This window comes from Pseudomonas sp. GW822-FHT03F04 (assembly GCF_058801405.1).
Genome location: NZ_JBXANF010000006.1, coordinates 171598 through 286154, shown reverse-complemented (window position 1 = coordinate 286154; position 114557 = coordinate 171598). Strand labels below are relative to the sequence as shown.

Genomic DNA, 114557 nt, shown 5'->3' with positions numbered 1-114557 from the left:
CAGGATCGACTGCACTGATCATCGGGCTTTGTTACCCTTGCCCGACTTTTACGCTTCACTAAAAAAACAGCCGTGCACAGACACTGCCGAGGAAACACCGTGACGGACACCCACCGCCCTCCTTCGCCCGATAAGGCGCAGGACGCCGCCAACTCAATGGACCAGGCTCTGGACTGGCTCATCGTGCTCGGCAGTCCGGACGAGGAGCAGACCCGGCAATTTCATGCCTGGCTGGCGGCCGATCCGTTGAACGCCCAGGCGTTCGCCAAGGCCCAGGCGATCTGGGACGGCCCGCAGATCGCCCAGTGCGCGCAGAACCTCGCGGCCCAACCGAAGAAAGTCACCGTCCTCACACGTCTGCGTCCGCACTGGAAACCGCTGGCCACCGCCGCCGTGCTGGTGCTCGGTCTGTTCAGTTTCAGCAACCTGCCGATGCGTTTGCAGGCCGATCACCTGACCGTGGTCGGCGAGCGGCAACGGCTGCAGCTTGAGGACGGCTCGAAAGTCCTGCTCAACACCAATTCCGCCTTCTCCAGCACGATCAACGATCGGCAGCGGGTGGCGCGCCTGTATCAAGGCGAAGCGTTTTTCGAGGTCCCGGCCAACCGTGGTCAGCCGCTGGAAATCGACGCGGGGCCGGTGAAGGCCAGCGTGCGCGACACCGCGTTCGCCGTGCGTTATCTGGACGGCGTGGCACAGGTGCGGGTGCAGCGCGGCGATGTCGATCTGCGTGCCACCCGTGACGATGCCCGGGTGCGGCTGTCCGCCGGGGAAAGCATCCGCATCGGCCCGAATGGTTTCGACCGCCCGGCCAAGGTCGATGCCGCCACCGATCTGGCGTGGGTGCAGGGTCGGCTGATCTTCGAGAACTGCCCGCTGAACCAGGTGCTGGCCGAACTGCGCCGTTACTACCCGGGCTTCATTATCAACACCAACGAACAGTTGGCCGACGTCGCCGTCACCGGCAATTACCGTCTCGACCAACCGCTGGACGTAGTGCGTTCGCTCGCTCACATCACCTCGGCCAAGCTTCAGGAGTTCCCGGCTCTGGTGATTTTGAACTAAATGAGAATTATTTTTACTCGATAGCCGAAGCTCGTTCGTCTCGTTATAGCCAATGCAATTGATTCGCATCTCGCGATACCAATCAGCACCTATAAAGATTCGTGCGACACGGAGCGCTATCGATGTCCTCACGCCTTACCCGCCAGACTTCTTCCCCTTCCCGCGTGCTGTCGCTGCTGACCGCCGCCATCCTGATGGCCGGCACCGCGCCGCTGATGGCTGCCACCGAGCAGCCGGCACGCAACATGGGCGATTACTCGTTCGCCATCGGCCAGCAACCGCTGGTGTCGGCGCTCAATGCCTTCACCGCCGTCACGGGCTGGCAGGTCGGCTTGCCGGCGGAACTGGGTCAAGGCGTGTCGTCGCCGGGCGTGCGCGGTTCGCTGCCACCGGAAAAAGCCCTGGAGCGCCTGTTGGTGGGGACCAACCTGAGCTTCCGCAAAATCAGCAACAACAACGTCGTGCTGGAAAAGCGCAACAACAGCGGCGCGCTCAACCTCGATCAGGTGACCATCAGCGCCACCCGTCAGGAACAGTCGGTGAGCAGCGTGCCCGCCACCGTCACCGTGCAGACCCGTCAGGACCTGGACCGCAACAACGTCAACACCATCAAGGATCTGGTGCGCTACGAGCCGGGCGTCTCCGTCGGCGGCGCCGGCCAGCGCGGCGGGATCAGCGGCTACAACATTCGCGGCATCGACGGTGACCGCATCCTGACTCAGGTCGACGGTGTCGAAGTACCCGACGGTTTCTTCAACGGTCCGTACGCCAAGACCCAGCGCAACTACGTCGACCCGGAAATCGTCAAACGCGTCGAAATCCTCCGTGGTCCGGCCTCGGTGCTCTACGGCAGCAACGCCATCGGCGGCGCCGTCAGCTACTACACCCTCGACCCGGACGACATCATCAAGCCCGGCAAAGACGTCGGCGCCCGCCTGAAAACCGGCTACAGCTCCGCCGACGACAGCTGGCTGAAATCCGCCACCGTCGCCGGTCGCGCCGACCAGTTCGACGGTTTGCTGCACTACAGTCAGCGCGACGGTCATGAAACCGATTCCTACGGCAGCAACAACGGCACCGGTCTCGAGCGCACTGCCGCCAACCCGGAGGACGTGAAAGCCACCAACGTACTGGCCAAGATCGGCTGGAACTACAGCGAAGGTTCACGCCTGGGCCTGACCTACGAAAAGTACAAGGATGATCGCGACACCGATCAGAAAAGTGCCTACGGCGGCCCGTTCTTCAATGGTGCTCCGACGATCCCCAACAGCATGCTGCCCGGCGGCATGTATCAGTGGCGTACCGGCAACGACACCGTCACCCGCGAGCGTTTCGGCCTGGAGCACAGCTTCGCCCTCGACAGCCTGCTGGCCGATAACGTGAAGTGGAGCCTCAACCACCAGGTCGCCAAGACCGACCAGAGCACCGAAGAGTTCTACTACCCGATGACCCGTAAAGTGCTGCGTACCCGCGACACGATCTACGAGGAAAAACAATGGGTGTTCGATGCGCAACTGGACAAGGCATTCGCCATCGGTGACACCGATCACGTGCTGACCTACGGCACCACGATCAAACAGCAGAAAGTCACCGGTTCGCGCAGCGGCGACGGCAAGTGCCTGGCAGTCGGTCGCGGCTGCACCGCCATCGGCGCCACCAGTGCGGCCGACGTGCTGAAAAAGTCCAGCGACTTCCCGGACCCGACCATCAACACCTACAGCCTGTTCGCCCAGGATCAGATCAGCTGGAACAACTGGACCTTCCTGCCAGGCCTGCGCTACGACTACACCCAGCTCAAGCCGCACATCACCCAGGAATTCCTCAACACCGTGGCTGCCGACGGCAAAGGCACGGTCAGCGACGAGAACAAGACCTGGCATAAAGTCTCGCCGAAATTCGGCCTGACCTACGCCCTGACCGAAAACTACACCTGGTACGGTCAGTACGCCGAAGGCTTCCGCACCCCGACCGCGAAAGCGCTGTACGGCCGCTTCGAGAACAGCACCACCGGCTACAACGTGGCACCGAACCCGAACCTGGAACCGGAAAAAAGCAAAAGCTATGAAACCGGTCTGCGCGGCAACTTCGAGCAAGGCTCGTTCGACGTGGCGGTGTTTTATAACAAGTACCGCGACTTCATCAACGAAGACGCCGTCACCCCGGGCTACAGCGAGCTGACCTTCCAGTCCAGCAACATCAAGCACGCCACCATCAAGGGTGCCGAAGTCAAAGGTCGCCTGAACCTGGATTCCTTCGGCGCGCCGCAAGGCCTGTATACCCAGGGTTCGATCTCCTACGCCTACGGACGCAACAACGACAACGGCGAGCCGTTGAACAGCGTCAATCCGCTGACCGGCGTATTCGGTCTGGGTTATGACCAGGACAACTACGGCGGCCTGCTGAGCTGGACCGTGGTGAAGAAAAAGGATCGCGTCGACGACAGCAACTTCAAGTCGCCGGACGGTGTCAGCAGCCAGTTCAAGTCGCCAGGCTTCGGCATTCTCGATCTGGCCGGTTATTACAAGGTCACCGACGACGTCACCGTCAGCGGCGGCATCTACAACCTGACCGACAAGAAGTACTGGTTGTGGGATGACGTGCGCGGTTACGACAGCGTCGGCGAAGCTTCGGTGACACAACCGGCCAACCTTGATCGCCTGACCCAGCCGGGTCGCAACTTCGCGATCAACCTGGTCTGGGATATCTGATCCGGCCGATCTCACGGCGCGTGTGCATTGCCGCGCTGTGAGGTTTTTTTACTGTCCGGCGCTTGCCCGTACGTCTCGTTATCAAGCGCCTCTTCTTTTCAAGGACATCTCATGAGCACCCCGGAAAAAGCCCTGCGTTCGCAACGCCTGAACCAGATCACCCACGAGCCGCACAGCAAGCTCGATGCACTGGTCAAGGCGCACGCGCCGTTCGAGACCCGTGCCAATTTCGCCCGCTTCGTGGTTGCGCAGTACCTGTTCCAGTCGGAACTGGTCTCGCTGTACAACGATGCCGAACTGACCGCCATCGTCCCTGACCTGCCGGCCCGCTGCCGCGCCGAAGCGGCCAAGGCCGACCTCGCCGATCTCGACACCGAAGTGCCTGCCCCGGTCGCCGGCGCGGTGAAGAACCCGAGCAAGGCCCGCGCCCTGGGCTGGATCTTCGTCTCCGAGGGCTCCAAGCTCGGCGCCGCGTTCCTGATCAAACGCGCCGTCGCATTGGAGCTGAGCGAAACCTTCGGCGCCCGTCACCTGGGCGAGCCTGAAGGCGGTCGCGCCGAAGGCTGGAAGAGCTTCGTGCGCACCCTCGACGCGCTGCAATTCAGTGCCGAAGAAGAAGCCGAAGTCGAGCAAGGCGCGATCGACGCGTTCAACCGCTTCACCGTGCTGCTGGAACAGGCTTACGCCACAGAAGCCGAGCTGGCCTGATCCCACGCCCGACACAAAACCCTGGGGGAGCTGGCCAACCAGCTTCCACATGGGAATGGCGCCAGCCTGTAGAATCCCCGTTTCGCCTCACACACCTCGAGCCCATGCCCCAACCCGCCTCCTCCCGACTCGCTCGCCTGCTGTTCGGCCTGCTCGCCTATGTCAGCCTCGGCATCGGCCTGATCGCCATCGTCGTGCCCGGCCTGCCGACCACCGAGTTCATTCTGCTTGCCGCCTGGGCTGCTACCCGCAGTTCGCCGCGCCTGAGCGCCTGGCTGGAAAACCATCGGCTGTTCGGGCCGATCCTGAGCAACTGGCGCAACGGCAAGATCATCGCCCGCAAGGCCAAGGTCAGCGCCACCGTCAGCATGCTGTTGTGCGCGACCCTGATGTTGGTGATGCTCGATCACGGCTGGCCGGTGTATCTGGCGATTGCCGGCATGACCATGGGCAATCTGTGGATCTGGTCTCGACCGGAAGCGTTGCCGAAGATTTCCTGATTTTTCCCTTCTTTTCAGGGCATTTGCCCGCGCAAACGTTTAGCCGTGACCGTTCGTCGGCTTGCACCTCATGCACCCTCGCCCCGCGCCGATGAGCATTGAATGGCGCTGAATGGATTTGGCGAACCGGGCAACTCCGTGCCCCGTAGCCAACCGTTCATTCATTCGCGAGAACATCCCATGTTCGACTCTCTGTCCATTCGCCTGAAAATCGTCCTGCTGTCCGGCCTGTGCCTGCTCGGCGTGGTTGCGCTGATCGTCGGCATCAACCTCTACCAGACCAACCAGAACGACGAACTGGTCAGCGAGTCGAGCAGCAAGATGCTCACCGCCAGCGTGCAGAACCTGTTGCAGGCCAAGGCTGCCGAACAGGCCGTGCAAGTGCAGAAGACCTTCGGCGAAAGCCTGCTGGTGATCACCGCACTGGCCGACCAGATCAAGGACATGCGCGTCATGGCTGCCAAGCGTTCGCTGGACGCCGGGGCGTTGCGCGAAGAGTTGAACCTGAGCCTGAAAACCGCGTTCGAGCGCAACAGCAAGGTGCTCGGCATCTGGCTGGCCTTCGAACCCAACGGCCTGGACGGCAAGGACAACGAGTTCGTCAACGACGCGGCGCGCCAGTCCAACGAAGCCGGGCGCTTCGCCACCTACTGGAGCCGTGCCGCCGGTTCTGCGCTGAACACGATCATGGTCGAAGAAGACATGACCAAGACCACCCTCAGCGTCAGCGGTACGCCCTACAACAGTTGGTACACCTGCCCTCGCGACAATAAGCGCACCTGCCTGCTCGACCCGTATGCCGACACCGTGGGCGGCAAGGAAATGCTCATGACCACCATTTCCGTGCCGTTGCTGGTGGACGGCAAGGCCATTGGCGTGGTCGGCATCGACATCGCCCTCGACGCCCTGCAAGCAGCGGCCGTGGGTTCCCAGCGCGAACTGTTCAACGGTGCCGGGCACATGCTGATCGTCTCCGGCAGCGGCGTGCTCGGCGCCTACAGCACCGACGCGACCAAGGTCGGCAAAGGCATCGCCGAAACCCTTGGCGCCGAAGGCAAGGACATCCTGCAACTGCTGAGCGCCGGCACACCGAAGATTCTCGAACAGGGCGACCTGATCCGCGCCGTGTACCCGGTCGATCCGATCGGCAATTCCCGGGCCTGGGGCGTGGTCATCGACCTGCCGAAACAAGTGCTCCTGGCCGACTCGGTCAAGCTGCAAGCGGTGCTCGACGACGCTCAGCAAACCGGCATGATTACCGCGCTGTCGGTGGCCGTGATCGCAGGTCTGATCGGCCTGCTGCTGATCTGGCTCACCGCCTCCGGTGTGACCCGTCCGATCAACAGCGTCGCCGAAATGCTGAAGAACATCGCCAGCGGCGAAGGCGACCTGACCCAGCGTCTGAACTACACCAAGAAAGATGAACTGGGCGAACTGGTGAACTGGTTCAACCGCTTCCTCGACAAGCTGCAACCAACCATCGCCCAGATCAAACAGAGCATCACCGAAGCCCGTGGCACCGCCGATCAATCGTCGGAAATCGCCCGCCAGACCAGCGAAGGCATGCAGGTGCAGTTCCGCGAAATCGATCAGGTGGCCACCGCCTCCAACGAAATGAGCGCCACCGCCCACGACGTGGCCAACAGCGCCTCGAACGCTGCCAACGCGGCCAAAGGCGCCGATCAGTCGGCCAAGGACGGGATGTCGATCATCGAGCGCAGCACCCGCGACATCAATCAACTGGCCGATGAAGTCAGCAAAGCGGTGACCGAAGTCGAGGAACTGGCGGTCAACAGCGAGCAGATCGGTTCGGTGCTGGAAGTGATCCGCAGCATCGCCGAACAGACCAACCTGCTGGCGCTGAACGCCGCAATCGAAGCGGCCCGTGCCGGTGAAAGCGGCCGTGGTTTCGCAGTGGTCGCCGACGAAGTGCGTAACCTGGCCAAGCGCACTCAGGATTCGGTGGAAGAAATCCGCGTGGTGATCGAACGCATCCAGACCGGCACCCGTGGCGTGGTCGCGACCATGCATTCGAGCCAGACCCAGGCTCACAACAATGCCGGGCAGATCCGTCAGGCCGTGGACGCCCTCGGCAAGATCAGTGACGCGGTGACCGTGATCAGCGACATGAACCTGCAAATCGCCAGCGCCGCCGAACAGCAAAGCGCCGTGGCCGAAGAGGTCAATCGCAACGTGTCGGCGATCCGCACTGTCACCGAGACGCTGACCGAACAGGCCACCGAATCGGCGGCGATCAGCAGCCAGTTGAATGCCCTGGCCAGTCAGCAGATGAAATTGATGGATCAGTTCCGCGTCTGACCTCCCACCGATCGTCAACTGATCTATGATCAGGCCCTCTCCCGGAGGGCCTTCGATGACTGATCTGCTCACGTCCATTCAAGCCGCGCTCGGCTTGTCCCGCATGCCGATTCCGTTCACCGCCGAGGGCGCCCTGCCCTCCGCGTTTGCCGTCACTGACCTTGCCTGCGCGAGCATTGCCGCTGCCGGGCAGGCAGTCGCCGAACTGCTCCAGCAGCAAACCGGCGACTTGCCCGGTATTGAAGTCGATCGACGCCTCGCCTCGTTCTGGTTTGCCACTTCGCTACGGCCGATCGGCTGGGAAGTGCCGCCGCTGTGGGATCCGGTCGCCGGCGACTACGCAACGAAGGACGGCTGGATCCGCCTGCACACCAACGCCCCGCATCACCGCGCCGCCGCCGAAAGCGTGCTGGGTGCCTGCGCCGACCGCACGGCGATGGCGGCGAAAGTCGCGCAATGGGCCAGTGCCGATCTGGAGCAAGCGGTGGTCGATGCCAAGGGCTGCGCCGCCGAAATGCGCAGTTGGGCGCAGTGGCAGAAGCATCCGCAAGGGCTGGCGGTGAATGCCGAACCCTTGGTGCATTTCAGTGATGGGAAAGACGAAAGTCATCACCCCTGGCAAGGCTCGGTGGCGCAGCCATTGGCCGGGTTCAAGGTGCTCGATCTGACTCGCGTCCTCGCCGGCCCGACGGCCAGCCGCTTTCTCGCGGGGCTCGGCGCCAATGTCCTGCGCATCGACCCGCCGACCTGGAACGAGCCCGGCGTAGTGCCGGAAGTGACCCTCGGTAAACGCTGTGCGCGGCTGGATCTGCATGAGCCGGCAGATCGCGCGGTGTTTGAAAGTCTGCTCAAGGATGCTGACATTCTGCTGCACGGCTATCGCGCCGATGCGCTTGAGCATCTCGGTTTTGGCGCCGAACGTCGCCGACAACTGGCGCCGGGGCTGATCGACGTCTGCCTCAATGCCTACGGCTGGAGCGGTCCGTGGCAGAACCGCCGGGGCTTCGACAGTCTGGTGCAGATGAGCAGCGGGATTGCCGAGGCCGGACAGCGCTGGAAGCAGGCTGACAAACCGACCCCGCTGCCGGTGCAGGCACTGGATCATGCGACGGGGTATCTGATGGCGGCGAGTGCGATCCGGTTACTGGCTGAAAGGCTGCGCAGTGGTCGAGGTGGATCGGCGCGATTGTCGCTGGCGCGGACGGCGAAGTTGTTGATTGAACATGGGCCGGGGACGGACGAAGCGCTGCGTCCGGAAGATGAGCAGGATCAGAGCTTGCGGGTGGAACAGACGCCGTGGGGCCCCGCACATCGGCTTGAAGCCCCGCTGAAGATCAGCGGGACGCCGTTGCACTGGGCATTGCCGGCCACCGAGTTGGGTTCACATCAACCGCGATGGTTTTGAATGTGTGCGGGTATCAATCCGCACGACTCGACGATGTCCACAACACCTGCGCCGCATACCCCCGAAACGGTCGCCAGGCCTCGGCGCGGGCAGTCAATTCCCGCGCCGTCATCCGCGCCCCCTCCAGCACCTCCAGCGCCCGCAGCAACCCCACATCGCCGGTCGGAAACCCGTCCATATCCCGCAACTGTCGCAGGGCAATGTACTGCGCCGTCCAGTCGCCAATCCCGTGCAGCGCCAGCAACCGCGCGGTCCCGGAGGCAAACAGCAACGGATCATCCAGCAACGCCTGCGCGACCCCGGACAAAGTGCGTCCGCGACTTTTCGGCATGCCCAGCGCCGCCAGATCAGCGACCGCCAAAACCGCCGCCTGAGGAAAGACGTGAGTCAGCCCCAACACCGAAGAACGCAACGGCTCGCCATACTGCGCCACCATTTTCCCCGCCAGCCGGATCGCCCCGACCACCGTAATCTGCTGCCCCAGCACTGCCCGAAACGCCAGCTCCAAACCATCCCACGCGCCCGGCACCCGCAACCCCGGGCGTTCGGCAATCAATGGCGCCAGCAGCGGATCCGCCGCCAGATGGCGCTGCATCGTCGGCAGATCCGCGTCCAGATCGAACAGCCGACGCAAGCGCGTGATGATCTCGAGCACCGCCGTCGCATCCGGAAAATCCAGCTCGACCTCCAGTGCATCGCCATCACCGGGCCAGACCGAAACCGTGCCATGCACACCGTTCAAACCGATGCTGCGCGAATACACACCATCGACCACGGTCTCCATCCCGACCACCGCCCGCGCCGCGAGAAACCCGAGCATCGCCGGCCAGTCGTAGGGCGCCTGGTATTCGAGCCGCAGCCTCACAACGACAGTACACCGCTGTACAACCCGTAGGCCGCAAGCCCGGCACCGACGATGACACAGGTGAAAATCCCCTTCTCGATCGTGGTGAACAGCGGCTCGCCCTGCTCATGCTTGGCCTTGGCGAACAGAATCACCCCCGGCGCATACAACAGCGCTGACAGCAGTAAATATTTCACCCCGCCGGCGTACAGCAACCACACCGCGTAGCACAGGGCGATGCCGCCGATCAGCAGGTCCTTGGTGCGTTCGGCCGAGGCATGTTCATAGGTTTCTCCCCGCCCGCTCAACAGCACCGCATAGGCCGCCGACCACAGGTACGGCACCAGAATCATCGACGACGCGAGGTAGATCAGACTGGTGTAGGTGCCGGCGGAAAACAGCGTGATCAGCAGAAAAATCTGGATCATCACGTTGGTCAGCCACAGTGCGTTGACCGGCACATGGTTGGCGTTTTCCTTTTTCAGGAACGCCGGCATGGTCTTGTCCTTGGCGGTGGCGAAGAGGATTTCGGCGCACAACAGCGCCCAGGACAACAGCGCACCGAGCAACGAAATCGCCAGGCCGATGCTGATCGCCAGCGCGCCCCACGGCCCGACGATGTGTTCCAGCACCGCCGCCAGCGAAGGGTTCTGCAGGGTCGCCAGTTCCGGCTGGCTCATGATCCCCAGCGACAGCACGTTGACCAGCACCAGCAGCGCCAGCACGCCAATGAAACCGATCACCGTGGCCCGCCCGACGTCCGCCCGTTTCTCGGCCCGCGCCGAATACACGCTGGCGCCTTCGATGCCGATGAACACGAACACCGTCACCAGCATCATGTTGCGCACCTGATCCATCACCCCGCCGAAGTTCGGGTTGCTGTGGCCCCAGATGTCGCGGGTAAAGATATCGGCCTTGAACGCCACGGCAGCGATGACGATGAACATGATCAGCGGCACGATCTTGGCCACGGTCGTCAGCTGGTTGATGAACGCCGCCTCCTTGATCCCGCGCATCACCAGAAAATGCACGGCCCACAGCAACACCGAAGCGCACCCGATGGCGATCGGCGTGTTGCCCTGACCGAACACCGGAAAGAAGTAGCCGAGGGTGCTGAACAGCAACACGAAATACCCGACGTTGCCCAGCCAGGCGCTGATCCAGTAGCCCCATGCCGACGAGAACCCCATGTAGTCGCCAAACCCGGCCTTGGCGTAGGCGTAGACGCCGGAGTCCAGTTCCGGTTTGCGGTTGGCCAGGGTCTGGAACACGAACGCCAGGGTGAGCATGCCGATGGCCGTGATCCCCCAGCCGATCAGGATTGCCCCGGCATCGGCGCGAGCCGCCATGTTCTGCGGCAAAGAGAAAATCCCCCCGCCAATCATCGACCCCACCACCAGGGCGATCAGCGCGCCAAGGCGCAGCTTTTGCGTCGGTTGCGACATTCAAATCTCCTTGAAAGATGGGTGAGGTTTTTATTTGTAACAACTATTAACTAAACGGATAAAGCTGACTGACGTTTATCAGGTAATACCAACAAACGTCCGGTTATATATAGCCGATGACGCTAACGCCTAGCACGTTAAGACAGTTTTGTGCGCTGATCCTAATAAATCAATTCTGTACTGAAAACAGATGTGAAAAATTTGCCAAAAGTGGAAAAGCAACTAGCGTGATAACTCGAAAGTAATAGGACCCATTCCCAACCACATCGACCAAAGGCCTCTGGGACGGGCCTTCCAGACAATAGCTTTATGCCTGCAGTGGTTTCATAAGTCATTCATTAACAATGGAATGTGAGCATGCACTGATCTAAGTCAGCTGTTTGAAAAGCCAACAGAACTACGCTGTGAACTCTTCTCTCCTGCAATGGAGTCATGCAATGTCTGAAGCTCCCGGAAAACTACGGCTAGGTGCACTGGTTGCCCTGGTAGTCGGATCAATGATCGGTGGCGGGATATTCTCTTTGCCACAAAACATGGCAGCCAGCGCCGACGTCGGTGCCGTGCTGATCGGTTGGGCCATCACCGCTGTCGGCATGCTCACCCTCGCTTTTGTCTTCCAGACCCTCGCCAATCGCAAACCTGACCTGGACGGCGGCGTCTACGCCTACGCCAAGGCCGGTTTCGGCGACTACATGGGTTTCTCGTCCGCCTGGGGTTACTGGATCAGTGCCTGGCTGGGCAACGTCGGTTACTTCGTTCTGCTGTTCAGCACCCTCGGTTACTTCTTTCCGATTTTCGGTGAAGGCAACACCGTTGCTGCGGTGATCGGTGCGTCGGTTTTGCTGTGGGCGGTGCACTTCCTGGTGCTGCGCGGGATCAAGGAAGCGGCGTTCATCAACCTGGTGACCACCGTCGCCAAGGTCGTACCGCTGCTGCTGTTCGTCCTGATCGCGATCTTCGCCTTCAAACTGGACATCTTCACCGCCGACATCTGGGGCGTGAAAAACCCGGATCTGGGCAGCGTGATGAACCAGGTGCGCAACATGATGCTGGTCACCGTGTGGGTGTTCATCGGCATCGAGGGCGCGAGCATCTTTTCGGCCCGGGCGGAAAAACGTTCGGACGTCGGCAAGGCCACCGTGATCGGTTTCATCACCGTGCTGCTGTTCCTGGTGCTGGTGAACGTGCTGTCGCTGGGCATCATGACCCAGCCGGAACTGGCCAAACTGCAAAACCCGTCGATGGCTGCCGTGCTGGAGCACGTGGTCGGTCACTGGGGTGCGGTGCTGATCAGCGTCGGCCTGATCATCTCGCTGCTGGGGGCGCTGCTGTCGTGGGTGCTGCTGTGCGCGGAGATCATGTTCGCCGCCGCCAAGGACCACACCATGCCGGAGTTCCTGCGCAAGGAGAACGCCAACCACGTGCCGGTCAACGCCCTGTGGCTGACCAACGCGATGGTGCAGCTGTTCCTGATCATCACCCTGTTCTCGGCCAGCACTTACCTGTCGCTGATCTACCTCGCCACTTCGATGATTCTGGTGCCGTACCTGTGGTCGGCGGCCTACGCCCTGCTGCTGGCGGTGCGTGGCGAAAGCTACGAAGGCTTCGCGGCCGAACGCCGCAAGGACCTGATCATCGGCGGCATCGCCCTGATCTATGCGGTCTGGCTGCTCTACGCCGGTGGCGTGAAGTACCTGCTGCTGTCAGCCCTGCTCTATGCGCCCGGCGCGATCCTGTTCGCCAAGGCCAAGCTGGAACTCAAACAACCGGTTTTCACCAACGTCGAGAAGCTGATTTTCGCCGCGGTGGTCGTGGGTGCCCTGGTGGCTGCCTACGGCCTCTACGACGGCTTCCTGACTCTGTAACCCCTGACTGATTTGTTATCTGGAGGATCACTGAAATGACCACGGAAAAAGTTAAGTACGGCGTCCATTCCGAAGCCGGCAAACTGCGCAAAGTCATGGTTTGCTCCCCAGGTCTGGCCCATCAGCGGCTGACCCCGAACAACTGCGATGAACTGCTGTTCGACGACGTCATCTGGGTCAACCAAGCCAAGCGCGACCACTTCGACTTCGTGACCAAGATGCGCGAACGCGGGATCGAAGTGCTGGAAATGCACAACCTGCTGACCGACATCGTTTCCAACCCCGAAGCGCTGAAATGGATTCTGGACCGCAAGATCACCCCCGACACCGTCGGCGTCGGCCTGACCAACGAAGTGCGCAGCTGGCTCGAAGGCCTGGAGCCACGCAAGCTCGCCGAGTTCCTGATCGGCGGCGTGGCCGGTGAAGACCTGCCGGAAAGCGAAGGCTCCAGCGTAATCAAGATGTACCGCGATTACCTGGGCCACTCCAGCTTCCTGCTGCCACCGCTGCCCAACACTCAGTTCACCCGCGACACCACCTGCTGGATCTACGGCGGTGTGACGCTCAACCCGATGTACTGGCCGGCCCGTCGTCAGGAAACCCTGCTGACCACCGCCATCTACAAATTCCACCCCGAGTTCACCAACGCCGACTTCGAAGTCTGGTACGGCGACCCGGACAAGGATCACGGCCAGGCCACCCTCGAGGGCGGTGACGTCATGCCGATCGGCAATGGCGTGGTGTTGATCGGCATGGGCGAGCGCACTTCGCGTCAGGCCATCGGCCAACTGGCGCAATCGCTGTTCGCCAAAGGCGCCGTGGAAAAAGTCGTGGTCGCCGGCCTGCCGAAATCCCGTGCGGCGATGCACCTGGACACCGTGTTCAGCTTCTGCGACCGCGACCTGGTCACGGTCTTCCCGGAAGTGGTCAAGGAAATCGTGCCGTTCATCATCCGCCCCGACAGCAGCAAGCCTTATGGGCTGGACGTGCGCCGGGAGAACAAGTCGTTCATCCAGGTGGTGGCCGACGTATTGGGCCTCAAGGAACTGCGCGTCGTCGAAACCGGCGGCAACAGCTTCGCCGCAGAACGCGAGCAATGGGATGACGGCAACAACGTGGTGGCCGTGGAACCGGGCGTGGTCATCGGCTACGACCGCAACACCTACACCAACACCCTGCTGCGCAAGGCCGGGGTCGAGGTCATCACTATCAGCGCCGGCGAACTGGGCCGTGGCCGTGGCGGCGGCCACTGCATGACCTGCCCGATCGTCCGCGACCCAATCGACTACTAACTTTTTGACTTAAAACGACCCGGCGCTGTGAAAGCGTAGCGAGCGAAGGAAAGACAAGGCAAAAACAGGCGAGGAAGCGGAGTTTACTGGCTGTAAATGAGCATTCCGAGCCTGTTTTTAACGCAGTATTTCCGAGCGCAGTAGCTTTCACAGTGTCGGGCAAGGAGATCCATCATGGCTTTCAACATCCACAACCGTAACCTGCTCAGCCTGGAACACCACACCCCACGTGAGCTGCGCTACCTGCTCGACCTGTCCCGTGACCTCAAACGCGCCAAGTACACCGGCACCGAGCAACAACACCTGAAGGGCAACAACATCGCCCTGATCTTCGAAAAAACCTCGACCCGCACCCGTTGCGCGTTCGAAGTCGCCGCTTATGACCAGGGCGCCAACGTCACCTACATCGACCCGAATTCCTCGCAGATCGGCCACAAGGAAAGCATGAAGGACACAGCCCGCGTGCTGGGTCGCATGTACGACGCCATCGAGTACCGTGGCTTCAAGCAGGAAATCGTCGAAGAGCTGGCCAAGTTCGCCGGCGTACCGGTGTTCAACGGCCTGACCGATGAATATCACCCAACGCAAATGATCGCCGACGTGCTGACCATGCGTGAGCACGCCGACAAGCCGATCCATGAAATCAGCTACGCCTACCTGGGCGACGCCCGCAACAACATGGGCAACTCGCTGCTGCTGGTCGGCGCCAAACTGGGCATGGACGTGCGCATCTGCGCGCCGAAAGCCCTGTGGCCCCACGACGATCTGGTCGATCGCTGCAAGAAATACGCAGAGGAAAGCGGTGCCCGCATCACCCTGACTGACGACCCGAAAGCCGCCGTCAAAGGCGTGGACTTCATCCACACCGACGTCTGGGTATCGATGGGCGAACCGGTTGAAGCCTGGGCCGAGCGTATCCAGCAACTGCTGCCATATCAGGTCAACAAAGAGCTGATGAAAGCCACCGGCAACCCGCGCACCAAGTTCATGCACTGCCTGCCGGCGTTCCACAACAGCGATACCAAGGTCGGCAAACAGATCGCCGAGCAGTATCCGCACCTGGCCAACGGCATCGAAGTGACCGACGACGTGTTCGAGTCGCCTGCCTGCATCGCCTTCGAGCAAGCGGAAAACCGCATGCACACCATCAAGGCGATTCTGGTGTCGACCCTGGCTGATCTGTAAGCGTTGACCTTTGACCTGCGGGCGCCGCCGAAGGCTGCACCCGCAGGCTCACCGAATTCTGAAAGGACTGCATTATGCGTATCGTCGTAGCTCTGGGCGGTAACGCCCTGCTCCGTCGTGGTGAGCCGATGACCGCTGACAACCAGCGCGCCAACATCCGCATCGCCACCGAGCAAATCGCCAAGATCCATCCCGGCAACCAACTGGTCATCGCCCACGGCAATGGCCCGCAAGTCGGCCTGCTGTCGTTGCAGGCAGCCGCCTACACCTCCGTCACCCCTTATCCGCTGGATGTGCTCGGTGCTGAAACCGAAGGCATGATCGGCTACATCATCGAACAGGAACTGGGCAACCTGCTGGACTTCGAAGTCCCGTTCGCCACCCTGCTCACCCAGGTCGAAGTCGACGCCAACGACCCGGCCTTCAAGAACCCGACCAAACCGATCGGCCCGGTCTACGAGAAAGCCGAAGCGGAAAAACTCGCCGCCGAAAAAGGCTGGGCGATTGCCCCGGACGGCGACAAGTTCCGCCGCGTGGTGGCCAGCCCACGGCCGAAACGCATTTTCGAAATCCGCCCGATCAAGTGGCTGCTGGACAAGGGCAGCATCGTGATCTGCGCCGGCGGTGGCGGCATCCCGACCATGTATGACGAGAAGCGCAACCTCAAAGGCATTGAGGCGGTGATCGACAAGGACCTGTGCTCGTCGCTGCTCGCCGAACAACTGGAAGCGGACTTGCTGGTAATCGCCACCGACGTCAACGCGGCGTACATCGACTTCAAAAAGCCAACCGAGAAAGCCATCGCCCAGGCTCACCCGGACGAACTCGAACGCCTGGGCTTCGCTGCCGGCTCCATGGGGCCGAAGGTGCAGGCAGCCTGTGAATTTGCGCGCCATACTGGCAAGGTTGCGGTGATCGGTTCGCTGGCGGACATCGAAGCCATCGTCCAGGGCACCGCCGGTACGCGGGTCAGCACTGCTGCGCCGGGCATCACCTACCGATAACCAGAAATACCGGGGGCAGACCCAGGGTCTGCCCTTCTCCCATGCCTTGAAAGGAGAGAACACCATGGCCCAGTTCGAACCCGGTCACTTGCACATCGAACGGCACGCGTTGACCCAGGATGACGTCAACTACAACATCCGCCTCGAATACGAGGTGTCGCAGGATCCGCAAAAAGGCAAAGGGATACAGTTCCGGCTGCTTGGAACCATCCAGGGCAAAGAGGTCAACGAACCGTTCTTCCTGCCCAAGGAAGAGGCCTACAACTTCGCCCGCAACGTGACGCAGATTGCCGAAAAATACGGCATCCCCAAGAGCCACAGCCAGATCGGCTCGGTCCACAAGCATTACGATTTGATGTTTGAAGACATCCGTGTGCAGTTGAATATGAAATCCGGGGATCCGGTCAATCCCGAGCATTTCGAGTAATCCCGCACACCACAGATCCATTGTGGGAGCGAACTCGCTCCCACAGGAGATGCATACCCGCCGCAAGTTCACGTCGGATTTCACCTGAAGCCCCGCCCCAAGGCATACTTGCCCCCCTCCGCACTCCAGAACCCAGAACCACCCCATGCGTATCCACGTCAGCTTCATCGACCGCGTCGGCATCACCCAGGAAGTCCTGGCGATACTCGGTGGGCGCAACCTCAATCTGGATGCGGTGGAAATGGTCCCGCCGAACGTCTACATCGACGCCCCGACCCTCAGCCCGCAAGTGCTCGAAGAACTGAAAGATGCGCTGTTTCGAGTGCGCGGCGTCGAGGCCGTGGTGGTGGTCGACATCCTGCCCGGTCAGCGCCGGCACTTGCAGCTCGACGCGTTGCTCGCAGCAATGACCGACCCGGTGCTGGCGCTGGACAGCGCCGGCAAAGTGCTGCTGGCCAACCCGGCGCTGATCGCCTTGTACGGTCGCGAGCCGGCCGGTGAAAGCGTCTCGGAACTGTTCAACGATCCCGGCCTGCTCGAAACCTTGCTGGAACAAGGCTTCCGCCTGCCGCTGCGGGAAATCACCGTCAACGGCCAGACCCTGTTGCTGGACGCCACGCCGATCACCGACGCCGGCGCCCTGCTGACCCTGTATCAACCGAACCGCATCGGCGAACAACTCTCGGCGCTGCACCACGACCATGCCGAAGGTTTCGATGCCCTGCTCGGCGAGTCCCCGGCGATCCGCACGCTCAAGGCCCGCGCACAGCGGGTGGCAGCCCTCGATGCACCGCTGCTGATTCAGGGCGAAACCGGCACCGGCAAGGAATTGGTGGCCCGCGCCTGCCACGCCATCAGCACCCGCCACAGCGCGCCATTTCTGGCGCTGAACTGCGCGGCCCTGCCGGAGAACCTCGCCGAGAGCGAACTGTTCGGCTACGCCCCCGGCGCCTTCACCGGCGCACAACGGGGCGGCAAACCGGGGCTGATGGAACTGGCCAACCAGGGCACGGTGTTTCTCGACGAGATCGGCGAAATGTCACCGTACTTGCAGGCCAAGCTGCTGCGCTTTCTCAACGATGGCAGCTTCCGTCGGGTGGGCGGTGATCGCGAAGTGAAGGTCAACGTGCGCATCCTCAGCGCGACCCACCGCGACCTGGAAAAAATGGTCAGTGAAGGCCTGTTCCGCGAAGACCTGTTCTACCGCCTCAACGTGCTCAACGTCGAAGTGCCGCCGTTGCGCGAACGCGGCCAGGACATTCTGTTGTTGGCGCGTTACTTCATGCAGCAGGCCTGCGCGCAGATCCAGCGCCCGGTCTGCCGCCTCGCCCCGGGCACTTACCCGGCACTGCTCGGCAACCGCTGGCCGGGCAACGTGCGGCAATTGCAGAACGTGATCTTCCGCGCCGCCGCCATCTGCGAAAGCAGTCTGGTGGACATCGGCGACCTCGACATCGCCGGCACCTCGGTGGCGCGCCAGACCGACACCGATGTCGACAGCCTGGAAGAAGCCGTGGAGGCGTTCGAGAAATCGCTGCTGGAAAAACTCTACGTCAGCTACCCCTCGACCCGCCAACTGGCCAGTCGCCTGCAGACCTCGCACACCGCGATTGCCCATCGGCTGCGCAAGTACGGGATTCCGGGAAAAGCCTGAATCCCGCCAAAAGCGACCTCCATCTGTACTGAAAGCGCTACAGCGGAACGATATCGCTACACCCTCCTTCGACCACCGCCGTGCAAGGCTTTGATCCGCTTCAGCTTTTTTCTTCGCTCCAAGCTGTAGCGATTTCGCTACAGCTTGTTCGATCACGACCGCCAACAAATCAATCAACTAATTGATTTATAACGATATTTTTACGTTGGCCGCGTTCTTGCTAAGTAACCGCTCATAAAATCAGGGCATTGCCGCCCGAGTATTCCACCGCGTCCACCAGACGAGTCTGGCCCCTAGGAGATTCCATGAGCGAGTTGCGTTTTACTGAAGATCACGAATGGCTGCGCGCCGAAGCCGATGGCTCTGTCACCGTTGGCATCACCGCTTTCGCGCAGAACGCTTTGGGCGACGTGGTGTTCGTGCAACTGCCTGAACTGCAGGCTTACGACAAAGGCGCCGAAGCCGCCACCGTGGAATCGGTAAAAGCTGCGAGCGGCGTTTACATGCCACTGGACGGTGAAGTCCTGGCCACCAACCCGGCCCTGGAAGACAGCCCTGAGCTGGTCAACGAAGATCCGCTGGGCGAAGGCTGGTTTTTCCGCTTCAAGCCAGCCGACGCTTCCGCCGTTGCCAAGCTGCTGGATCAGGACGCCTACGACCGTCTGATCAAAGCCCAAGCCGAAGCCTGAGGAACCTGACATGACCCAAGTAAATCTCGGCACCGCCAATGAATTCATCGCCCGTCACATCGGCCCGCGCGCCGGTGACGAGCAGGCCATGCTCAACAGCCTCGGCTTCGACTCGCTGGAAGCCCTGAGCGCCAGCGTCATCCCGGAAAGCATCAAGGGCACCAGCGTGCTCGGCCTCGATGACGGCCTGAGCGAAGCCGATGCCCTGGCGATGATCAAAGGCATCGCCAGCAAGAACCAACTGTTCAAGACTTACATCGGCCAGGGCTACTACAACTGCCACACGCCGTCGCCGATCCTGCGCAACCTGCTGGAAAACCCGGCCTGGTACACCGCTTACACCCCGTACCAGCCAGAAATTTCCCAGGGCCGTCTCGAAGCGCTGCTGAACTTCCAGACCCTGATCAGCGACCTCACCGGCCTGCCGATCGCCAACGCTTCCCTGCTCGACGAAGCCACCGCCGCTGCCGAAGCCATGACCTTCTGCAAACGCCTGAGCAAGAACAAGGGCAGCCACCAGTTCTTCGCCTCGATCCACAGCCACCCGCAAACCCTCGACGTACTGCGCACCCGTGCCGAGCCTCTGGGCATTGAAGTGGTGGTCGGCGACGAGCGTGAACTGACGGACGTGACGCCGTTCTTCGGCGCATTGCTGCAATACCCGGCGAGCAACGGTGATGTGTTCGACTACCGCGAACTGACCGAACGCTTCCACGCCGCCAACGCACTGGTCGCCGTGGCCGCTGACCTGCTGGCCCTGACCCTGCTGACCCCGCCGGGCGAGTTCGGCGCCGACGTGGCCATCGGCAGCGCCCAACGTTTCGGCGTACCGCTGGGCTTCGGTGGCCCGCACGCGGCTTACTTCTCGACTAAAGATGCGTTCAAGCGCGACATGCCGGGCCGTCTGGTCGGTGTCTCGGTTGACCGCTTCGGCAAGCCGGCCCTGCGTCTGGCGATGCAGACCCGCGAGCAACACATCCGCCGCGAGAAGGCCACGTCGAACATCTGCACCGCGCAAGTGCTGCTGGCCAACATCGCCAGCATGTACGCCGTGTACCACGGCCCGAAAGGCCTGACCCAGATTGCCAACCGCGTGCATCACCTGACCGCGATTCTGGCCAAGGGCCTGAGCGCACTGGGCGTGACCGTCGAGCAAAGCAGCTTCTTCGACACCCTGACCCTGGCCACCGGCACGCAAACTGCCGCGCTGCACGACAAGGCCCGTGCGCAACAAATCAACCTGCGTGTGATCGATGCCCAGCGTCTGGGCCTGTCGGTCGACGAAACCACCACCCAGGCCGATATCGAAACCCTGTGGGGCCTGTTCGCCGACGGCAAGACCCTGCCTGATTTCGCCACCCTCGCCGCTGCCGCGCAAAGCACCATTCCAGCCGCGCTGGTACGTCAGTCGCCGATCCTCAGCCACCCGGTGTTCAACCGCTATCACTCGGAAACCGAGCTGATGCGCTACCTGCGCAAACTGGCGGACAAGGACCTGGCACTGGATCGCACCATGATCCCGCTGGGCTCGTGCACCATGAAGCTCAACGCCGCCAGCGAAATGATCCCGGTGACCTGGGCCGAATTCGGCGCCCTGCACCCGTTCGCCCCGGCCGAGCAAAGCGCCGGTTACCAACAACTGACTGACGAACTGGAAGCGATGCTCTGCGCCGCCACCGGTTACGACTCGATCTCGCTGCAACCGAACGCCGGTTCCCAGGGTGAATACGCAGGTCTGCTGGCGATTCGCGCCTATCACCAGAGCCGTGGCGAAGACCGTCGCGACATCTGCCTGATCCCGTCGTCCGCCCACGGCACCAACCCGGCGACCGCCAACATGGCCGGCATGCGCGTGGTCGTGACCGCCTGCGACGCCCGTGGCAACGTGGACATCGAAGACCTGCGCGCCAAGGCCATCGAGCACCGCGAACACCTCGCCGCGCTGATGATCACCTACCCGTCGACCCACGGCGTGTTCGAAGAAGGCATCCGCGAAATCTGCGGCATCATTCATGACAACGGCGGCCAGGTGTACATCGACGGCGCCAACATGAACGCGATGGTCGGCCTCTGCGCACCGGGCAAATTCGGCGGCGACGTCTCGCACCTGAACCTGCACAAGACCTTCTGCATCCCCCACGGCGGTGGCGGCCCGGGCGTCGGCCCGATCGGCGTGAAATCGCACCTGACCCCGTTCCTGCCGGGCCATGGCCACATGGAACGCAAGGAAGGCGCGGTCTGCGCAGCACCGTTCGGCAGCGCGAGCATTCTGCCGATCACCTGGATGTACATTCGTATGATGGGTGGCGCAGGTCTGAAGCGCGCTTCGCAACTGGCGATCCTCAATGCCAACTACATTTCCCGTCGCCTGGAAGAGCACTATCCAGTGCTGTACACCGGCAGCAACGGTCTGGTGGCGCACGAGTGCATCCTCGACCTGCGTCCGCTGAAAGACAGCAGCGGCATCAGCGTCGATGACGTGGCCAAGCGTCTGATCGACTTCGGCTTCCACGCCCCGACCATGTCGTTCCCGGTGGCCGGCACGCTGATGATCGAGCCGACCGAAAGTGAATCCAAGGAAGAGCTGGACCGCTTCTGCGACGCCATGATCCGCATCCGCGAAGAAATCCGCGCAGTGGAAAACGGCACCCTGGACAAGGACGACAACCCGCTGAAGAACGCACCGCACACCGCTGCAGAGCTGGTTGGCGAGTGGACTCACCCGTACAGCCGCGAGCAAGCGGTGTACCCGGTGGCGTCGTTGATCGAAGGCAAGTACTGGCCGCCGGTCGGTCGCGTCGACAACGTGTTCGGCGACCGCAACCTGGTCTGCGCCTGCCCGTCGATCGAAAGCTACGCTTGACCTGTGAGGGGGCGGGTTCGCCCGCCCCTTTCATGCGTGCCTGATGTGCCTATAACAAGAAACCGGAGAACAACCATGTCGTTAAGCGTGTTCGACCTGTTCAAGATTGGCATCGGCCCCTCCAGCTCCCACACCGTCGGCCCGATGCGCGCAGCTGCGCGTTTCGTCGAAGGGCTGCGTCGGGAAAACCTGTTGTCGGCCACCACCAGCGTCAGGGTCGAGCTGTACGGATCCCTCGGCGCCACCGGCAAGGGTCACGGCAGCGACAAGGCTGTGCTGCTGGGCCTGGAAGGTGAACACCCGGATACCGTGGATACCGAAACCGTCGCCGCACGTCTCTCACAGATTCGCGGCAGCGGGCGTTTGAACCTGCTCGGTGAACACAGCATCGCGTTCAACGAGAAAGAACATCTGGCAATGATCCGCAAGCCGTTGGCCTATCACCCCAACGGCATGATCTTCCGTGCCTTCGATGCGGCGGGATTGCAGATCCGCAGCCGCGAGTACTACTCGGTCGGCGGCGGTTTTGTGGTCGACGAAGATGCGGCCGGAGCCGACCGTATCGTCGAAGACGCCACACCGCTGACCTTCCCATTCAAAAGTGCCAAGGACTTGCTCGGTCACTGCGCCACCTACGGTCTGTCGATCAGTCAGGTGATGCTGACCAACGAAAGTGCTTGGCGCCCGGAAGCGGAAACCCGCGCCGGCCTGCTGAAAATCTGGCAAGTGATGCAGGACTGCGTGGCTGCCGGCTGTCGCAACGAAGGCATTCTGCCGGGTGGCCTGAAGGTCAAGCGGCGGGCGGCGGCGTTGCACCGGCAACTGTGCAAGAACCCGGAATCGTCGCTGCGCGACCCGTTGTCGGTACTGGACTGGGTCAACCTCTACGCCCTCGCCGTCAACGAAGAAAACGCCAATGGCGGGCGCGTGGTTACAGCGCCGACCAACGGCGCGGCGGGGATTATTCCCGCCGTATTGCATTACTACATGCGCTTCATTCCCGGCGCCAACGATGACGGCGTGGTGCGTTTCCTGCTGACCGCGGCGGCCATCGGCATTCTGTACAAGGAAAACGCCTCGATTTCCGGCGCCGAAGTCGGCTGTCAGGGCGAGGTCGGCGTGGCCTGCTCGATGGCGGCCGGCGCGTTGTGCGAAGTCCTCGGCGGCAGCGTGCAGCAAGTGGAGAACGCCGCTGAAATCGGCATGGAACACAACCTCGGCCTGACTTGCGATCCGATTGGCGGGCTGGTGCAGGTGCCGTGCATCGAGCGCAACGCCATGGGCTCGGTCAAGGCGATCAACGCCGTGCGCATGGCCATGCGCGGAGACGGGCAGCACTTCGTCTCCCTCGACAAGGTCATCCGCACCATGCGCCAGACCGGCGCCGACATGAAAAGCAAATACAAGGAGACCGCCCGCGGCGGTCTGGCGGTCAACATTATCGAGTGTTAATTAGCCCCCTCTCCCTCCGGGAGAGGGTTGGTGTGAATCAAGGAGTCCCGCATGTCCACCGAACAACTGTCGAAAACCCCGCTGCACGCTCTGCACATCGAACTCGGCGCCCGCATGGTGCCGTTCGCCGGCTACGACATGCCGGTGCAATACCCGCTGGGCGTGATGAAAGAACACCAGCACACCCGTGAGCAGGCCGGGCTGTTCGATGTCTCGCACATGGGTCAGATCCGCCTGACCGGCGCCAATGCCGCCAAAGCCCTGGAAACCCTGGTGCCGGTGGACATCATCGACCTGCCGGTGGGCATGCAGCGCTATGCGATGTTCACCAACGAAACCGGTGGCATCCTTGATGACCTGATGGTCGCCAATCTGGGCAACGACGAACTGTTCCTGGTGGTCAACGCCGCGTGCAAGGACCAGGACCTGGCTCATCTGCAGAAGCACATCGGCGATCAATGCAAGATCGAGCCATTGTTCGAAGAACGCGCCCTGCTCGCCCTGCAAGGCCCGGCCGCCGTGACCGTGCTGGCGCGCCTGGCACCGGAAGTGGCGAAGATGACCTTCATGCAGTTCGCCCGCGTGAAACTGCTGGGCGTCGATTGCTTCGTCAGCCGTTCGGGCTACACCGGTGAAGACGGTTTCGAAATCTCCGTACCGGCAGCCGATGCGGAAAAACTCGCCCGCGCCCTGCTCGCCGAACCGGAAGTGGCCGCCATCGGCCTCGGTGCCCGTGACTCGCTGCGTCTGGAAGCCGGCCTGTGCCTGTACGGCCACGACATGAACACCGACACCACGCCGATCGAAGCGAGCCTGCTGTGGGCCATCTCCAAGCCACGCCGCGCTGATGGCGCACGTGCCGGTGGTTTCCCGGGTGCAGAACAGGTTTTCAGCCAGCAACAGAACGGTGTCGCGCGTAAACGCGTCGGCCTGTTGCCGCAGGAGCGCACGCCGGTCCGTGAAGGGGCAGAAATCGTCAACGAAGCCGGCGAGATCATCGGCAGCGTGTGCAGCGGCGGTTTCGGTCCGACCCTGGGTGGGCCATTGGCGATGGGTTACCTCGACAGCGCCTATGTCGCACTCGACACGCCAGTCTGGGCCATCGTTCGTGGGAAAAAGGTGCAAATGCTTGTAAGCAAAATGCCATTCGTTCCACAACGCTACTATCGTGGTTGATTGACTGTTTCTATAAGTAACGCGATTGCGTTATGCGTGCACTAATGTGTAACGCAATCGCCATAAAACAGTGCACTTTCTTTACATTCGATTCGAATATGAACTTGGCTTATAACGTTCGAAAACAATTGAACAAGCTAATCGTATAAGCCCGACTAATGGACTGACTAACTGCCAGCAAGCACAGGAAAACCGGGGCCCTCACGGGGCTTGTTTTTCCTCCTGTAGTTGGCGTAGAGTTTGTCCACTGTGTTTGCATGGGTCAGCTTGGAATCGTGACCTGGGCAGTAGCCTACAAGTTAGCTACATCCCGTTCGACGTCTTCTTACTCTCCTGCAACCAGCCCCAGTACTCTTTCATGAGGAAGAGACTGTCATCAATTTTTGCGTCAAAGGAAATAAGAAATGTCCCAACGTCAGAGCGGTACCGTCAAGTGGTTTAACGACGAGAAAGGTTTTGGTTTTATCACTCCAGAAAGCGGTCCGGATCTGTTCGTGCATTTCCGCGCTATTCAGGGCAACGGCTTCAAGAGCCTGAAAGAAGGCCAGAAAGTGACTTTCGTGGCTGTGCAGGGCCAGAAAGGCATGCAGGCTGACGAAGTACAAGCCGAAGGCTGATCTTCTGTTACGAAAAAGCCCCTGATATTGATATCAGGGGCTTTTTTGTGCGCGCGAATCCGTAAAATGGCGCTTCACTTTCCGTCCAGAGGCTGCCATGTCGAAACACTTGCTCATCCCCCAGGGCGATTTTCCCGCCGTTGGCCTGGGTCGTCGTCTGGCAGCGATGTTCTATGACTTTCTGCTGTGTACCGCCCTGCTGATCGTCACCGGCGGGATCTACAAGATGATCCAGGCCGCGATCATCGGCGAAGAGCGCCTGCGAGTGCTGACCGACGCCGGCAAGCTGGACGGCGACCCGCTCTACTCCACCGTGTTGCTGCTGGTGCTGTTTGGCTTCTTCGCCAAGTTCTGGACTCACGCTGGCCAGACACTGGGCATGCAGGTGTGGGGCATCCGCGTACAGAATGCCGATGGCACCGCGATCAGCCTGTGGCAGGCGCTGCTGCGGTTCATGGTGTCGATCGCATCGTGGCTGTGCCTGGGCGTGGGATTCTTCTGGTCGCTGTTCGACAAACGCAAGCGTGCCTGGCATGACATCTATTCGGACACGCAACTGGTGCGGATCCCGAAGAAAGCCAAATAATCCTGCAGATGCAAAAACGCCCCGATCAAATCGGGGCGTTTTGGTTTGTGGCTCAAGGTCAGGCGTTGCCGGCCAGCTTCAACCGCGCAGCCTGGGTGAAATCGAGCATGCGCTTGAGTGGGCGAATCGCCTGGGGAATCAGCGCCGGGTCGACGAAGATCTCGTTCGAACCCTCCTTCAGGCACTTCAGCGTGCGCTCAAGGGTGTTCATGGCCATCCACGGGCAATGTGCGCAACTGCGGCATGCCGCGCCGTTACCGGCCGTTGGCGCCTCGATGAAGACCTTGTCCGGGCACAACTGCTGCATCTTGTAGAAGATGCCGCGGTCGGTCGCGACGATCAGGGTCTTGTTCGGCAGCGTTTGTGCGGCAGCGATCAACTGGCTGGTGGAACCGACGGCGTCCGCCAGCTCGATCACCGACGTCGGCGACTCCGGGTGCACCAGAATGGCCGCGTCCGGGTACAACGCCTTCATGTCTTCCAACTGCTTGGACTTGAACTCTTCATGGACGATGCACGCACCATCCCAGAGCAGCATGTCGGCGCCAGTCTGACGCTGAATGTAGGTGCCCAGGTGCTTGTCCGGGCCCCAGATGATGGTCTCGCCGTTGTCCATCAGGCTTTCGACGATCTCCAGCGCGCAGCTCGATGTCACCACCCAGTCGGCCCGGGCTTTGACCGCCGCCGACGTGTTGGCATACACCACGACCGTGCGCTCTGGATGCTGATCGCAGAACGCCGAGAACTCATCCACCGGGCAACCCAGGTCCAGCGAGCAGGTCGCCTCCAGGGTGGGCATCAGTACACGTTTTTCCGGGTTGAGAATCTTCGCGGTTTCGCCCATGAACTTCACGCCGGCGACCACCACGGTCTTGGCCGGGTGGGCGTTGCCGAAGCGGGCCATTTCCAGCGAGTCGGAAACGCAACCGCCGGTTTCTTCGGCGAGGGCCTGGATGATCGGATCGCAATAAAAGTGGGCAACCAGCACCGCGTCCTGAGCCTTGAGCTCGGCGGCGATGGCGGAACGGTAATAAGCCTCTTCCTCGGCCGTCAGCGGCTTCGGCTGCTTGGCGTCGAGGTGGGCTTGTACCAGAAGGCGTTCGGAAATCTGCGTCATGTTCGCAAGACCTGCAGGCGCATTCGCGCGAAAGTCGAGTATACACCCGGCTCCGGACCGCTTGAGGGTACCGCCGGGAGAGTGAGTTTTATCAGGCAAGGACAGCGTTGAAGCTGCGCAAGGCTACAGAATATCCCGGTGATGCAAAAGATGATTCTGACCTGTGTCAGCGCAACCAGCGCTAAAAGAAGAGAGACCGAATCGCAGGCAAAAAAAAACCCGGAAATCCTCACTTTCGTGGGCCTTCCGGATTTTCTAAACCGCCAAATATGGTGGGTCGTGTGGGATTCGAACCTACGACCAATTGGTTAAAAGCCAACTGCTCTACCAACTGAGCTAACGACCCGCTGTGTGGTGGCGCGTATAATACTGATTTTTAAGGAGTATTCAACACCTAATTTGAAAATAATCAAAAATAAGGTGTCGGGTCGCTGATTCCGGCCGCTGCGAAGCCTTCTGCACGCAGTCGGCAGCTGTCGCATTTGCCGCACGCACGGCCATTATCGTCCGCCTGATAGCAGGAAACAGTCAGCCCGTAGTCAACACCAAGCTTCACGCCGGCCTGGACGATCTGCGCCTTGCTCAGGTTCTGCAACGGGGCCTGGATGCGGAAACCATTGCCTTCTACACCGGCCTTGGTCGCCAGGTTGGCCATGCGCTCGAACGACTCGATGAACTCGGGACGGCAATCCGGGTAGCCGGAGTAGTCCACTGCGTTGACACCAATAAAGATGTCACGAGCGCCCAATACTTCAGCCCAACCCAACGCTAGAGAAAGGAACACCGTGTTGCGCGCCGGCACATAAGTCACCGGAATGCCTTCACCCAGTTCCTCCGGGATATCGATGCTGCTGTCGGTCAGGGCCGAACCGCCCATGCCGTTCAGGTTCAGACCGATCACCTTGTGCTCGACCACGCCCAGATCGCGAGCGACGCGTGCGGCGGCGTGCAGTTCGGCGTGTGAACGCTGGCCGTAATCGAAGCTCATGGTGTAGCAGCGATAGCCTTCGGCGCGGGCCATCGCCACGACCGTGGCCGAGTCCAGGCCGCCGGACAGCAAAATGACCGCACGCTTTTCAGTAGTGTTCAGTTGTTCAGTCATCTCAGCGCCCCGGCTCGTCATTCCACAGATACTTGTGCAGTTGCAATTGCAGGCGTACCGGCAAATTGTCCGCCACCACCCAATCCGCCAGATCCCGAGCATTCAGGTCATGATGGCTCGGGGAAAACAGCACTTCGCCGGCACGCCGCTCAAGACCGTACTGGATCAGCTTGGATACCGCCCAGTCATAGTCTTCCCGCGAGCAGATGACAAACTTCACCTGATCGTTGGGCGTCAGCAACTCGATGTTCTCGTAACGATTGCGATGGGCTTCTTTGGAATCGGGGGTCTTCAGGTCGACAACCCGACTGACCCGCGGATCGACCGCGGAAATATCGAGGGCACCGCTGGTTTCCAGCGAGACTTCGTAGCCGGCATCACACAACTGCTTGAGCAAAGGAATGGCATTGGGCTGTGCCAGCGGCTCACCGCCGGTGACACAGACGTAGCGCGGGCGAAACCCGGCTACCTGCTCGAGGATGTCGTCAAGTGTACGAATCGTGCCGCCGCTGAACGCGTAGGCACTGTCGCAGTATTGGCAACGCAATGGGCAACCGGTCAGGCGCACAAAAACCGTGGGCAGCCCGGCAGTCCGCGTTTCCCCCTGCAACGAGTAGAAAACTTCGGTGATTCTCAATGTGTCTTGCATAGTCGCCACGGGCGTAACAGCTAAACAGGCTGTCCGCCTCCGTCAGGCACTTCAGGCAACCCCGCCAACGCGTAGATCACCAGAAGCGTGTTTCATAAAAGGGCGTGAATTCTAACGAAAAAACCCGCGACAAGCGCGGGTTTCTTCTAAACGGGTCAAACAGTATTACATGCGCTGCAGATCGCGCTGGGCCAACTGAGCAGCGGAGGTACCCGGATACTGGGACACCACCTGTTGCAGAATGCCTTTGACCTTGTCGGTGTGACCGAGGCGGCGCTCTACGTCAGCCAGCTTGTACAGCGAATCCGGCACTTTGGCATGCTTGGGATAGAGCTGCGAAACCTTGGCAAAAGCCTGACCTGCACCTTGCAGATCGCCTTTGGCCAGGTTCACTTCACCCAACCAGTACTGGGCATTGCCCGCGTATTGGCTGTTCGGGTATTTACGCAGGAAGGCGGCGAAAGCCTGGCTGGCCTTGTCGAAATCCTTGGCCTTGATCAGGTCGAAGGCTGCATCGTAATACAGCTTTTCCTTGGCCGGATCAGCCGGTTCGCCACCCGCGGCAGGTGCCTGGGCGGCCGCAGCGGCCCCGGCTCCAGCGGCGGCACCGGCAGCAGCACTTGCATCGCCACCGGCAGAAGAATTCTCAGGAGTCGCGGCAGGTGCAGCACCGGATCCTATGCGCCGATCAAGATCCTGGTATCGCTCCAGGGATTCTTGCTTCATGCGCGCAACCTGATTCTGCAGTTCTTCGATCACGCCTTGCTGGCGCGATATCTGATCCTGCATTTGTTGCAGTTGGTTGAACAGCATGCCTTGTGCCGAGGCAGGGGCCGAAGCCGCTCCCCCGGCATAGGCGCCGTTCGTACCGTAACCTGCAGGCGGATAACTGCTCCCGCTATTGTTATAACCGGAGTTGTCATCGACCACAGGAACCGCAGCCCACGCCGCAAGCGGCGCGAGGCTGAGAGCCAGAACAGTTACAGCACGACGGCACGTTCGCATATCGAATTACTTACGCAGTTCGACGCGACGGTTTTGAGCCCAGGACTGCTCGTCGTTGCCGGTAGCAACTGGACGCTCTTCGCCGTAGGAAACCAGTTCCAGCTGAGCTGGGGAAACACCTTGCAGTACCAGGTAGCGCTGAACGGCTTTCGCACGACGCTCGCCCAGTGCCATGTTGTACTCACGAGTACCACGTTCGTCGGTGTTGCCTTCCAGAACAACGCGAGCGCCGTTTGCTTTCAGGTCTTTGGCGTGAACGTCCAGAGCGCGCATGGCTTCTGGCTTCAGGTCCGAGCTGTCGTATTCGAAGTAGAAGGTGGTGATTGCGCGCAGAGCAGCTTCTTCGCTCAGGGAACCGTCAACGGCACCAGTGTTTGCGCCGTAACCAGCGTTTGGATCAACAGCGCCTTCACCGGCGTTGTCGCCGCCTTTGGACGAGCAACCTACAGCTACAGCCATGGCCAGAGCCAGCGCAGCAAATTTACCAAACTTCAGCATTTCCATCGTGAAACTCCTAATGAACCCCAGTGTGTTAAGTAAAACGTGTAGCGCCCGCTCACTTCAGGTAAGGGGACCAGGACGGTTCTCTGACTTCGCCTTGAGCGGTAGGAAGCGGGAGCCTAACGCGTCCATTAATGGACACGAGCATCAAGACTCCCCGGCCCTGTTGGCGGGTGGCGTAGATTACCATGGTGCCGTTGGGCGCAACAGTAGGCGACTCGTCCAGAGTGCTATCAGTGAGGATTTTTACACTTCCCCGCTGCAAATCCTGGGCTGCCACCTTGAAATTGGTGAAACCGTCCTGGCGATGGATCATTACCAGGGTCTTTTCATCAGCCGAAAGCTTCGGGTTGGCGTTGTAGTTACCGATAAAGGTCACTCGCTCCGCACCGCCGCCACTTGCACTGGTTTTGTAGATCTGTGGTTTGCCGCCACGGTCCGAGGTGAAGTAGATGGTCGAACCATCCTTGCCCCAGTACGGTTCGGTGTTGATGCCAGGACCTGCGGTCACGCGGGTGATCTGACGCGAAGCCAGGTTCATCACGTAGATGTCCGGGTTGCCGTCTTTCGACAATACGAACGCCAGGCGATCACCATTCGGCGACCAGGCAGGAGCACCGTTCAGGCCTTCGAAGTTGGTGATCTGCTCACGGCGACCGGTGTCGATGTTCTGCATGAAGATGCGTGGACGCTTCTGCTCGAACGACACGTAGGCAATACGCTTGCCGTCCGGTGCGAAACGCGGCGACAGGATTGGCTCGCGCGATTGCAGCAGGGTTACGGCGCGGGCACCGTCATAGTCCGAACGTTGCAGCGTGTAACGGGTGTTCTTCTCGGAGAAGCGTTCAGCCGTCACGTACAGCAGGCGAGTCGAAAACGCACCGTCGATACCGGTGAGTTTCTGGAACGACTGGTCAGAGATGAAGTGCGCCATGTCGCGCAGTTGCTCGGTCGTGCCGGAAACACTGCCGTCCGCCACTTTCTGCTCGGTAGCGACGTTGAACAGAGCCCACTGCACTTGCAAGCGGCCACCGGCCGGCACGATGTTGCCGACCATGATGAACTGAGCACCTACCGCCTTCCAGTCACGGAAGATGATTTCGCTCGGCTGGCTTGGCTGGCTGATCATGTTCTGCTTTGGAATCGGAGCGTAGTAGCCCGAGTTGCGCAGATCGTTACCAACGATTTCAGCAATGTCGTCCGGCAGGACGGCGCCGCCCTGGAAGCCGAACGGCACGACGGCAATTGGCGTTGCCTGGGAGCTGCCACTGCTGACCAGGATATTTTTTTCATCTGCCGAAGCCAGTCCTGCAAAGCAGAACATGACTACAAGCAGTCCTCGAAGAAGGTTTCTCACAAGGCTAGATCCTCAGGTGTGAATGTCATCTTGAATGAACGATAGGGTGCGAAATCCGCTGGCTTCAGACCCTGCATTTCGGTCAATCGACCAATATTTTTTACAGCCGCGACGGCAGAGCTGTCGAACGGCGCGTCACCGCTGGAATGAGCAACCGAAACACCGGAGATCGTTCCGTCAGGGAGCATGTTGATTTGCAGTACCACCTTCATGCCTTTACGGGCCGACGGAGGCTGCGCCCAACCTTCAGATGCTCGCGAACGAATCAGATCATCGAAGTTGCCGGCGGTTTCATCACCCACTTCATCTGCCAAAGCCTGCTGACGCTCGGTCTTGTCGGACAGCAGATCGGCCAGAGCCTGAGCCTTCTTGTCCTCGACCGATTTGCGTGCCGCGTCCTGCGCTTTCTTCTTCGCAGCATCGGCAGCAGCTTTCTTCTTGGCGTCTTCGGCGACTTTCTTCTTCGCCTCTTCAGCTTCGGATTTCTTCTTGGCGTCTTCGGCGGCTTTCTTCTTCGCGTCTTCGACTATTTTCTTCTTGGCTTCTTCAGCGGCCTCTTTCTTGGCCTCTTCTTCAGCAGCCTTCTTGGCCTCTTCTTCGGCTTTCTTCTTGGCTATATCAGCCAATTGTTTCTCTTCTGCCTTCTTGGCGTCGGCGGCTTTCTTCGCGTCTTCGGTTTTCTTGGCTTCGTCAGCCTTCTTCGCCTGTTCCGCTTTCTTCGCCTCGTCGGCCTTCTTGGCTTCCTCGGCCTTTTGAGCCGCTTCTTCTTTCTTTTGTTCCGCAGCCTTCACCGCTTCCTGCTCGACCTTTTTCTGCTCCATCTGCTCGACTTCGGTCTGACGCGCGGCGGATTTCTTCGCCTCACCCGCAATCTTCTGATTGGTCTGGGTGGTCGCCTGACTTTTCGATTTCAGCTGGTACAGGGTCGCCTGGACAATCGGCTTGGCCACCGGCAGCTCAGGCGTCAGGGCAAAACTGACGAACAGCATGCCGAACACCAGCACGTGCAAGCCAATCGCCCAGACACTAGGCCAGAAGTAGCTTTCCGAGGCGGACGGCTCTCGCTGTTGCTGCATCAGGGGGCCTCGGTAATCAAGCCAACATTACCGACCCCGGCTTTCTGCAACCCGCCCATGGCGCCCATGACGGAGCCATAATCGACGGACTTGTCGCCACGGATGAAGACCTGGGTACGCTTGCCGCCTTCAGTGCCGGCGCGAATGATCTTGGTCACCGCATCGGTCATCTGCGGCAGGGTCATGGCCCTGTCCTGTTGCTTTTCAGTATCGACTTCGCTGCCAAGGTTCCAGTAGTAGGTCTTGTCAGCCTTGATCGAAATGGTCAGCACCTGGGTGTTGTTGTCCTGCGGCAAGGCTTCGCTGGAAACCTTGGGCAGATCCACTTTCACGCCCTGATTGAGCATCGGCGCAGTCACCATGAAGATGACCAGCAGCACCAGCATCACGTCGATGTAAGGCACTACGTTCATCTCGGCGACCGGCTTGCGCTTGTGTCGGGCTCGAGTGATTAAAGCCATCGGGAAATACCTGCTTATTCTTCGCTGGTGTGCACTTTGCGGTGCAGGATCGCCTGGAATTCATCGGCGAAGGTGTAGTAGCGGCTCAGCAAGGTTTCGCTGCGGGCAGAGAAACGGTTGTAAGCGATAACGGCCGGGATCGCGGCGAACAGGCCGATCGCGGTGGCGATCAGGGCTTCGGCGATACCTGGAGCCACAGTGGCCAGAGTGGCCTGCTGTGCGCTGGCCAGGCCGCGGAAGGAGTTCATGATCCCCCAGACGGTACCGAACAGACCGATGTACGGGCTGACCGAACCTACGGTGGCGAGGAATGGCAGGCTCTGCTCGAGTTTTTCTTCCTCGCGGGAGATGGCAACACGCATGGCACGGGCCACGCCTTCCATCACCGCTTCAGGATCGACACCCGGCTGCTGGCGCAGGCGCGAGAACTCTTTGAAGCCGGCACGGAAGATCTGCTCGACGCCCGAATCCGGATCCGGGTTGCTGCCGGCCTGACGATAGAGCTTGGACAGGTCGATACCCGACCAGAAGCGCTCCTCGAAGCTCTCCAGGGCACGTCGACCGGCGCGTATCAGATTGCTGCGCTGAAAGATCATGATCCATGAGGTCACCGATGCGGCCACCAGAGTCAACATTACCAACTGCACCACGATGCTGGCATTGCTGACCAGGCTCCACATGGAGGAATGGTCGACGACGTTAGCTTCCACGCTTTATCTCCTGCTTTAAGTGTGTACCCGTGCCGACCGCGTCGGCGAAAGCCGCACGCAAGTCTTCGGGAAGGGCCCGGGGTTTCAAACTGTTAGTGCGCACACAGGCCACCAGAAACTGCCCCTCACAGAGCAGCACATTATCCGTTGCCCGCCTGACCTGCTGTCTGAAGCGCAGGCTGGCACGGTTCAATTCGATTACATCAGCGCTTACCAGCAGCTCGTCGTCCAGTCGCGCCGGCGCGTGGTAACGCGCTTCGCTGGAGTGCACGACGAACAACAGGTCCTCCCCTGCCAGCGCCGACTGGGCAAAGCCCAGCTCCCGGAGCCGCTCGGTTCGAGCCCGTTCCATAAACTTGAGGTAATTAACGTAATACACGATGCCGCCCGCATCGGTGTCCTCGTAATAAACGCGACAACGATGTGCGAACGACTCAAGCCCGTTTTGCGCGCGCATACTCTAGTGCTTACTCCTCGGGTTGCCAATCCAGCCAGGCAACTGTTTTTCATTGTTCGAAGGCTTTACCGCAAAAGTACCGTCCTGAGACAGTACAAACGCTGAATAAATCGACAATAAATGTGTATTAATCGTCCACGGCATCGAGAAACTCGTCTACCACAGGCATCTCGCCCATTCGTGACGGAATGTTTAAACCAAAATGCAGGTATGCGTGCCGGGTCACCACCCTGCCCCGCGGCGTACGCATGATGTAACCCTGCTGAATCAAATATGGCTCCAGCACATCTTCGATGGTGTGGCGTTCTTCGCTGATCGCCGCCGCCAGGCTGTCGATACCGACCGGGCCGCCATCGAACTTCTCGATCATGGTCAACAGCAAACGCCGGTCCTGATGATCGAAGCCGTGCTCGTCGACATCCAGCAGGTTCAGCGCCAGGTCGGCGACGGACTTGGTGATGTGGCCCTTGGCCCGGACTTCGGCGAAATCCCGCACCCGGCGCAACAACCGGTTAGCGATCCGCGGCGTACCCCGAGCACGACGGGCAATCTCGAAGGCACCTTCCGGGTCCAGCGGCAGGCCGAGGATGTTCGCCGAACGGCTGACGATCGTCGCCAGGTCGGCGGTGCTGTAGAACTCAAGACGCTGGACGATACCGAAACGGTCACGCAACGGGTTGGTCAGCATCCCCGCCCGCGTCGTCGCGCCAACGAGGGTGAACGGCGGCAGATCAAGCTTGATCGAACGCGCCGCCGGTCCCTCACCGATCATGATGTCGAGCTGAAAATCTTCCATCGCCGGGTACAACACTTCTTCGACGATTGGCGACAGACGATGGATTTCATCGATGAACAGCACGTCGTGCGGCTCAAGATTGGTCAGCAGCGCCGCCAGATCTCCCGGCCGTTCGAGCACCGGGCCCGAAGTACTTTTGATCGACACGCCCATTTCCTGGGCAATGATGTTAGCCAGCGTGGTCTTGCCCAAACCCGGCGGGCCGAAGATCAAGGTGTGGTCGAGGGATTCACTACGGCCACGGGCGGCCTGGATAAACAGCTCCATCTGCTCGCGAACGGTCGGCTGGCCGATGTATTCGGCCAGGCTGACGGGACGTATCGCCCGATCCTGGACTTCTTCGCGCTCACGCGGACTGTGCGTGGCGGCGATCAGACGATCAGCTTCAATCACTTAAATCATTCCCTTCAGGGCGCGTCGGATCATGTCTTCGCTGCTCAAGCCTTTCTCTTTGATCGCGGAAATCGCCTTGCTTGCTTCCTGCGGCTTGTAGCCCAGGGAAATCAGCGCGCTGACCGCGTCGTTCTCGGCGGTGTTGACCGGCGCCGGGCCGTCCGGCTGGTTCGGCACCAGCGCAAACATGGCCGGCGAGGTTTCCCACGCCTTGAAGCGATCCTTGAGCTCCACCAGCAGACGCTCGGCGGTTTTCTTGCCCACACCCGGCACCTTGGTCAGCGCCGAGGTGTCCTGGGACTGCACGCAACGGATCAGCTCATCGACTTCCAGGCTCGACATCAAGGCCAGGGCCAGTTTCGGCCCCACACCATTGAGACGGATCAACTCGCGAAAAAAGTCTCGCTCACGTTTGCCGGCAAAACCATAGAGTAACTGTGCGTCTTCGCGCACGACCAGATGGGTGTGCAGGGTCAGCGGTTCACCGACCGACGGCAGGCGATACAAGGTGGTCATGGGCACTTCCAGCTCATACCCGAGGCCGTTTACATCCAGAATCAGGTGCGGCGGCTGTTTTTCAGCGAGGGTGCCGCGCAAGCGTCCAATCACGTTTCAGATCCTTGAGCGTTGGCCAGCCGTGGGCTGGCGACAATCAGAACGAAGAAACTCCGGCCGACAACACAGGCGCGCAAGTCCACATTCCGTAAATTTGATGCTGATGCTATCAGAGACGCAGGCGCCCGCCACGACTGCGTGCGGTTCCCAGACCGTGCGGCAGCAGACTGGAGCGAGTGTGCGCATGGCAAATGGCAATGGCCAGGGCGTCCGAGGCATCGATTTGCGGCTTGCTGGTCAGTTTGAGCATGTGCATGACCATCATCTGCACCTGCTCTTTATTGGCGGCGCCGGTGCCGACCACGGCCTGTTTGACCTGGGTGGCCGTGTACTCGGCGATCTCCAGGCTCTCTTCGGCGCCTGCAACGATAGCGGCCCCACGGGCCTGCCCAAGCTTCAGCGCCGAATCGGCGTTTTTCGCCATGAACACTTTTTCGATGCCCATGGTCACCGGGCCATAGGTCTGGATAATCTCGCGTACGCCACGATAGACGATTTGCAGGCGCTCATGCAGCTCACCGGCGCCAGTTCGGATGCAGCCCGAGGCGACATAGATGCAACCGCCGCGTCCGGTATCACGAACAATGCCGTAACCGGTAATGCGCGAACCGGGGTCGATACCAAGAATTAAAGTCATAAGCCTGCAGATTCGAAAAAACACAAAAACAAATGTGGGAGCTGGCTTGCCCGCGATCACACAGGCAAGTCCGCTCCCACATTGAATCCTAGTCGCTCTTAACCGAGCTGAGCAGCCACGTCTTCCGGAATGTCCGCGTTGGAATAGACGTTTTGCACGTCGTCCAGGTCTTCCAGCATGTCGATCAACTTGAGCACCTTCTCCGCCCCTTCCAGATCCAGTTCGGCGCTGGTGGTCGGTTGCATGACGATTTCCGCGTCGTCACCCTTGAAACCGGCCGCTTCCAGCGCGTTTCGCACGGCGTAGAAGCTGGTGAACGAGGTGAACACGTCAATCGAGCCGTCTTCATGAGTGACCACGTCATCGGCGTCGGCTTCCAGCGCCGCTTCCGTCAGCGCGTCTTCGTCGACACCCGGCGCAAAGCTGATCTGGCCCTTGCGCTCGAACAGATACGCCACCGAGCCGTCAGTACCGAGGTTGCCGCCACACTTGCTGAACGCATGACGCACGGCCGCTGCGGTACGGTTGCGGTTGTCGGTCATGCACTCGACCATCACCGCCACGCCACCCGGGCCGTAACCTTCGTAGGTCAGTTCTTCAACGTTGTCCGCCTCGGTCGCACCGGCGCCACGGGCCACCGCACGATCGATGATGTCGCGGCTCATGTTGGCGCCCAGCGCCTTGTCCAGGGCCAGACGCAGACGCGGGTTGGAACCCGGATCGCCACCGCCCTGACGGGCCGCAACGGTCAGTTCACGGATCCACTTGGTGAAGATCTTGCCTCGTTTGGCATCCTGACGTTCTTTGCGGTGCTTGATGTTCGCCCACTTGGAATGACCTGCCATATCTCGCTCCGAATTCTCTTTGAAACGTTGCCCGCCATGCTCGCGCATCGGCCGGCAAACACAAAATTGCGACCTGCTTTCATGGGGTACAGAAAGAAAAAAGGCGCATCCGAAGATGCGCCTTCAGGCCCGTCTTACTCAGCCTTTGGCGTTTCGCGCAAACGAATGTGCAATTCGCGCAATGCCTTGGCATCCACAACACCCGGCGCCTGCGTCATCACGTCGGCAGCACTCTGGGTTTTCGGGAAGGCGATCACTTCACGGATCGACTGGGCGCCGGTCATCAGCATCACCAGACGGTCCAGACCGAAAGCCAGACCACCGTGCGGCGGCGCACCGTATTTCAGGGCGTCGAGCAGGAAGCCGAACTTCTCTTCCTGTTCCGCTTCGTTGATGCCCAACAGGCGGAATACCGCTTGCTGCATCTCTTTACGGTGGATACGGATCGAACCGCCACCCAGCTCGGTGCCGTTCAGCACCATGTCGTAGGCACGGGACAGAGCGCCCGCCGGGTTGGCTTCGAGCTCTTCCGGGGTGCACTTCGGCGCAGTGAACGGGTGATGCAGAGCAGAGAAGCTGCCGTCATCGTTCTCTTCGAACATCGGGAAGTCGACGACCCACATCGGCGCCCACTTGCAGGTCAGCAGGTTCAGGTCGTGACCGAGCTTGATACGCAGCGCGCCCAGGGCTTCGCTGACGATCTTGGCCTTGTCGGCGCCGAAGAACACGATATCGCCATCAACTGCACCGACGCGATCGAGGATCACGTTCAGGTTGGCTTCCGGGATGTTTTTCACGATCGGCGATTGCAGACCTTCAACACCGGCAGCACGCTCGTTGACCTTGATGTACGCCAGGCCCTTGGCACCGTAGATGCCGACGAACTTGGTGTAGTCGTCGATCTGCTTGCGCGGCATGCTCGCGCCGCCTGGAACGCGCAGTGCGGCGATACGGCATTTCGGATCGTTGGCCGGGCCGCTGAACACCTTGAAATCGACTTCTTTCAGTTGATCGGCAACGTCGACCAGTTCCAGCGGGATACGCAGGTCTGGCTTGTCGGAACCGTAACGGCGCATGGCTTCTTCGAAAGTCATGTGCGGGAACTCGCCGAATTCCAGATCCAGCACTTCCTTGAACAGGTTGCGGATCATTTGCTCGGTCAGGCCCATGATCTCTTTTTCATCGAGGAAGCTGGTCTCGATGTCGATCTGGGTGAATTCCGGCTGACGGTCAGCGCGCAGGTCTTCGTCACGGAAGCACTTGGCGATCTGGTAGTAACGGTCGAAGCCGGCGACCATCAGCAGTTGCTTGAACAGCTGTGGCGATTGCGGCAGCGCGAAGAACGAACCGGCGTGGGTACGGCTCGGCACGAGGTAATCGCGCGCGCCTTCCGGCGTTGCACGGGTCAGGATCGGCGTTTCAACGTCGAGGAAGCCGTTTTCGTCCAGGAAGCGACGGATGCTGGTGGTCATGCGCGAACGCAGACGTAGCTTCTCGGCCATTTCCGGACGACGCAGATCGAGGAAGCGATAGCGCAGGCGGGTTTCTTCGCCAACGTCGGAGAACTCGTTCAGCGGGAACGGCGGGGTTTCCGACTCGTTCAGCACTTCCAGTTCGTAGCCCAGGACTTCGATCATGCCCGACGCCATGTTGGCGTTGGTGGCACCGGCCGGACGCAGACGCACCTTGCCGGTGATCTTCACAACGTATTCGCTGCGCACACGGTCGGCGGCGGCGAAGCTCTCGGCGCGATCCGGGTCGAACACCACCTGGGCCAGACCATCACGATCACGGATATCGAGGAAAATCACCCCGCCGTGGTCGCGGCGACGGTGAACCCATCCGCAAAGGGTAATTTCCTGGCCTTCCAGGCTTTCGTTCAGTTGGCCGCAATAATGGCTGCGCATCATGGTAGTGGTTTCGCTTCTCGTAATTCGAAATTCGGTGGAGATCCATCGCACTCAAGCTATGTGCGACCGGTGGATACTCGCGCGTGTCGTTCGACCTGGGTCTGAACCCTAGTCAGATTTGTCGCCACCGGCCAGATTCTTCTTCGCGCCGGTCTTGAAATCGGTTTCGTACCAACCGCTGCCGCTGAGGCGAAAGCCTGGCATGGACAGCTGTTTCTTGAGCTCTGGTGCCTGACAGGCAGGGCAATCGATCAGCGGTGCATCACTGATCTTTTGAATGGCTTCCAACTGATGACCACAGGAAGCACATTGGTAATCGTACATCGGCATGGCGTTGTCTCGGCGATCAGATTGCCAACTCCCGCAGGGCGGTGTGGCGAAAGAGCGGGATTATATCCATTAAATGCGGCCTGTGCAGCCGGAAGACTGCACAGGCCGCCCAGTCATTGACAACCCCCGGTGGTCACCGGGGCATCGCGCAAGCCATGTACGACACACACCACCCGTACCAGACCGCTGAAGTTCTTCACGCCACCATGACGCAAGTGCACTTCGCGATCGACACGGGATAACAACGTGCCGACCGAACAGCAATTCTCCTCGGCCATGCGACCCAGAATATTCCAGTAGACCTGTTCCAGCCGCATGCAGGTCGCAAACCCGTTCAAACGCACCGACCGGGCCAATGGCCGGATCAATGCCATGTCGAATTCGTCAAGAAACGGCGCCGCGGCTCGGTCCTGCTGTGAGCCGATGGCGATTTCACTTCGCCTGTCTCCACCTTCCATATCGTTGACACTCCTTTGCCATCGCTGCTTGTTTTCAAGGCAACATCCTGTGACCTCATTAAAAGCGCAGGGGCAAAGGTATATCCAGACGACTTTTTGACCGTCGACGTAGGATAAGCCAACACAACAGGGAGGATCATGGACCAGCGAAGTGCTTACTTCGCTTCCTACAATAGCGAACGCTTTTTCCCGGCCAAAACGGGCGCACGACCCACAAACGGTGTCCGTGCGCCTCGGGCGATCAGGCTTCGAGCAGTGCCCTGAGCATCCACGCGGTTTTCTCATGGACTTGCATGCGCTGAGTCAGAAGATCAGCCGTCGGCTCATCACTGACTTTATCCAGCAGCGGGAAAATCCCCCGTGCCGTGCGGGTGACCGCTTCCTGGCCTTCGACCAGTTGTTTGATCATGTCTTCCGCACTCGGCACGCCCACTTCTTCTTTAATAGAGGAAAGACGCGCGTAAGTCGCATAGGCGCCCGGCGCAGGGAAACCCAGGGCGCGGATGCGCTCGGCGATCGAGTCCACGGCCAGGGCCAGTTCGTTGTATTGCTCTTCGAACATCAGGTGCAGGGTCCGGAACATCGGCCCGGTGACGTTCCAGTGGAAGTTGTGGGTTTTCAGATACAGCACATAGGTGTCCGACAGCAGACGCGAAAGCCCTTCGACGATGGATTTGCGGTCTTCTTCACTGATACCGATATCGATTGCCATGCTTACCCCCTAACGGCGATTGAATTCATCCAGCAGGTGTCGGTTCACTGTAGCAAGGCCTCCCTCCCATGGCAGCCCCCGTATCGACCCGATAGAGGCGACAAATCGCCCCACGCCCTGCCGCTGGCCGGCGTTATTTGAGTAGCTGCAGGCTTTACTGTTAAATAGGCAGTGTGTCGCTACGCCCTGTTTTCCGGGTGTTGCGCATAGGCTGATGCCGGGCACGTGTCCAACGCCTCTTATTGTTCCGAAGCGAACCGTGCGCCTTCAGCTCTTCCTTGTGAGCCGTCATAACGTGAGTCATTAAAAATGTTGAAAATCGTCCACCTGCTAATGGGCGCAGCAGCCTTGCTGCTGTCCTTCATACCTAGCTTGAGATCCGAAGCCGTACCTTACCTGCAACAGCCCGATGCACTTTACCTGGCCTTTTTCGGCCTGCTGAACCTGGTTCTCGCTCCAGTGATCCCGTACTGGAACAAAGGCCCGCGCCAGCATCTGCAAAATCTGGTCAGCGCATTGCTGGTACTGACCGTCGTCCTGCAAACCCTGACCCTGATCGCGCCGATGCCTGTCATCGCCGGCCAGCCAGCTGTGCTGTTCAGCCTGGTCATTGCTCTGGTTGCCGTGGCCGTGCACCTGGCCGTCAGCTTCTATAAATCCTCACCGGCCGCCGCCGCGCAAAGCTACGACATGAGCAACCGCGATACCGGCACCGTCAAGTGGTTCAACACCTCCAAAGGCTTCGGCTTTATCTCCCGGGATTCCGGCGATGATATTTTCGTGCACTTTCGCGCCATCCGTGGCGAAGGCCACCGCGTTCTGGTCGAAGGCCAGCGCGTGGAGTTCTCGGTGATGAACCGTGACAAAGGCCTGCAAGCCGAAGACGTGATCGCCGCCCTGCCGCGTCGCTGATCTGAAACGAAAAAACCGCGAACAGCCTGGCTGTTCGCGGTTTTTTATTGCCCAAATAAAATGCAGAAACTCAGTAGTGCGGCGGCGGTGCGTCTTCTTCGAAGGACCCGAACTGGCCGACCATTTCTTCCTGACGCTTGAGCAGCGCGGCCATCTGCAATTGCAGACGCTCCACGACTCTCTGTTGCGCCACCAGCACGTCGTTCAACGCCTGAATGGTGTCGTCCTGAAACGCCAGACGGCTTTCCAGATCGTTGACGCGTTCTTCCAGGCTCATGATCAAACCTCCAGAAACTTGAAATCGTCGTCCAGCACCAGGCGCAGGCGCTCGCGGATCGCGGCTACCTGCTCGGCGCTGTAAGGTTTGGCGGGGTGCTTGCCCCAGACCGGCGCCGGCCATGCGGCATCATCACGTTTGCGCACGATCACATGCATGTGCAGCTGGCTGACAACGTTACCCAAGGTGGCAACGTTCATCTTGTCGGCATCGAACGAGTCCTTGAGTACTTCAGCCAGGGCCGTGGTCTCCTGCCACAGACGCTGCTGGTCGGCGACATCCAATTGAAACAACTCGCTGATATCGTCGCGACGAGGTACCAGGATGAACCAGGGGTAGTTGGCGTCGTTGGACAGCAGCAGCCGGCAGAGCGGGAAGTCGCCGATGATCAGCGTGTCCTGTTGAAGTCGTGAATCTAAAGCAAACACTGGGTGTACTCCCGGCTGATCGACAATATTCAGCTTAGTGGGCCAGCCCGGTGGAGGGCGCACTAAACGACAGGACGGCAGCATACCTTCGAATGCCCTGCCCTTCACGATGAAGCGGCGCCCCGACATGGAACATTTCTGGCGATCGCGCACCAGCACGAGACCCACCGAGCCAGGCAACACGCCGGAATGACCGCGACTCACTACCGCGTTCAGGGTCATGACAGGGTGCAAGTGTTTGAATTCAGTACAGCCAGAAAAAATATTTGCACCAAAACCGTACAGTGCGTCTACGCTCAATGGCTCGGGCATCCGCCAAATACTCACTGACAGGGTGAACCGGTAACGTTTTTGGTTGTCATGCGCAAAAACGCGCGAGGCAACACCAAGCGAGCAAGCGCGTCAACCCTCATCAAAAAGGGGCGCGCGAGCCCGTATTTACAAGGTTTTTACAGCAGCGAGCGGGGCCATGGAAAAATAACCGCATCAATTTTGCGGTTTGTGCACGCTTGTTGCATTCGTACTCATATGAGCTATGAGCACGCCACGGGAAGTGGTTGCTCAAAGCCCGAAAAAAACAGTGGCAGGGTTGCCCGATGGAGATTCAAGTGTTTTGCCAGGGACTCTTTTTTACCGATGCAAAAAGGCCCAGAAACAGCGATAAAGTTGTCAGTCCGGCTGCATTGGTACTGTGAATTTGCGACATCAACCAAGCCATTTGCGACAGCGTCGTAAAGAACATGAAAGGTTGTATGCGCAAGTATCGCCAACATTGTCGGCGTGATATAAGTTTGCGCCGACACAAAAAGAAAGAGCCGCCCAGATAATAAAACAGGTGGGACGGCAGTACTCTTCTAAAACCAAAGGAGCAAATCACGATGCGCGTGATGAAGTGGAGCATGATCGCACTGGCCGTTACAGCAGCCAGTACTCAGTTGGCTACGGCCGCACCGTTTGTTAGTGACCAGTCTGAAGCCAAAGGCTTTGTTGAAGACGCCAAACTGACCGAAACGTTGAAGAACTACTACTTCAACCGTGACAACAAGAACGGCGGCCACGACCAGAAAGACTGGACCCAGGGTTTCCTCGGCAACTTCACTTCCGGTTACACCCAAGGCACCGTAGGCGTCGGTATCGATGCATTCGGTTACCTGGCGGTCAAACTGGACGGCGGTGACGGTACTTCCGGTACCGGTAACATGAGCCGCAGCAATACTGTCAAAGCCAACGGTTATGCCCATGACGTTGATGAGAGCCAAGGCAAAGCCGGCGCAGCCATCAAATTCCGCATCTCCAAAACCGAGCTGAAAATCGGCGACCAGCAGCCAAGCACTGCTCCAGTGTTCGCTGTCGGTGGTTCCCGCGTTCTGCCGCAAACTGCCAGTGGCTTCCAGCTGCAGAGCAGTGAAATCAAAGACCTCGATCTCGAAGCCGGTCACTTCTACTCGGCTACCAGCCAGGACAAAAACGCTCGTGAAGGCGGCCTTTACGCCACCTACGCAGGCGTAGAAGCCAAAAACATCGACTACTTCGGTGGTAAATACGGCATCACTGACAACCTGACTGCATCCCTGTACGGCGCCAAGCTGGAAGACATCTGGAACCAGTACTACGCGAACGTGAACCTCACCACTCCATTCGGTGGTGACACTTCGTTGAACACTGACTTCAACATCTACCGCACCACCGACACCGGTAGCGCCAAAGCGGGCGAAATCAGCAACACCGCCTTCTCGCTGGCAACCGCGCTGTCGTTCCTGAAAGCGCACACCTTCACCCTGGCCTTCCAGAAGGTCAACGGCGACACCCCGTTCGACTACATCGGCGTGGGCAAGAACAACCGTGGTGGCGACTCGATCTTCCTCGCCAACTCCATCCAGTACTCCGACTTTAACGGTGCAGGCGAGAAATCCCTGCAAGCCCGTTACGACCTGAAAATGGCCGAGTATGGCGTTCCTGGTCTGAGCTTCATGGTTCGTTACGTTAAAGGCTGGGATATCGACGGTACCCACACTCCAGCGGGTAGCTCTTACGCCGGTCTCTACGGTGAAGATGGCAAGCACCACGAAACCAACTTTGAAGCCAAATATGTGGTTCAAAGCGGTCCGGCAAAAGACCTGTCCTTCCGTATTCGCCAGGCTTGGCACGTTGCCAACTCTGACGAGAAAGAAGGCGACGTGAAAGAGTTCCGTCTGATCACCGAGTACCCACTGAACATCTTGTAATCGTCAGTGGTTAGTTTGGTAGCATAAAAAAAGGCCCATCTTCGGATGGGCCTTTTTTGTTATCTGTCACTTGTAATAAATGCCTGACCAACAAGTCAGGCAATTAATTAGCAACCTATCATTACACCGCCGATTCCTGAACCACACGAATCACACGCTGTGGAAACGGAATATCGATGCCGGCAGTCTTTAAACGATCACGGGATTGTTCGTTAAACATGAACATCACATCCCAATAATCTGCAGTTTTAACCCAGACCCGCAGGGAAACAGTGATCGAACTATCGCCCAAGGTAGAAATGACAGCCTGCGGCGCCGGATCCTGCAGAACGCGATCATCCTTGGCCAGATCCAGCAGCACCTGACGGGCCTTTTGCAGATCGGCTTCGTAATCGACACCCACATCAAACACAACCTTGCGGGTTGGCTGACGGTTGGTGTTGGTAATGATGCCATTCGACAGATTGCCGTTCGGCACGATGATGGTCTTGTTGTCGCCGGTACGCAGCACGGTGTGGAAAATCTGGATGCTGTCGACAGTACCCGCCACGCCTTGCGCTTCGATCCAGTCACCGATACGGAACGGACGGAACAGCAGAATCAGCACGCCACCGGCGAAGTTCGCCAGGCTGCCCTGCAATGCCAGGCCGATGGCCAGGCCGGCCGCACCGATCGCCGCCACAAACGAAGTGGTCTCGACGCCGATCATCGATGCCACGCTGACGATCAACAGCACCTTGAGAATGATGTTGGCCAGGCTGCTGATGAAACCTTGCAAAGCCAGGTCGGCATTGCGCAGAGCCAGCAGGCCACCGAGTTTTTGCGTGACCTTGTTGATCAGCCACCAGCCGATCGCCAGGGTAATCACCGCCAACAGCACACGACTGCCGTATTCCATGATCATCGGAATCCACGCCTGGGACGCCTTGACCAGGTTGTCTACCTCAGCATTCAAATCCATCTTTTATCTCCTGATTGCCGGCTTCCCGGGCTGAAAAAATCAGCGGCAGAACGACCGGCCCTGTGGGGGCTCAATCGTTTCTGCCGCTGCTTGGGCCTCGGACGCTGAAAACGCCGAGAGGTTCCCGACTCGGATGGCTCAGTCGCGGAAGTTGTTGAATTGCAGTGGCATGCCGAATTCCTTGGCGCGCAGGGCAGCGATGGCTTCCTGCAGGTCGTCACGCTTCTTGCCGGTCACACGCACCTGCTCGCCCTGAATGGCGGCCTGCACCTTGAGTTTGGCGTCCTTGATGTGGCCGACGATCTTCTTCGCCAGTTCCTTGTCGATGCCTTCCTTCAGCACGGCGTCCTGCTTCATCAGTTTGCCCGATGCGAAGGAGTCTTTGACTTCGAGGCACTGTACGTCGATCTTGCGCTTGACCAGGGCCAGCTTGAGGATCTCGATCATCGCTTCCAGCTGGAAATCGGCTTCAGCGGTCAGGTGGACGGTCAGGTCCTTTTCCTTGAATTCGAAGCTGCCCTTGCCTTTCAGGTCATAACGACGATCGAGTTCCTTCACGGCGTTCTCGACCGCGTTGGTGAGTTCGTGTTTGTCCAGTTCGGATACCACGTCGAACGACGGCATGTAATCTCTCCAATAAAAAGGCGCGCTCGTTCAGGACGCGGCGCGCTTGGCTTGCGGTTAAAATCGGGCTCATTATAACGGGTCTTTTCCCACCGACACGGCGAGCCTTGCATGCCTGTACCTTACCGAGTGAAAAACTGATGTCCACCCCCTGGCATATCCTCGGCGCCGGAAGTCTCGGCACACTCTGGGCCACGCGCCTGGCCCGGGCCGGATTGCCGGTCCGGTTGATCCTGCGCGATATCGATCGTTTGCATGACTATGCGACGGCGGGCGGCCTGACCCTCGTGGAACAAGGCGTGGCCAGCAGCTACGCCATCCCTGGCGAAACACCGGACAGTCCCGAACCGATCCGTCGCCTGCTGGTGGCGTGCAAGGCCTATGACGCCGAAAGCGCCGTGGCCGGTGTCGCTCATCGCCTGGCGCCGGATGCAGAACTGATTCTTTTGCAGAATGGCCTCGGCAGTCAGGAAGCGGTCGCCGCGCAAGTCCCGCAGGCCCGTTGCATCAGCGCCTCCAGCACCGAAGGCGCGTTTCGCGATGGCGACTGGCGCGTGGTCTTTGCCGGCCACGGTTACACCTGGCTCGGCGATGCCGGTCATCCCGTGGCACCGTTCTGGCTGGATGATCTTGAAGCGGCAAAGATTCCTCATGAATGGAGCGCCGACATCCTCACCCGGCTGTGGCGAAAACTGGCGCTCAACTGTGCGATCAATCCGCTGACGGTGTTACACGACTGCCGTAACGGGGGATTGCAGGAACATCACTGCGAAGTCGCCACGCTGTGCGCCGAACTGACCGAATTGCTGGAGCGTTGCGGCCAGCCAGCAGCGGCGGACAACCTGCAACAGGAAGTCGAACGGGTGATTTCGGCCACCGCAGCCAATTTCTCGTCCATGTATCAGGACGTGGCCAGCAAACGCCGCACCGAGATCAGCTACCTGCTGGGTCATGCCTGCAAGGTTGCGCAGCGGCACCAGCTCAACCTGCCGCATCTGAAGCAATTGCAGCAGCGCCTGACCGCGCATCTGCACAGTCTCGGATTGCCCGTCGACTGAGCAGCGGCTACGCTGCCCACTTGTTCCTTTGCTGCGATAAACCTGATGCCATTGCGCCAGCGCCTCGAAAACCTGCCGGTAGGCCAGAAACTGCTGGCCGCCCTGCTGGTGCTGTTGACCACCGTGTTACTGGTCGCCAACCTGACCTTCATCAGCGCGGCCTATTACATTTCCCAGGAAAGCATGGCGCCCCAGGCGTTGCAGACCATTGGCCGACTGGTATCGAACCCGAGCCTGGTCGCCGAAGCCTTGCAGTCACCGCAAAGCGCCGAGCGCCTGCTCAAGGAGCTCGACAGTTACTCGCCGCTGCGCGCTGCCGCCCTGTATGACGGCAAGGGCGATCGCATTGCGCAGGTGCAACGTGGCGACAAGCTCAACCTGCCGGAGCGCTACCGGCATATCGAAGCCTGGCAACTCACCGAGTTTCGCAGCAACCAGCTGATCACCCTGCCCCGTCCCGACACTGCGCCGGGTCATCTGTTGCTGGTGGCCAGCAGCGAACTGCCGATGGCGTTCTACACCGGTACCCTGACGGCGAGCCTGGGGATCCTGATCTTCAGCGTACTGCTGTGGCTGGTGATTGCCCGGCAAATCAAACGCCTGATCACCCGGCCGATCCATCAACTCGAAGAACTGTCCCGCCAGGTCACCCGCGAGGAGAACTACGCCCTGCGCGCCTCACGCGGCAACCACGACGAAATCGGCAGTCTGGCCGAGGCCTTCAACACCATGCTCTCGCGCATCGAGGCCCGGGAGCAGCAACTCAAGCGCGCCCGCGATGACTCGCAAGCCGCCTACGATCAGGCGCAGGGGCTGGCCGAAGAAACCCGCCACACCAACCGCAAACTGGAGCTGGAAGTCCAGGTGCGGAGCAAGATCGAGAAGAAGCTCACGGGTTTTCAGAACTACCTCAACAGCATCATCGACTCCATGCCCTCGGCGCTGATCGCCCTCGACGAGCAGCTCTATGTCACGCAATGGAACCAGGAGGCCAGCGCCCTCTCCGGCACCCGGCTGGACGAAGCGCTGAATCAGCCGATCTTCCTCGCGTTCGAACCGCTCAAGCCTTTCCTGCCGCAGCTCAAGCAGACCGTCGAACAGCACACCGTGGCGAAAATCGAGCGGGTGACCTGGTTCAAGGATGACGAGCCCAAGCATTACGCCCTGACGTTTTATCCACTGATGGGCGGTGCCGGACGCGGCGTGGTGATCCGGATCGACGACATCACCCAGCGCCTGTCGCTGGAGGACATGATGGTGCAGTCGGAAAAAATGCTCTCGGTCGGCGGCCTCGCCGCCGGCATGGCCCACGAGATCAACAACCCGCTGGGCGCGATCCTGCACAACGTGCAGAACATTCGCAGACGTCTGTCGCCCGACCTGCCGAAAAACCTCGAGCAGGCCGAACAACTGGGCATCGAACTGGATACCGTGAACCGCTACCTACAAGGCCGGGAAGTCCCGCAATTGCTCGACGGCATTCAGCAGGCCGGTGCCCGGGCGGCAAAAATCGTCACCCACATGCTCAGTTTCAGCCGCCGCAGCACCCGGCAGATGGCCCCTTGCGACCTGCCGGCGCTGATCGATCAAGCGGTGGATATCGCCGGCAACGACTTCGACCTGGCGATCGGCTTCGATTTCAAGGGTCAGGCGATCATCCGTCAGTTTGACCCGGCGCTGGGTCCGGTTCCGGGCACCGCCAACGAACTTGAACAAGTGCTGCTCAACCTGCTGAAAAACGCTGCGCAGGCGATCCACCTGCGCGAAGACGACAGCGAGCCGGGGCGGATCATCTTGCGCACCAAACTCAATCCGCCGTGGGCCGAGATACAGGTCGAGGACAACGGCATCGGCATGAGCGAGAACGTGCGCAAACGCACCTTCGAGCCGTTCTTCACCACCAAGGAAATCGGCCAGGGCACGGGGCTCGGGCTGTCGGTGTCGTATTTCATCATCACCAACAACCACAAAGGGCAGATGGAAGTGCAGTCGGCACCGGGACAAGGCACCTGCTTCACCCTGCGCCTGCCGCTCACGCAACCTGCACCCATTGCCGCAGAAACCAATCAACTACCGAGGTAAACCATGGGCTTTCGCTTGTCGAAGATCTACACCCGCACCGGCGACAAAGGCGAAACCGGCCTCGGCGATGGTCGCCGCGTGCCCAAGGATCACCCGCGCATCGAAGCCATTGGCGAGGTCGACACGCTGAACAGTCAGGTCGGCGTGCTGCTGGCCGGGTTGCTCGCCGAACGCGAAACCTGTCCAGGGCTGAATGAATTGATCGACGTGCTGGCGCCCTGTCAGCACCGCTTGTTCGACCTCGGGGGCGAGCTGGCGATGCCGGAATATCAGGCGCTGAACACGGCAGAAATCGAACGGCTGGAAGCAGCCATCGATGTCTGGAACGAGGAATTGGGGCCGCTGGAGAACTTCATTCTGCCCGGCGGTTCGATGCTGATTGCCCAGGCGCATGTCTGCCGCAGCCTGGCGCGCAGTGCGGAGCGGCGTTGCCAGCATTTGAATGCGATCGAACCGTTGGCCGGGGTGGGCCTGGCTTACATCAATCGCCTGTCGGATCTGTTGTTTGTGGCGGCGAGGCTGATTGCGCGGCGCCAGGGCATTGCCGAGATTCTGTGGCAACCCGCCGCAAAACCCGAAAACTGATCACTCCCACGCCAGGCGCGGGAGTGTTCAGATGCCCAGTCAGGCCTCAGGCCAGAACGCCCGAATCCCCGCCACACCCTGAGCCCCGGCATTCCACGCTTTCTCGCGCTCGGCCGGGCCAACACCGCCCAACAGGAATACCGGCTTGCTGAAGCCTTCGATCAGCGTCGAAGCCTGCTCCCAGCCCAGCGGCTGCGCATCCGGATGAGTCAGGGTCGGCTGCACTGGCGAAAGAGTGACGAAATCCACGCCCATCTGCTCGGCCAGCGCCAGTTCTTCAGCATTGTGGCAGGACGCCGCCAGCCAGCGCTCCGCCGGTAGCGGACGCCCCGCTGCCGCGTACTTGCGCAGCTGAGCCGAGGTAATGTGCCAACCGGCGGACGGGAAATCGCCCAGCCACTCGAACGGGCCCTTGATCATCAACTGCGCCTTGCCGGCACACAGGCCGACCGCGTCCACCGCCAGATCGCGGTACTTCGGGTCATAACCATTGGGCGCACGCAGCTGGATCAGCTTGATGCCCCCGGCAATCGCCTTCTGGATGCCGCGCAGCAAGGCCGGGGTTTCCAGATCTTCCGGGGTGATCAGGTATTCAGCGGGCAGACGCGCCGCCGCCACGATCGGCTGGTTGGCTGCCGGGAATTCATAATTCGTCAGTTCTTTGGCCGACACCCAGGCCAAGGGCTGGCCTTCGGCGCCGTGGGGTTCGCCGGTGAAGCTTGAGACTTCCCAGACATCCAGCAACACCTGCTTGTCCGGGTAATCGTGGCGAACCTTGATCAGCGGGCGAGCAGCGCCGACGACAATGCCCAACTCTTCGTGCAGCTCACGGGCCAGCGCAGTTTCAACCGACTCATCGGCCTCGACCTTGCCACCGGGAAATTCCCACAGACCGCCCTGGTGCTGGGTATCGGCCCGGCGGGCGATGAGGATTTTGCCGCTGTCGTCACGGATGACGGCAGCAGCGACGTGTACGCGTTTCACGACTGCAACTCCTCCAGTCCTGCCTTTTGCCAGGCCTTGAAGGCCGGCCACTGATAAACGGTTTCAACATAGGCTTCGTCTTCGGCCGGCAGCCGCACCTGATAGGTACGCAGGCGCACGGCAATCGGCGCGAAGAACGCATCCGCCAACGACACGCGACCAAACAGGAACGGCCCCGGCTCGGTAGCCACGGCACGGCATTCGGCCCACAGCGCGAGCATGCGCTCGACATCGACCTTCACTTCCGGCGGTACCGGGTTGAGCGGCGCGTCGTGGCTCAGGTTGAACGGCATGTGATTGCGCATGGCGAAGAAGCCGCTGTGCATCTGCGCGCAGGCAGAACGCGCCTGAGCGCGGGCCGCGATATCAGTCGGCCAGAGCTGTTCGGAAGGAAACTGTTCGGCCAGGTATTCGGCAATCGCCAGAGAGTCGGCGATGGTACCCCGTGCGGTGGTCAGCAGCGGCACCTTGCCGGTGGGCGAATGCTTGAGCAGGCGCTCGCGGGTGTCGGGCTTGCCGAGTTTGATCAGCTCTTCGGTGTAGGGCGCGCCGGTCAGTTCAAGCGCCAGTGCCGCGCGCAGGGACCAGGAGGAAAGCAGTTTGTCGCCGATGATCAGTTGAAGGCTCATGTTCGGGTCCTTTCATGGGACAGAAGAAAAGGAGGCCCGCAGACCTCCCTCTTCGGCAGGGATCAGGTGCGGTATTCGGCGTTGATCTTCACGTACTCGTGGGACAGGTCGGTGGTCCAGATGGTTTCGCTGCAATCGCCGCGACCCAGTTCGATACGGATGGTGATTTCTTCCTGCTGCATCACTGCCGAGCCCTGGGCTTCAGTGTAGGTCGCAGCACGGGCGCCACGGCTGGCAATGCACACGTCACCGAGGAATACGTCGATCTTGCTCACGTCCAGATCCGGCACGCCGGCACGGCCGACAGCGGCGAGGATGCGGCCCCAGTTCGGGTCGGAAGCGAACAGTGCAGTCTTGATCAGCGGCGAGTGGGCCACGGTGTAGCCGACGTCCAGGCATTCCTGGTGATTGCCGCCGCCGTTGACTTCAACGGTCACGAACTTGGTCGCGCCTTCGCCGTCACGCACGATGGCCTGAGCCACGTCCATGCACACTTCGAACACGGCCTGTTTCAGCTTGGCGAACAGCTCGCCTTCGGCACGGGTGATTTCCGGCAGCGCTGCCTTACCGGTGGCGATCAGCATGCAGCAGTCGTTGGTCGAGGTGTCGCCGTCGATGGTGATGCGGTTGAACGACTTGTTGGCGCCGTCCAGCATCAGGTTGTGCAACACGTCGCGGGAGACTTTGGCGTCGGTGGCGATGTAGCCGAGCATGGTCGCCATGTTCGGACGGATCATGCCCGCGCCCTTGCTGATGCCGGTGACAGTGATGGTCACGCCGTCATGCTGGAACTGGCGGCTGGCGCCTTTTGGCAGCGTGTCGGTGGTCATGATGCCGGTGGCGGCCGCTTCCCAGTTGTTTTCCGACAGATCGTCCAGCGCAGCCTGCAAGGCGCCTTCGATCTTCTCGACCGGCAGCGGCTCGCCGATCACGCCAGTGGAGTACGGCAGGATCTGGCTGGCATCCACGCCGGTCAGTTCAGCCAGTTTCGCGGTCGTGCGCTCAGCGGCGGCCAGGCCCGGCTCGCCGGTGCCAGCGTTGGCATTGCCGGTGTTGGTCAACAGGTAGCGCACAGCGTTCTGCACGCGTTTCTTGGCCAGGATCACCGGCGCGGCGCAGAAAGCGTTCAACGTGAACACGCCCGCCACGGTGGAACCTTCGGCACAGCGCATCACGACGACATCCTTGCGCCCAGGGCGCTTGATGCCGGCCGAAGCGATACCGAGTTCAAAACCGGCAACCGGGTGCAACGTTGGCAAAGGACCAAGACCAACAGCCATGAATGCGCTCCTTACTCAATGATGTCAGCACCGCCAAGCGTAGTGACGGTGGTGTAAATGGCAAAACGCCGCGACGGCTGGTGCCGGTCGCGGCGCGGGTATATCAGCGATTGAAACGGGTTTTACTGGATCTGCCCGTGGCAATGCTTGAATTTCTTGCCCGAACCGCAGTAGCACAGTTCGTTGCGGCCCAGCTTCTGCTCGTTGCGAACCGGCGCGGTGGCCAGGGCCACATCGACCTCTTCACCGACCAGTGCTTCCGGCTGCTCCAGACCTGGCGCCTCGGCGTGTTCGAACTGCATACGCGCGGCCAGCGCCTCGGCTTCCTGACGCAGACGCGCCTCTTCCTCGGCCGGATCTTCGCGGCGAACCTGAACGTGCGACAGCACACGGATCGAGTCGCGCTTGATCGAATCCAGCAGCTCGGAGAACAGCGTGAAGGACTCGCGCTTGTATTCCTGCTTCGGGTTCTTCTGGGCGTAGCCACGCAGGTGGATACCGTGACGCAGGTGATCCATGGTCGACAGGTGGTCTTTCCACAGGTCGTCCAGAACGCGCAGCACGATCTGCTTCTCGAAGGAGCGCAGTGCATCGGCACCGGCCTGGTCTTCTTTCTCGTTGTACGCGGCGATCAGCTCGTTCATCAGCTTCTCGCGCAGGGTTTCTTCGTACAGGTGATCGTCTTCGTCGAGCCATTGCTGGATCGGCAGTTTCACACCGAAGTCGCTGGCGATCGACGCTTCCAGACCGGCCACGTCCCACTGCTCTGGCAGCGATTGCGGCGGAATGTGTGCGCTGACGGTGGCGTTCAGTACGTCCTGACGGAAATCAGCGATGGTCTCGCCGATGTTGTCCGCGGCCAGCAACGTGTTACGCATGTGATAGATCACTTTACGCTGTTCGTTGTTGACGTCGTCGAACTCGAGCAATTGCTTGCGAATGTCGAAGTTGCGGCCTTCAACCTTGCGCTGTGCCTTCTCGATGGCGTTGGTCACCATGCGGTGCTCGATCGCTTCACCGGACTGCATGCCCAGGGCTTTCATGAAGTTCTTCACCCGGTCAGAGGCGAAAATGCGCATCAGGCTGTCTTCCAGCGACAGGTAGAAGCGGCTGGAACCGGCGTCACCCTGACGGCCGGCACGGCCACGCAGCTGGTTGTCGATACGACGGGATTCGTGACGCTCGGACGCGATCACCTGCAAGCCGCCGGACTCCAGCACTTGCTGGTGACGCTTCTGCCAGTCGGCCTTGATCTGGGCGATCTGCTCAGGGGTCGGGTTTTCCAGCGACGCGACTTCAACTTCCCAGTTGCCGCCCAACAGGATGTCGGTACCACGACCGGCCATGTTGGTAGCGATGGTCAGGGCGCCCGGACGACCGGCCTGCGCGATGATCTCGGCTTCTTTTTCGTGGAACTTGGCGTTCAGAACCTTGTGTTCGATGCCTTCCTTCACGAGCAATGCGGACATGTGCTCGGAGGTTTCGATGGTGGCAGTACCCACCAGCACCGGACGACCGGCAGCCATGCTTTCCTTGATGTCATTGACGATCGCCGCGTATTTCTCTTCGGCGGTCAGGAACACCAGGTCGTTGTAGTCCTTACGGGCCAACGGCTTGTTGGTCGGGATCACGATGACCGGCAGACCATAGATCTGGTGGAATTCGAACGCTTCGGTATCGGCCGTACCGGTCATGCCGGACAGCTTGTCGTACAGACGGAAGTAGTTCTGGAACGTGGTCGATGCCAGGGTCTGGCTCTCGGCCTGGATGTTCAGGTTTTCCTTGGCTTCGATGGCCTGGTGCAGGCCTTCGGACAGACGACGACCCGGCATGGTACGGCCGGTGTGTTCGTCGACCAGTACGACCTGACCGTCCTGCACGATGTATTCAACGTTGCGGTTGAACAGTTTGTGCGCACGCAGGCCGGCGTAAACGTGAGTCAGCAGGCTCAGGTTATGCGCCGAGTACAGGCTCTCGCCCTCGGCCAGCAGACCGATGCTGGTCAGTTGGTCTTCGATGAACTGGTGACCGGCTTCGTTGAGTTCGACCTGACGGGTCTTCTCGTCGACGGTGAAGTGGCCTTCCTGGGTGACGACGCCTTCGACTTCTTCGACGTGCAGCTTGAGTTTCGGGATCAGTTTGTTGATCTCGATGTACAGCTTGGAGCTGTCCTCGGCCTGACCGGAAATGATCAGCGGGGTACGCGCTTCGTCGATGAGGATGGAGTCGACTTCGTCGATCACGGCAAAGTTGAGTTCGCGCTGGAATTTCTCTTCCATGCTGAACGCCATGTTGTCGCGCAGGTAGTCGAACCCGAATTCGTTGTTGGTGCCGTAGGTAATGTCGGCGGCGTAGGCCAGACGTTTCTCTTCCGGCGGCTGGAACGGCGTCACGATGCCGACGGTCAGGCCGAGGAATTCATACAGCGGACGCATCCAGTTGGCGTCACGGCGGGCCAGGTAATCGTTCACGGTCACAACGTGCACGCCCTTGCCGGACAGCGCGTTGAGGTAAACGCCCAGGGTACCCACCAGGGTCTTGCCTTCACCGGTACGCATTTCGGCAATCCGGCCTTCATGCAGGGTCATGCCGCCGATCAGCTGGACGTCGAAGTGACGCATGCCCATGACGCGCTTGCCGGCTTCGCGGGCGACCGCAAAAGCTTCCGGCAACAGCTTGTCGAGGGTTTCCCCTTTGGCGATGCGGTCCTTGAACTCTGCGGTCTTGGCGCGCAGTTGATCGTCCGAGAGGGCGACCATCTTCTCTTCGAAGGCATTGACGAGCTGCACCGTCTTGAGCATGCGTTTGACTTCACGCTCGTTCTTGCTTCCAAAAAGTTTCTTTAACAAAGGCGCAAACATATCGGCAGGATCTTCCACACTAAAGGGATGGAGGGCGGCCCCGTGAGTCGCCCGTGCAGCCCTCATGGCCGCATGCGAACGAGCATTCTACCCGGAAACGGTGGTGAGGAAAGTGGCGATATTCCACGATGCTGGCACTGCGCTTTGACGGGGCTCACTTAAAATAGGGGCGTTTTGCTCAACTTCAAGCCGTTGGAGGCAGAAGTTAGTCGTTGATTTAATGGGCAAAGCAGGGACAAAAGCAATGGGCGAGTGAAATGGGTGCTATCTGCTACCATGGCGCCTCTGTTACTTCAGGTGTTAGATCATGGCATTTCGCCCTCTTACAGCCAGAGCGCCCGCCGTTCTGCTTCGCGAAGCCAAGCCGCTGAAAGCCATCCTCGGCCATGCCCAACGTCTGGGCCGTCTGCAACGCCTGCTCGAAAGCCAACTGCAACCCGCCGCCCGCGAGCATTGTCATGTCGCGTCGTGGCGTGAAGGCAATCTGTTGCTGATTGTCACCGATGGCCATTGGGCCACACGCCTGCGCTACCAGCAAAAACGCCTGCAACGGCAACTGCAGATGTTCGATGAGTTCGCCAACCTGACGCGGATTCAGTTCAAGGTCCAGCCGCCAACGGTGCAGCGCGGTGCAGCCGGGCACACGATGGACTTGTCGACGGATGCGGCGGCGACCATTCAGTCGACCGCCGACGGGATCAGTGATCCGAACCTGCGTGCAGCGCTGGAGCGTCTGGCGGCGCACGCCAAAGCCAAATCCTGACCAAAAAACCTGTGGGAGCAAGCTCCCACGGGTGTTATCGACGTTTACTGCCACCGAGCAGAGAACCCATCAGGCCGCGCACCAACTGTTTACCCAGCGAATTCGCTGCCTGGCGCATCGCCGACTTGAGCGCCTGCCCCGCTGCCGTCCCGAGGAACTCCCCGGCCTTGTCCGCCAGGCTCGGTTCCTCTGCCGCCGGTTTGCCTGGCGCGGTTTCGCCCTCCGACGCCAGCCCTTTGCGCCCCATCAGGATTTCATAGGCCGACTCTCGATCGATTGGCTTGTCATAGCGACCCTTGAACGGCGAACCGGCAATCAGCACGGTGCGTTCGGTCTCGGTCAACGGCCCGATCCGCGATTGCGGCGGCGCCACCAGCACCCGCTGGACCATTTCCGGCGTGCCTTTTTCCTGCAAGGTGCCGACCAGCGCCTCGCCGATCCCGAGTTCAGTCAACACCGACAACGTATCGAACGCCGGATTCGGCCGGAAGCCATCCGCCACCGCCCGCAGGGATTTCTGCTCCTTGGCGGTGAATGCGCGCAGACCGTGCTGGACCCGCAGGCCCAGCTGCGCCAGCACATCGTCCGGCAGGTCACCCGGCGACTGGGTGACGAAATACACCCCGACGCCCTTGGAACGAATCAGCCGCACCACTTGTTCCAGACGTTCCTGCAAGGCCTTCGGCGTATCACCAAACAACAAGTGTGCTTCGTCGAAAAACAGCGCCAGCAGTGGTTTGTCGGCATCGCCGCGCTCCGGCAATTGCTCGAACAGCTCGGCGAGCAACCAGAGCAGGAACGTCGCGTAGACCTTCGGCGCTTCATGCACCAGACGACTGGCATCGAGCAAATGAATGCGCCCGCGACCGTCGGCGGCCGGTTGCAGAATGTCTTCCAGTTGCAGCGCCGGCTCGCCGAACAAGGCTTCGGCGCCCTGCTGCTCAAGGATCGCCAGACGCCGTAACAGCGCCTGGCTGGAACCGGTGGTGAACAACGCGGCGTCTTCGCCGAGCAGCTGCGGGTTGTCCTTGAGGTGATTGAGCAGCGCCTTCAGGTCTTTCAGATCCAGCAGCAACAGGCCTTCGCGGTCGGCGACCTTGAACGCCGCGTACAGCGCCGACTGCTGACTGTCGGTCAATTCCAGCAAGGCACCGATCAGCAGCGGCCCCATTTCGCTCAGCGTGGTGCGCAGCGGATGACCGGACTCACCGTGAATGTCCCACAAGGTCACGGGATAAGCCTGAGGCTTGTAGTTGAGCCACGGCATGCCGGCGATGCGCTCGGCGACCTTGCCCTGGGGATTGCCGGCGGCGCCGAGGCCGCACAGATCACCCTTGATGTCGGCGGCGAACACCGCGACCCCGGCGTCACTGAACGCTTCGGCCAGCCGTTGCAGGGTGACGGTCTTGCCAGTGCCGGTCGCGCCGGCCACCAGTCCGTGACGGTTGGCCAGGCGCATCGCCTGGGCGATCGGTTGCCCGGCGAGATCGGCGCCGATAACGAGTTGCGAGGAGTCAGGCATTTGGTCACCCAATAGTTAATCTTTGTCGAGCATGGCCGATAGAGAGAAGTGAGAGACCGGATCAAAAGTCCGGTCCGTGATTTCCCTAAGGAGAGACGGAAATATCACTCAGCTTTCACACCTGCCCATTTTGCGCGCCTTTATAAAAGCACGCCCTGGACATTAAGACCTTAGCGGAACCCCAAGCCATGAACAAAAATCTACGCTTCAGCCATAAAATTTTGCTTGCCGCCGCCCTCATCGTCATTGCCGCCTTCGCCTCGTTCACGCTGTACAACGACTGGCTGCAGCGCAATGCAATCCGCGATGACCTGAACAATTACCTCAACGAGATGGGCGAGGTCACTGCCGACAACATCCAGACCTGGCTCAGCGGGCGCATCCTGCTGATCGAGAACGCGGCACAGAACATCGCCATCAATCCCGAGCCCGCCGCCGTTGCCAGCCTGCTGGAACAGAAAGCCCTGACCTCGACGTTCATGGCTTCCTACCTCGGCGATGCCACCGGTCACTTCACCATCCGTCCGGATGCGAAGATGCCGGACGGTTTCGATCCACGGGTTCGCCCCTGGTATAAAGGTGCCGAAAGCAGCAGCACTTCGACCCTGACCGAACCGTACATCGACGCGGCGACCGGCCAGACCATCATTTCCATCGCCACTGCCGCGAAAAAGGCCGGCCAGAGCGTCGGCGTGGTGGGCGGCGACCTGAGCCTGCAAACCCTGATCAACACCCTCAGCGCCCGGGACTTCTCCGGCATGGGCTATGCGTTCCTGGTCAGCGCCGACGGCAAGATCCTGGTGCACCCGGACAAGGCCCTGGTGATGAAATCGCTCAAGGAAGCCTACCCGCAGGACACGCCGCGCATCAGCAGCGACTTCAGTGAAATCACCGTCGACGGCAAGACCCGTATCGTCACCTTCACCCCGATCAAGGGCCTGCCGTCGGTGAACTGGTACATCGGCCTGTCGGTGGACAAGGACAAAGCCTTCTCGATGCTCAGCCAGTTCCGCACCTCGGCCGTGATTGCGACCGTGATTGCGGTGGCGATCATCATCGCCCTGCTCGGCATGCTGATCCGCATCCTGATCCAGCCGCTGCACGTCATGACCCGCGCCATGGAAGACATCGCCGACGGCGAAGGCGACCTGACCAAGCGCCTGACCATCCAGAACCAGGACGAATTCGGCGTACTCGGCACTGCCTTCAACCGCTTCGTCGAACGGGTTCACGGTTCGATTCGCGAAGTGTCGTCGGCCACCGGGCAAGTCAACGAAGTCGCCCTGCGGGTCGTCGCAGCCTCGAACTCGTCGATGTACAACTCCGACCAGCAAGCCTCGCGCACCAACAGCGTGGCCGCCGCGATCAACCAGCTCGGTGCCGCCGCTCAGGAAATCGCCCGCAACGCCGCGCAAGCCTCGACCCAGGCCAGCGACGCCCGTGGCTTGGCCGAAGACGGCCAGCAAGTGGTGGATCGCAGCATCAAGGCAATGAATCAACTGTCGAGCATGCTCAGCGCGTCGAGCAGCAACATCGAATCGCTGAACAGCAAAACCGTGAACATCGGCCAGATTCTCGAAGTGATCACCAGCATTTCCCAGCAGACCAACCTGCTCGCGCTCAACGCCGCCATCGAAGCAGCGCGGGCCGGTGAAGCCGGGCGCGGGTTTGCGGTGGTGGCGGACGAAGTGCGCAACCTTGCACACCGCACTCAGGAATCGGCGCAACAGGTGCAGACCATGATCGAGGAGCTGCAAGTCGGCGCCCGCGAATCCGTCAGCACCATGAGCGACAGCCAGCGCCACAGCCAGGAGAGCGTGGACATCGCCAACCTCGCCGGCGAGCGCCTGAACAGCGTGACCCAGCGGATCGGCGAGATCGACGGCATGAACCAGTCGGTGGCCACCGCCACCGAGGAACAGACCGCCGTGGTCGAGTCGATCAACGTCGACATCACCGAGATCAATACGCTGAACCAGGAAGGCGTGGAGAACCTGCAGGCGACATTGCGCGCCTGTTCCGATCTGGAACAACAGGCTTCGCGCCTGAAACAACTGGTCGGCAGCTTCCGCATTTAAGCTGCTCCCCCCGGATGTCTTCGCGGTTCAGTCCGCGAAGACATCTTCACCTCCCGCAAAACCTCCCCCACCCCGCCGCACATCCCGACCGAACATCTATTCTGGAGAAAGGTCAACACGGGACATCAACACACGGAGGGGCACTCACTGTGCATATCGCTGAAACCACGCTGGCGCGCCAACACGGACTTCACGCATGAGTCGCGGCATTCTGTTGCTGATCGGTCTGCTGGCGGCGGTGCTGATCCCTTCTTTACTGGGCGGCGGTGAAACCTGGATCCGGCTGCAAGCCTTTCCTCTGCACTGGCTGTCGATCCTGCTGGCCATGATTCTGCTCTGTTGGGGCATCAATACCTTGCGCCTGAGATTGCTGCTCGGCGATCAGCGTGAACGGGTCACACCGCTGAAAAGCCTCGGCGTGGTCATGGCCGCCGAATTCGCCTGGTGCGCCACACCCGGCGGCACTGGCGGGCCGCTGACGATCATGGCGCTGCTGGCCCGCAGCGGCGTGCGCCCGGCCCGGGGCAGCGCGGTGTTTGCGATGGATCAGTTGAGCGACTTGCTGTTCTTCCTGTGTGCACTGGGCGGGATTCTGATTTATGCGCTGTTCCAGCATCTGAGCGACCGGATGGAATGGCTGCTGACTGTCAGCGCCATATCGCTGTTCGGCGGGCTGTTCAGTTGTGTGCTGGTGGCGCGTTATCACCGCACGCTGATTCGCTTGAGTGGCCGGCTGCTGGCGCGCATGAACGTGCAACCCGCCACGCGGCGGCGCTGGGCGCGCAAGCTGCTGCATTTTCTCGCGGCGTTCACCGATGCCCTGAAATTGCCGCGACAAACGCTGTTCAAGGTGTTTGCCCTGACCTGCGTGCATTGGTCGCTGCGTTACAGCGTGCTGTATCTGGCGCTGCGCGGGCTGGGGGCGGACGTGCAGTGGGCCTGGACGTTCCTGATTCAGATGCTTTCACTGGGCGCAGGACAATTCAGCCTGTTGCCGGGCGGTGCCGGGGCGGCGGAGCTGACCTCGGCGGCGCTGCTGGCGCCCATGGTCGGGGCTTCGACCGCTGCGGCGGCGATTCTGATCTGGCGGGCGATGACGTTTTACTTCTACCTGCTGGTCGGCGGGCCGATTTTTCTGCTGATGCTCGGGCGTCCGCTGCTCAGGAAGCTGATGAAGGTGCGGCAGGCTTAGCGTCGTCCGGTTTCTCTTCATTGAGCTGTTCCCACAACGCGGCGGCGTCGGGGAAGTCCGTGCCATCCTCCGGGCCCAGGTCATCCGGGTCATAGCGGCTCAGGCAGCCTTCGCCCAAGGTGGCGGGCGCTTTGGAGGTGGCTTTGTCCAGTGGATCGCTCATGGGCATGTCCTCAAGGGCTGAAACAAGGCGAAAAAAAGGGCCTGAAGCGATTGAACGCCCAGGCCCTTTGTTTTTCAACCGAAAGGTTCGATCAGAACACGACGGTCTTGTTGCCGTGCACCAGCACGCGGTCTTCGAGGTGATAACGCAGACCACGGGCCAGCACCATCTTCTCGACGTCACGGCCGAAACGCACCATGTCTTCGATGCTGTCGCTGTGGCTGACGCGCACCACGTCCTGCTCGATGATCGGGCCGGCGTCCAGCTCTTCGGTCACGTAGTGGCAGGTCGCACCGATCAGCTTCACGCCGCGCAGCGACGCCTGGTGATACGGTTTGGCGCCGACGAACGACGGCAGGAAGCTGTGGTGAATGTTGATGACCTTGTGCGCGTATTCGCGGCACATGTCCGGCGGCAGGATCTGCATGTAGCGCGCCAGCACCACCACTTCGGCATCGTGCTGTTTGACCAGGCGCGACACTTCGTCGAAGGCCGGCTGCTTGTCCTGCGGATTGACCGGGACGTGGTAATAAGGAATGCCGTGCCACTCGACCATGCTGCGCAGGTCGTCGTGGTTGGAGATCACGCAAGAGATCTCGCAATCGAGTTCATCGCTGTGCCAGCGGTGCAGCAGGTCGGCCAGGCAGTGGGATTCACGGCTGGCCATCAGCACCACGCGCTTTTTCTGCTCGGTGTCGGTGATGCGCCAGTCCATCGAGAACTCTTCGGCGATCGGTGCAAACTTCTCGCGCAACACCTCGATACCGAAAGGCAGGGAATCGGCACGGATTTCGTGACGCATGAAGAACCAGCCGACCTGATTGTCCGAGTGGTGGCTCGCTTCGGTGATCCAGCCATTGTGGGCCGCCAGAAAGTTACTGACTTTGGCAACGATGCCAACGCGGTCCGGGCAAGAAATCACCAGCCGAAAAGTGCGCATGAGGGGGAAACTCCAGAACTTCGCAAAGGCGGCCATTCTAGCGACTACGCCGCAAAACTGCAGTATTGATGAGCCTTGAGCCCCGCCAGGCCTCGCTGCAGCTTTTTTGACGCGGGCAACCGTCAGGATGATGGCGCAGTAATAGCCATGCACCAACGGATCTCTGTGAATATCTGTGAAGACTGCATCACATTATTTAACTGAATATTCAATTCAGGGCTTTTCAACGCAACTAATTCAAATAAAAAGCCCGGTTAAATGTTTACTTGATGAAACAGCCTGACTATTATTGCCGCACTGTCCCCTGCCATCGTGCACTCCCAATAAGGTAGTAATCATGTCCTTGATCAACGAATATCGTGCCACCGAAGAAGCAATCAAAGAGCTGCAAGCCCGTTTGAAGAACCTGTCGCAAGACGACAAACTGCAAACCGAGCTGGAATTCGAAGGCAAACTGCGCACCCTGATGGGCGAATACTCCAAATCCCTGCGTGACATCATCGCGCTGTTGGATCCAGAGTCCAAAACCAAGGCCCCACGTGGCGGCGCAGTAAAAACTACCGGCACCAAGCGTGCTCGCAAAGTTAAACAATACAAAAACCCGCACAACGGTGAAGTCATCGAAACCAAAGGTGGCAACCACAAGACTCTGAAAGAGTGGAAAGCCAAGTGGGGCGGTGACGTGGTTGAAGGCTGGGCTACCCTGCTGGGCTAAGCCGCAACCCTTGTCGCAGACCCGTCTGCGACACCAAAAGAAACGCCAGCATCCGCTGGCGTTTTTTTATGCCCGTCGTTCAAGCGACGGGCATGTTCGATTTCAAAGATTCAAACGTTTGCGCAATGCCTGGACATAATTCTGCCATTCAACCAGCACCTCGCGCTGTAATGGCGTGGCACTAAGCAGCCATTGCTCTGCGGCCTCTGTAAAAGATTGCAAGGTATTAGGAGCCCCCCATTCAGGCTCGGACAAGCGCTGCCGACAAAAGATTTGCCAGCGTTCTTGCTCTTCGAAATTCAACGTATCCGGAAAGTTACGCGCTCGATATCGAAACAACAATTCAGGCAAACGTTCGTCATCGAACGGCCATTGCTCTCGCGCTAATTGAGCAGGATCTGCCGTCCTCACTTGCTCACATAGTCGCCGGTCACGATCACCGATAAATCCGTCGTACAACTGTTGTTCGGGATCTTCACTCGGGGTGAAATCTTCGCTGGCATAAATCGCCGCGACTTTATCTTTCCAAACTTGTTGTGCGTCACTTAGTCGCAATGCACGCGTCTGATACAGCGCCATGTCCAGACCCAGACGCTGCTGATCTTCAGCTCTCAGCACCGACAACGGCGCCACCACCGGGCACTTGTTGATGTGAATAAGCTTGAGCGGCACCGGCAACTCGCCTTCGGCCAGATCATCACGACGGGTATACAGACGCTGACGCAATGTCTGCGCATCCAGGTCGAGCAGGCCCTGCGGGTCCAGGTGCAGATCACAGACGATCAACGCGTTCTTGTTGCGCGGATGCCAGGCCAATGGCAGCACCACACCGACATAACTGCGCGCCGCCGAGAAGCGTCCGGAAATGTGCACCATCGGCTGCAACAGGCGAATCTGGTCCATGACTTTCTGCTTGCTGCGCAACTGGAACAGCCAGTCATACAGTTTCGGCTGTTTCTCGCGGATCAACCGGGCCAGGGCGATGGTGGCGCGCACGTCCGACAACGCCTCGTGGGCATTGCCGTGATCGATGTTGTTGGCGGCGGTCAGGCGCTCGAGCTTGAGCGTGACCTTGCCTTCATCATCGGTCGGCCAGACCAGACCATCCGGACGCAACGCATAAGCAGCGCGCACCACATCGATCAGATCCCAGCGACTGTTGCCGCCCTGCCATTCACGGGCATACGGATCGAAAAAGTTGCGATACAGGCTGTAGCGGGTCATCTCGTCGTCGAAGCGCAAGGTGTTGTACCCCGCACCGCAAGTGCCGGGAGCCGCTAGCTGGGCGTGAACCCGGGTCATGAAATCAGCTTCGCTCAAGCCGTGCTCGGCGAGACGGCTCGGGGTGATACCGGTGATTGCGCACGCCGCCGGGTGCGGCAGGATGTCTTCGCTGGGCTGGCAGTAAAGATTGACCGGCGCGTCGATTTCGTTGAGTTCGTGGTCGGTGCGGATCCCGGCCACCTGCAACGGACGGTCACATCGGGGATTGATGCCGGTGGTTTCGTAGTCGTACCAGAAGATGGAAGTCACGGGTGGTTCCTGAACTGAAGATCGGCAAAGTCTAGGCGTTCGACGGCGGTCGCGGCCAGCGCGGCATCATTCAGGCACATTTGGTTGAACGATGTGTATGACATAGTTATGTCGTTTTCCCCCGAGAGACTGCTAGCATCGGACTCACTTGCATCCCGATCCGGCAACATCAGGTAGCCCATGCTCGAGACCACAGCACCGCCAAGGAAAGCAACGCTGGCTCCGCCACTGGACACGCGGCACCAGGTCGAAACGCCGGAAGGCATCGACCTGCCGCTGCGTCCCGCCGGCCTGATGGTGCGTGCCGTGGCGTTCACCATCGATCTGGGTTTGCGCGGGTTGATCATGGGGCTGCTGTTCATGCTGCTGGCGTTGCTCGGCAAACTCGGTATCGGCCTGGGGTCACTGCTGCTGTTCGCGGTGAGCTGGTGGTACATGGTGTTGTTCGAAGTGCTGCGTCAGGGCCGTTCGCCGGGCAAGCAATGGATGGGCCTGCGGGTGGTGCACGACGATGGCACGCCAGTGGGCTGGTCGGCCTCCTTGTTGCGCAACCTGCTGCGTTTTGTCGACCTGATGCCATTCGGCTATTTCCTCGGCGCCATCAGTTGCCTGCAACACCCGACCTTCAAACGCCTCGGCGACATTGCCGCCGGCACGCTGGTGATCTACAGCGAACGCCCGCTCAAGCGTCCGCAGTTGCCTGATGCTGAGCCCCGTCGCTCACCGATCCCGCTGACCCTGACTGAACAACGCGCCCTGCTCGCTTTCGCCGAGCGTCAGGGCGAACTGTCGACGGCGCGGGTCAATGAACTCGCGGCGTTGCTCGCTCAGCCACTGCACATCAGTGCGCCGAAAGCCGTCAGGGAACTCAACGGCATCGCCCGCGGCCTGCTGGGGCCGACATGAAGCAAAGCCTTTTCGAAACCCGCCACAAGGCCGAATGGGAGCGTTTCACGCTCGCCCTCGAACGTCTGGAACGAGGCAAGGACACTTCGCAGGTGGCCGAATTTCCCAAGGCCTATCGCCGACTCTGCCAACATCTGGCGCTAGCGCAGGAACGTGGCTACAGCAGTTTTCTCGTCGATTCGTTGCAGCAGCTCGTGCTGCGCGGTCATCAACAACTTTACCGTCACCGCAGCCAGCTCGGCGCCAACCTGCTGGGCTTCATCCTGGCCGGATTTCCACGGTTGGTACGCGCCGAATGGCGATTCGTCCTCGCCGCCGGGTTGCTGTTCTTCGGCAGCCTGACCGGTTTCGGTTTGCTGGTGTACCTGTTCCCGGAGCTGGTCTACAACCTGATCCCCGCCGATCAAGTGCGCGAGATGCAGAGCATGTACGACCCCGCCGCCGGCCACCTCGGGCGCTCGGCCGAACGTGCGGCCAGCGAAGACTGGGTGATGTTCGGCTACTACATCATGCACAACATCGGCATCGCCTTTCAGACCTTCGCCAGCGGTTTGCTGCTGGGAGTAGGCAGTGCGTTTTTCCTGTTCTACAACGGTTTGATCATCGGCACCGTGGCCGGGCACCTGAGTGAAATCGGCTTCGGCCAGACTTTCTGGTCCTTCGTGATCGGGCACGGAGCGTTCGAACTCACGGCTATTGCATTGGCCGGGGCGGCGGGACTGAAACTGGGGTGGGCGTTGATCGCGCCGGGACGCCTGACACGCGGCGAGGCCTTGAGACACGCGGCGCGCCAGAGCGTATTGCTGATCTGCGGCGTGATGCTGTTCCTGTTGATCGCCGCGTTTATCGAGGCTTATTGGTCGTCACGCACCGGGGTCACGCCGCAGACCAAATACCTGGTCGGTGCCGGGCTCTGGCTCTGCGTGGCGACCTATCTGCTGTTCGCCGGAAGGACCCGCCATGCGCCTGAGTGACGCCACCGTGGTGATCCGCCCGCGTACCACCTGGGAAGCCATGGACCTGGGCGTGCTCATGAGCCAGCAACATCGGCGCTTGCTGATGACCAGTTGGGCCATCGTCACCCTGCCGCTGTTCGTGGTGCTCAGCCTGCTTCTGTGGGATTCGCCGTCGCTCGCGGTGTTCATCTTCTGGTGGCTGAAACCGGCGTACGAGCGCCTGCCGCTGTACATCCTGTCCAAAGCCTTGTTCGGCGAAACGCCCACGCTGAAACAGGCATTACGCCAGTGGCCAGAACTGCTTAAACCGCAGTTGCTGGCGAGCCTGACCTGGCGACGCCTGAGCTTCAGTCGCAGTTTCCTGATGCCGGTGGTGCAACTTGAAGGCCTGGGCGGCATTGCACGCCAACAGCGTTTGCGGGTGCTGCTGCAACGCAATGCCGGCGCGGCCCAGTGGTTGACGATCATTGGCGTGCATCTGGAAACGGCGCTGTGGATCGGCCTGATGGTGTTGTTCTACCTGCTTCTGCCACAACAGGTCGAAACCGATTGGGACTGGCAAAGCCTGATCTTCGCGGCCGACCACCAATGGCGCTGGCTCGAGCACCTGACCAATGCCTTCTATGCACTGATACTGGTGATCTGGGAACCGATCTACGTCGCCTGCGGTTTCAGCCTCTACCTGAACCGGCGCACCGCGCTCGAAGCCTGGGACATCGAACTGGTGTTCCGCCGCCTGCGTCAGCGCCTGAACAGCAGTGCACTCGGTTTGCTGCTGGTGGTGTGTCTTTTGCTGCCGGAAGTGCCTTCGGCATGGGCAGCCGACCCCGCCACCGCTCCGGATGCGCCCCGACTCCTGAATCAGCCACTGACCAGTCAGGCATCCCGCGACAGCATCAAGGCCTTGCTTGAACAACCACCCTTCAAGAACAAGGAAACCGTCACCCGTTATCGCTTTGGCGAAGACCCCGCCACCACCGAGAAACCCAAGGACGGCAAGGCGCCGCAATGGCTGAAAACCTTGCTGGGCTGGCTCAACGGCCAGCACCTGAACGGGCTGGCCAAGGCGATTGAAGTGCTGCTGTGGGCCGTGGTGATCGGAGCGCTCGGCTGGCTGATCTGGCGCTACCGCGAATTTCTGCAAACGTTCGTCAGCCGTCGTCCGCGACTGCCCGAGCGAATAAAACGCCCCGTGCCACAGCAAGCCTTCGGCCTCGACCTGAACCGGGAAACCCTGCCCGACGACATCGCCGCCAGCGCCGAGCAACTCTGGCAAACCCAACCCCGTGCGGCGCTCGGCCTGCTGTATCGGGCGTTGCTCAGTCATCTGCTGCACGATTTCAACCTGACCCTGAAACCGGCCGACACCGAAAGCGAAGTGCTGGCGCGGATCGAACATTTGCAGCGTCCGGACCTGCTCGCTTACAGCCGCAGTCTGACCGGCCACTGGCAGAACATGGCCTACGGACACCGCGTACCGGCGGCGCATCTGCAACGGGAGTTGTGTGATGGCTGGCGGTCCCTATTCAGCCATGGAGTTGCCCGTTGAACCGGCGCGCACTCTGGCTGGTCGGCGCGCTGATCGTCGCCCTGTTGGGCGCATTGGGCGTTTATCTGTACCTCAAGGCCACGCCTTACCAGGCCGTGGTCGATCACGGCCCTTCCCCCGCCGCACAAGCCAATCCTTATCTGGCGGCGGAGATGTTTCTACACGGTCGCGGGATAGCCGTCAGTCATGCCGAGAGTCTCGCCGTGTTACCCGAGATCGACCCTCGCCGCCACACGCTGTTGCTGTTCAACGACCGCTCGAACATGACCCCGCGTCAGGTCGACCAAGTCTTGAACTGGGCCCGGGCCGGCGGACGGCTGGTGTTCGTCGCCGAATCGATCTGGGATGAAAAGACCGGCCAGAGCAACGACCTGCTGCTCGACCGCGTGCAACTGCATCAGTCCCTGAGCAAGGATCTGAAAGATCCGCCGCCGGATGCCGACGACGATCCCTACCCCAACCTGACCAAGCTCTATCTGGAAGACGAAGACGCTCCCGCCTACGCCGGGTTCGACACCGCGTTCCACCTCGACGATCCGAAAAACCTTGCGCAAGCCTGGGCCAACAGCGCCCGCGCCACGCACATGATGCAACTGCCCTACGGCGTCGGCACGATCACCGTGGTCACCGATGCCGATCTGTGGAAAACCCCGGCGATTGCGCAGCACGACAATGCCTGGCTGCTCTGGTACCTGAGCGCCGACACCGCCGTGACCTTGCTGTATAACACCGAACATGACGGTCTGCTGACCCTGCTCTGGCGCTATTTCCCACAAGCCATCGTTGCCCTGCTGGCGTTGATCGGTCTGTGGTTGTGGCATGTCGGCGTGCGTCACGGACCGGTGCAGGCTTCTGCCCCGAGCGGTCGTCGTCAGTTGATGGAACACCTGCGCGCCAGTGCCGATTTCATCCTGCGTCACAACGGTCAACAGACCTTGCTGCAAGCCTTGCAGCAGGACGTCCTGCGCCGCGCCCGCCATCGTCACCCCGGTTTCGACCAATTGAACGTCGCCGAACAATGGCTGGCCCTGTCACGCCTGACCCGCCAGCCGACCCGTGCCATCAGCCAGGCCCTGAGCCCGGCACCGAAGCGGCGCCTGTCCAGCGCCGAATTCTGCCGTCAGGTCGCCCACCTGCAAGCCTTGAGGAACTCGCTATGACCGAACACATCGAACCCGGCTCGCCCAGCCACGCGGCCCAGCAACGTCACCGCGCCAGTCAGTTGGCCCAAGCGGTACGAGGTGAATTGCAGAAGGCGCTGATCGGCCAGAACCCGGTGATCGACGATGTACTGACCGCGCTGATCGCCGGCGGCCACGTGTTGCTCGAAGGCGTTCCCGGCCTTGGCAAAACCCTGCTGGTACGCGCCCTGGCCAAATGCTTCGGCGGCGAGTTCGCGCGCATCCAGTTCACCCCGGACCTGATGCCCAGCGACGTCACTGGCCACGCGGTCTACGACCTGCAAACCGAACAGTTCAAACTGCGCAAAGGCCCGTTGTTCACCAACCTGCTGCTGGCGGACGAGATCAACCGCGCCCCGGCCAAAACGCAGGCCGCCCTGCTCGAAGCGATGCAGGAACGTCAGGTCACCCTCGAAGGCCGGGCCCTGCCGATTGCCCAACCGTTCATGGTGCTCGCCACGCAGAACCCGATCGAACAGGAAGGCACTTACCCGTTGCCCGAGGCCGAGCTTGATCGCTTCATGCTCAAGGTACGCATGGATTACCCCGACGCCGATCAGGAGCTGGACATGGTGCGTCAGGTCACCCGCTCGACCCGCGCCGACATGCTCGACGTGCAGCCGCTACGCACCGTGTTGCAGGCCAAGGACGTGCAAGCCCTGCAACGCATCGCCAGCGATTTGCCGCTGGACGATCAGGTGCTCGATTACGCCGTACGATTGGCGCGCAGCACCCGCACCTGGCCGGGGCTGAGCCTCGGTGCCGGCCCCCGCGCTTCCATCGCACTGGTACGCTGCGCCCGCGCCCGAGCCTTGTTGCGCGGTGGCGAGTTCGTGATTCCCGACGACATCAAGGGCTGCGCACTGGCGGTGTTGCGCCACCGCGTGCGCCTCGCACCGGAGCTGGACATCGAAGGGCTGCAAGTCGATCAAGTCCTTCAGCAACTGCTCGATCAAGTACCGGCGCCGCGCCTGTGAAACCCTCGCGCCTGCTGTTGATCTGGCTGGCGATCCTGCTGGCCATCGGCATTGTGCTGGGCGCGTTGCAGGCGCTGAACGTCGAGGTGCCTTCGAGCCTGCTGTCGATCAACTGGGGATTGTTGCTGGCGTTGTTTGCACTAAGTCTGCTGGATGCCCTGCGCCTGAAGCGCATACCCTCGCCCCGCGTGCAACGACAGATGCCCGGCAGCCTGGCACTCGGTCGCTGGAGCGAAGTGCGGCTGGAGATCGAACACGATTTCGACCAGCCACTGGCCATTCAAATTTTCGACCACGTACCCGACGGCTTGAGCTTTGAACACCTGCCGCTCAACACCGAGCTACAACCCGGCCAACGCAACCTGATCGGCTATCGCCTGCGCCCGCTCAAGCGCGGCCACTTCACCTTTGAAACCTGCGAACTCAACCTGCCGAGCCCCTTCGGCCTGTGGTCCGGCAAACGCCTGCTGAACCTCACCGACCACACCCGCGTCTACCCCGACTTCGCCCGCCTCTACGGCGGCCAGTTGCTGGCGGTCGACAACTGGCTCAGCCAACTCGGCGTACGCCAGCGTCAACGCCGTGGCCAAGGGATGGAATTTCATCAATTGCGGGAGTTTCGCGAAGGCGACAGCCTGCGCCAGATCGACTGGAAAGCCACCGCCCGCCACCGCACACCGATTGCCCGGGAGTACGAAGACGAGCGGGATCAGCAGATCATTTTCATGCTCGATTGCGGGCGGCAGATGCGCAGTCAGGATGGGGAGCTGTCGCATTTCGATCATGCGTTGAATGCGTGTTTGCTGTTGAGTTATGTGGCGTTGCGCCAGGGGGATGCGGTGGGGTTGTCTACCTTCGCCAGTGATCAGCCTCGGTTCATTACACCGATCAAAGGTACGGGGCAGCTCAAGGTGTTGCTCAACAGTGTTTACGATCTGGATAGCACGCGACGTTCTGCGGATTATCCGGCAGCGGTGAATCAGTTGCTGACCAGACAGAAGCGCCGGGCTTTGGTGGTATTAGTGACCAATGTGCGGGATGAGGCTGATGAGGAGTTGCTGAATGCCGTCAGACGCCTGAGTCAGCAGCATCGGGTACTTGTGGCCAACCTCCGCGAGAGCACGCTTGAAAATGCACGGCATTCGCGGGTGCAAACAATAGAGCAGGCCCATGAGTACTGCGCAACAGTGGACTATCTGAATGCCCGAGCGATACTCCATGAACGGTTGAGTGCTCAAGGAGTGCAAGTGATGGATATCCCCCCCAGCGAATTGAGCACGGACGTAATATCACGATATCTAAGCTGGAAGAAATCTGGAGCGCTCTGACCCCTCTCAATCTCACACTCGAGGGGATCAAATAAAATCACAATAATCAAGAGAACCTCAACGAAGTAAAAAACCTTAAGGCGCAGGCATTGATAAAACGGTGCTGCTCATCCAAGGAGTATCAAAACCTCCTCACGATCCAACTAATTTGAGTAGACATCTCTAGTCAACTCACATTTGCAAACACCGCTGCTATCCTTGGAGCTTCTCTAACGGAGTCTCAGAATGCCTGCTAAATACTCTCTATCGGACGTGCTGGAAAGGATGTATCAGAACCAACTCGGCCTGGAAGCCGCCCTGATGGAGTTGGTACTCCAGGTCGAAGCTCAGGGAATGGTGGAAACCGGAAAAAACGTCCGTGAAGCACTTTTTACAATTGGAGAAAACGCCGGTTTCATCAAACAAGGCTTGGCCAAGCTGAAAGGAGAACACCACGGCTAAATTCCGGCTTTTCAGACATATGTCCCAGAGATGTTCGATGTCTTTCGCCTATAAGTCGTGCCTTCCAAAACGAATCGTTGATTGGAAAGACTCTTACAACTTGGTTCTCAAAATCTCCTCGCTGACCACGGCTACTGTAGTCCTGTCCTGCCCGTAAAGTTTCTCTAGCTTAGGATTGAAACCGTTGCCCTTTCAGCACTTGAGGACGATTGCAAGGCGGGGGAATTGAGGCTACAGCAACTGACGCTTTTACCTACACATATGAGCGAATCCGCTGGCTTGTGCACCTTGACGTTGACCCGTAACTTGATCCCCGTCGCTACCAATCAGCGGCCGGGTTTAGTCGCCCGAGGTAAGATAGGTTTGCAAACGCGTCATCCAGTCGGGTATTCCCTATCCCTGCACTAGATGGTGGCTGTGAGCAGGGTGCCCCCGGGCACGCCGGAAAAAAGCCTTACTTCCCCGGTCGACTAACCTGCTTACAGCTGCCACCCCTCGTTTAGTCGCGAAGCGGTAACAGCCCAACTTATTAGGAAGTTAGGTATGTTCAAAGCAACACCAAATCCTCCGTCGGATATCGATCCAACGGACACGACTGATCAAACTGACCCGGTCTCCCCCTACGCTTCAATCGACTCAAAAAAACTCCACGACGCCGCCCACCGGGCCCTCGATTTCTACCTCAATCCCTCTCCCGAGAAACCGCGCAACTCCGTGGATCGCGGCATGCAGATGTTCAAGGTCGATCCCGACATTAACCCCGAAGCCATCGCCATCCAGACCTACGAAACCTTTTCGTCAGTCAGCATCCTGCTGCTCGACCTGGCGGACAGCCTGGACGACAAGCCGCGGCATCTAGCGATGGCGATCTATCAACTGAGCGAGTTAGGGTTGTTGCTGGTGGAGAAGACGCTGGATAACGAGCGGGCGATTGCGATAACCGCGTAAGAAAAAAGGGCCACAACCTGCGGCAGGTTGTGGCCCTTTTTTGTTTTCAGGCCGAAGCCGGCAACGGCTGAAAACTGAAGTACTGCTTCAACGCCTCGACCAGTTGCCCATATTCGGGCGGTGTCCGGTACAGGCTGAAGCCGGCGTCGTAGTGTTGGGGGGTCGCGTCTTCGTGGCACCACAGGCAGCAGGCCGTCAGGTCGATCACCTGCTGGCAGCCCTCGCCCAGGGGGATCTTCAGGCGCAGTTTGAATTCGGCACCGATCATCATCGGCAACTGGCTGATCAGCATCAAACCGTCTTCAGAGACGTTGCCCAGAAAGCCGATGGGTTTGTCGGTGACGCTGTTGAACACTCGCAGAAAATACGGCAACTGGTGCCGTTCGATTCGACGGTCGGTAAACATGAGCGTATCGCCATGCATGGCCCGGTAAACGGGCCGCACTGTGCTTCGGAACGAACCTGCCCTACAGGTCCGCTCTCCCCGCTTCCGGTGTGGCGCTTGCCACGTCTATCTCATGCCAGTCGCAGGTGTTGCGCCGGTACAGAGTTCATCTGCACCGGTGTCTGAGGACTATAGCTCACCTTGTACAGCCAGCCAGCTTTTGTATGACAACCGCCATCAAAAGCGAGTTGGACGCACCACGGCTGCTGCGCTACGGGTCGGGTAATGACCCAGGCTCTGCAGGGTTTCCAGACGCGCGCGGGCGCGATAGGCGTATTCGCTGTTGGGGTACGAGGCAATGATGAACTGATAGGTCTGCGCCGCATCGACAAACATTTTCTGCCGTTCCAGGCACTGGCCGCGCATCATCGACACTTCCGGCCACACGTAAGGACGGGCACGGCTGGCGCGTTCGACCTTGGACAGTTCGAGCATCACCTGCTCGCAGTTGCCCCGGTCGTAGGCGCTGTAGGCGTTGTTCAAATGATGGTTCATCGACCAACGGGTGCAGCCCGTGACGGCGAGGACGCTGAGGGCAAGGGCGGCAATGGGCACGAATCGCATGGGGTATTCTCCTGTCTTGTGATCATTATCGACCTCTGGCGAGAAATCTTCAGAGCCCTTTGCTCCGATTGTCGCGTTCAATAAAGAAAACAATAAGTAGTGCAAACGAACAATGACTACACCCAAAGAGCGTAGTAGCCTCTGCGAGCGCTTGAACCTGAGGAGTCTTTGCATGTCCGTCCGTCGTACCAAAATCGTCGCTACCCTTGGCCCGGCCAGTAACTCGCCGGAAGTTCTCGAACAGCTGATTCTGGCTGGCCTGGACGTCGCCCGTCTGAACTTCTCCCACGGCACCCCCGACGAGCACAAGGCTCGCGCGAAGCTGGTGCGTGACCTCGCTGCCAAGCACGGCCGCTTCGTCGCCCTGCTGGGTGACCTGCAAGGCCCGAAAATCCGTATCGCCAAATTCGCCAACAAGCGCATCGAGCTGAAGATCGGTGACAAGTTCACCTTCTCCACCAGCCATCCGCTGACCGAAGGCAACCAGCAGGTGGTCGGTATCGACTACCCGGACCTGGTCAAGGACTGCGGCGTGGGCGACGAGCTGCTGCTCGACGACGGCCGCGTGGTGATGCGCGTTGATACCGCGACCGCCACCGAACTGAACTGCACCGTGACCATCGGCGGTCCGCTGTCCGACCACAAAGGCATCAACCGTCGCGGTGGCGGCCTGACCGCTCCGGCCCTGACCGAGAAAGACAAGGCCGACATCAAGCTCGCCGCTGAAATGGAAGTCGACTACCTCGCCGTGTCCTTCCCGCGTGACGCCGCCGACATGAACTACGCCCGTCAACTGCGCGACGAAGCCGGCGGCACCGCTTGGCTGGTGGCGAAGATCGAACGCGCCGAAGCCGTGGCCGACGACGAAACCCTCGACGGTCTGATCAAGGCTTCCGACGCCGTGATGGTTGCCCGTGGTGACCTGGGTGTGGAAATCGGCGACGCCGAGCTGGTGGGCATCCAGAAGAAAATCATTCTGCACGCACGCCGCCACAACAAGGCTGTGATCGTGGCGACCCAGATGATGGAGTCGATGATCCAGAACCCGATGCCGACCCGCGCCGAAGTGTCCGACGTGGCCAACGCCGTGCTCGACTACACCGACGCCGTGATGCTGTCCGCCGAATCCGCTGCCGGCGCTTATCCGCTGGAAGCCGTGCAGGCGATGGCGCGCATCTGCGTCGGCGCTGAAAAGCACCCGACCAGCAAGACTTCCAGCCACCGCATCGGCAAGGAATTCGAGCGCTGCGACGAGAGCATTGCGCTGGCGACCATGTACACCGCCAACCACTTCCCGGGCGTGAAAGCGATCATCGCGCTGACCGAAAGCGGCTACACCCCGCTGATCATGTCGCGTATCCGTTCGTCGGTGCCGATCTACTGCTTCACCCCGCACCGCGAAGCCCAGGCCCGCGCGGCGATGTTCCGTGGCGTGTACACCGTTCCGTTCGACCCGGCTTCGCTGGCACCGAACGAAGTCAGCCAGAAAGCCATCGACGAGCTGGTCAAGCGCGGCGTTGTGCAGAAGGGTGACTGGGTCATCCTGACCAAGGGCGACAGCTACCACACCACCGGCGGCACCAACGGCATGAAGATCCTGCACGTGGGCGACCCACAGGTCTGAGTGACCGGTTGCTGAAAACGAAAAGCCCCGCCATGTGAATGGCGGGGCTTTTTCATTTCAGGACTTTCAATGCCGCTTGATAAACCCGGTCAACGCCGCCAACGCCTCCGGCGACCTCAGCCGCTGGGTAAACAGCGCGCCCTCCTCCTCGATCACCTTGCGAATCAATTCGCGATCCGGCGCCCGCATCAACTGTTTACTGATCCGCACCGCCTCGGCCGGCAACTCGTCAAACCGCAGTGCCATCTCCCGCGCCTTGGCCAGTGCTGCTTCGCCGCTGCCCAGTGCCTCGGTGGCAATCCCCCAGGCCGCCGCTTGTTCACCGGTAAAACCTTCACCCAGCAACAACAGCTCCGACGCTTTGGCCTGCCCGAGCAAACGCGGCAGGATCAGGCTGGAACCGAACTCTGGGCACAACCCGAGATTGACGAACGGCATGCGCAACCGCGCATCTCGCGCCACGTACACCAGATCGCAATGCAACAGCAGCGTCGTGCCAATTCCCACCGCCGCCCCGGCCACGGCGGCGATCACCGGTTTGCGGCATTCGAGGAGTTCGAGCATGAAGTGAAACACCGGGCTGTCGAGGTCGCTCGGCGGTTGCTGGATAAAGTCGGCGATGTCGTTGCCGGCGGTGAAGCACTCGGCGCTGCCGGTGATCAGCACCGCGTTGATCTCGGGGTCTTGATTGGCCTGCTTGAGCGCCTCGGCCAACTGGCTGTACATGGCGCGGGTCAGGGCGTTTTTCTTGTCGGGGCGGTTGAGGCGCAGGGTCAGCAAACCGCGTTCGCGGTGCAGCAGGATGGCTTCGGGCATGGCAGGTCTCGCGTCTGAAGGATCAGCGCTCAACCACGGCTCAGGAAGACATCGGCCAGCAGTTGATTGCGCGGCAGTCCGGCCAGGAACAGACGCTTGGCAAACGCGTCAACGCTGGCAGTCGAGCCGCAGACTAAGGCCAGCGTTTGTCGGGAGACAAGGCGCAGTTGCGCCAAAGCGGCCGGCAACTCGGCCGCCGTCCACAATTCGACGCTGAGGTTTTCCCGCTGCGCGGCCAGTGCTTCAAGGGGTTTGGCCAGGTAATGCCCGTCGGCATCATGGGCCAGATGAATGACGCGAATGGCGCCCCGATGATCCTGACGCAAGGCTTCGCGCAACACACCGAACAAGGGGCCTAGCCCGGTGCCCGCCGCCAGTAGCCACAGCGGCCGCTCGTGCCAGTCCGGGTCGTAATGCAACGCACCGCCGCGCAGTTCACCGAGGCGAATCGGGTCGCCGATCTGCAAGCGGCGCGCGGCATCGCTGAATTCACCGGGCTGGCGGCAATCGAGGTGAAATTCAAGAAAACGGTCTTCTTCCGGCAGGCTCGCCAGTGAATACGGCCGCGCAACGTGGCCGGCCCACAGCACCAGATGCTGGCCGGCGCTGTAGCGCAACGGTCGCTGGGGTGTCAGGCGCAACCTCAGCACGCTGTCGCCGAGCCAGTCCAGCGCTTCGACCGAGGCCGGGCGACCATCGGTGACGGGATCGAAGGTGTGCACCTGCAAGTCCTCGATCACCTGACACTGACAGGCCAGGCGCCAGCCCTGATCACGCTGTTCAGCGCTCAAGGCATCGGGGCGACTGTCAGCAGGCAGACCTTGCACGCATTGCACCAGACACGCATGGCAACTGCCGGCGCGGCAGCTATAAGGCACCGCCACACCGTTCTGATTGAGAGCATCGAGCAGGTTGCTGCCCGCCGCCACCGACCACTGTCGTTCACCGACCCGCAGTTCAGGCATCGACGTTCTCCCACGCGGCTGCGCAACGGTTGCGCCCGTCGCGTTTGGCCCGGTACAGCGCCTGATCGGCGCGCTGCAAGGCGTCGTCCAGATCATCGCCCAGTTCCAGCAGGGTCATGCCGGCAGACAGGCTAAGGTTTTTCACATTCAGGCCCACCAGTTCAACGTCGGTGAAGGCGATGCGCAGCCGTTCGCAACAGGCGGTCAGCCGCTCGGCGTTGCAATCGGGCAGCAGCACCACGAATTCTTCACCCCCATAACGGGCCAGCACATCACCGTCACGCAGACAGGCACCGGCCACTCCGGCGAAGGCTTGCAGCACCTGATCGCCGGCCGCATGACCGTGTATATCATTGATGCGTTTGAAATGGTCGAGGTCGATCAGCGCCAGACCGTGCACCACGTCGGCTTCCATCGCGTTCAATTCGCGGGTGGCCAGGCGCAGGAAATGCCGGCGGTTGAACAGCCCGGTCAGTTCGTCGGTGGCCACCAGGTCTTCGAGCTGGCGCATCATCCCGCGCAGGGTGTCCTGATGCGCCTGCAAGGCAAACCGGCGCTGGCGCATGCGTTGCCGTGAGGTCTGGACGAAGCGTGCATAAATCACCAGCCATGCCAGCACGATCAACAGAATGCACGCCTGCAACGCGGAGAGCGCCGGATCGTGCAGGCGGAAGTGGTAACCGTCCCACAGCGTGATGGCGCAGAAACTGAAGAACACCAGCATCGCGCAGCGCACAAAGGCCCGGCGCGACAAATGGAACAGGCCGAACAGCAGGATCAGCACATAGAAGACCAGGAACTCGCCCCGCGCTTCTTCCAGATGCGCGATCAGCCACGTCTGCCAGCCGAGGCCGAGCAGCACTTGCGCTTCGGTCAGGCTCGGGTCGGAGAACCGCAGGTTGGCACCTGAGAAAAACACCGCGAACAGAGTCGCCTGGCTGATGACCACCAGGGCGCTGCCGACAGCGACGCCTGTCAGCGAATCTTCGTAGTGTCCGGTGAAATACGCCAGCCACAGCAGCAGCAAGGCCAATCCATAGGTGGCTGCAGCGAGGGCGAAGCGTTTGAGCAAAAGACGTTGAATGGCGTTATGGGTCAATCGTTGACTCACCGTGCGATAAGAGGCTGACCGAGTGTCCTACTCTACAGACCGGCTGCCACTTTAGTGGCGTAGTCGATAAATGACCATTGATTTTCGGGCCGGATAATTGGCGTCAAAAAAGCCCTTGGGCCCGCCCCTCCCGGCTTCCCGGAGCGCCCGCCAATAGCGCCGGCCGCGCGTGATTTTTTGTCGGCCTTCGCCGTCCGCAAACAGCGAACCGGACGTAGCGCTTGCAGACCACATCGACCGGCTCCTGCCATGCGACCAACGAATGACTACCGGCGCGTGTCACCACCAGGGAGGCGCGGTATACTGCCGCGCCTTTTTAGCGTCGCGCCAGCAGCCCCGGCGTGCCTTGAAAGGTGTCTGCGACCGACCGATGCACCCAAGCCGCAGGCACCTTATTGAATGTTCCCGTCTTTTAGAGGAGCGCGACTCATGACCGTGATCAAGCAAGACGACCTGATTCAGAGCGTTGCCGACGCCCTGCAATTCATTTCCTACTACCACCCCGTGGACTTCATCCAGGCGATGCACGAAGCCTACCTGCGCGAAGAATCGCCAGCGGCCCGTGACTCGATGGCGCAGATCCTGATCAACTCGCGCATGTGCGCCACCGGCCACCGGCCGATCTGCCAGGACACCGGTATCGTGACCGTGTTCGTGCGTGTGGGCATGGACGTGCGTTGGGATGGCGCGACCATGAGCCTGGACGACATGATCAACGAAGGCGTGCGCCGCGCCTACAACCTGCCGGAAAACGTCCTGCGTGCCTCGATCCTCGCCGACCCGGCGGGCGCTCGTAAAAACACCAAGGACAACACCCCGGCGGTCATCCACTACTCCATCGTCCCGGGCAACACCGTGGAAGTGGACGTGGCGGCCAAGGGCGGCGGTTCCGAGAACAAGTCGAAAATGGCCATGCTCAACCCGTCCGACTCGATCGTCGACTGGGTGCTGAAGACCGTTCCGACCATGGGCGCCGGCTGGTGCCCACCGGGCATGCTGGGCATCGGCATCGGCGGCACCGCCGAGAAAGCCGCTGTGATGGCCAAGGAAGTGTTGATGGAATCCATCGACATTCACGAGCTCAAGGCCCGTGGCCCGCAGAACCGCATCGAAGAAATGCGTCTGGAGCTGTTCGAGAAGGTCAACCAGCTGGGCATCGGCGCCCAGGGCCTCGGTGGTCTGACCACCGTGCTCGACGTGAAGATCATGGATTACCCGACCCACGCCGCCTCGCTGCCGGTGTGCATGATCCCGAACTGCGCTGCCACCCGTCACGCCCACTTCGTGCTCGACGGTTCCGGCCCGGCTTCGCTGGAAGCGCCACCGCTGGACGCCTACCCGGAAATCGTCTGGGAAGCAGGTCCGTCGGCCCGTCGTGTCAACCTCGACACCCTGACCCCGGAAGACGTGCAGAGCTGGAAGCCGGGCGAAACCGTCCTGCTCAACGGCAAGATGCTCACCGGTCGCGACGCCGCGCACAAGCGCATGGTCGAGATGCTGAACAAGGGCGAAACCCTGCCGGTGGACCTCAAAGGTCGCTTCATCTACTACGTCGGCCCGGTTGATCCGGTCGGTGACGAAGTGGTTGGCCCGGCTGGCCCGACCACCGCCACGCGGATGGACAAGTTCACCCGTCAGATCCTCGAGCAGACCGGCCTGTTGGGCATGATCGGCAAATCCGAGCGCGGCCCGACTGCGATCGAAGCGATCAAGGACAACAAGGCTGTGTACCTGATGGCCGTCGGCGGCGCCGCTTATCTGGTGGCGCAAGCGATCAAGAAGTCCAAGGTACTGGCGTTCGCCGAGCTGGGCATGGAAGCGATCTACGAGTTCGAGGTCAAGGACATGCCGGTCACCGTTGCGGTGGACAGCAAAGGTGAATCGGTCCACATCACCGGTCCTGCGATCTGGCAACAGAAGATCAGCGAGAGCCTTGCGGTGGAAGTGCAGTAAGCTATTTGCCTTATAAAAACGGCCGGCTCATCCAAGTGGATAGCCGGCCTTTTTTTTGAATGTATAAAATTCGCACAATAATGCAGGGGAGGTTTTTTCGAGCGCAATTGTCGATACCTCCAGTTCGGTATCTGCAAAAAAATACGGCACGCTCATCGCATCTATGAACAGGAACCCCGCCTACACATCTGCATGGTATCGTGCCCGCCCGTCCTGCCATCCGTTTGCCCCAGCATGCTGCCGACTTCCCGTACCCTGCGTCTGTCGTTGTATACCCTGCTGATCATCGCCGGCGCCGCCCTCGCCGCGACTCTTGCGATCCGCCACGCCGAACGTCAGGCATTGGAAGAGGACGCGGCGCGGGCCAATCAGCAGTTGGCACTGTACGCCAATTCTTTGCACACACTGATCGACCGCTACCGCGCCCTGCCCGCCGTGCTCGCACTGGACCCGCAATTGCGTGCGGCACTGGCCGGTCCGGTCGACGCCGAACAGCAAGCGGCGCTCAACCTGAAACTGGAAAAGATCAACGGCGCCGCGCAATCCTCGACGCTGGAACTGCTCGATCACACCGGCCTCGCGGTGGCGGCCAGCAACTGGCGTCTGCCCAGCAGTTACGTCGGTCACAACTACGGCTTTCGCCCCTACTTCAGCCAGACCCGCACCCAGGGCACCGGGCGTTTCTACGCAGTCGGCGTGACCAGCGGGATTCCCGGTTATTTCCTGTCCAGCGCGGTGCTCGGCGACAACGGCGAGTTCCTCGGGGCGATGGTGGTCAAGCTCGAATTCCCGGAACTTGAACGCGAATGGAGCCAGGGCAGCGACACCCTGCTGGTCAGTGATGCACGCGGGATCATTTTCATCGCCAACCAGCCCGACTGGCGCTATCGCCTCCTGCACCCGCTGAGCCCGGCCGATTACAAAGAGATCAAGGCCACCCGCCAATACGACAAACAGTCGCTGGTGCCGCTGACTCATCTGTCGCTGCGTCGCTTCGACGACAACAGCGATCTGCGTCGTGTCGAGGCTCCGCAAGGTACGGCGGATTACCTGTGGGAATCGCTGCCGCTGACCGCCGAAGGCTGGACCCTGCACCTGCTGCGACGCCCGCAATTATCCTTCGAAGACCAGCGCAATGCCGGGCTCGCCGCGGCCGGGGTGTGGCTGGCGCTGGTGTTCCTGCTGTTGTTCCTCAACCAGCGCTGGCGCCTGGCGAAAATGCGCCAGCGCAGCCGCGAGGAGCTTGAGCAACTGGTCGAAGAACGTACCCGCGACTTGCGTACCGCTCAGGACGGTCTGGTGCAGTCAGCCAAACTCGCGGCACTGGGGCAGATGTCGGCGGCGCTGGCCCACGAAATCAATCAGCCGCTGACCGCTCAGCGCATGCAACTGGCGACCTTGCGCCTGCTGCTCGATCATGGCCGCGTCGATGACGCCTACAAGGCGCTCAAACCGGTCGATGAAATGCTCACGCGCATGGCGGCCCTGACCGGTCATTTGAAAACCTTCGCCCGCAAGAGCCCCAGCGGTTTGCGCGAGCGGCTGGATCTGGCCACAGTGGTCGATCAGGCCCTGCAATTGCTCGACGCAAGAATGCGCGACGAACAGGTCAGCCTTGTGCTGCATCTGACCCGCCCGGCCTGGGTGCGCGGCGATGCGATCCGTCTCGAACAAGTACTGATCAATTTGCTGCGCAACGCCCTTGATGCGATGCAAGGCAAACCTTGCAAGCGTCTGGAAATCCGCCTGGAAGCCGACGAGCAACTGTGGCGCCTGAGCGTCATCGACAACGGCGGCGGCATTGCCGAAGAGCATCTGGGCCAGGTGTTCGATCCGTTCTTCACCACAAAACCGGTGGGTGACGGCCTCGGTCTGGGGCTGGCGGTGTCGTTTGCCATCGTCCACGAATCCGGCGGGCGCCTGAGCGCCGACAATGGCGGCAACGGCGCGGTATTCAGCCTGACCCTGCCGATCGATCTGGAGGCGCACATCTGATGCTCAATTCGGTGATGGTGGTCGATGACGAAAGCAGCATTCGCAGTGCCGTCGAACAGTGGCTGAGCCTGTCCGGTTTCGAGGTTCAACTGTTCAGCCGCGCCGAGGAATGCCTGGCGGCGCTGCCGGCGCATTTTGCCGGGGTGATTGTCAGCGACGTGCGTATGCCTGGCCTCAGCGGTCTTGAACTGCTGGCCGAGGTGCAGCGCCGGGATGCCGACCTGCCGGTGATTCTGCTCACCGGCCACGGCGATGTGCCGATGGCGGTCGAAGCCATGCGCGACGGTGCCTACGACTTTCTGGAAAAACCCTTCAGCCCCGAGACCCTGCTCGGCAGCCTGCGCCGAGCGCTGGACAAGCGCCGACTGGTGCTGGAAAACCGCGCCCTGCACGAACAGGCCGACAACCGCGCCAGACTCGATGCAACGTTGCTCGGTGTATCCCGTGGTTTGCAGACCTTGCGCCGGCAGGTGCTGGACTTGGCGACGCTGCCGGTCAATGTGCTGATCCGTGGCGAGACCGGCAGCGGCAAGGAACTGGTCGCCCGCTGCCTGCACGACTTCGGCCCACGCGCCGACAAGCCGTTTGTGGCGCTGAACTGCGCGGCGATCCCCGAGCAGCTGTTCGAAGCCGAGTTGTTCGGGCATGAAAGCGGCGCGTTCACCGGGGCCTCCGGCAAGCGCATCGGCAAGCTGGAATACGCCGATGGCGGCACGCTGTTTCTCGATGAAATCGAAAGCATGCCGCTGGCCCAGCAGGTAAAACTGCTGCGGGTGTTGCAGGAGCAGAAGCTGGAGCGGCTGGGGTCGAACCAGAGCATTCGCGTGGACTTGCGGATCGTCGCGGCGACCAAACCCGATTTGCTGGATGAAGCGCGGGCCGGGCGTTTTCGCGAGGACCTGGCGTATCGCCTGAACGTCGCCGAATTGCGCCTGCCGCCGTTGCGTGATCGTCGGGAAGACATTCCGTTGTTGTTCGAGTCCTTCGCCCAGAGCGCCGCCCAACGCTTGGGCCGGACTTTCCCGCCGCTCAGTGGCGCGCAATTGAGCCACCTGCTGAGTCATGACTGGCCGGGTAATGTGCGGGAGCTGGCGAATGTCGCCGAACGGCAGGTGCTGGGGCTGGATGAACCGGTGCAGGGCATCGATCCCGGCCAGTCACTGGCGGCGCAGCAAGAGGCGTTTGAGGCGCAGTGTCTGCGGGCGGCGTTGACCCGGCACAAGGGTGATGTGAAAGCCGTGCTTGAAGAGCTGCAACTGCCTCGTCGCACCTTCAATGAAAAGATGCAGCGCCATGGACTGACCCGGGAAATGTTCGTACCTGAATGAGCGGAAATCCGCTCATTCATTCCTGATCATCGGCAAAAACCCGCTCAACAACTCCCCCTACCCCCTCTAAACCGGCCCTCCCCCCGTTGGCACAGCTCCTGCTATAGCCCTCGCAGGCTGCGTTTCAACGCGCTCCACAAAAACAATTAAACGAAGGATCCTTCAATGGATAACTCCAACGCCCTGCCTCTTGGGTCGGCTGCCGTGCCGGTCAAAGAACGAACCACCGCCAGTCGCATCAAGTCGATCTTCAGCGGTTCCGTCGGCAACATGGTCGAGTGGTACGACTGGTACGTCTATGCCGCCTTCTCGCTGTACTTCGCCAAGACCTTCTTCCCCGCCGGTTCCACCACCGCCCAATTGATGAACACCGCCGCGATCTTCGCCGTGGGCTTTCTGATGCGCCCGATCGGTGGCTGGTTGATGGGCTTGTACGCCGACAAGGTCGGACGTAAAAAGGCACTGATGGCCTCGGTGTACCTGATGTGCTTTGGCTCCCTGCTGATCGCCCTCAGCCCGAACTACGAAACCATCGGCATCGGCGCGCCGATCCTGCTGGTGTTCGCCCGTCTGCTGCAAGGCCTGTCGGTCGGCGGCGAGTACGGCACCTCCGCCACTTATCTTTCTGAGATGGCAACCAAGGAGCGTCGCGGCTTTTTCTCCAGCTTCCAGTACGTGACCCTGATCTCGGGCCAGCTCATCGCGCTGGGCGTGTTGATCGTGCTGCAGAACATGCTGACCACTGAACAGCTGTACGCCTGGGGCTGGCGCATCCCGTTCGCCATCGGCGCGCTGTGCGCAATCGTTGCGCTGTACCTGCGTCGTGGCATGGAAGAAACCGAATCCTTCACCAAGAAAGAGAAGTCCAAGGAAAGCGCCATGCGCACCTTGATGCGCCATCCGAAGGAACTGCTCACCGTGGTCGGCCTGACCATGGGCGGTACGCTGGCGTTCTACACCTACACCACCTACATGCAGAAATACCTGGTGAACACCGTCGGCATGAGCATCTCCGACTCCACCACCATTTCCGCAGCGACGCTGTTCCTGTTCATGTGCCTGCAACCGATCATCGGCGGCCTGTCCGACAAGATCGGTCGTCGTCCGATCCTGATCGCCTTCGGCGTGCTCGGTACGATCTTCACCGTGCCGATCCTGATGACCCTGCACACCATCCAGACCTGGTGGGGCGCGTTCTTCCTGATCATGGCGGCGTTGATCATCGTCAGCGGCTACACCTCGATCAACGCCGTGGTGAAGGCCGAGCTGTTCCCGACCGAAATCCGCGCCCTGGGCGTCGGCCTGCCGTACGCACTGACCGTGTCGATCTTCGGCGGCACCGCCGAATACATCGCGCTGTGGTTCAAAAGCATCGGCATGGAAACCGGTTACTACTGGTACGTGACTGCGTGCATCGCAGTGTCCCTGCTGGTGTACATCACCATGAAAGACACCCAGAAACATTCGCGCATCGTCACTGACTGATCGCAAAAAACGCGCGAAGGTGCAAGACCTTCGCGCGTTTCTTACCTGTCCGATTTCCCGATCAGGACAACTCGGCAACGCCCTGTTTGCCGCCATAACGCTTCTGCGCATAAGACGCGCCCACGATCATCACCAACAGAATCCCCGCCAGCACCGCCGACGAACCGATGGTGCCGAAGTCCAGCCCGCCCTTCTCATGGGACTTGGTCATCAAGTCGCCCAGGGTCGCGCCAAACGGCCGGGTCAGCACGAACGCCACCCAGAACAGCGCCACCGAAGAGATCTTGGTGAAGTACTTGAGCAGTACCACCACCGCAATCGCCGAGCCGATCAACAGCGCGCCACCAGCGAAGCCCAGGCCCGAGTCGTCCGCCAGGTAATCGCCGAGCGCGGTGCCCAGGGTGTTGGAGAACAGGATCGCCATCCAGTAGAACATCTCGCCGCGAAAGCTCTGCACCTTGGTGACGTTGAGCGAATCGCCGCTCAGGCGCCACGCCGCGAAGATCGCCAGCAGGATCGCGATCAGGATCATGGAACCTGTGGCGTAACCCAGCTCCAGCGTGCGGTCCATGAAGTCGGACATGGTGGTGCCGGCAGTGCTGGTCGACAGGATCACGATCCAGTACAGCAGCGGCTTGTAGGTCTTGGACATCAGCTGCGTGATCAGCGTCAGGACGAACACGCTGATGAGGATCAGCGAGCTCATGGCATAGCCGACGTTGAGGGTCATCGACAGCAAATCCCCCGCGGTTTCCCCCAGGGTCGTCGCGCAGATTTTCATGACCCAGAAGGCCAGGGTGATTTGAGGCAGTTTGTTCATTGCAGGTAAAGCTCCAGTGTGTGACGGCCGGTTCTTGGTTTTCTGGCCGCCGGCAGACTGGCGTTACGAGGGTGAAAAACCGGTCGGGAATGTATGAAAAATCTGTCACACAACCCAAAAGCGGCGATTAATCACCGGTTAATGCCCCGGCCGCATTCTGCACCTACCTGATCGATGACCTGCGCGACGCTCGCTCCGACGACGAAAGCGAATTGAATGCGTCGCCCTTAATATCAAGTTAATCGATTATTTTTAGCATTATTTTGCGCTTTTTAATCAATTTAATTGGCGTAGCATGAACCCCATGCGAAACACATCGCCAACGAATTTCGAATCTGGAGAACGACCATGAAAACCAAACTGATCCTCGCCCTGACCTTGTCCGTACTGGCCGCCAACACCTTCGCCGCCGATGGCTCGGACAAAACCAAATCCGCCGATTTCATTTCCGGCGCCAGCGCCGCTATCGAAACCAGCCACTCGGGCGCTTACGCTGCCGATGGTTTCGATAAAACCAACGTCGGCAAAGCCGTTGCTGCCGATGGCTTCGACAAGACTGGCACTGCTGCTGCCATCGCTGCCGACGGCTTCGATAAAACCGGCACCGCCGCTGCCATCGCTGCTGACGGTTTCGATAAAACCGGTACTGCCGCAGCCATCAGCTGATCGGCAGGATGCAGACACCAAAGCCCGGCCATTGCCGGGCTTGTTCATTTCCAAAGGTCGGCATTTGATCTTCGCGGATCGGACTTGCACTATTGGTCGCTTATAAAAGCCTTCAGGAACACCCCGCCATGCCCGATGACATCCATTTCTACGAACCGGCCAACGGCCACGGCCTGCCCCACGATCCGTTCAACGCGATCGTCGGTCCGCGCCCCATCGGCTGGATTTCTTCGCAGGATGCCGAGGGCCGGTTGAACCTGGCGCCTTACAGCTTTTTCAACGCGTTCAACTACATTCCGCCGATCATCGGGTTCTCCAGTGTCGGGCGCAAAGACAGCCTGAACAACATCGAGCAGACCGGCGAGTTCGTCTGGAACCTCGCGACCCGGCCGCTGGCCGAGCAGATGAACCAGAGCTGCGCAGCCGTCGCCCCCGAGGTCAACGAGTTCGAACTGGCGGGGCTGACGCCGGTGGCGTCGAAGGTGATTGCCGTCCCGCGTGTGGCCGAAAGCCCGGTGTCCTTCGAGTGCAAGGTCACGCAGATCATTCAGTTGCAGCGGGCCGACGGCGAGACGGTGCCGAGCTGGCTGGTGCTCGGCGAAGTGGTCGCCGTGCACATTGCCAAATGGCTGTTGAAGGATGGAATCTACGACACCGCCGCCGCAGAACCGATTCTGCGCGGCGGCGGGCCGGCGGACTACTTCCAGCTGGGGCCGGAGGCATTGTTCAAGATGTGGCGCCCGGGCGCCGTCAAGTAAACGCGGTTACCAGATCAGCTCGGCGTCATCAGTGACGCCCTTGAGCTTGTCCAGCTCATTGATGGCCGCTTCATCCGCGGCAATGGCACCAGGGAACACCTGGTCATTCAACAGTTTGTGAAAGCGTGGCGCACCGCCGTCGACCAGGGCCTTGACCGCGATTGCCGCGTGATAACCCTTGTTGCTGCCCAACTCGACGGGGACTACAGCGGAAACCGCTTCGAAGTGTTCGAACTCTTTACGTGCCATGTCGCAGGTCCTGGCTCAGTCAAATAGGCTGGCCATTAAACCCTCAACCGGCGAGTTTGTGTATCGGCGCGCAACTTTGACCCAGCGCCTGCGCCGCCGACACGTCTTTAAACGTGTGGAAATCCAGGCTGTTGACCACCAGGTCCTGCACCAGCTCGGCAAAGACTTCCATCGACGGGCTGCTGAAATAGGCGGTCATCGACTGCTGGTTATTCCAGAAACCGGAAACCAGCCACAACTCCGGATCACACTGCGAATGCTGCAAGGAAAAGCTCAGGCAACCGGCGGCGGCACGGGATGGTTCGATCAGCGCGCTCAGGCGCATGCCGAGTTCCGCCGAGCGCCCGGCGCGCGCTCGAACGAAGGCCATATGACTGACGGGAATCTGCTTGGACATGTTCAACCCTCCCAGGGAGTCGCGTGGCAGCCGGGGACGGGCTGCGACAGGATCCAAGGTTAAGGGCCGGGCAGCGTTCGCCGTTAGTCGATTCCTGCCGTCGCGTTGCACAATCCTGCGAGACTGTCTTTCAGACCTGTAACAGATCGTGAATTGCTGTCACCGTCCTGTCACACCGGTTTCGAGCAAGTTTTCCGGAATGCGCCCTGTCATGTCTGGGCAGGCAAGCAACGCCATGCAGGATCAGGCAAGCATTTCGCAGGATGTGTCTACCGCTTGCGCTTGCACAAACTTATGCTCTGCTCCCATTCCATCCCTTGCCGAGGAGGCTGTGCATGACGTCATTCGATCGTTTTCAGGCGCCGCCCGATGCCGACATGGAAAAGCAGCGCGCGGAACTGGCGGCCATCATCCGCCGCAACACATCCGAAGATGGCAGTTATGCCACCGCCGTCGGCTCGCTGTTCATGTCGCGCCACACCCAATCCCATGACTTCGCCCCGGTGCTCGCGCAACCGGCGCTGTGCATCATGGCCCAGGGGCGCAAAGAGGTGCGGCTGGCGGACGAGTACTTCAATTACGACCCGCTGAATTACCTGGTGGTCTCGGTTTCGATGCCGTTGAGCGGTCGGGTGGTGAATGTTTCGCCTCTGGAACCGATCCTCGCCGTGCGCCTGGACATCGACCCGGCGGAAATCACCGCGCTGATCGCCGACGCCGGGCCCATGGGCGTGCCGACCCGGCCGACCGGGCGCGGTCTGTATGTGGAAAAGATCGACAGCGCGATGCTCGATGCGGTGCTGCGTCTGGCCCGCCTGCTCGACACACCGAAAGACATCGCCATGCTCGCGCCGCTGATTCGCCGGGAGATTCTCTATCGCCTGTTGCGCAGCCCGCAGGGCCATCGGCTGTACGAAATCGCCATCGCCAACAGCCAGAGCCATCGCATCAGCCAGGCGATCAAATGGCTCAACGGCAACTTCGAACAACCGCTGCGCATTGATGATCTGGCGAAGGAAGTGAACCTCAGCGTCTCGACCCTGCATCACCGTTTCAAGGCGATGACGGCGATGAGTCCGTTGCAGTATCAGAAGCAACTGCGCCTGCAAGAGGCGCGGCGTTTGATGCTGGCTGAAGGGCTGGAGGCATCGGCGGCGGGGTATCGGGTGGGGTATGAAAGCCCTTCGCAGTTCAGTCGTGAGTACAGCCGCCTGTTCGGCGCGCCGCCGCTAAGGGATCTGGCGCGCTTGCGACTCACGGTCTGATCAGGCGCCCAACACCCGACACGCCTCACTCGGCAGCGTCACCGACACCGGATGCCCGATCCCCAGCCCGATGCCCTGACACGGCGTACTCAGCGCCGTGAAGGTCACCCCGGAACATTCCACCGTGGTCTCGATGGTCGCGCCGATGTCGCGCACGAACGTCACCTTGCCCAGCAGGCGATTGCCCGCCGTGGCCTGGGGCGCCGACAGTTGCAGGTCTTCGGGACGGATCAACATTTTCACTTTCTGTCCGACCACGATGCTGCTGCAGATCGGCACTTGCAGGGCATCGCCGCCCGGCAGCACGACCTTGCCATCGCCCAACGCGGTGGCCGGGAAAATATTCCCCGAGCCGATGAAGTCCGCGACGAACTCGTTGGCCGGATGGCGGTAGATTTCGATCGGCGTACCCACCTGCTGCACCCGATGCTCGCCCAGCACCACCACGATGTCAGCCATGGTCATGGCCTCGCGTTGATCGTGGGTAACCATGATGGTGGTGATGTTCAGGCGTTGTTGCAGCTGGCGGATTTCCACCTGCATCGACTCACGCAGCTTGGCATCCAGCGCCGACAGCGGTTCGTCGAGCAGAAGGATTTTCGGGTGCGAGGCAATCGCTCGGGCAATCGCTACCCGCTGACGCTGGCCGCCGGAGAGTTTCGCCACCGGGCGGTCGATCATCGCTTGCAGCTGGATCAGCTCCAGCAACTCCACCACCCGCGCCTGTTGATCAGCCTTGCTCACACCGCGCAGTTTCAACGGATAGGCGATGTTCTCGCCCACGGTCATGTGCGGGAACAGCGCCAGCGACTGGAACACCATGCCGAAGTTGCGCAGGTGCGCCGGGGTGTGGCCAATGTCCTCGCCGTCCAGGCGGATCTCGCCGCCGGTAAGGGTTTCCAGCCCGGCGATCATTCGCAGCAACGTGGTCTTGCCGCAGCCCGACGGGCCGAGGAAACACACCAGTTTGCCCTCGGGCAAATGCAGGTTGACGTCTTTTACCGCGCAGGCCGAGCCGTAGTGTTTCTCGACGTTTTCCAGAATCAGTCCAGTCATGTTGCACCTCACAATCAAAAGGAAACGCCGCCCTCGCCCACCAGCTTCTCCAGCGCCCAGATCAGGACGAAGTCGATCAGCACGATCAGCACGGCAAACGAAAACACGGTAGGGTCGAGCGATGACACGGTGCGGCTGTACATCCAGATCGGCACGGTCATGACGTCGATGGTGTAGAGGAAATAGGTCACGGTGAATTCGTTGAACGAGACGATGAACGCCAGCAGCATCCCCGCCAGAATCCCCGATTTCATCAGCGGCACCACCACATCGACGATGGCCCGCAACGGCGAGGCGCCGAGCATCTGCGCGGCCTCTTCGACTTCGCTGCCGATGGAAAGCATGGCCGCCGTGCAGTTCTTCACCACGAACGGCAGCGCCAGAATCACGTGGGCAATCACCAGCCGCGAGGTGGTCATGTGGAACGGCAGGCTGTCGAACACCAGCAGCAAGGCCAGCCCCAACACCACCATCGGAAACACCAGCGGCAGCGACATCAGTTGCAGCGCCACGCCTTTGCCGCGGAACTCGCAACGGGTCAGCGCGTAAGCTGCCGGCACCGCGATCAGCGTGGCGAAAATCATCGTCAGGCACGCCACCAACAAACTGGTGCCCATGGCCTGGCCGAGGCTCAACACATCGCTGGCGTCCGGCGACACAAAGGTGTGCCACGCGGCCTTGTACCACTGCAGGCTGTAGCTGCTCGGCGGGAAGTCGAGGTTCGACGCGCCGCTGAACGACATCACGATCATGGTCAGGATCGGCAACACTGCCAGGAACAAAATGATCCCGGAAAGAATGCCGGCAAACTTGCCGGTATCGCCCGGCAACAGCGACTGACGCTTCTTGATCAGGGCACTCATTGCGAAGCCTCCAGCAGACGGCGACGGCGGCCGGTGATGTATTCGGACAAGGTCATGATCGCCAGGGTGGTGACGATCAGCACCACGCCAGCGGCGGATGCGGCAGGCCAGTTCATCAGCGGGGCGATCTGGTCATGCACCATCACCGCCAGCATCGGCACGCGCCGACCACCCAGCAGCAGCGGCACCACGAAGCTGCTGGCGTTGTAGGCGAACACCAGCGTCGCGCCGGTGATGATCCCCGGCAGACTCATCGGCAACACCACCTGACGGAACACTTGGAAACGACTGGCGCCAAGCGTCGCGGCAGCTTCTTCGTAGCTGCGGGCGACACCGCGCATGGCGCTGGCAATCGGCAGCACAGCGAGCGGGAACGCGGTCTGCACCAGGCCCATCAATACGCCGTTCTGGTTGTACAGCAACATGATCGGGCGCTTGATCAGGCCGAGGCCCATCAGGGTCTGGTTGAGCATGCCGCCGGGGCCGAGGATCACCAGCCAGCCGTAGCTTTGCAGCAGCAGGTTGACCAGCAACGGCAACAGCACCGCCGCGAGGAAGATCCGCCGCACGAACGGTGAAGTCAGGCGCGACATGGTGTAGGCCACCGGGATCGCCAGTACCACGGCGATCACCGCGCTGATCAGCGCCAGACGCAAGGTCAGCAGCAGCGATTTCAGGTAGTAGGGTTCGAGCAACTGCGCGTAACTGGCCAGGCTGAAACCGGACCACTCCGCGCCCTTGGTGCCGACGCTCATGCGCAACACCAAAAGGCTGGCGGCAATCAGCACGCCGAGAAACAGCATCGACGGCGTGAGAAAAAACCACGCCCGCGCGGTTGGCGAAACACCGCGCGCCGGGCGCACGTCACCCGCGCCGACCGGTTGGGTCAGGGATTGATGTTCCATAGCAATGATCTCGTCAATGGAAAACGAATCTCCCGGGCACCCCGATCATGCGGTGCCCCGGAAGGTCGGCGTCAGGAAGAAAAGATTTCCGTGTAGCGACGAATCCACTGGTCATGCACGGTCGCCAGGAAGGCGTTGTCGTGCATGATCGCCTTCTCCGCGATCTGCTCCGGCGTGAGGATGAAGGGGCTCTTGCGCGCTTCGGCGGAGATGATCGCCTTGGCGTTGACCGGGCCGTTGAAGATGTCTTCGGCCATCTTGCCCTGCACCAGCGGGTCGAGGGAGTGATCGATGAAGGCGTAGGCCAGGTCGGTGTCGCCCGGACGGTTCTTCGGCATCACCGAGAGCATCAGGTCGGTATAGAAACCTTCTTTCATGCCGAACGTGGCGCCGAGGCCGTAGTTCGGGTCGCGGATCTGCTTGGGGAAAAACGCCGGGGCATACAGGCCCCCCATGTCCAGCGAGCCGGTGCGGAACAGCTCGGCGATCTGGTTGGGGTTTTCGCCCAGGGTCACCACGCGGTCTTTCAACTCCGCGAGTTTCTTGAAGCCCGGCTCAATGTTGTGCTCGTCACCACCGGCCAGTTTGGCGGCGATGATGATCAGGTCCATCGCTTCGGTCCAGTTCGGCGGCGGCAGGAAAATGCTCGGTGCCAGATCGGCGTCCCACAGCGCGGCATAACTGTCCGGCGCTTCTTTCTGGGTGCGGGTGCTGTAGACCAGACTGTTGCACCACAGCAGGTAACCGATGCCGTGACCGTTGGCCCCGGTGCGGTATTTTTCCGGAACGTCGATCAGGTTGGGAATGCGGTTGAGATCGGGTTTTTCCAGCAGTCCGGCAGCGGCCAGACCTTCGGCACCGACCCCGGCCAGGGTGATGATGTCGTACTGCGGACGGTCACCGCCGGCCTTGAGTTTGGCGACCATTTCTGAGGTGCTGCCAGTGCGGTCGGCAATCACTTTGGCGCCGGTCTTGGCTTCGAACGTTGCAGCGATGTTGCGCAGTGCGGCCAGGCCCGTGTCATCGGACCAGGTCAACAGGCGCAGGGTCTTGCCGGCAAAGCGGGTGTCGCTGGCACTGGCCCGGATGAAGGGCATGCTCATGGCCGCCGCAGCCACCGAGGCCACGCCGACGGTTTTGATGAATTGACGCCTGTTCAGATCGTGCTCGCCCATTTAGGACTCCCATTATTTTTGTAAGTATGAGATTGACCGCAACCCTTGCCGTGCATGATCGGAATCGCCCAAGCCCCCGATTTCAAAGGGCTTGAACGTGATCAGCGGGTTCATCCTGAGGTCGTGCAAAACACCTGACTATCGATAAAAACTCATCGGAGCCATGACGCCGGCGCATGCCTCGTTGCGAGGCATGCGCTGACCTTTTCCGGGCATTCAGAGCGCGCGGATCACGTGCTTGATTTCCTGGAATGCCGCCAGGCCCCACGGCCCCAGTTCGCGACCGATGCTGCTCTGTTTGTAGCCGCCCCACGCCGTCTGCGGGAAGATCACCTGCGGCGCGTTGAGCCACACCAGCCCCGCCTGCAAGGCGTTGGCGACCCGATCCGCAGTCTCGGCATTGCGCGTGACCACGCTGGCCACCAGACCGAACTGGCTGTCGTTGGCCAGGGCAATCGCCTCGGCTTCCGAAGCGAAACTGCGCACGCAGATCACTGGGCCGAAGATTTCTTCACACCACAGCGCACTGTCGAGGGGCACTTCGGTGAAGATCGTCGGTTGCAAGAAATATCCGCGCGGCAGATCCGCCGGGCGATTGCCGCCACAGATCAGCTTGGCACCGGCGCTCAGGCCACGGTCAATGTGACCGAGCACTCGCTGGTACTGCGCCTGATTGACCAGCGCGCCCATCTCGACTTCTGGATCGAACGGGTCGGCCACACGGATTTTTTCCGCGCGGGCCTTCAAGCGAATCAGGAATTCATCGGCCAGTTCATCGGCGACCAGCACCCGGCTGGTGGCCGAGCACATCTGCCCGGCGTTGAAGAAACCACCGCCGCAGGCCAGCTCCACCGCCAGATCCAGGTCGGCATCTTCCAGGATCAGCAGCGAGGATTTGCCACCCAGTTCCAGGCTCACGCCCTTCACGGTTTCCGCGGCGCGCTGCATCACCTGCACACCCACGGCGTTACTGCCGGTGAAGGAAACCTTGGCGATGCGCGGGTCCGCCGACAGCGGCGCACCGACCGCCAGGCCGGTGCCGCACACCAGGTTGAACACGCCTTTGGGCAGACCGGATTCGGCGATGATCGCTGCCAGTTCCAGTTCTGGCAGCGGCGTGACTTCCGAAGGTTTGAGCACCACGCAGCAACCGGCGGCCAGGGCTGGCGCGAGTTTCCACGCGGTGGTGACCATCGGGAAATTCCACGGCACGATCAGCCCGACCACACCGCAAGGCTCGCGGCGCAGACGTGCGCTGAAGTCGTCGCTGGGCAGCGGCACATTGCTGTCCTGTTTCGCATCAAGGCCTTCGGCGAGCTCGGCGTAATACTCGAACGTAGCGATCACGTCATCGACATCGATGCCCGCTTCAAACTGCGGTTTGCCGTTGTTGCTCGACTGCAATTTCATCAAGTGATCACGACCGTTGCGCACGCCATTGGCGATGTTGCGCAGGATCGCGCCGCGCTCGGCACCGGTGGTTTTCGACCAGTCCCTGAAGGCTTCAGTCGCGGCCGTTACCGCTTGATTGACGGCGTTTGCATCACCGCCATTGACCGTGGTCAGCAGCGCTTCAGTGGCCGGGTTGATCACGCGCAGGTGCTCGCGGCCGGCGGCCCATTGGCCGTTGATGTACAGGCCGTCGAGTGTGGTCGGGAAATTCATCATTTAGCCACCGCCTTCATCCATTGGGTCTGGTCGATTTCGATCAGGGTCGGGCCCTGACGATCGGTGGCGGCGCGCAGTGCACCGCGCAGGTGTTCAGCCGAGCTGATCACTTCCGCCGCGCAACCCAACGCCTTGGCCACACCGATGAAGTCCGGGGTGTAGATGTCCACGCCCACCGGTTCGATGGCGCGGTTGACCATGTATTTCTTGATCTCTTCGTAACCCTGGTTATTCCACAGCAGGATGATCACCGGCGTGCGCGCTTCCACCGCGCTGGCCAGTTCCGGCAGGGTGAATTGCAAACCGCCGTCGCCGATCAGGCACACCACTGGCGGACGTGCGCCGTGTTCCAGTGGGCCACCGAGCCAGGCGCCGATGGCTGCCGGCAAGGCGTAACCGAGGGTGCCGTAACCGGTGGACGAGTTGAACCAGCGGCGCGGACGCTCCGGGTTGAACGTGAGGTTGCCGGTGTACACCGGTTGCGTGGAGTCGCCGACGAACACCGCGTTCGGCAGTTCGTGCAGCACGGTTTCGAGGAAGCGGGTCTGGGCCAGAGTCGGGGCGTCCCAGGTCGCGGCCAGGTCTTCACGCAGACGCGCGGCGCGTACCTGACCCCAGTCGTTGCGGCGCTCGGCCAGCGGTTTGTGCGACAACGCGCTCAACAGTGCTTGCGCCGCGTTGCGCGAGTCCGCCACCAGCGCTACATGAGGCGGGTAGTTGCGCACGGTCTGGTCTGGATCGATATCGACGCGCAGCAGTTTGCCGGGGATCTCGAAACCACCCGCGAAGGTGACGTCGTAGTCGGTTTCCGCCAGTTCAGTGCCAATCGCCAGGATCACGTCGGCGTCGGCCACCAGGGCGCGGGTCGCCACCAGACTCTGGGTCGAACCGATCAACAGCGGATGATTGGACGGCAACATGCCTTTGGCGTTGATGGTCAGGGCCACTGGCGCGTCGAGCAGTTCGGCCAGTTCAGTAAGTTCGGCAGCGGCATCGATGGCGCCGCCACCGGCGAGGATCAGCGGACGCTGGGCGCCGGCCAGCAGTTCAGTCATGCGGCTCACGGCGGCCGGTGCAGCACCGGCGCGGTCGATGTGGACCGGCACGCTGGCCATTAGCTCATCGGCTTCTTCGACCAGCACATCCAGCGGAATCTCGATGTGCACCGGACGCGGACGCCCGGCCTGGAACAGCGCAAACGCACGGGCCAGCACACCCGGCAATTCGGACGCCGACATCAGGGTGTGGGAGAACGCCGCCACGCCACCGACCAGTGCGCTCTGGTTCGGCAGTTCATGCAGCTTGCCGCGACCGCCACCCAGTTGACTGCGCGACTGCACGCTGGAGATCACCAGCATCGGAATCGAATCGGCGTAGGCCTGGCCCATGGCGGTGGTGATGTTGGTCATGCCGGGGCCGGTGATGATGAAGCACACGCCCGGTTTGCCGCTGGTACGGGCGTAACCGTCGGCCATGAAACCGGCGCCCTGCTCGTGGCGCGGGGTGACGTGGTTGATGCTCGAACGGGCCAGCCCGCGATACAGCTCCACGGTATGCACCCCGGGAATGCCGAACACCTGCTCGACCCCATAATCCTCGAGTAACTTGACCAGTACTTCGCCACACGTCGCCATGTCTTTGCCCTTCTTGTTCGTTGAGGCACCGGGCCTTAAGGGAACCGGTGATTGGCCTCATTGAAACTGGCGACCCGTAGCCGCAACAATCGATAAAAGCTCATACTAGCCATGTCCTCACGTCATACCTTGGATCCACATGAAACGACTGCCTCCCCTGCCCGCCCTGCACACGTTTCTGATCACCGCGCAGTGCTGCAACTTCACCCGGGCCGCCGAGCAGTTGCACATCACCCAAGGTGCGGTGAGCCGGCAGATCGCCGGGCTTGAAGAACATCTGGGCTATGAGTTGTTCATTCGCCTGGCCCGGGGCCTGGAACTGACGGCCGAAGGTCGCGAATGGCTGCCACGGGTGCAGCAGGTGTTCAGCCTGATCGGCGACTCGGTGGAGCTGATCGGCGCCAAACGCGAAACCCTGCAACTCAAGGCGCCAAGCTGCGTGATGCGCTGGTTGTTGCCGCGGCTGTTGCAATGGCAGCGCGAGCGCCCGGACGTGCCGGTGAAACTCACGGCGTCGTTGCAGCACGGGGTGGACTTTCATCGCGAGCAGTTCGACGCCGCAGTGATCTACGGCACCGCGCCCCACGACTCGCCCGCGACCTTGCACCTGTTCGATGAACAACTGACGCCGGTCTGTTCACCGGGACTGCTCAAGGGAACGTCGGCCCTGCACACGCCGGCCGACTTGCAACAGCACTTGCTGCTGCACCCGACGCACACCGATGACGACTGGACGCTGTGGCTGGAGGCCGCCGAACTGCACTTGAGCAACATCGGCAGCGGTCAGCATTTCGAAACCCTGGATCAGGCGATGTCGATGGCGTCCCACGGGACTGGGGTGGCGATCGGCGACTGGTCGTTGATCGGCGATGACTTGAACGCCGGGCGACTGGTGATGCCGTTCGATCTGAAGGTGAAGACGGGATTGGGCTATTACATCGTGGCGCCGGCGTCGGAGCCGTCGGCGAAACTGCAGGAATTGATGGGGTGGTTGGTGGAGCAGGCTCACACGCGGTGAGCCTGTTACTGAACGTTCCCACACAAGGCGTGGGAACGTTTGATCGGGTTACATCAGTAACCGACAGTAAACCGCTGCCGCGAATGCTTCGGCGTTTCCACTTCGTCGATCAGCGCAATCGCGTAGTCGGCAAAGGTGATCGAGCTCTGGCCTTCGGCGCTCACCAGCAAGTCATCCTTGCCAACGCGGAATTTGCCGGTGCGCTCGCCTTCGACAAACAGCGCCGACGGCGACAGGAACGTCCAGTCCAGTTCCTTCTCCTGACGCAGCGCATCAAGGAACGCCGCACCAGCGCTGGCCTCAGCCTTGTACTCGGCCGGGAAACCGGCGCTGTCGATCACTCGGGTGCCGTCCGGCAGCAACAGCGAACCGGCACCGCCGACCACCAGCAGACGTTTCACCCCGGCCTGTTTCACCGGACCGATCAGCGCGCTGGCCGGGACCGTGGCGAAATGCGCGGCACTGATCACCACATCGTGACCGGCGACGGCGTCTTGCAGCGCGGCGGCATTCAAAACGTCTACGTTCTTGCTGACCACACCGGCGCGGGCGCCGATCTTCGAGGTGTCCCGAGCGATGGCGGTGACGCTGTGGCCGCGACGCAGGGCTTCTTCCAGCAATTGGCTGCCGGCACGGCCGGTGGCACCAATGATTGCGATCTTGCTCATGACATTCTCCAGTTGGCTTGAGAGTGCTGCGTTTTTCAGAATCGGGTTACCACTTCATCTCGCCCTTGGCGACTTTGGCGCTCAGCTCCAGCGAGCTTTCTTCGCCCAGTTTCGGGTAGCGTTTTTTCATCGCGGCGATCAGCGCGGCAGAGTCCTTGGCCTTGGCGGTTTCTTCGTCGAACGCCTTGATGTAGTCGGCGGTGAACTTCACGGCGGCCAGTGAACGGGCGCTGTCACCCAGGTAGTGACCCGGCACCACGGTTTTCGGTTTCAGGGTTTCGATCGAGTGCAGGGTTTCCAGCCAGTCGGCGTGGGATTGTGCAGTCTGGGTATCGGCCATCCACACGTGGATGTTCTCGGCGACAACGACACCACCGACCACGGCTTTTAACGAAGGAATCCACACGAAGCTGCGATCCGGTTGTTTGCCTTCCAGGCCGACTACCTGCAGTTTCTGGCCTTCAAGCATCAGGCTGTCGCCCTTGAGCACGCCCGGCACGATGGTTTTGGCCGGCACGTCGGCGCCCATTTTCGGGCCCCAGAACGCCAGTTTGCCGTCGACGGTTTGCTTGATGTGATCAACGGTCGGCTGCGAAGCCAGTACCTTGGCATTCGGGAATGCCTTGGTCAGGGTGTCGAGACCGAAGTAATAATCCGGGTCACCGTGGCTGATGTAGATCGTGGTCAGTTGCTTGCCGCTGGCGCGGATCTTTTCCACCACTTGCTCGGCCTGGGACTTGCCGAACTGGGCGTCCACCAGGATCGCGTCCTTCTCGCCGCTGACCAGCACCGAGGTCACCGGGAAGATTGCGTTGGTGCCTGGGTTGTAGACATCGAGGCTCAGATTCGCAGCAGCCGCGTGAGCAGCAAAACCGAGGGTGGCGGTGGCCAGTAAAACGCGCTTGAGAGTGGTGAAGCCGATCATGGGTTGCTCCGCTGTTCGTATGCCGTGCTTGGCGATGGGACAGAGCTTAGTTGCCAGACTCATTACAAAAAATGCGATGCTTAAACATAGTTTGTTTCTGAAAGCGGGCAAATCATGGATCGTCTCCAAGCAATGCGGGTGTTTGTCACGGTTGTGGATCTGGGCAGCCAGTCGGCGGCGGCCGATCACCTGGACCTGTCGCGGCCAGTGGTGTCGCGGTATCTGGCGGAACTGGAAGACTGGGTCGGCGCGCGCCTGATGCACCGCACCACGCGCAAACTGAGCCTGACCGCCGCCGGCAACGAGATCCTGCCACGCTGCCGGCAGATGCTCGAACTGTCGAGCGACATGCAGGCCGCCGTCAGCGAACCCGACGATGCGCCACGGGGGTTGTTGCGGATCAGCGTCAGTACCTCGTTTGGCCAGGCACAACTGGCCGATGCCATGGCCGCTTTCGTCAAACGCTACCCGGGCGTCAACATCGACCTGCAAATGCTCGATCGCACGGTGAATCTGGTGGACGAGCGCATCGACCTGGCGATCCGCACCAGCAACGATCTCGATCCCAACCTGATCGCCCGGCGCCTGACCGTCTGCCGCTCGGTGGTCTGCGCCGCACCTGCCTATCTGCGGGAACACCCGCAGCCGCAGCGCGTAGAAGATCTGAGCCGACACAACTGCCTGACCCATTCCTATTTCGGCAAGAGCCTGTGGCATTTCGAGGAGGATGGCGAACCGGTGTCGGTGCCGGTGCAGGGCAACATCAGCGCCAACGAGGCCAGCACCCTGCTGCGCGCGACACTGGCCGGTGCCGGGGTGGCGATGCTGCCGACCTATCAGGCCGGCGTACATATTCACAGCGGGGAACTGGTGCGCCTGCTGCCGCACGCCGAGCCTCGGCGGATGAACATCTATGCGGTGTACGCCTCGCGCAAACACATGCCGGTGGCGCTGCGCAGCATGCTGGATTTCCTGGTACTGCGGTTTCCCGAAAACCCGCAATGGGATGTTGGCTTGTAAACCCGTTCGCCGCGCGGCTGGCAACTCCACGGCGCTGACCTATGCTGAAAGTAGTACCCAAGGGTATTCGTTCAGAGGTCAACGCCATGATCATGAGCACCAGAACAAGAAGATACCTCGCGATTTTCATCACCTGCGCGGCCACGCTGGCGCTGTACGGCACCGCGGCATGGCGCGTGGAGCAGTTGCGGCAACTGCCCCGTGAGTACGCGAGCTGCAACTTCGAGCGCTGCATCCCTCACAACGCCACCCTCAACGCCCTGCGCTGATACAGGACGTCAGGCGTCGTCGTTCTGCTCGGCCTTCAAGCGGTCGCGGAACGCCTTTGGCGAGATCCCCACCCGGCGCCGGAACAGGCGCGTGAAGTTGGTCGGATCGGAAAAACCCAACACGTCGGACATCTCGTAAATGGTCATGCTGGTGTACGTCAGCAGACGCTTGGCTTCCAGCAACTGACGTTCATGCATGATCTGCAACGCCGGCTGCCCCGCCAGTTCGCGGCAGGTGCCGTTGAGGTGCGAGACGGAAATCCCCAGGCGATGGGCCAGGTCCTCGACCTTGACGTGCTGTCGGTACGTCTCCTCTACCAGTTGAATAAAGCCATTAAGGTATTCGCGCTGACGCTGCGGGCGTTGCGTGGCGTTGTGGCGGTGGATCGCCTGGCGGCTGACCCAGACCATGATCACGCTGACCAGCGAATGCATGAGCATTTCCCGCGCCGGTTGATGACCGTTGTACTCGGCCTGCAACGCGGCAAACAGACTGTTGAGGTAGTCCGCGTCCTTGCCCGCCGGGTAGCTTTCGGCCTGGGCCAAAGCCTGCACCGCGCTGCCCAGTTGCGCCTGCAAATGGTTGATCAACGGCGTGGCCAGGGTGACGACAAATCCTTCGACGTCCTCGGAAAAACGGAAACCATGCACCGATAACGGCGGCAGGATCTGGATCGCGGTTTCGTTCAGTTGCGTGCGTTGGCCTTCGATTTCAAGCTCTGCCTGACCTTTGAATACGAAGAGCAACTGGCACAAATCGGCGTGGCGGTGGGGTTTGATTTCCCATTGATGTTCGCGGCTGCGTTTGGAAATGGTTTCACAGTGCAGCAAGTCAGGGGTTGGCCAGTCCAGGCTTTCACCATAGAGCTTGAACACCGGAATCGAAGGCAGGTCAGGCTTGTTCATCACTTCAATCCAGGCCTCGAAGGTTGCGGGCGATAATCGCACCGATTGGCAGAATGTACAGGTATCGGCTCAGTTTTCACCTTCAATTGACAGACCCGCAAGGGAAAAATGCAAGCACTCGAATCCTGAAAATCATTCACCGGCCGTTGTCGCGTGAAGCTTGCGAGTCATAAAAACAATGAAAACGCTGAAAACCCAAGTCGCCATCATTGGCGCCGGTCCGTCCGGATTATTGCTCGGCCAACTGCTGCACAACGCCGGCATCGACACCCTGATTATCGAGCGCCAGACACCTGACTATGTACTCGGCCGAATCCGCGCCGGGGTCCTTGAACAGGGCATGGTAGAGCTGTTGCGCGAGGCTGGCGTGAGTCAGCGGATGGACGCCGAAGGGCTGGTCCACGGTGGTTTCGAACTGGCCCTCGACGGGCGTCGGGTGCACATCGATCTGCAGGCGCTGACCGGTGGAAAAACCGTGATGGTCTATGGCCAGACCGAGGTCACCCGCGACCTGATGGCCGCTCGTCGGGAGACCGGCGGACAGACAATCTACGAAGCCAGCCATGTCGTTCCCTGTGACATGAAAAGCGACGAGGCCTTCGTCACGTTTGAAAAGGACGGCGAAACCTGGCGCGTCGATTGCGATTACATCGCCGGTTGCGACGGTTTCCATGGCGTGGCCCGACAGTCGATCCCGGCGGAATGCCTGAAGGTCTTTGAACGGGTTTATCCGTTCGGCTGGCTGGGGATACTCGCCGACACACCACCGATTCACGACGAACTGGTCTACGCCCGTCACGAGCGCGGCTTCGCCCTGTGCAGCATGCGGTCGGAGACCCGCACCCGCTATTACCTGCAAGTGCCGGCCGAGGAAAACGTCGACGACTGGTCGGATCAGCGCTTCTGGGATGAACTGCGCAATCGCCTGCCGGCGGATCTGGCGCAGAAGCTGGTGACCGGTCCGTCGATTGAAAAGAGCATCGCGCCGCTGCGCAGTTTTGTGGTCGAGCCGATGCAGTACGGGCGGATGTTTCTGGTGGGGGATGCGGCGCATATCGTTCCGCCGACCGGTGCCAAGGGTTTGAACCTGGCGGCCAGCGACGTCAGCACCCTGTTCAGGATTCTGCTGAAGGTTTACCGCGAAGGGCGCACTGATTTGCTGGAGAAGTATTCGGAAATCTGCCTGCGTCGGGTGTGGAAAGCCGAGCGGTTCTCCTGGTGGATGACCTCGATGCTGCACCGTTTCGACGAACACGATGATTTCAGCCAGCGGATCAGTGCTTCGGAACTGGACTACTTTGTCAGTTCAGAGGCCGGTCAAAAAACCATTGCAGAAAATTACGTCGGACTTCCTTATGAGGCTATCGAATAGCCTGCTACCGACTTACACTGGCGAGCATCCACCCGCTCGCCTTGCCCCTGCGGGTCAATCACTGCCCGCAGGTTCGCCCGTGACCAATCTCAACCACCCCGAAACGCCCAAACCGGCCATTCGCAGCGTGCTGGTCGCGCTGATGATGGCGATCTTTCTTGGCGCGCTGGACCAGACCATCGTCGCCGTTTCCATGCCGGCCATCTCCGCGCAATTCAAGGACGTGAGCCTGCTGGCCTGGGTGATTTCCGGCTACATGGTGGCGATGACCGTGGCGGTGCCGATCTACGGCAAACTCGGTGACCTGTACGGGCGGCGCAAACTGATGCTGTTCGGCATGGGCCTGTTCACCCTGGCCTCGCTGTTCTGTGGCATGGCTCAGAGCATGGAGCAACTGGTGCTGGCGCGGATCTTCCAGGGCATCGGTGCCGGCGGGATGATTTCGGTGAGCCAGGCGATCATCGGCGACATCGTCCCGCCCCGGGAGCGTGGTCGCTATCAGGGTTACTTCTCCAGCATGTACGCGGTGGCCAGTGTTGCCGGCCCGGTGCTCGGCGGTTACATGACCGAGTACCTGTCATGGCGCTGGGTGTTCCTGATCAACCTGCCGCTGGGCCTCGGCGCCTACTGGGTAGCGCGACGCAATCTGATCGGCCTGCCGATTCCCCAGCGCAAACCGGTCATCGACTACCTCGGCACACTGCTGATGATCATCGGCCTGACGGCATTGTTGCTGGCGATCACTCAGGTCGGCCAAGGCCACGCGTGGCGCAGCAGTGAAGTCCTCGGTCTGTTCGCTTGTGCGGTGGCGGTGCTGGCGGTGTTCGTCTGGCATGAGCGACGTGCCCGGGAGCCGTTGCTGCCGATGCACCTGTTCACCAACCGCAGCGCCCTGCTGTGCTGGTGCACGATTTTCTTCTGCAGCTTTCAAGCGATTTCGTTGATCGTGCTGATGCCGCTGCGCTTCCAGAGCGTGACTGGCGCCGGGGCGGACAGCGCGGCCCTGCACTTGTTGCCGCTGGCGATGGGTTTGCCGATCGGTGCCTATTTCGCCGGTCGTCGCACGTCGATTACCGGGCGCTACAAGCCACAGATTTTCACCGGTGCGCTGCTGATGCCGATCTCGATCCTCGGCATGGCCTTCAGCCCGCCCGATGCGACGCTGATCAGTAGTGTGTTCATGTTGCTCAGCGGTATCGCCGGGGGCATGCAGTTCCCGACCTCGCTGGTCGGCACGCAGAACTCGGTCGAGCAAAAGGACATTGGCGTCGCCACCAGCACCACCAACCTGTTCCGCTCTTTGGGCGGTGCGGTGGGCGTGGCGTTGATGTCGGCACTGTTGCTGGCGTTGTTGCAGGACTCCAGTTTTGCTCACCTGACCGGCGCATCGCTGATCGGCGAAGGTCATTCCGGCAATGTGCTGCTCGATGGCCTGAACGCGGCACCCGGCGATGCGCAGAATGCCTTGCGTGCCGAGTTGCTGGTGACGTTCCGGCATTTGCTGATGGTCAGCGCCGGGGTGTCGCTGCTCGGGCTGGCAGCGGCGCTTGCCATGCCGAACCGTTTGTTGCGCGGGCGTGAACACGGCGCCCGCTGACCGATGCCGATAGCTCCCACGCCTTGCGTGGGAGCCCACTGGGATCAAGCGCTGTAATAACCGACCGCCACCAGGAAATCCCCGACCTTCTTCAGGTAGGCATGTTTGTCCTCGACCTTGCCGGTCACCGGGTTCTTCCAACGATATTCATACTCGCCTTCATCCTGTTTGCCGATCAGCGCCAGAATCGGCTCGCCCACCGGTTTGCCTTCCGGGTCCTTGACCTTGGCGAAGTCGGTATTGATCAACCGCAGGTTGGTGCCATGGGCGACGTAACGTTGGGTTTTCAGGTCCACCACGAACACGTAAAGGTCGTCCTGCAGGTAACCGCCCTTGAGCGAGTTGACCGCCATCAGCATGCCCTTTTCGTCCTTGGTCAAATCAGTGGCGGCTTTGTCGAGCAATGATTTCGCCTGTTCTGCCGATGCTCGCGGCAAGTAATAACCGACCGCCAGAATCCGCTGACCGATGCGCTGATAGAACACATGCTTGCGCTCGACCTTGCCGTCGGCCTGATTCTGCCAGCGATATTCGGCTTGCTGGATGCCGTTGCCTTCCGGCACTTTCAGCGCGTCCTTGAACGCTTTCTGCAAATCCGGCCCGAGCACTTCGCTCACGTCCCGGCCGATCAGCGCCGAAGACGGCCCGCCGCTGGCGAGCATCACGCCCTTGGTATCGACCACGAACACGTAGCGATCCTTGTCGACGAATTCGCCCTGGCGGCTGAACGCCGCGAACGCCTTGTCGCCATTGTCGTGATAGTAGGCCAGAGCCTTTTCCAGCAAGGCGATGGCGGCCTTGCTGTCATCCTTTTCCGTGGCCGCATTGGCCTGTCCGAAACTCAACAACAGCACCGCGCCGAGCCAGGCCAGTTTTTGCACAAACCCCATGACGCATCCCTCGTTCTTGTTGGTGTTTCAAGAGCGTAGACGGCCTGACGGCAGGTATGGATATTCAGAAAGCTTCTGAATGTTGCGATGGGTGTGTGGCGAGGGCGTTCGCGCCCTCGCCACAGAAGGGGCTCACGGCCGGGCGTTGATCTGCTGTTGCAGGTTCTGGATCTGCGCCTGCAGGGTGTTGAGGTTGCGGGTCATCTGCCCACGGAACGCATCGAACTCGGCGGTGCTGGAGCCGCCCTGTGCCGAAGCCGGACGGTTGTCCTGCTCGCTCTTGAGCACAACGATTTCCTGTTCCAGACGATCGATCGCGGCGTTCGACCCGCCTTGTTTTTTCAGGGCCGTGATGTCGGCGCCGAGGCTCTTGAACTGCGCATCGAAACCCTTGACCTGTGCATCGAAGTTTTTCAGCTGGGCATCGACCTTGCTGGTGTCGGCCGGCGTGCTTTTCAGCGTTGCCAGCTCTGCACTCAGGGCTTTGACCTGAGCCTGCAACTGAGTGTTGGCGTTCTGCTGTTCAGTGGTCTGGGCGGTCATCTGCGCCAGACGCTTGTCCAGATCCGTCGCCTGACCCGCCACACCCTGCTGCTGTTTGCTCTGATCCTGCAGTGCGCTTTGCAACTGTTTGATCTGCAGTTTCAGCGCTTCGCTGTCGGTGTTGACGTTGGTCTGGCTGGCCACGACCTTGCCGGAAATGTCCTGCAGGCGTCCCGCCGCTTCTTCACTGATCCGCGCGAAACTTTCCTGGGTCGCCACCAGTTGCTGCTCCATCAGCGAGATCTGCTGGAAACTCCACCAGGCCAGACCGATGAAGGCAAAGAACAATGCGCCAACCAGCGCCCACAATGGCCCGGTGCTGGCCGACTTTACCTTGACCACGGGTGGCGTGCGCGAATGCACGGAAGTGCGAGTGGTGGTAGGGAAATCGTCGTCATCGAGTGTGTCGGCGCGCAGGCTCGGAACATCGTCGAAATCGTCGTCGTGTGCATCGTTACGCATGGACATTGAGGCAACCTTTGTGAAACCCGGTAATGGCTGATTGCGGCGCAGTATAAACCCCGCAGCCGCAGGGATTGACCCCCAACCCGTGGCTGGGTTCAGCACTTCGTATCAACGAATGTCCTGGGCCTTCCACCAGCCACAGAACTCATCGAGGGCCGTCCAGAGACTGACTTTCGGATCGTAGTCCAGATAATGCCGGGCGCGACTGATGTCGAGGGTGAAATTTTTGTTCATCACCTGCATGCCCAGCCGCGACAGGGTCGGTTCGGGACGTCCCGGCCAGAGTTTGCATGCGCCTTCGTTGAGCGCCGCCACACTGTAGGCCAGCCCGTAGGAACGGTACTTGGTGACCTGTGGGATTTCCATTTTGCGCATCACGTAATTGACCACATCCCACAGCGGCACCGGGGCACCGTTGCTGATGTTGTAGGCCTTGCCCAGTGCCGAACCGGCCGCCAGAAGACTGCTCAACAACGCTTCGTTGAGGTTGTGCACGCTGGTGAAGTCGACCTTGTTCAGGCCGTTGCCGATGATTGCCAGACGCCCTTTGCGCTGCATCTTCAGCAGGCGCGGGAAAATGCTCATGTCCCCGGCGCCGGTGACGAAACGCGGGCGCAGGGCCAGGGTTTCGAGGCCGAATTCCTGGGCGCCGAAGACCTTTTGCTCGGCCAGATACTTGGTCGCCGCGTAGTGGTGTTTAAAGCGCTTGGGCACTTGTTCTTCGGTCAGGCCGAGGTGGTCGCGGCCGTCAAAATAGATCGACGGCGACGACAGATGCACCAGGCGCCGCACCCGTTGCTTGAGGCAGGCTTCGACCACGTTTTCGGTGACCTGCACATTGCCCTGATGAAAGTCCTGATAACGGCCCCACAACCCGACCGCGCCGGCGCAATGCACCACGGCTTCAACGTCGGTGCAGAGCGCACGCACCAGTTCCGGATCGCTCAGGTCGCCCTGAACGAACTCGGCACCCCGACGCACCAAATGCTCGACACCTTCGGCCCGGCGACCGTTGACCCGCACGTCCAGGCCCTGCTCCAGGGCAAAACGCGCAAAGCGTCCGCCAATGAAGCCGCTTGCGCCGGTGACCAGAATTTTCATGTAGAGCTCCGCTGTCTTTCGTTTTGCCTGATTCGTGAGTCTTGACGCTGGCCGTCAGTCCAACGGCACCAGCCATTGCGACGACGAACGCACCAGTTGGTCGGTCAACAACCCCAGCAACTGGCCGCCATTGCGCCAATGATGCCAGTACAACGGCACGTCGATCGGTTTATCTGGCAACAGTTCGCGCAATACGCCGCGTTCCAGTTGCTCGCGCACCTGCAATTCCGGCACCAGCCCCCAGCCGAGCCCGGCTTCGGTCAGGCGGATAAAACCTTCGGATGACGGACACAAATGATGTTCGAAACCACCATCGACGCCGAGGGACGCAAGGTAGCGGTGTTGCAGAAAGTCGTCTGGACCGAACACCAGCGCCGGGGTGCGCGGCAGTTGTTCGGCCCGCACGCCGTCGGGGAAATGCCGTTCGATGAATGCCGGGCTGGCCAGCGCCCGATAGCGCATCGCCCCGAGCAACACACTGCGGGCGCCCGCCACCGGCCGTTCACTGGCGCAGACACAGGCCGCCACTTCACCGGCGCGCATGCGCTTGAGGCCGACGGTCTGGTCTTCGACGATCAGGTCCAGCAACAGATGTTGCTCGGCGCAGAAGTCGCCCACCGCCTCGGCCCACCAGGTGGCGAGGCTGTCGGCGTTCAGCGCGATGCGCAGCCGTTCCGGCAGGCCCTCTTCGTCCAGCGCCGGCACCAGCGTCTGCAAATCCCGTTCGAGCAGGCGCACCTGCTGCACATGGTTGAGCAGGCGCCGACCGATCTCGGTGGGTGATGGCGGCGTCCCGCGCACCAGCACCGGCTGGCCAACCCGCGCTTCCAGCAGTTTGATCCGCTGGGAAATCGCCGATTGCGAAAGGCCCAGCACCTGCGCCGCCCGTTCGAATCCGGCCTGCTCGACCACGGCGGCCAGAGCGGAAAGCAATTTGTAGTCGAACATCAGTTTTCCTAATGAGCGATCAGCACTATTGGTTTTTCTTATACAGCGTCTGCCCGGAGAATAGCCAGCAAGCACTCTTTATCAAGGACCACCCCCATGGCTGGCGAAACCTCTTTGACCACCCTGCTGCGCAGCATGAGCCCGCAGCTCAATGCCGGCGAATACGTGTTCTGCACCTTGCGCGACGGTCAGTTGCCGAGCGGTCTGGAGGTCGTGGGCAGTTTCCGCGAACAGGAAGGCCTGACGGTGATTCTGGAACGGTCCCACGCCGAACGCGCCGGTTTCAGTTTCGACTACGTTGCGGCCTGGATCACCTTGAACGTGCATTCGGCGCTGGAAGCCGTCGGCCTGACCGCCGCATTCGCCACCGCACTGGGCAAGGCCGGTATCAGCTGCAACGTGATTGCCGGCTACTACCACGACCATTTGTTCGTCGGTCAGGCCGACGCCGAACGCGCCATGCAAGTGCTGCGCGATCTCGCAGCCAACGCGGAGTAATTGTCATGTGGCAAAGCTATACCAACGGTTTGCTGGTGGCGTTCGGGCTGATCATGGCGATCGGCACCCAGAATGCTTTTGTCCTGGCCCAGAGCCTGCGTCGTGAGCATCACCTGCCGGTTGCCGCGCTGTGCGTCGCCTGCGATGCGCTGCTGGTGGCGGCGGGCGTGTTCGGTCTGGCCACGGTGCTGGCGCAGAACCCGACGTTGCTGGCGGTTGCCCGCTGGGGCGGCGCGGTGTTCCTGATCTGGTACGGCAGCCAGGCGTTGCGCCGGGCCTGCTCGAAACAGAGCCTGCAACAGGGTGAAAACCAGACCGTGCGTTCATTGCGCGCGGTGATGCTCAGTGCACTGGCGGTGACCCTGCTCAACCCGCACGTCTATCTGGACACCGTGCTGCTGATCGGCTCCCTTGGCGCGCAACAGTCAGTGCCCGGCGCTTATGTCGTGGGCGCGGCGAGCGCTTCGCTGCTGTGGTTTTTCACTCTGGCGTTCGGCGCGGCATGGCTGGCACCGTGGCTGGCACGGCCGGGTACGTGGCGAATTCTCGATCTGCTGGTGGCGGTAATGATGTTTACGGTGGCCGGGCAATTGATATTGGCTTCGTGATTTATTCCAAAAGGCTCTGGAACCTCTATCCCACACAGTTGTTGCGTGGTTATGCCGCACCCCCGGTGCTATGATCCGAACCCTGCGCCGCAAAGAGTAAAAACTCGCCGGTGCATTTCTGGCCGCCCGTGATCGGCCTTGCGCTCACCGCAACAGACCTGATTAGGAGAATCATCATGGCTTTCGAATTGCCGCCGCTGCCTTACGCACACGATGCCCTGCAGCCGCACATTTCCAAGGAAACCCTGGAATTCCACCACGACAAGCACCACAACACCTACGTCGTGAACCTGAACAACCTGGTGCCAGGCACCGAGTTCGAAGGCAAGACCCTGGAAGAAATCGTCAAGACTTCCTCGGGTGGCATCTTCAACAACGCCGCTCAGGTCTGGAACCACACCTTCTACTGGAACTGCCTGGCGCCAAACGCCGGCGGTCAACCAACCGGCGCCCTGGCTGAAGCCATCAACGCTGCTTTCGGTTCGTTCGACAAGTTCAAGGAAGAGTTCAGCAAAACCTCGATCGGCACCTTCGGTTCCGGCTGGGGCTGGCTGGTGAAAAAGGCTGACGGTTCCCTGGCTCTGGCCAGCACCATCGGCGCCGGCAACCCGCTGACCAGCGGCGACACCCCGCTGCTGACCTGCGACGTCTGGGAACACGCTTACTACATCGACTACCGTAACCTGCGTCCTAAGTACGTCGAGGCGTTCTGGAACCTGGTCAACTGGAAGTTCGTGGCCGAGCAGTTCGAAGGCAAGACCTTCACCGCTTAAGCTGCGCGCCAGACAAAAAACCCGGCTATTGCCGGGTTTTTTTATGCCTGCGAAAAACACGAAGGTGAATCTGATCGCAAACAGGGCCATTTCCCACACGCAAAGCAGCCCTTGTCCCCTTGCTCCCGAGCCACAGCGGACTAACATCAAACAGAGGAAAAAATGTCCGACGCCCCTCAAGTTGGAGGCCAAAACTACCGACACAGTACAACCAGGGCAAATACTCCAGGCAGCAGCATTTCGGCCAAGGCCACGGACAAATTTTCCGCGGCTCGATTGTCCCTTTGACTGCCAACACGGGATTGCCAATACTCATGGCAACTTGACGCTACCCGCACGGAACAAGGAATAACCCTTTGAAGCTGGAACTCAAGAACAGCTTGTCGGTGAAGTTGCTCCGGGTCGTGCTCCTGTCGGCATTGATCGTCGGCGTGGTCTTGAGCTGCGCGCAGATCGTTTTCGATGCCTATAAAACACGCCAGGCCGTCGCCGGCGATGCCGAACGCATCCTCGACATGTTCCGCGATCCTTCAACCCAGGCCGTCTACAGCCTGGACCGGGAGATGGGCATGCAGGTGATCGAAGGCCTGTTCCAGGACGACGCCGTGCGCCAGGCCTCCATCGGGCATCCCAACGAAGCGATGCTCGCGCAGAAATCCCGTGAATTGCAGCATTCCAACAGCCGCTGGCTGACCGACCTGATTCTCGGCCAGGAGCGCACGTTCACCACCCAACTGGTGGGTCGCGGCCCCTACAGCGAATATTACGGCGACCTGAGCATCACCCTCGACACCGCCACCTACGGTCAGGGTTTCATCGTCAGTTCAGTGATCATCTTCATTTCCGGCGTATTGCGCGCCCTGGCCATGGGCCTGGTGCTGTATCTGGTCTATCACTGGCTGCTGACCAAGCCGCTGTCGCGGATCATCGAGCACCTCACGGAAATCAACCCGGACCGCCCCAGCGAACACAAGATTCCGCAGCTCAAGGGCCACGAGAAGAACGAACTCGGCATCTGGATCAACACCGCCAACCAGTTGCTCGAATCCATCGAACGCAACACCCATCTGCGCCACGAAGCGGAGAACAGTCTGCTGCGCATGGCCCAGTACGATTTCCTCACCGGCCTGCCGAACCGTCAGCAATTGCAGCAACAGCTGGACAAGATTCTGGTGGACGCCGGCAAGCTGCAGCGCCGGGTCGCGGTGTTGTGCGTCGGGCTGGATGACTTCAAGGGCATCAACGAACAATTCAGCTACCAGACCGGCGACCAATTGCTGTTGGCCCTCGCTGATCGCCTGCGCGCCCACAGCGGCCGTCTCGGCGCCCTCGCCCGCCTGGGCGGCGACCAGTTCGCCCTGGTACAGGCCGACATCGAACAACCTTACGAAGCGGCGGAACTGGCGCAAAGCATCCTCGATGATCTGGAAGCGGCATTCGCCCTCGACCATCAGGAAATCCGCCTGCGCGCCACCATCGGCATCACCCTGTTCCCGGAGGACGGCGACAGCACCGAGAAGCTGTTGCAGAAAGCCGAGCAGACCATGACCCTGGCCAAGACCCGCTCGCGCAACCGCTATCAGTTCTATATCGCCAGCGTCGACAGCGAGATGCGCCGTCGCCGCGAACTGGAAAAAGACCTGCGCGATGCCTTGCTGCGGGATCAGTTCTACCTCGTCTATCAGCCACAGATCAGCTACCGCGATCACCGCGTGGTCGGTGTCGAGGCCCTGATCCGCTGGCAACATCCGGAGCACGGACTGGTGCCGCCGGACCTGTTCATTCCGCTGGCCGAACAGAACGGTACGATCATCGCCATCGGCGAGTGGGTGCTGGATCAGGCCTGCAAACAACTGCGCGAATGGCACGATCAGGGTTTCGTCGACCTGCGCATGGCGGTCAACCTGTCCACCGTGCAACTGCACCACGCCGAGCTGCCCCGGGTGGTCAACAACCTGTTGCAGATGTACCGCCTGCCGCCGCGAAGCCTGGAACTGGAAGTCACCGAAACCGGCCTGATGGAAGACATCAGCACCGCCGCCCAGCACTTGCTGAGCCTGCGCCGCTCCGGCGCACTGATCGCCATCGACGACTTCGGAACCGGCTACTCCTCGCTGAGCTATCTCAAGAGTCTGCCGCTGGACAAGATCAAGATCGACAAGAGCTTCGTCCAGGATCTGCTGGATGACGACGATGACGCGACCATCGTTCGCGCCATCATTCAACTGGGCAAAAGCCTCGGCATGCAGGTGATCGCAGAAGGCGTGGAAACCGCCGAACAGGAGACCTACATCATCTCCGAAGGCTGCCATGAAGGTCAGGGCTATCACTACAGCAAGCCGCTGCCGGCGCGGGAGTTGAGCGTTTATCTCAAACAGGCCCAGCGCAGCAACGCGGCGATCCTCTGAACGCTGCCGGCAAGGGCCGCCACGCGCCTTGTGCCCGGCACCGTTGATCCAGCGCAAACCCCGCGCGAATAGGAAATATTTCCAGCCACAACCCTTTACACATAATGCGAAAGATTTGCATTATGTCGCAGCTTTTGCGCACCCCCGCGCCTGTCCACTCAATTACCGAAGCAGGATGTTCGCCATGATTCGTATGCCTCTGGCTACCGCCAGTCTGCTGGCCATCGCTATTTCCCTCGCCGGTTGCGGCGAAGGCAAAGACAAGGCCGCCGCTCCAGCAGCGCCGACGCCAGCCGCCAGCACCGCCGCGCCGGCGGCTCCTGCCACTGCCGGTAAAGTCGACGAGGCCGCTGCCAAGGCTGTGGTCGCGCACTACGCCGACATGGTCTTCGCCGTTTACAGCGATGCCGAATCCACCGCGAAAACCCTGCAGACCGCTATCGACGCTTTCCTCGCCAAGCCGAACGCCGACACGCTGAAGGCCGCACGTGCAGCCTGGGTTGCCGCCCGCGTTCCTTACCTGCAGAGCGAAGTGTTCCGCTTCGGCAACACCATCATCGACGACTGGGAAGGTCAGGTTAACTCCTGGCCTCTGGACGAAGGCCTGATCGACTACGTCGACAAATCCTACGAACACGCACTGGGCAACCCGGGCGCCACCGCCAACATCATCGCCAACACCGAAGTACAGGTCGGCGAAGACAAGGTCGACGTCAAGGACATCACTCCGGAAAAACTCGCCAGCCTGAACGAGCTGGGCGGTTCCGAAGCCAACGTTGCCACCGGCTACCACGCCATCGAATTCCTGCTCTGGGGCCAGGACCTGAACGGCACCGGCCCTGGCGCCGGCAACCGTCCGGCATCGGATTACCTGGAAGGCGCTGGCGCCACCGGCGGTCACAACGATCGTCGTCGTGCCTACCTGAAAGCCGTGACCCAACTGCTGGTCAGCGACCTGGAAGAAATGGTCGGCAACTGGAAGCCGAACGTGGCCGACAACTACCGCGCCACCCTGGAAGCCGAACCGGCCGAAAGCGGCCTGCGCAAAATGCTGTTCGGCATGGGCAGCCTGTCTCTGGGCGAGCTGGCTGGCGAGCGCATGAAGGTGTCCCTGGAAGCGAACTCCCCGGAAGACGAACAGGACTGCTTCAGCGACAACACCCACAACTCGCACTTCTACGATGCCAAAGGCATTCGTAACGTTTACCTGGGCGAATACACCCGCGTCGACGGCACCAAAATGACCGGCGCCAGCCTGTCGTCGCTGGTGGCCAAGGTTGACCCGGCTGCCGACACCGCCCTGAAAGCCGATCTGGCCGCTACCGAAGCCAAGATCCAGGTCATGGTCGATCACGCCAACAAGGGTGAGCACTACGACCAGTTGATCGCCGCCGGCAACACCGCTGGCAACCAGATCGTTCGTGACGCCATCGCCTCGCTGGTCAAGCAGACCGGTTCGATCGAAACGGCGGCCGGCAAGCTGGGTATCAGCGACCTGAACCCGGACAACGCTGATCACGAGTTCTGATCAAGCGCGTCTGACTGAACAAGGCGACCTCCGGGTCGCCTTGTTCGTTCTGGCTGACCTGACGTGTATCAAGCAAACGATAATTCCTCTTATTCAAACCCCCTCGCCCTGTTAGACTTTGCGCCTTTAAATTCGCCCCTCTTGCAGGAAGTCTGATGCCCTCGCTGCCTCTTCGCTTGTCCGCACTGTTTCTGGCCCTGGGCCTGAGTGCCTGCGATGACGCCCCGCGTTTCACCAAGGCCGAG

General features: G+C 60.8%; 107 protein-coding genes, 1 tRNA gene and 2 pseudogenes (1 of these 110 running past the window's edge). 56 read left to right on the top strand and 54 right to left on the bottom strand.

Annotated elements, in window-relative coordinates:
- Positions 1–99: 99 nt before the first annotated feature.
- The 7 genes and pseudogenes from AC1RMX_RS16315 to AC1RMX_RS16285 all read left to right on the top strand — a co-directional run bounded on the left by AC1RMX_RS16315 (position 100) and on the right by AC1RMX_RS16285 (position 8705).
- Entirely contained in the window at positions 100–1065 is a 966-nt protein-coding gene (locus AC1RMX_RS16315; protein WP_493072532.1) for a FecR family protein, read from the top strand.
- Between the two features lie 122 nt (positions 1066–1187).
- Positions 1188–3773, top strand: a complete 2586-nt coding sequence (locus AC1RMX_RS16310; RefSeq protein WP_493072531.1) for a TonB-dependent receptor — start codon at positions 1188–1190, stop codon at positions 3771–3773.
- Between the two features lie 111 nt (positions 3774–3884).
- Positions 3885–4481, top strand: a complete 597-nt coding sequence (locus AC1RMX_RS16305) for a biliverdin-producing heme oxygenase (protein ID WP_273538097.1) — start codon at positions 3885–3887, stop codon at positions 4479–4481.
- A 104-nt stretch (positions 4482–4585) separates the two neighbouring features.
- The gene (locus AC1RMX_RS16300) at positions 4586–4981 is read left to right on the top strand and encodes a YbaN family protein (protein ID WP_096818265.1); all 396 of its coding nucleotides are present in this window, start codon (positions 4586–4588) and stop codon (positions 4979–4981) included.
- Between the two features lie 102 nt (positions 4982–5083).
- Positions 5084–6442 (top strand): annotated as a pseudogene (locus tag AC1RMX_RS16295) (methyl-accepting chemotaxis protein); the annotation flags it as partial.
- Between the two features lie 102 nt (positions 6443–6544).
- The gene (locus AC1RMX_RS16290; protein WP_371320921.1) at positions 6545–7300 is read left to right on the top strand and encodes a methyl-accepting chemotaxis protein; all 756 of its coding nucleotides are present in this window, start codon (positions 6545–6547) and stop codon (positions 7298–7300) included.
- Positions 7301–7355: 55 nt separating this feature from the next.
- Entirely contained in the window at positions 7356–8705 is a 1350-nt protein-coding gene (locus AC1RMX_RS16285; RefSeq protein ID WP_493072530.1) for a CoA transferase, read from the top strand.
- A gap of 13 nt (positions 8706–8718) precedes the next feature.
- Here AC1RMX_RS16285 and AC1RMX_RS16280 read toward each other — a convergent pair whose 3' ends face one another.
- Both AC1RMX_RS16280 and arcD (AC1RMX_RS16275) read right to left on the bottom strand, forming a co-directional pair.
- Positions 8719–9570 (bottom strand): DNA-3-methyladenine glycosylase family protein, encoded by an 852-nt coding sequence (locus AC1RMX_RS16280; protein WP_493072529.1) that lies wholly within the window; start codon positions 9568–9570, stop codon positions 8719–8721.
- A complete protein-coding gene (gene arcD / locus AC1RMX_RS16275; RefSeq protein WP_493072528.1) occupies positions 9567–10994 on the bottom strand; it encodes an arginine-ornithine antiporter in 1428 nt (475 codons plus the stop codon). The genes AC1RMX_RS16280 and arcD (AC1RMX_RS16275) overlap by 4 nt, the downstream gene beginning before the upstream one ends.
- 437 nt (positions 10995–11431) lie before the next feature.
- On the opposite strand from arcD (AC1RMX_RS16275), the gene arcD (AC1RMX_RS16270) reads away from it, so the two are divergent.
- The 12 genes from arcD (AC1RMX_RS16270) (at position 11432) to AC1RMX_RS16215 (ending at position 25804) form a co-directional block, all read left to right on the top strand.
- A complete protein-coding gene (gene arcD / locus AC1RMX_RS16270) occupies positions 11432–12859 on the top strand; it encodes an arginine-ornithine antiporter (protein ID WP_096818272.1) in 1428 nt (475 codons plus the stop codon).
- Positions 12860–12894: 35 nt separating this feature from the next.
- Positions 12895–14151 carry an arginine deiminase gene (arcA, locus tag AC1RMX_RS16265; protein ID WP_096818274.1) on the top strand — a complete coding sequence of 419 codons (1257 nt, stop codon included), beginning with the start codon at positions 12895–12897 and terminating at the stop codon, positions 14149–14151.
- Positions 14152–14325: 174 nt separating this feature from the next.
- Positions 14326–15336, top strand: a complete 1011-nt coding sequence (locus AC1RMX_RS16260; protein WP_096818276.1) for an ornithine carbamoyltransferase — start codon at positions 14326–14328, stop codon at positions 15334–15336.
- 74 nt (positions 15337–15410) lie between these two features.
- Positions 15411–16340, top strand: a complete 930-nt coding sequence (arcC, locus tag AC1RMX_RS16255) for a carbamate kinase (RefSeq protein WP_096818277.1) — start codon at positions 15411–15413, stop codon at positions 16338–16340.
- Between the two features lie 64 nt (positions 16341–16404).
- The gene (locus AC1RMX_RS16250) at positions 16405–16767 is read left to right on the top strand and encodes a DUF5064 family protein (protein WP_273541009.1); all 363 of its coding nucleotides are present in this window, start codon (positions 16405–16407) and stop codon (positions 16765–16767) included.
- A 145-nt stretch (positions 16768–16912) separates the two neighbouring features.
- Complete coding sequence (gcsR, locus tag AC1RMX_RS16245) at positions 16913–18421, top strand: transcriptional regulator GcsR (RefSeq protein WP_085730273.1); 1509 nt, start codon at positions 16913–16915, stop codon at positions 18419–18421.
- Positions 18422–18726: 305 nt separating this feature from the next.
- The gene (gene gcvH, locus AC1RMX_RS16240; RefSeq protein WP_074688335.1) at positions 18727–19110 is read left to right on the top strand and encodes a glycine cleavage system protein GcvH; all 384 of its coding nucleotides are present in this window, start codon (positions 18727–18729) and stop codon (positions 19108–19110) included.
- Positions 19111–19120: 10 nt separating this feature from the next.
- Complete coding sequence (gcvP, locus tag AC1RMX_RS16235) at positions 19121–21973, top strand: aminomethyl-transferring glycine dehydrogenase (RefSeq protein ID WP_493072527.1); 2853 nt, start codon at positions 19121–19123, stop codon at positions 21971–21973.
- 75 nt (positions 21974–22048) lie between these two features.
- Positions 22049–23425, top strand: coding sequence for an L-serine ammonia-lyase (locus tag AC1RMX_RS16230; RefSeq protein WP_102621278.1), 1377 nt, complete (start codon positions 22049–22051; stop codon positions 23423–23425).
- Positions 23426–23476: 51 nt separating this feature from the next.
- Positions 23477–24601: a glycine cleavage system aminomethyltransferase GcvT gene (gene gcvT, locus AC1RMX_RS16225; protein WP_102621277.1), complete on the top strand. Its 1125-nt coding sequence runs from the start codon at positions 23477–23479 to the stop codon at positions 24599–24601.
- Between the two features lie 404 nt (positions 24602–25005).
- On the top strand, positions 25006–25218 hold the full coding sequence (locus AC1RMX_RS16220; protein ID WP_007934683.1) for a cold-shock protein: 213 nt from the start codon (positions 25006–25008) through the stop codon (positions 25216–25218).
- 97 nt (positions 25219–25315) lie between these two features.
- Entirely contained in the window at positions 25316–25804 is a 489-nt protein-coding gene (locus AC1RMX_RS16215) for an RDD family protein (protein WP_102621276.1), read from the top strand.
- 58 nt (positions 25805–25862) lie between these two features.
- Here AC1RMX_RS16215 and nadA read toward each other — a convergent pair whose 3' ends face one another.
- The 19 genes from nadA to AC1RMX_RS16120 all read right to left on the bottom strand — a co-directional run bounded on the left by nadA (position 25863) and on the right by AC1RMX_RS16120 (position 40935).
- Positions 25863–26921, bottom strand: coding sequence for a quinolinate synthase NadA (nadA, locus tag AC1RMX_RS16210; protein ID WP_096818286.1), 1059 nt, complete (start codon positions 26919–26921; stop codon positions 25863–25865).
- Positions 26922–27191: 270 nt separating this feature from the next.
- Positions 27192–27267 (bottom strand) — tRNA-Lys (locus AC1RMX_RS16205).
- Between the two features lie 63 nt (positions 27268–27330).
- A complete protein-coding gene (queC, locus tag AC1RMX_RS16200; RefSeq protein ID WP_085730268.1) occupies positions 27331–28023 on the bottom strand; it encodes a 7-cyano-7-deazaguanine synthase QueC in 693 nt (230 codons plus the stop codon).
- A 1-nt stretch (position 28024) separates the two neighbouring features.
- Positions 28025–28672 carry a 7-carboxy-7-deazaguanine synthase QueE gene (gene queE / locus AC1RMX_RS16195; RefSeq protein ID WP_007951198.1) on the bottom strand — a complete coding sequence of 216 codons (648 nt, stop codon included), beginning with the start codon at positions 28670–28672 and terminating at the stop codon, positions 28025–28027.
- A gap of 165 nt (positions 28673–28837) precedes the next feature.
- Positions 28838–29677 carry a tol-pal system protein YbgF gene (ybgF, locus tag AC1RMX_RS16190; protein ID WP_096818288.1) on the bottom strand — a complete coding sequence of 280 codons (840 nt, stop codon included), beginning with the start codon at positions 29675–29677 and terminating at the stop codon, positions 28838–28840.
- A gap of 6 nt (positions 29678–29683) precedes the next feature.
- A complete protein-coding gene (gene pal, locus AC1RMX_RS16185) occupies positions 29684–30181 on the bottom strand; it encodes a peptidoglycan-associated lipoprotein Pal (protein ID WP_003178634.1) in 498 nt (165 codons plus the stop codon).
- 52 nt (positions 30182–30233) lie between these two features.
- On the bottom strand, positions 30234–31502 hold the full coding sequence (tolB, locus tag AC1RMX_RS16180; RefSeq protein WP_217993298.1) for a Tol-Pal system beta propeller repeat protein TolB: 1269 nt from the start codon (positions 31500–31502) through the stop codon (positions 30234–30236).
- 29 nt (positions 31503–31531) lie between these two features.
- Positions 31532–32611 (bottom strand): cell envelope integrity protein TolA, encoded by a 1080-nt coding sequence (gene tolA / locus AC1RMX_RS16175; protein WP_096818292.1) that lies wholly within the window; start codon positions 32609–32611, stop codon positions 31532–31534.
- On the bottom strand, positions 32611–33063 hold the full coding sequence (gene tolR / locus AC1RMX_RS16170; protein WP_162803534.1) for a protein TolR: 453 nt from the start codon (positions 33061–33063) through the stop codon (positions 32611–32613). Before tolR ends, tolA begins: the two co-directional genes overlap by 1 nt.
- Before the next feature lie 23 nt (positions 33064–33086).
- Entirely contained in the window at positions 33087–33782 is a 696-nt protein-coding gene (gene tolQ / locus AC1RMX_RS16165; RefSeq protein WP_039766018.1) for a protein TolQ, read from the bottom strand.
- Positions 33772–34239, bottom strand: a complete 468-nt coding sequence (gene ybgC / locus AC1RMX_RS16160) for a tol-pal system-associated acyl-CoA thioesterase (protein WP_096818294.1) — start codon at positions 34237–34239, stop codon at positions 33772–33774. The genes tolQ and ybgC overlap by 11 nt, the downstream gene beginning before the upstream one ends.
- Before the next feature lie 127 nt (positions 34240–34366).
- Positions 34367–35428: a Holliday junction branch migration DNA helicase RuvB gene (ruvB, locus tag AC1RMX_RS16155; protein ID WP_096818296.1), complete on the bottom strand. Its 1062-nt coding sequence runs from the start codon at positions 35426–35428 to the stop codon at positions 34367–34369.
- Positions 35429–36037, bottom strand: coding sequence for a Holliday junction branch migration protein RuvA (gene ruvA, locus AC1RMX_RS16150; protein ID WP_007951205.1), 609 nt, complete (start codon positions 36035–36037; stop codon positions 35429–35431).
- A 115-nt stretch (positions 36038–36152) separates the two neighbouring features.
- Positions 36153–36680 (bottom strand): crossover junction endodeoxyribonuclease RuvC, encoded by a 528-nt coding sequence (gene ruvC / locus AC1RMX_RS16145; RefSeq protein WP_007951206.1) that lies wholly within the window; start codon positions 36678–36680, stop codon positions 36153–36155.
- 98 nt (positions 36681–36778) lie between these two features.
- On the bottom strand, positions 36779–37525 hold the full coding sequence (locus tag AC1RMX_RS16140; RefSeq protein WP_085709622.1) for a YebC/PmpR family DNA-binding transcriptional regulator: 747 nt from the start codon (positions 37523–37525) through the stop codon (positions 36779–36781).
- A gap of 134 nt (positions 37526–37659) precedes the next feature.
- On the bottom strand, positions 37660–39435 hold the full coding sequence (gene aspS, locus AC1RMX_RS16135) for an aspartate--tRNA ligase (RefSeq protein WP_096818297.1): 1776 nt from the start codon (positions 39433–39435) through the stop codon (positions 37660–37662).
- 108 nt (positions 39436–39543) lie between these two features.
- Entirely contained in the window at positions 39544–39765 is a 222-nt protein-coding gene (locus tag AC1RMX_RS16130) for an FmdB family zinc ribbon protein (protein WP_096818299.1), read from the bottom strand.
- Between the two features lie 113 nt (positions 39766–39878).
- Positions 39879–40223, bottom strand: a complete 345-nt coding sequence (locus tag AC1RMX_RS16125; RefSeq protein ID WP_102621273.1) for a ribbon-helix-helix domain-containing protein — start codon at positions 40221–40223, stop codon at positions 39879–39881.
- A 241-nt stretch (positions 40224–40464) separates the two neighbouring features.
- Positions 40465–40935 (bottom strand): Dps family protein, encoded by a 471-nt coding sequence (locus AC1RMX_RS16120; RefSeq protein ID WP_039766007.1) that lies wholly within the window; start codon positions 40933–40935, stop codon positions 40465–40467.
- A gap of 309 nt (positions 40936–41244) precedes the next feature.
- On the opposite strand from AC1RMX_RS16120, the gene AC1RMX_RS16115 reads away from it, so the two are divergent.
- Positions 41245–41847 (top strand): cold-shock protein, encoded by a 603-nt coding sequence (locus AC1RMX_RS16115; protein WP_096818303.1) that lies wholly within the window; start codon positions 41245–41247, stop codon positions 41845–41847.
- A 70-nt stretch (positions 41848–41917) separates the two neighbouring features.
- Here the strand turns inward: AC1RMX_RS16115 and AC1RMX_RS16110 are convergent, their stop codons facing one another.
- Both AC1RMX_RS16110 and AC1RMX_RS16105 read right to left on the bottom strand, forming a co-directional pair.
- A complete protein-coding gene (locus AC1RMX_RS16110) occupies positions 41918–42124 on the bottom strand; it encodes a SlyX family protein (RefSeq protein ID WP_096818305.1) in 207 nt (68 codons plus the stop codon).
- A 2-nt stretch (positions 42125–42126) separates the two neighbouring features.
- On the bottom strand, positions 42127–42552 hold the full coding sequence (locus AC1RMX_RS16105) for an HIT family protein (RefSeq protein WP_273538305.1): 426 nt from the start codon (positions 42550–42552) through the stop codon (positions 42127–42129).
- Between the two features lie 878 nt (positions 42553–43430).
- Between AC1RMX_RS16105 and AC1RMX_RS16100 the strand changes: the two genes are divergently transcribed.
- Positions 43431–44777, top strand: a complete 1347-nt coding sequence (locus tag AC1RMX_RS16100) for an OprD family porin (protein WP_096818306.1) — start codon at positions 43431–43433, stop codon at positions 44775–44777.
- Positions 44778–44898: 121 nt separating this feature from the next.
- Here the strand turns inward: AC1RMX_RS16100 and AC1RMX_RS16095 are convergent, their stop codons facing one another.
- Together AC1RMX_RS16095 and AC1RMX_RS16090 are read right to left on the bottom strand one after the other, a co-directional pair.
- A complete protein-coding gene (locus AC1RMX_RS16095) occupies positions 44899–45738 on the bottom strand; it encodes a mechanosensitive ion channel family protein (RefSeq protein ID WP_007951217.1) in 840 nt (279 codons plus the stop codon).
- 138 nt (positions 45739–45876) lie between these two features.
- Positions 45877–46362, bottom strand: coding sequence for a YajQ family cyclic di-GMP-binding protein (locus AC1RMX_RS16090; RefSeq protein ID WP_493072526.1), 486 nt, complete (start codon positions 46360–46362; stop codon positions 45877–45879).
- Positions 46363–46502: 140 nt separating this feature from the next.
- Here AC1RMX_RS16090 and AC1RMX_RS16085 point away from each other — a divergent pair, with 140 nt between their 5' ends.
- From AC1RMX_RS16085 to AC1RMX_RS16075, 3 genes are read left to right on the top strand one after another with little or no spacing between them, the layout of a single operon-like run.
- Entirely contained in the window at positions 46503–47420 is a 918-nt protein-coding gene (locus AC1RMX_RS16085; protein ID WP_192558838.1) for a putative 2-dehydropantoate 2-reductase, read from the top strand.
- Positions 47421–47465: 45 nt separating this feature from the next.
- Entirely contained in the window at positions 47466–49502 is a 2037-nt protein-coding gene (locus AC1RMX_RS16080; protein WP_096818311.1) for a sensor histidine kinase, read from the top strand.
- 3 nt (positions 49503–49505) lie between these two features.
- On the top strand, positions 49506–50087 hold the full coding sequence (locus AC1RMX_RS16075) for a cob(I)yrinic acid a,c-diamide adenosyltransferase (protein WP_096818312.1): 582 nt from the start codon (positions 49506–49508) through the stop codon (positions 50085–50087).
- A 39-nt stretch (positions 50088–50126) separates the two neighbouring features.
- Here AC1RMX_RS16075 and AC1RMX_RS16070 read toward each other — a convergent pair whose 3' ends face one another.
- The 4 genes from AC1RMX_RS16070 to secA all read right to left on the bottom strand — a co-directional run bounded on the left by AC1RMX_RS16070 (position 50127) and on the right by secA (position 55841).
- Entirely contained in the window at positions 50127–51071 is a 945-nt protein-coding gene (locus AC1RMX_RS16070) for a Nudix family hydrolase (protein ID WP_192558840.1), read from the bottom strand.
- Positions 51068–51700: a glutathione S-transferase family protein gene (locus AC1RMX_RS16065; RefSeq protein WP_493072525.1), complete on the bottom strand. Its 633-nt coding sequence runs from the start codon at positions 51698–51700 to the stop codon at positions 51068–51070. Before AC1RMX_RS16065 ends, AC1RMX_RS16070 begins: the two co-directional genes overlap by 4 nt.
- A 62-nt stretch (positions 51701–51762) precedes the next feature.
- Positions 51763–52980: a bifunctional glutamate N-acetyltransferase/amino-acid acetyltransferase ArgJ gene (argJ, locus tag AC1RMX_RS16060; RefSeq protein WP_108563086.1), complete on the bottom strand. Its 1218-nt coding sequence runs from the start codon at positions 52978–52980 to the stop codon at positions 51763–51765.
- A gap of 122 nt (positions 52981–53102) precedes the next feature.
- Positions 53103–55841, bottom strand: a complete 2739-nt coding sequence (gene secA / locus AC1RMX_RS16055; RefSeq protein WP_096818321.1) for a preprotein translocase subunit SecA — start codon at positions 55839–55841, stop codon at positions 53103–53105.
- A 307-nt stretch (positions 55842–56148) separates the two neighbouring features.
- Here secA and AC1RMX_RS16050 point away from each other — a divergent pair, with 307 nt between their 5' ends.
- Positions 56149–56604, top strand: a complete 456-nt coding sequence (locus AC1RMX_RS16050; protein ID WP_096818322.1) for a DUF721 domain-containing protein — start codon at positions 56149–56151, stop codon at positions 56602–56604.
- Between the two features lie 34 nt (positions 56605–56638).
- On the opposite strand, the gene AC1RMX_RS16045 is transcribed toward AC1RMX_RS16050, so the two are convergent.
- On the bottom strand, positions 56639–58126 hold the full coding sequence (locus AC1RMX_RS16045) for a helicase HerA-like domain-containing protein (RefSeq protein WP_493066012.1): 1488 nt from the start codon (positions 58124–58126) through the stop codon (positions 56639–56641).
- 188 nt (positions 58127–58314) lie between these two features.
- On the opposite strand from AC1RMX_RS16045, the pseudogene AC1RMX_RS16040 reads away from it, so the two are divergent.
- The 3 genes and pseudogenes from AC1RMX_RS16040 to gpgF all read left to right on the top strand — a co-directional run.
- Positions 58315–59346 (top strand): annotated as a pseudogene (locus AC1RMX_RS16040) (HAMP domain-containing protein); the annotation flags it as partial.
- A 93-nt stretch (positions 59347–59439) separates the two neighbouring features.
- A complete protein-coding gene (locus tag AC1RMX_RS16035; RefSeq protein ID WP_371858320.1) occupies positions 59440–60204 on the top strand; it encodes a methyl-accepting chemotaxis protein in 765 nt (254 codons plus the stop codon).
- Between the two features lie 196 nt (positions 60205–60400).
- Positions 60401–61396 (top strand): glucosaminyl phosphatidylglycerol flippase, encoded by a 996-nt coding sequence (gene gpgF, locus AC1RMX_RS16030; protein ID WP_493072524.1) that lies wholly within the window; start codon positions 60401–60403, stop codon positions 61394–61396.
- On the opposite strand, the gene AC1RMX_RS16025 is transcribed toward gpgF, so the two are convergent.
- Positions 61365–61559 (bottom strand): hypothetical protein, encoded by a 195-nt coding sequence (locus tag AC1RMX_RS16025; protein WP_192558846.1) that lies wholly within the window; start codon positions 61557–61559, stop codon positions 61365–61367. The two genes, gpgF and AC1RMX_RS16025, sit on opposite strands and share 32 nt — an antisense overlap.
- A gap of 91 nt (positions 61560–61650) precedes the next feature.
- Positions 61651–62499: a formyltetrahydrofolate deformylase gene (gene purU, locus AC1RMX_RS16020; protein WP_007912774.1), complete on the bottom strand. Its 849-nt coding sequence runs from the start codon at positions 62497–62499 to the stop codon at positions 61651–61653.
- Between the two features lie 337 nt (positions 62500–62836).
- Here purU and mvaT point away from each other — a divergent pair, with 337 nt between their 5' ends.
- Positions 62837–63214: a histone-like nucleoid-structuring protein MvaT gene (gene mvaT, locus AC1RMX_RS16015; RefSeq protein WP_007933316.1), complete on the top strand. Its 378-nt coding sequence runs from the start codon at positions 62837–62839 to the stop codon at positions 63212–63214.
- A gap of 102 nt (positions 63215–63316) precedes the next feature.
- Here mvaT and sbcB read toward each other — a convergent pair whose 3' ends face one another.
- The gene (sbcB, locus tag AC1RMX_RS16010; protein WP_192558847.1) at positions 63317–64747 is read right to left on the bottom strand and encodes an exodeoxyribonuclease I; all 1431 of its coding nucleotides are present in this window, start codon (positions 64745–64747) and stop codon (positions 63317–63319) included.
- 180 nt (positions 64748–64927) lie between these two features.
- On the opposite strand from sbcB, the gene AC1RMX_RS16005 reads away from it, so the two are divergent.
- From AC1RMX_RS16005 to AC1RMX_RS15970, 8 genes are all read left to right on the top strand, one after another.
- Positions 64928–65653 (top strand): RDD family protein, encoded by a 726-nt coding sequence (locus AC1RMX_RS16005; protein WP_096818333.1) that lies wholly within the window; start codon positions 64928–64930, stop codon positions 65651–65653.
- A complete protein-coding gene (locus AC1RMX_RS16000; RefSeq protein WP_102621264.1) occupies positions 65650–66627 on the top strand; it encodes a stage II sporulation protein M in 978 nt (325 codons plus the stop codon). The genes AC1RMX_RS16005 and AC1RMX_RS16000 overlap by 4 nt, the downstream gene beginning before the upstream one ends.
- Positions 66614–68158, top strand: coding sequence for a DUF4129 domain-containing protein (locus AC1RMX_RS15995; protein WP_493072523.1), 1545 nt, complete (start codon positions 66614–66616; stop codon positions 68156–68158). Before AC1RMX_RS16000 ends, AC1RMX_RS15995 begins: the two co-directional genes overlap by 14 nt.
- Entirely contained in the window at positions 68155–69318 is a 1164-nt protein-coding gene (locus tag AC1RMX_RS15990) for a DUF4350 domain-containing protein (protein WP_493072522.1), read from the top strand. Before AC1RMX_RS15995 ends, AC1RMX_RS15990 begins: the two co-directional genes overlap by 4 nt.
- A complete protein-coding gene (locus tag AC1RMX_RS15985) occupies positions 69315–70316 on the top strand; it encodes an AAA family ATPase (protein ID WP_096818339.1) in 1002 nt (333 codons plus the stop codon). The genes AC1RMX_RS15990 and AC1RMX_RS15985 overlap by 4 nt, the downstream gene beginning before the upstream one ends.
- On the top strand, positions 70313–71644 hold the full coding sequence (locus AC1RMX_RS15980; RefSeq protein WP_192558851.1) for a DUF58 domain-containing protein: 1332 nt from the start codon (positions 70313–70315) through the stop codon (positions 71642–71644). The genes AC1RMX_RS15985 and AC1RMX_RS15980 overlap by 4 nt, the downstream gene beginning before the upstream one ends.
- 225 nt (positions 71645–71869) lie before the next feature.
- Entirely contained in the window at positions 71870–72085 is a 216-nt protein-coding gene (locus tag AC1RMX_RS15975) for a hypothetical protein (protein ID WP_102621260.1), read from the top strand.
- 543 nt (positions 72086–72628) lie between these two features.
- Positions 72629–73033, top strand: coding sequence for a DUF6124 family protein (locus AC1RMX_RS15970; protein ID WP_102621259.1), 405 nt, complete (start codon positions 72629–72631; stop codon positions 73031–73033).
- Between the two features lie 46 nt (positions 73034–73079).
- On the opposite strand, the gene AC1RMX_RS15965 is transcribed toward AC1RMX_RS15970, so the two are convergent.
- Positions 73080–73439, bottom strand: coding sequence for a PilZ domain-containing protein (locus AC1RMX_RS15965; RefSeq protein WP_096818351.1), 360 nt, complete (start codon positions 73437–73439; stop codon positions 73080–73082).
- Between the two features lie 216 nt (positions 73440–73655).
- A complete protein-coding gene (locus tag AC1RMX_RS15960) occupies positions 73656–74042 on the bottom strand; it encodes a tetratricopeptide repeat protein (protein ID WP_007951249.1) in 387 nt (128 codons plus the stop codon).
- A 172-nt stretch (positions 74043–74214) separates the two neighbouring features.
- On the opposite strand from AC1RMX_RS15960, the gene pyk reads away from it, so the two are divergent.
- Positions 74215–75666 (top strand): pyruvate kinase, encoded by a 1452-nt coding sequence (gene pyk / locus AC1RMX_RS15955; RefSeq protein WP_096818355.1) that lies wholly within the window; start codon positions 74215–74217, stop codon positions 75664–75666.
- 66 nt (positions 75667–75732) lie between these two features.
- Here the strand turns inward: pyk and AC1RMX_RS15950 are convergent, their stop codons facing one another.
- Genes AC1RMX_RS15950 through AC1RMX_RS15940 form a run of 3 tightly spaced genes read right to left on the bottom strand, consistent with a single transcriptional unit; the run spans position 75733 to position 78546 of the window.
- A complete protein-coding gene (locus AC1RMX_RS15950) occupies positions 75733–76482 on the bottom strand; it encodes an enoyl-CoA hydratase-related protein (RefSeq protein ID WP_102622784.1) in 750 nt (249 codons plus the stop codon).
- Between the two features lie 29 nt (positions 76483–76511).
- Positions 76512–77447 (bottom strand): iron-sulfur-binding ferredoxin reductase, encoded by a 936-nt coding sequence (locus tag AC1RMX_RS15945; RefSeq protein ID WP_192558853.1) that lies wholly within the window; start codon positions 77445–77447, stop codon positions 76512–76514.
- Positions 77440–78546: a GGDEF domain-containing protein gene (locus AC1RMX_RS15940; protein ID WP_096818361.1), complete on the bottom strand. Its 1107-nt coding sequence runs from the start codon at positions 78544–78546 to the stop codon at positions 77440–77442. The genes AC1RMX_RS15945 and AC1RMX_RS15940 overlap by 8 nt, the downstream gene beginning before the upstream one ends.
- Before the next feature lie 441 nt (positions 78547–78987).
- On the opposite strand from AC1RMX_RS15940, the gene AC1RMX_RS15935 reads away from it, so the two are divergent.
- The 4 genes from AC1RMX_RS15935 (at position 78988) to AC1RMX_RS15920 (ending at position 85319) form a co-directional block, all read left to right on the top strand.
- Positions 78988–80511: a fumarate hydratase gene (locus tag AC1RMX_RS15935; protein WP_003205127.1), complete on the top strand. Its 1524-nt coding sequence runs from the start codon at positions 78988–78990 to the stop codon at positions 80509–80511.
- A gap of 234 nt (positions 80512–80745) precedes the next feature.
- Positions 80746–82506, top strand: a complete 1761-nt coding sequence (locus AC1RMX_RS15930) for a sensor histidine kinase (RefSeq protein WP_493072521.1) — start codon at positions 80746–80748, stop codon at positions 82504–82506.
- On the top strand, positions 82506–83834 hold the full coding sequence (locus AC1RMX_RS15925; RefSeq protein ID WP_273901625.1) for a sigma-54-dependent transcriptional regulator: 1329 nt from the start codon (positions 82506–82508) through the stop codon (positions 83832–83834). Before AC1RMX_RS15930 ends, AC1RMX_RS15925 begins: the two co-directional genes overlap by 1 nt.
- Before the next feature lie 165 nt (positions 83835–83999).
- The gene (locus AC1RMX_RS15920; RefSeq protein WP_096818372.1) at positions 84000–85319 is read left to right on the top strand and encodes an MFS transporter; all 1320 of its coding nucleotides are present in this window, start codon (positions 84000–84002) and stop codon (positions 85317–85319) included.
- A 61-nt stretch (positions 85320–85380) separates the two neighbouring features.
- On the opposite strand, the gene AC1RMX_RS15915 is transcribed toward AC1RMX_RS15920, so the two are convergent.
- Complete coding sequence (locus tag AC1RMX_RS15915) at positions 85381–86139, bottom strand: COG4705 family protein (RefSeq protein ID WP_096818374.1); 759 nt, start codon at positions 86137–86139, stop codon at positions 85381–85383.
- 348 nt (positions 86140–86487) lie between these two features.
- On the opposite strand from AC1RMX_RS15915, the gene AC1RMX_RS15910 reads away from it, so the two are divergent.
- Positions 86488–86805: a hypothetical protein gene (locus AC1RMX_RS15910; protein WP_085730226.1), complete on the top strand. Its 318-nt coding sequence runs from the start codon at positions 86488–86490 to the stop codon at positions 86803–86805.
- Positions 86806–86933: 128 nt separating this feature from the next.
- Positions 86934–87563 carry a flavin reductase family protein gene (locus AC1RMX_RS15905; RefSeq protein ID WP_085709577.1) on the top strand — a complete coding sequence of 210 codons (630 nt, stop codon included), beginning with the start codon at positions 86934–86936 and terminating at the stop codon, positions 87561–87563.
- A gap of 6 nt (positions 87564–87569) precedes the next feature.
- Here the strand turns inward: AC1RMX_RS15905 and AC1RMX_RS15900 are convergent, their stop codons facing one another.
- The gene (locus AC1RMX_RS15900) at positions 87570–87812 is read right to left on the bottom strand and encodes a hypothetical protein (protein ID WP_096818378.1); all 243 of its coding nucleotides are present in this window, start codon (positions 87810–87812) and stop codon (positions 87570–87572) included.
- A 43-nt stretch (positions 87813–87855) separates the two neighbouring features.
- On the bottom strand, positions 87856–88209 hold the full coding sequence (locus AC1RMX_RS15895) for a putative quinol monooxygenase (protein ID WP_085709576.1): 354 nt from the start codon (positions 88207–88209) through the stop codon (positions 87856–87858).
- A gap of 335 nt (positions 88210–88544) precedes the next feature.
- Here AC1RMX_RS15895 and AC1RMX_RS15890 point away from each other — a divergent pair, with 335 nt between their 5' ends.
- Entirely contained in the window at positions 88545–89474 is a 930-nt protein-coding gene (locus AC1RMX_RS15890; RefSeq protein ID WP_096818380.1) for an AraC family transcriptional regulator, read from the top strand.
- Here AC1RMX_RS15890 and AC1RMX_RS15885 read toward each other — a convergent pair whose 3' ends face one another.
- The 6 genes from AC1RMX_RS15885 to AC1RMX_RS15860 all read right to left on the bottom strand — a co-directional run bounded on the left by AC1RMX_RS15885 (position 89475) and on the right by AC1RMX_RS15860 (position 96775).
- Positions 89475–90530 carry an ABC transporter ATP-binding protein gene (locus tag AC1RMX_RS15885; RefSeq protein WP_096818382.1) on the bottom strand — a complete coding sequence of 352 codons (1056 nt, stop codon included), beginning with the start codon at positions 90528–90530 and terminating at the stop codon, positions 89475–89477.
- A 14-nt stretch (positions 90531–90544) separates the two neighbouring features.
- Positions 90545–91393, bottom strand: a complete 849-nt coding sequence (locus tag AC1RMX_RS15880) for an ABC transporter permease (protein WP_064599073.1) — start codon at positions 91391–91393, stop codon at positions 90545–90547.
- Positions 91390–92298, bottom strand: coding sequence for an ABC transporter permease (locus AC1RMX_RS15875; RefSeq protein ID WP_007960163.1), 909 nt, complete (start codon positions 92296–92298; stop codon positions 91390–91392). Before AC1RMX_RS15875 ends, AC1RMX_RS15880 begins: the two co-directional genes overlap by 4 nt.
- Positions 92299–92369: 71 nt before the next feature.
- Positions 92370–93473, bottom strand: coding sequence for an ABC transporter substrate-binding protein (locus AC1RMX_RS15870; RefSeq protein WP_493072520.1), 1104 nt, complete (start codon positions 93471–93473; stop codon positions 92370–92372).
- A 216-nt stretch (positions 93474–93689) separates the two neighbouring features.
- Positions 93690–95138 carry an aldehyde dehydrogenase family protein gene (locus AC1RMX_RS15865; protein ID WP_273538680.1) on the bottom strand — a complete coding sequence of 483 codons (1449 nt, stop codon included), beginning with the start codon at positions 95136–95138 and terminating at the stop codon, positions 93690–93692.
- The gene (locus AC1RMX_RS15860; RefSeq protein ID WP_493072519.1) at positions 95138–96775 is read right to left on the bottom strand and encodes a 5-guanidino-2-oxopentanoate decarboxylase; all 1638 of its coding nucleotides are present in this window, start codon (positions 96773–96775) and stop codon (positions 95138–95140) included. Before AC1RMX_RS15860 ends, AC1RMX_RS15865 begins: the two co-directional genes overlap by 1 nt.
- A 139-nt stretch (positions 96776–96914) precedes the next feature.
- Here AC1RMX_RS15860 and AC1RMX_RS15855 point away from each other — a divergent pair, with 139 nt between their 5' ends.
- On the top strand, positions 96915–97793 hold the full coding sequence (locus AC1RMX_RS15855; RefSeq protein ID WP_493072518.1) for a LysR substrate-binding domain-containing protein: 879 nt from the start codon (positions 96915–96917) through the stop codon (positions 97791–97793).
- A gap of 53 nt (positions 97794–97846) precedes the next feature.
- On the opposite strand, the gene AC1RMX_RS15850 is transcribed toward AC1RMX_RS15855, so the two are convergent.
- Positions 97847–98461 carry an NAD(P)-dependent oxidoreductase gene (locus AC1RMX_RS15850; protein ID WP_096818388.1) on the bottom strand — a complete coding sequence of 205 codons (615 nt, stop codon included), beginning with the start codon at positions 98459–98461 and terminating at the stop codon, positions 97847–97849.
- Positions 98462–98507: 46 nt separating this feature from the next.
- On the bottom strand, positions 98508–99386 hold the full coding sequence (locus AC1RMX_RS15845; protein ID WP_096818389.1) for an MBL fold metallo-hydrolase: 879 nt from the start codon (positions 99384–99386) through the stop codon (positions 98508–98510).
- 114 nt (positions 99387–99500) lie between these two features.
- Here AC1RMX_RS15845 and AC1RMX_RS15840 point away from each other — a divergent pair, with 114 nt between their 5' ends.
- A complete protein-coding gene (locus AC1RMX_RS15840) occupies positions 99501–100406 on the top strand; it encodes a LysR family transcriptional regulator (RefSeq protein WP_096818391.1) in 906 nt (301 codons plus the stop codon).
- 41 nt (positions 100407–100447) lie between these two features.
- Positions 100448–100675 (top strand): hypothetical protein, encoded by a 228-nt coding sequence (locus tag AC1RMX_RS15835; protein ID WP_085730216.1) that lies wholly within the window; start codon positions 100448–100450, stop codon positions 100673–100675.
- Between the two features lie 9 nt (positions 100676–100684).
- Here AC1RMX_RS15835 and AC1RMX_RS15830 read toward each other — a convergent pair whose 3' ends face one another.
- A complete protein-coding gene (locus tag AC1RMX_RS15830; RefSeq protein ID WP_096818393.1) occupies positions 100685–101581 on the bottom strand; it encodes a helix-turn-helix domain-containing protein in 897 nt (298 codons plus the stop codon).
- A gap of 178 nt (positions 101582–101759) precedes the next feature.
- Between AC1RMX_RS15830 and pobA the strand changes: the two genes are divergently transcribed.
- Both pobA and AC1RMX_RS15820 read left to right on the top strand, forming a co-directional pair.
- The gene (gene pobA / locus AC1RMX_RS15825; RefSeq protein WP_493072517.1) at positions 101760–102953 is read left to right on the top strand and encodes a 4-hydroxybenzoate 3-monooxygenase; all 1194 of its coding nucleotides are present in this window, start codon (positions 101760–101762) and stop codon (positions 102951–102953) included.
- A gap of 79 nt (positions 102954–103032) precedes the next feature.
- The gene (locus tag AC1RMX_RS15820) at positions 103033–104550 is read left to right on the top strand and encodes an MDR family MFS transporter (protein WP_096818397.1); all 1518 of its coding nucleotides are present in this window, start codon (positions 103033–103035) and stop codon (positions 104548–104550) included.
- A 44-nt stretch (positions 104551–104594) separates the two neighbouring features.
- Here AC1RMX_RS15820 and AC1RMX_RS15815 read toward each other — a convergent pair whose 3' ends face one another.
- The 4 genes from AC1RMX_RS15815 to AC1RMX_RS15800 form a co-directional block, all read right to left on the bottom strand.
- A complete protein-coding gene (locus AC1RMX_RS15815) occupies positions 104595–105440 on the bottom strand; it encodes a cache domain-containing protein (protein WP_493072516.1) in 846 nt (281 codons plus the stop codon).
- A gap of 132 nt (positions 105441–105572) precedes the next feature.
- Complete coding sequence (locus tag AC1RMX_RS15810; protein WP_493072515.1) at positions 105573–106451, bottom strand: ATPase; 879 nt, start codon at positions 106449–106451, stop codon at positions 105573–105575.
- A gap of 105 nt (positions 106452–106556) precedes the next feature.
- Entirely contained in the window at positions 106557–107549 is a 993-nt protein-coding gene (locus AC1RMX_RS15805) for an NAD-dependent epimerase/dehydratase family protein (RefSeq protein WP_493072514.1), read from the bottom strand.
- Positions 107550–107603: 54 nt separating this feature from the next.
- Complete coding sequence (locus tag AC1RMX_RS15800) at positions 107604–108497, bottom strand: LysR family transcriptional regulator ArgP (RefSeq protein WP_096818404.1); 894 nt, start codon at positions 108495–108497, stop codon at positions 107604–107606.
- 96 nt (positions 108498–108593) lie between these two features.
- Between AC1RMX_RS15800 and AC1RMX_RS15795 the strand changes: the two genes are divergently transcribed.
- The 6 genes from AC1RMX_RS15795 to AC1RMX_RS15770 all read left to right on the top strand — a co-directional run.
- Positions 108594–108995: an ACT domain-containing protein gene (locus AC1RMX_RS15795; RefSeq protein ID WP_007953258.1), complete on the top strand. Its 402-nt coding sequence runs from the start codon at positions 108594–108596 to the stop codon at positions 108993–108995.
- A 5-nt stretch (positions 108996–109000) separates the two neighbouring features.
- Positions 109001–109603, top strand: coding sequence for a LysE/ArgO family amino acid transporter (locus AC1RMX_RS15790; protein WP_065258596.1), 603 nt, complete (start codon positions 109001–109003; stop codon positions 109601–109603).
- A 176-nt stretch (positions 109604–109779) separates the two neighbouring features.
- On the top strand, positions 109780–110376 hold the full coding sequence (locus AC1RMX_RS15785) for a superoxide dismutase (protein ID WP_003227660.1): 597 nt from the start codon (positions 109780–109782) through the stop codon (positions 110374–110376).
- Between the two features lie 356 nt (positions 110377–110732).
- Positions 110733–112784 (top strand): putative bifunctional diguanylate cyclase/phosphodiesterase, encoded by a 2052-nt coding sequence (locus tag AC1RMX_RS15780; protein WP_102620744.1) that lies wholly within the window; start codon positions 110733–110735, stop codon positions 112782–112784.
- A gap of 184 nt (positions 112785–112968) precedes the next feature.
- Complete coding sequence (locus AC1RMX_RS15775) at positions 112969–114312, top strand: imelysin family protein (protein ID WP_096818411.1); 1344 nt, start codon at positions 112969–112971, stop codon at positions 114310–114312.
- Positions 114313–114467: 155 nt separating this feature from the next.
- Positions 114468–114557: the start of a di-heme oxidoreductase family protein gene (locus AC1RMX_RS15770; protein WP_493072513.1), read on the top strand. It continues 1338 nt past the right edge of the window; only the first 90 of its 1428 coding nucleotides appear in the window; it begins with the start codon at positions 114468–114470; its stop codon lies off the right edge, out of view.

Bases quoted from the DNA above. Each gene is read 5' to 3' on its own strand.
- AC1RMX_RS16310 (WP_493072531.1), top strand. From the start codon at position 1,188: ATGTCCTCACGCCTTACCCGCCAGACTTCTTCCCCTTCCCGCGTGCTG.
- AC1RMX_RS16305 (WP_273538097.1), top strand. From the start codon at position 3,885: ATGAGCACCCCGGAAAAAGCCCTGCGTTCGCAACGCCTGAACCAGATC.
- AC1RMX_RS16300 (WP_096818265.1), top strand. From the start codon at position 4,586: ATGCCCCAACCCGCCTCCTCCCGACTCGCTCGCCTGCTGTTCGGCCTG.
- AC1RMX_RS16290 (WP_371320921.1), top strand. From the start codon at position 6,545: ATGCAGGTGCAGTTCCGCGAAATCGATCAGGTGGCCACCGCCTCCAAC.
- AC1RMX_RS16285 (WP_493072530.1), top strand. From the start codon at position 7,356: ATGACTGATCTGCTCACGTCCATTCAAGCCGCGCTCGGCTTGTCCCGC.
- arcD (WP_493072528.1), bottom strand. From the start codon at position 10,994: ATGTCGCAACCGACGCAAAAGCTGCGCCTTGGCGCGCTGATCGCCCTG.
- arcD (WP_096818272.1), top strand. From the start codon at position 11,432: ATGTCTGAAGCTCCCGGAAAACTACGGCTAGGTGCACTGGTTGCCCTG.
- arcA (WP_096818274.1), top strand. From the start codon at position 12,895: ATGACCACGGAAAAAGTTAAGTACGGCGTCCATTCCGAAGCCGGCAAA.
- AC1RMX_RS16260 (WP_096818276.1), top strand. From the start codon at position 14,326: ATGGCTTTCAACATCCACAACCGTAACCTGCTCAGCCTGGAACACCAC.
- arcC (WP_096818277.1), top strand. From the start codon at position 15,411: ATGCGTATCGTCGTAGCTCTGGGCGGTAACGCCCTGCTCCGTCGTGGT.
- AC1RMX_RS16250 (WP_273541009.1), top strand. From the start codon at position 16,405: ATGGCCCAGTTCGAACCCGGTCACTTGCACATCGAACGGCACGCGTTG.
- gcsR (WP_085730273.1), top strand. From the start codon at position 16,913: ATGCGTATCCACGTCAGCTTCATCGACCGCGTCGGCATCACCCAGGAA.
- gcvH (WP_074688335.1), top strand. From the start codon at position 18,727: ATGAGCGAGTTGCGTTTTACTGAAGATCACGAATGGCTGCGCGCCGAA.
- gcvP (WP_493072527.1), top strand. From the start codon at position 19,121: ATGACCCAAGTAAATCTCGGCACCGCCAATGAATTCATCGCCCGTCAC.
- AC1RMX_RS16230 (WP_102621278.1), top strand. From the start codon at position 22,049: ATGTCGTTAAGCGTGTTCGACCTGTTCAAGATTGGCATCGGCCCCTCC.
- gcvT (WP_102621277.1), top strand. From the start codon at position 23,477: ATGTCCACCGAACAACTGTCGAAAACCCCGCTGCACGCTCTGCACATC.
- AC1RMX_RS16220 (WP_007934683.1), top strand. From the start codon at position 25,006: ATGTCCCAACGTCAGAGCGGTACCGTCAAGTGGTTTAACGACGAGAAA.
- AC1RMX_RS16215 (WP_102621276.1), top strand. From the start codon at position 25,316: ATGTCGAAACACTTGCTCATCCCCCAGGGCGATTTTCCCGCCGTTGGC.
- nadA (WP_096818286.1), bottom strand. From the start codon at position 26,921: ATGACGCAGATTTCCGAACGCCTTCTGGTACAAGCCCACCTCGACGCC.
- queC (WP_085730268.1), bottom strand. From the start codon at position 28,023: ATGACTGAACAACTGAACACTACTGAAAAGCGTGCGGTCATTTTGCTG.
- queE (WP_007951198.1), bottom strand. From the start codon at position 28,672: ATGCAAGACACATTGAGAATCACCGAAGTTTTCTACTCGTTGCAGGGG.
- ybgF (WP_096818288.1), bottom strand. From the start codon at position 29,677: ATGCGAACGTGCCGTCGTGCTGTAACTGTTCTGGCTCTCAGCCTCGCG.
- pal (WP_003178634.1), bottom strand. From the start codon at position 30,181: ATGGAAATGCTGAAGTTTGGTAAATTTGCTGCGCTGGCTCTGGCCATG.
- tolB (WP_217993298.1), bottom strand. From the start codon at position 31,502: ATGTTCTGCTTTGCAGGACTGGCTTCGGCAGATGAAAAAAATATCCTG.
- tolA (WP_096818292.1), bottom strand. From the start codon at position 32,611: ATGCAGCAACAGCGAGAGCCGTCCGCCTCGGAAAGCTACTTCTGGCCT.
- ybgC (WP_096818294.1), bottom strand. From the start codon at position 34,239: ATGCGCGCGCAAAACGGGCTTGAGTCGTTCGCACATCGTTGTCGCGTT.
- ruvC (WP_007951206.1), bottom strand. From the start codon at position 36,680: ATGACTTTAATTCTTGGTATCGACCCCGGTTCGCGCATTACCGGTTAC.
- AC1RMX_RS16140 (WP_085709622.1), bottom strand. From the start codon at position 37,525: ATGGCAGGTCATTCCAAGTGGGCGAACATCAAGCACCGCAAAGAACGT.
- aspS (WP_096818297.1), bottom strand. From the start codon at position 39,435: ATGATGCGCAGCCATTATTGCGGCCAACTGAACGAAAGCCTGGAAGGC.
- AC1RMX_RS16130 (WP_096818299.1), bottom strand. From the start codon at position 39,765: ATGCCGATGTACGATTACCAATGTGCTTCCTGTGGTCATCAGTTGGAA.
- AC1RMX_RS16125 (WP_102621273.1), bottom strand. From the start codon at position 40,223: ATGGAAGGTGGAGACAGGCGAAGTGAAATCGCCATCGGCTCACAGCAG.
- AC1RMX_RS16120 (WP_039766007.1), bottom strand. From the start codon at position 40,935: ATGGCAATCGATATCGGTATCAGTGAAGAAGACCGCAAATCCATCGTC.
- AC1RMX_RS16115 (WP_096818303.1), top strand. From the start codon at position 41,245: ATGTTGAAAATCGTCCACCTGCTAATGGGCGCAGCAGCCTTGCTGCTG.
- AC1RMX_RS16110 (WP_096818305.1), bottom strand. From the start codon at position 42,124: ATGAGCCTGGAAGAACGCGTCAACGATCTGGAAAGCCGTCTGGCGTTT.
- AC1RMX_RS16100 (WP_096818306.1), top strand. From the start codon at position 43,431: ATGCGCGTGATGAAGTGGAGCATGATCGCACTGGCCGTTACAGCAGCC.
- AC1RMX_RS16095 (WP_007951217.1), bottom strand. From the start codon at position 45,738: ATGGATTTGAATGCTGAGGTAGACAACCTGGTCAAGGCGTCCCAGGCG.
- AC1RMX_RS16090 (WP_493072526.1), bottom strand. From the start codon at position 46,362: ATGCCGTCGTTCGACGTGGTATCCGAACTGGACAAACACGAACTCACC.
- AC1RMX_RS16085 (WP_192558838.1), top strand. From the start codon at position 46,503: ATGTCCACCCCCTGGCATATCCTCGGCGCCGGAAGTCTCGGCACACTC.
- AC1RMX_RS16080 (WP_096818311.1), top strand. From the start codon at position 47,466: ATGCCATTGCGCCAGCGCCTCGAAAACCTGCCGGTAGGCCAGAAACTG.
- AC1RMX_RS16075 (WP_096818312.1), top strand. From the start codon at position 49,506: ATGGGCTTTCGCTTGTCGAAGATCTACACCCGCACCGGCGACAAAGGC.
- AC1RMX_RS16065 (WP_493072525.1), bottom strand. From the start codon at position 51,700: ATGAGCCTTCAACTGATCATCGGCGACAAACTGCTTTCCTCCTGGTCC.
- argJ (WP_108563086.1), bottom strand. From the start codon at position 52,980: ATGGCTGTTGGTCTTGGTCCTTTGCCAACGTTGCACCCGGTTGCCGGT.
- secA (WP_096818321.1), bottom strand. From the start codon at position 55,841: ATGTTTGCGCCTTTGTTAAAGAAACTTTTTGGAAGCAAGAACGAGCGT.
- AC1RMX_RS16050 (WP_096818322.1), top strand. From the start codon at position 56,149: ATGGCATTTCGCCCTCTTACAGCCAGAGCGCCCGCCGTTCTGCTTCGC.
- AC1RMX_RS16045 (WP_493066012.1), bottom strand. From the start codon at position 58,126: ATGCCTGACTCCTCGCAACTCGTTATCGGCGCCGATCTCGCCGGGCAA.
- AC1RMX_RS16035 (WP_371858320.1), top strand. From the start codon at position 59,440: ATGTACAACTCCGACCAGCAAGCCTCGCGCACCAACAGCGTGGCCGCC.
- gpgF (WP_493072524.1), top strand. From the start codon at position 60,401: ATGAGTCGCGGCATTCTGTTGCTGATCGGTCTGCTGGCGGCGGTGCTG.
- AC1RMX_RS16025 (WP_192558846.1), bottom strand. From the start codon at position 61,559: ATGAGCGATCCACTGGACAAAGCCACCTCCAAAGCGCCCGCCACCTTG.
- purU (WP_007912774.1), bottom strand. From the start codon at position 62,499: ATGCGCACTTTTCGGCTGGTGATTTCTTGCCCGGACCGCGTTGGCATC.
- mvaT (WP_007933316.1), top strand. From the start codon at position 62,837: ATGTCCTTGATCAACGAATATCGTGCCACCGAAGAAGCAATCAAAGAG.
- AC1RMX_RS16005 (WP_096818333.1), top strand. From the start codon at position 64,928: ATGCTCGAGACCACAGCACCGCCAAGGAAAGCAACGCTGGCTCCGCCA.
- AC1RMX_RS16000 (WP_102621264.1), top strand. From the start codon at position 65,650: ATGAAGCAAAGCCTTTTCGAAACCCGCCACAAGGCCGAATGGGAGCGT.
- AC1RMX_RS15995 (WP_493072523.1), top strand. From the start codon at position 66,614: ATGCGCCTGAGTGACGCCACCGTGGTGATCCGCCCGCGTACCACCTGG.
- AC1RMX_RS15985 (WP_096818339.1), top strand. From the start codon at position 69,315: ATGACCGAACACATCGAACCCGGCTCGCCCAGCCACGCGGCCCAGCAA.
- AC1RMX_RS15975 (WP_102621260.1), top strand. From the start codon at position 71,870: ATGCCTGCTAAATACTCTCTATCGGACGTGCTGGAAAGGATGTATCAG.
- AC1RMX_RS15970 (WP_102621259.1), top strand. From the start codon at position 72,629: ATGTTCAAAGCAACACCAAATCCTCCGTCGGATATCGATCCAACGGAC.
- AC1RMX_RS15965 (WP_096818351.1), bottom strand. From the start codon at position 73,439: ATGTTTACCGACCGTCGAATCGAACGGCACCAGTTGCCGTATTTTCTG.
- AC1RMX_RS15960 (WP_007951249.1), bottom strand. From the start codon at position 74,042: ATGCGATTCGTGCCCATTGCCGCCCTTGCCCTCAGCGTCCTCGCCGTC.
- pyk (WP_096818355.1), top strand. From the start codon at position 74,215: ATGTCCGTCCGTCGTACCAAAATCGTCGCTACCCTTGGCCCGGCCAGT.
- AC1RMX_RS15950 (WP_102622784.1), bottom strand. From the start codon at position 76,482: ATGCCCGAAGCCATCCTGCTGCACCGCGAACGCGGTTTGCTGACCCTG.
- AC1RMX_RS15945 (WP_192558853.1), bottom strand. From the start codon at position 77,447: ATGCCTGAACTGCGGGTCGGTGAACGACAGTGGTCGGTGGCGGCGGGC.
- AC1RMX_RS15935 (WP_003205127.1), top strand. From the start codon at position 78,988: ATGACCGTGATCAAGCAAGACGACCTGATTCAGAGCGTTGCCGACGCC.
- AC1RMX_RS15930 (WP_493072521.1), top strand. From the start codon at position 80,746: ATGCTGCCGACTTCCCGTACCCTGCGTCTGTCGTTGTATACCCTGCTG.
- AC1RMX_RS15925 (WP_273901625.1), top strand. From the start codon at position 82,506: ATGCTCAATTCGGTGATGGTGGTCGATGACGAAAGCAGCATTCGCAGT.
- AC1RMX_RS15920 (WP_096818372.1), top strand. From the start codon at position 84,000: ATGGATAACTCCAACGCCCTGCCTCTTGGGTCGGCTGCCGTGCCGGTC.
- AC1RMX_RS15915 (WP_096818374.1), bottom strand. From the start codon at position 86,139: ATGAACAAACTGCCTCAAATCACCCTGGCCTTCTGGGTCATGAAAATC.
- AC1RMX_RS15910 (WP_085730226.1), top strand. From the start codon at position 86,488: ATGAAAACCAAACTGATCCTCGCCCTGACCTTGTCCGTACTGGCCGCC.
- AC1RMX_RS15905 (WP_085709577.1), top strand. From the start codon at position 86,934: ATGCCCGATGACATCCATTTCTACGAACCGGCCAACGGCCACGGCCTG.
- AC1RMX_RS15900 (WP_096818378.1), bottom strand. From the start codon at position 87,812: ATGGCACGTAAAGAGTTCGAACACTTCGAAGCGGTTTCCGCTGTAGTC.
- AC1RMX_RS15895 (WP_085709576.1), bottom strand. From the start codon at position 88,209: ATGTCCAAGCAGATTCCCGTCAGTCATATGGCCTTCGTTCGAGCGCGC.
- AC1RMX_RS15890 (WP_096818380.1), top strand. From the start codon at position 88,545: ATGACGTCATTCGATCGTTTTCAGGCGCCGCCCGATGCCGACATGGAA.
- AC1RMX_RS15885 (WP_096818382.1), bottom strand. From the start codon at position 90,530: ATGACTGGACTGATTCTGGAAAACGTCGAGAAACACTACGGCTCGGCC.
- AC1RMX_RS15880 (WP_064599073.1), bottom strand. From the start codon at position 91,393: ATGAGTGCCCTGATCAAGAAGCGTCAGTCGCTGTTGCCGGGCGATACC.
- AC1RMX_RS15875 (WP_007960163.1), bottom strand. From the start codon at position 92,298: ATGGAACATCAATCCCTGACCCAACCGGTCGGCGCGGGTGACGTGCGC.
- AC1RMX_RS15870 (WP_493072520.1), bottom strand. From the start codon at position 93,473: ATGGGCGAGCACGATCTGAACAGGCGTCAATTCATCAAAACCGTCGGC.
- AC1RMX_RS15865 (WP_273538680.1), bottom strand. From the start codon at position 95,138: ATGAATTTCCCGACCACACTCGACGGCCTGTACATCAACGGCCAATGG.
- AC1RMX_RS15860 (WP_493072519.1), bottom strand. From the start codon at position 96,775: ATGGCGACGTGTGGCGAAGTACTGGTCAAGTTACTCGAGGATTATGGG.
- AC1RMX_RS15855 (WP_493072518.1), top strand. From the start codon at position 96,915: ATGAAACGACTGCCTCCCCTGCCCGCCCTGCACACGTTTCTGATCACC.
- AC1RMX_RS15850 (WP_096818388.1), bottom strand. From the start codon at position 98,461: ATGAGCAAGATCGCAATCATTGGTGCCACCGGCCGTGCCGGCAGCCAA.
- AC1RMX_RS15845 (WP_096818389.1), bottom strand. From the start codon at position 99,386: ATGATCGGCTTCACCACTCTCAAGCGCGTTTTACTGGCCACCGCCACC.
- AC1RMX_RS15840 (WP_096818391.1), top strand. From the start codon at position 99,501: ATGGATCGTCTCCAAGCAATGCGGGTGTTTGTCACGGTTGTGGATCTG.
- AC1RMX_RS15835 (WP_085730216.1), top strand. From the start codon at position 100,448: ATGCTGAAAGTAGTACCCAAGGGTATTCGTTCAGAGGTCAACGCCATG.
- AC1RMX_RS15830 (WP_096818393.1), bottom strand. From the start codon at position 101,581: ATGAACAAGCCTGACCTGCCTTCGATTCCGGTGTTCAAGCTCTATGGT.
- pobA (WP_493072517.1), top strand. From the start codon at position 101,760: ATGAAAACGCTGAAAACCCAAGTCGCCATCATTGGCGCCGGTCCGTCC.
- AC1RMX_RS15815 (WP_493072516.1), bottom strand. From the start codon at position 105,440: ATGGGGTTTGTGCAAAAACTGGCCTGGCTCGGCGCGGTGCTGTTGTTG.
- AC1RMX_RS15810 (WP_493072515.1), bottom strand. From the start codon at position 106,451: ATGTCCATGCGTAACGATGCACACGACGACGATTTCGACGATGTTCCG.
- AC1RMX_RS15805 (WP_493072514.1), bottom strand. From the start codon at position 107,549: ATGAAAATTCTGGTCACCGGCGCAAGCGGCTTCATTGGCGGACGCTTT.
- AC1RMX_RS15800 (WP_096818404.1), bottom strand. From the start codon at position 108,497: ATGTTCGACTACAAATTGCTTTCCGCTCTGGCCGCCGTGGTCGAGCAG.
- AC1RMX_RS15795 (WP_007953258.1), top strand. From the start codon at position 108,594: ATGGCTGGCGAAACCTCTTTGACCACCCTGCTGCGCAGCATGAGCCCG.
- AC1RMX_RS15790 (WP_065258596.1), top strand. From the start codon at position 109,001: ATGTGGCAAAGCTATACCAACGGTTTGCTGGTGGCGTTCGGGCTGATC.
- AC1RMX_RS15785 (WP_003227660.1), top strand. From the start codon at position 109,780: ATGGCTTTCGAATTGCCGCCGCTGCCTTACGCACACGATGCCCTGCAG.
- AC1RMX_RS15775 (WP_096818411.1), top strand. From the start codon at position 112,969: ATGATTCGTATGCCTCTGGCTACCGCCAGTCTGCTGGCCATCGCTATT.